Source organism: Actinomycetospora termitidis, from assembly GCF_030286555.1.
Lineage (GTDB): Bacteria > Actinomycetota > Actinomycetes > Mycobacteriales > Pseudonocardiaceae > Actinomycetospora > Actinomycetospora termitidis.
Genome location: NZ_JASVWF010000011.1, coordinates 1 through 115,343 on the forward strand (window position 1 = coordinate 1; position 115,343 = coordinate 115,343).

General features: G+C 73.1%; 101 protein-coding genes and 1 pseudogene (1 of these 102 running past the window's edge). 52 read left to right on the plus strand and 50 right to left on the minus strand.

Annotated elements, in window-relative coordinates; all coding sequences use genetic code 11:
* Positions 1-426 precede the first annotated feature (426 nt).
* The 10 genes from QRT03_RS30890 to QRT03_RS30935 all read right to left on the minus strand — a co-directional run bounded on the left by QRT03_RS30890 (position 427) and on the right by QRT03_RS30935 (position 13,588).
* Positions 427-1,482 carry a DUF4192 domain-containing protein gene (locus tag QRT03_RS30890; RefSeq protein ID WP_286057020.1) on the minus strand — a complete coding sequence of 352 codons (1,056 nt, stop codon included), beginning with the start codon at positions 1,480-1,482 and terminating at the stop codon, positions 427-429.
* A gap of 454 nt (positions 1,483-1,936) precedes the next feature.
* A complete protein-coding gene (locus QRT03_RS30895; protein ID WP_286057021.1) occupies positions 1,937-2,278 on the minus strand; it encodes a hypothetical protein in 342 nt (113 codons plus the stop codon).
* Between the two features lie 62 nt (positions 2,279-2,340).
* Positions 2,341-3,393, minus strand: coding sequence for a sigma-70 family RNA polymerase sigma factor (locus tag QRT03_RS30900; RefSeq protein ID WP_286057022.1), 1,053 nt, complete (start codon positions 3,391-3,393; stop codon positions 2,341-2,343).
* Positions 3,394-3,775: 382 nt separating this feature from the next.
* Positions 3,776-4,534, minus strand: a complete 759-nt coding sequence (locus tag QRT03_RS30905) for a hypothetical protein (RefSeq protein WP_286057023.1) — start codon at positions 4,532-4,534, stop codon at positions 3,776-3,778.
* 17 nt (positions 4,535-4,551) lie between these two features.
* The gene (locus tag QRT03_RS30910; protein ID WP_286057024.1) at positions 4,552-4,950 is read right to left on the minus strand and encodes a hypothetical protein; all 399 of its coding nucleotides are present in this window, start codon (positions 4,948-4,950) and stop codon (positions 4,552-4,554) included.
* A complete protein-coding gene (locus tag QRT03_RS30915; protein WP_286057025.1) occupies positions 4,947-5,084 on the minus strand; it encodes a hypothetical protein in 138 nt (45 codons plus the stop codon). Before QRT03_RS30915 ends, QRT03_RS30910 begins: the two co-directional genes overlap by 4 nt.
* The gene (locus tag QRT03_RS32285) at positions 5,081-6,298 is read right to left on the minus strand and encodes a WhiB family transcriptional regulator (protein WP_425604932.1); all 1,218 of its coding nucleotides are present in this window, start codon (positions 6,296-6,298) and stop codon (positions 5,081-5,083) included. The genes QRT03_RS30915 and QRT03_RS32285 overlap by 4 nt, the downstream gene beginning before the upstream one ends.
* A 26-nt stretch (positions 6,299-6,324) precedes the next feature.
* Complete coding sequence (locus QRT03_RS30925) at positions 6,325-6,828, minus strand: DUF3145 family protein (RefSeq protein ID WP_286057026.1); 504 nt, start codon at positions 6,826-6,828, stop codon at positions 6,325-6,327.
* A gap of 75 nt (positions 6,829-6,903) precedes the next feature.
* Positions 6,904-7,776 carry a hypothetical protein gene (locus QRT03_RS30930; RefSeq protein ID WP_286057027.1) on the minus strand — a complete coding sequence of 291 codons (873 nt, stop codon included), beginning with the start codon at positions 7,774-7,776 and terminating at the stop codon, positions 6,904-6,906.
* Positions 7,777-8,383: 607 nt separating this feature from the next.
* Positions 8,384-13,588 (minus strand): SNF2-related protein, encoded by a 5,205-nt coding sequence (locus QRT03_RS30935; RefSeq protein WP_286057028.1) that lies wholly within the window; start codon positions 13,586-13,588, stop codon positions 8,384-8,386.
* 669 nt (positions 13,589-14,257) lie between these two features.
* On the opposite strand from QRT03_RS30935, the gene QRT03_RS30940 reads away from it, so the two are divergent.
* The 10 genes from QRT03_RS30940 to QRT03_RS30985 all read left to right on the plus strand — a co-directional run bounded on the left by QRT03_RS30940 (position 14,258) and on the right by QRT03_RS30985 (position 23,917).
* On the plus strand, positions 14,258-14,479 hold the full coding sequence (locus tag QRT03_RS30940; protein ID WP_286057030.1) for a hypothetical protein: 222 nt from the start codon (positions 14,258-14,260) through the stop codon (positions 14,477-14,479).
* 199 nt (positions 14,480-14,678) lie between these two features.
* Positions 14,679-16,040, plus strand: a complete 1,362-nt coding sequence (locus tag QRT03_RS30945) for a nucleotide-binding protein (RefSeq protein ID WP_286057031.1) — start codon at positions 14,679-14,681, stop codon at positions 16,038-16,040.
* A complete protein-coding gene (locus QRT03_RS30950; protein WP_286057032.1) occupies positions 16,037-16,306 on the plus strand; it encodes a hypothetical protein in 270 nt (89 codons plus the stop codon). The genes QRT03_RS30945 and QRT03_RS30950 overlap by 4 nt, the downstream gene beginning before the upstream one ends.
* The gene (locus tag QRT03_RS30955) at positions 16,303-17,595 is read left to right on the plus strand and encodes a serine/threonine-protein kinase (RefSeq protein ID WP_286057033.1); all 1,293 of its coding nucleotides are present in this window, start codon (positions 16,303-16,305) and stop codon (positions 17,593-17,595) included. The genes QRT03_RS30950 and QRT03_RS30955 overlap by 4 nt, the downstream gene beginning before the upstream one ends.
* A 13-nt stretch (positions 17,596-17,608) precedes the next feature.
* Entirely contained in the window at positions 17,609-18,205 is a 597-nt protein-coding gene (locus QRT03_RS30960; RefSeq protein ID WP_286057034.1) for a hypothetical protein, read from the plus strand.
* Positions 18,202-19,701 (plus strand): DUF1996 domain-containing protein, encoded by a 1,500-nt coding sequence (locus QRT03_RS30965; RefSeq protein ID WP_286057035.1) that lies wholly within the window; start codon positions 18,202-18,204, stop codon positions 19,699-19,701. Before QRT03_RS30960 ends, QRT03_RS30965 begins: the two co-directional genes overlap by 4 nt.
* Positions 19,701-22,166 carry a ferric reductase-like transmembrane domain-containing protein gene (locus QRT03_RS30970; RefSeq protein ID WP_286057036.1) on the plus strand — a complete coding sequence of 822 codons (2,466 nt, stop codon included), beginning with the start codon at positions 19,701-19,703 and terminating at the stop codon, positions 22,164-22,166. Before QRT03_RS30965 ends, QRT03_RS30970 begins: the two co-directional genes overlap by 1 nt.
* A gap of 38 nt (positions 22,167-22,204) precedes the next feature.
* Positions 22,205-23,077 (plus strand): hypothetical protein, encoded by an 873-nt coding sequence (locus tag QRT03_RS30975; protein WP_286057037.1) that lies wholly within the window; start codon positions 22,205-22,207, stop codon positions 23,075-23,077.
* Between the two features lie 31 nt (positions 23,078-23,108).
* Positions 23,109-23,351 carry a hypothetical protein gene (locus QRT03_RS30980; RefSeq protein WP_286057038.1) on the plus strand — a complete coding sequence of 81 codons (243 nt, stop codon included), beginning with the start codon at positions 23,109-23,111 and terminating at the stop codon, positions 23,349-23,351.
* Positions 23,352-23,431: 80 nt separating this feature from the next.
* On the plus strand, positions 23,432-23,917 hold the full coding sequence (locus QRT03_RS30985) for a DUF732 domain-containing protein (RefSeq protein WP_286057039.1): 486 nt from the start codon (positions 23,432-23,434) through the stop codon (positions 23,915-23,917).
* Positions 23,918-23,976: 59 nt separating this feature from the next.
* Here QRT03_RS30985 and QRT03_RS30990 read toward each other — a convergent pair whose 3' ends face one another.
* Together QRT03_RS30990 and QRT03_RS30995 are read right to left on the minus strand one after the other, a co-directional pair.
* The gene (locus tag QRT03_RS30990; protein WP_286057040.1) at positions 23,977-25,362 is read right to left on the minus strand and encodes an IS110 family RNA-guided transposase; all 1,386 of its coding nucleotides are present in this window, start codon (positions 25,360-25,362) and stop codon (positions 23,977-23,979) included.
* A gap of 330 nt (positions 25,363-25,692) precedes the next feature.
* Positions 25,693-26,064, minus strand: a complete 372-nt coding sequence (locus QRT03_RS30995) for a hypothetical protein (RefSeq protein ID WP_286057041.1) — start codon at positions 26,062-26,064, stop codon at positions 25,693-25,695.
* Positions 26,065-26,145: 81 nt separating this feature from the next.
* Between QRT03_RS30995 and QRT03_RS31000 the strand changes: the two genes are divergently transcribed.
* The gene (locus tag QRT03_RS31000) at positions 26,146-27,114 is read left to right on the plus strand and encodes a trypsin-like serine peptidase (RefSeq protein WP_286057042.1); all 969 of its coding nucleotides are present in this window, start codon (positions 26,146-26,148) and stop codon (positions 27,112-27,114) included.
* 156 nt (positions 27,115-27,270) lie between these two features.
* Here QRT03_RS31000 and QRT03_RS31005 read toward each other — a convergent pair whose 3' ends face one another.
* Together QRT03_RS31005 and QRT03_RS31010 are read right to left on the minus strand one after the other, a co-directional pair.
* Complete coding sequence (locus QRT03_RS31005) at positions 27,271-28,014, minus strand: hypothetical protein (protein WP_286057043.1); 744 nt, start codon at positions 28,012-28,014, stop codon at positions 27,271-27,273.
* Positions 28,015-28,228: 214 nt separating this feature from the next.
* Positions 28,229-30,205 carry a hypothetical protein gene (locus QRT03_RS31010; protein WP_286057044.1) on the minus strand — a complete coding sequence of 659 codons (1,977 nt, stop codon included), beginning with the start codon at positions 30,203-30,205 and terminating at the stop codon, positions 28,229-28,231.
* A 160-nt stretch (positions 30,206-30,365) separates the two neighbouring features.
* On the opposite strand from QRT03_RS31010, the gene QRT03_RS31015 reads away from it, so the two are divergent.
* Positions 30,366-30,917 carry a hypothetical protein gene (locus QRT03_RS31015; RefSeq protein WP_286057045.1) on the plus strand — a complete coding sequence of 184 codons (552 nt, stop codon included), beginning with the start codon at positions 30,366-30,368 and terminating at the stop codon, positions 30,915-30,917.
* A 77-nt stretch (positions 30,918-30,994) separates the two neighbouring features.
* Positions 30,995-31,186 carry a hypothetical protein gene (locus QRT03_RS31020; protein WP_286057046.1) on the plus strand — a complete coding sequence of 64 codons (192 nt, stop codon included), beginning with the start codon at positions 30,995-30,997 and terminating at the stop codon, positions 31,184-31,186.
* Positions 31,187-31,208: 22 nt separating this feature from the next.
* On the opposite strand, the gene QRT03_RS31025 is transcribed toward QRT03_RS31020, so the two are convergent.
* Positions 31,209-31,514, minus strand: coding sequence for a hypothetical protein (locus QRT03_RS31025; protein ID WP_286057047.1), 306 nt, complete (start codon positions 31,512-31,514; stop codon positions 31,209-31,211).
* Positions 31,515-31,748: 234 nt separating this feature from the next.
* The gene (locus QRT03_RS31030; RefSeq protein WP_286057048.1) at positions 31,749-32,624 is read right to left on the minus strand and encodes a hypothetical protein; all 876 of its coding nucleotides are present in this window, start codon (positions 32,622-32,624) and stop codon (positions 31,749-31,751) included.
* Positions 32,625-32,940: 316 nt separating this feature from the next.
* Between QRT03_RS31030 and QRT03_RS31035 the strand changes: the two genes are divergently transcribed.
* Positions 32,941-33,063 (plus strand): hypothetical protein, encoded by a 123-nt coding sequence (locus tag QRT03_RS31035; RefSeq protein WP_286057049.1) that lies wholly within the window; start codon positions 32,941-32,943, stop codon positions 33,061-33,063.
* Between the two features lie 38 nt (positions 33,064-33,101).
* Here QRT03_RS31035 and QRT03_RS31040 read toward each other — a convergent pair whose 3' ends face one another.
* From QRT03_RS31040 to QRT03_RS31060, 5 genes are all read right to left on the minus strand, one after another.
* Positions 33,102-33,482 (minus strand): hypothetical protein, encoded by a 381-nt coding sequence (locus QRT03_RS31040; RefSeq protein WP_286057050.1) that lies wholly within the window; start codon positions 33,480-33,482, stop codon positions 33,102-33,104.
* Positions 33,482-33,700: a hypothetical protein gene (locus QRT03_RS31045; protein ID WP_286057051.1), complete on the minus strand. Its 219-nt coding sequence runs from the start codon at positions 33,698-33,700 to the stop codon at positions 33,482-33,484. Before QRT03_RS31045 ends, QRT03_RS31040 begins: the two co-directional genes overlap by 1 nt.
* A gap of 92 nt (positions 33,701-33,792) precedes the next feature.
* Entirely contained in the window at positions 33,793-38,730 is a 4,938-nt protein-coding gene (locus tag QRT03_RS31050) for a DEAD/DEAH box helicase (RefSeq protein ID WP_286057052.1), read from the minus strand.
* A 333-nt stretch (positions 38,731-39,063) separates the two neighbouring features.
* Entirely contained in the window at positions 39,064-39,807 is a 744-nt protein-coding gene (locus tag QRT03_RS31055) for a hypothetical protein (protein ID WP_286057053.1), read from the minus strand.
* 527 nt (positions 39,808-40,334) lie between these two features.
* Positions 40,335-40,925, minus strand: coding sequence for a TetR/AcrR family transcriptional regulator (locus QRT03_RS31060; protein WP_230760738.1), 591 nt, complete (start codon positions 40,923-40,925; stop codon positions 40,335-40,337).
* A 163-nt stretch (positions 40,926-41,088) separates the two neighbouring features.
* On the opposite strand from QRT03_RS31060, the gene QRT03_RS31065 reads away from it, so the two are divergent.
* The 13 genes and pseudogenes from QRT03_RS31065 to QRT03_RS31125 form a co-directional block, all read left to right on the plus strand.
* Complete coding sequence (locus tag QRT03_RS31065; RefSeq protein WP_286057055.1) at positions 41,089-42,384, plus strand: cytochrome P450; 1,296 nt, start codon at positions 41,089-41,091, stop codon at positions 42,382-42,384.
* Positions 42,381-43,538, plus strand: a complete 1,158-nt coding sequence (locus QRT03_RS31070; protein WP_230760742.1) for an acyl-CoA dehydrogenase family protein — start codon at positions 42,381-42,383, stop codon at positions 43,536-43,538. Before QRT03_RS31065 ends, QRT03_RS31070 begins: the two co-directional genes overlap by 4 nt.
* On the plus strand, positions 43,538-44,680 hold the full coding sequence (locus QRT03_RS31075) for an acyl-CoA dehydrogenase family protein (protein ID WP_230760744.1): 1,143 nt from the start codon (positions 43,538-43,540) through the stop codon (positions 44,678-44,680). The genes QRT03_RS31070 and QRT03_RS31075 overlap by 1 nt, the downstream gene beginning before the upstream one ends.
* 161 nt (positions 44,681-44,841) lie before the next feature.
* Positions 44,842-46,143, plus strand: a complete 1,302-nt coding sequence (locus QRT03_RS31080; RefSeq protein WP_230760746.1) for a cytochrome P450 — start codon at positions 44,842-44,844, stop codon at positions 46,141-46,143.
* Positions 46,144-46,316: 173 nt separating this feature from the next.
* On the plus strand, positions 46,317-46,727 hold the full coding sequence (locus QRT03_RS31085) for an SCP2 sterol-binding domain-containing protein (RefSeq protein ID WP_230760749.1): 411 nt from the start codon (positions 46,317-46,319) through the stop codon (positions 46,725-46,727).
* Positions 46,728-46,751: 24 nt separating this feature from the next.
* On the plus strand, positions 46,752-47,858 hold the full coding sequence (locus tag QRT03_RS31090) for an NDMA-dependent alcohol dehydrogenase (protein ID WP_286057056.1): 1,107 nt from the start codon (positions 46,752-46,754) through the stop codon (positions 47,856-47,858).
* 27 nt (positions 47,859-47,885) lie between these two features.
* Positions 47,886-48,080 carry a ferredoxin gene (locus tag QRT03_RS31095; RefSeq protein ID WP_230760752.1) on the plus strand — a complete coding sequence of 65 codons (195 nt, stop codon included), beginning with the start codon at positions 47,886-47,888 and terminating at the stop codon, positions 48,078-48,080.
* 41 nt (positions 48,081-48,121) lie between these two features.
* Positions 48,122-48,697 (plus strand): PaaI family thioesterase, encoded by a 576-nt coding sequence (locus QRT03_RS31100; RefSeq protein WP_230760754.1) that lies wholly within the window; start codon positions 48,122-48,124, stop codon positions 48,695-48,697.
* The gene (locus tag QRT03_RS31105) at positions 48,694-49,785 is read left to right on the plus strand and encodes a BtrH N-terminal domain-containing protein (RefSeq protein ID WP_286057057.1); all 1,092 of its coding nucleotides are present in this window, start codon (positions 48,694-48,696) and stop codon (positions 49,783-49,785) included. Before QRT03_RS31100 ends, QRT03_RS31105 begins: the two co-directional genes overlap by 4 nt.
* 438 nt (positions 49,786-50,223) lie before the next feature.
* Positions 50,224-51,684 (plus strand): cytochrome P450, encoded by a 1,461-nt coding sequence (locus tag QRT03_RS31110; RefSeq protein ID WP_286057112.1) that lies wholly within the window; start codon positions 50,224-50,226, stop codon positions 51,682-51,684.
* A gap of 59 nt (positions 51,685-51,743) precedes the next feature.
* Entirely contained in the window at positions 51,744-52,865 is a 1,122-nt protein-coding gene (locus QRT03_RS31115) for an acyl-CoA dehydrogenase family protein (RefSeq protein WP_230760760.1), read from the plus strand.
* 19 nt (positions 52,866-52,884) lie between these two features.
* Positions 52,885-53,556 carry a TetR/AcrR family transcriptional regulator gene (locus tag QRT03_RS31120; RefSeq protein ID WP_230760762.1) on the plus strand — a complete coding sequence of 224 codons (672 nt, stop codon included), beginning with the start codon at positions 52,885-52,887 and terminating at the stop codon, positions 53,554-53,556.
* Between the two features lie 81 nt (positions 53,557-53,637).
* A pseudogene (locus tag QRT03_RS31125) lies at positions 53,638-53,865 on the plus strand (transposase); the annotation flags it as partial.
* Positions 53,866-53,895: 30 nt separating this feature from the next.
* On the opposite strand, the gene QRT03_RS31130 reads toward QRT03_RS31125, so the two are convergent.
* Positions 53,896-55,017, minus strand: coding sequence for a tyrosine-type recombinase/integrase (locus QRT03_RS31130; RefSeq protein ID WP_286057058.1), 1,122 nt, complete (start codon positions 55,015-55,017; stop codon positions 53,896-53,898).
* Positions 55,018-55,167: 150 nt separating this feature from the next.
* Between QRT03_RS31130 and QRT03_RS31135 the strand changes: the two genes are divergently transcribed.
* Positions 55,168-56,094, plus strand: a complete 927-nt coding sequence (locus QRT03_RS31135) for a hypothetical protein (RefSeq protein WP_286057059.1) — start codon at positions 55,168-55,170, stop codon at positions 56,092-56,094.
* Between the two features lie 21 nt (positions 56,095-56,115).
* On the opposite strand, the gene QRT03_RS31140 is transcribed toward QRT03_RS31135, so the two are convergent.
* Positions 56,116-56,964, minus strand: a complete 849-nt coding sequence (locus QRT03_RS31140) for a TniB family NTP-binding protein (RefSeq protein ID WP_286057060.1) — start codon at positions 56,962-56,964, stop codon at positions 56,116-56,118.
* Positions 56,965-57,056: 92 nt separating this feature from the next.
* Positions 57,057-58,658, minus strand: a complete 1,602-nt coding sequence (locus tag QRT03_RS31145; protein WP_286057061.1) for a Mu transposase C-terminal domain-containing protein — start codon at positions 58,656-58,658, stop codon at positions 57,057-57,059.
* 215 nt (positions 58,659-58,873) lie between these two features.
* Here QRT03_RS31145 and QRT03_RS31150 point away from each other — a divergent pair, with 215 nt between their 5' ends.
* From QRT03_RS31150 to QRT03_RS31160, 3 genes are all read left to right on the plus strand, one after another.
* Entirely contained in the window at positions 58,874-59,833 is a 960-nt protein-coding gene (locus QRT03_RS31150; RefSeq protein WP_286057062.1) for a hypothetical protein, read from the plus strand.
* A gap of 1,130 nt (positions 59,834-60,963) precedes the next feature.
* On the plus strand, positions 60,964-61,893 hold the full coding sequence (locus QRT03_RS31155; RefSeq protein ID WP_286057063.1) for a ParA family protein: 930 nt from the start codon (positions 60,964-60,966) through the stop codon (positions 61,891-61,893).
* A gap of 356 nt (positions 61,894-62,249) precedes the next feature.
* A complete protein-coding gene (locus QRT03_RS31160; RefSeq protein WP_286057064.1) occupies positions 62,250-62,606 on the plus strand; it encodes a hypothetical protein in 357 nt (118 codons plus the stop codon).
* A 229-nt stretch (positions 62,607-62,835) separates the two neighbouring features.
* Here QRT03_RS31160 and QRT03_RS31165 read toward each other — a convergent pair whose 3' ends face one another.
* The gene (locus QRT03_RS31165; RefSeq protein ID WP_286057065.1) at positions 62,836-63,456 is read right to left on the minus strand and encodes a hypothetical protein; all 621 of its coding nucleotides are present in this window, start codon (positions 63,454-63,456) and stop codon (positions 62,836-62,838) included.
* 244 nt (positions 63,457-63,700) lie between these two features.
* Here QRT03_RS31165 and QRT03_RS31170 point away from each other — a divergent pair, with 244 nt between their 5' ends.
* Positions 63,701-64,279 (plus strand): GIY-YIG nuclease family protein, encoded by a 579-nt coding sequence (locus QRT03_RS31170; protein ID WP_286057066.1) that lies wholly within the window; start codon positions 63,701-63,703, stop codon positions 64,277-64,279.
* Between the two features lie 7 nt (positions 64,280-64,286).
* Here the strand turns inward: QRT03_RS31170 and QRT03_RS31175 are convergent, their stop codons facing one another.
* Positions 64,287-64,742 (minus strand): hypothetical protein, encoded by a 456-nt coding sequence (locus tag QRT03_RS31175; RefSeq protein WP_286057067.1) that lies wholly within the window; start codon positions 64,740-64,742, stop codon positions 64,287-64,289.
* 78 nt (positions 64,743-64,820) lie between these two features.
* Entirely contained in the window at positions 64,821-65,534 is a 714-nt protein-coding gene (locus tag QRT03_RS31180) for a hypothetical protein (protein WP_286057068.1), read from the minus strand.
* A 462-nt stretch (positions 65,535-65,996) separates the two neighbouring features.
* Between QRT03_RS31180 and QRT03_RS31185 the strand changes: the two genes are divergently transcribed.
* Positions 65,997-66,293 carry a hypothetical protein gene (locus QRT03_RS31185; RefSeq protein ID WP_286057069.1) on the plus strand — a complete coding sequence of 99 codons (297 nt, stop codon included), beginning with the start codon at positions 65,997-65,999 and terminating at the stop codon, positions 66,291-66,293.
* Positions 66,294-66,733: 440 nt separating this feature from the next.
* Here the strand turns inward: QRT03_RS31185 and QRT03_RS31190 are convergent, their stop codons facing one another.
* From QRT03_RS31190 to QRT03_RS31215, 6 genes are all read right to left on the minus strand, one after another.
* Positions 66,734-66,952: a hypothetical protein gene (locus QRT03_RS31190; protein WP_286057070.1), complete on the minus strand. Its 219-nt coding sequence runs from the start codon at positions 66,950-66,952 to the stop codon at positions 66,734-66,736.
* A gap of 183 nt (positions 66,953-67,135) precedes the next feature.
* Positions 67,136-68,395: an amidohydrolase family protein gene (locus tag QRT03_RS31195; protein ID WP_286057071.1), complete on the minus strand. Its 1,260-nt coding sequence runs from the start codon at positions 68,393-68,395 to the stop codon at positions 67,136-67,138.
* A 56-nt stretch (positions 68,396-68,451) separates the two neighbouring features.
* Complete coding sequence (locus QRT03_RS31200) at positions 68,452-69,630, minus strand: hypothetical protein (RefSeq protein ID WP_286057072.1); 1,179 nt, start codon at positions 69,628-69,630, stop codon at positions 68,452-68,454.
* Positions 69,630-70,100, minus strand: coding sequence for a hypothetical protein (locus QRT03_RS31205; RefSeq protein ID WP_286057073.1), 471 nt, complete (start codon positions 70,098-70,100; stop codon positions 69,630-69,632). The genes QRT03_RS31200 and QRT03_RS31205 overlap by 1 nt, the downstream gene beginning before the upstream one ends.
* 170 nt (positions 70,101-70,270) lie before the next feature.
* Entirely contained in the window at positions 70,271-70,753 is a 483-nt protein-coding gene (locus tag QRT03_RS31210; protein WP_286057074.1) for a hypothetical protein, read from the minus strand.
* Between the two features lie 115 nt (positions 70,754-70,868).
* Complete coding sequence (locus tag QRT03_RS31215; RefSeq protein ID WP_286057075.1) at positions 70,869-71,423, minus strand: helix-turn-helix domain-containing protein; 555 nt, start codon at positions 71,421-71,423, stop codon at positions 70,869-70,871.
* 343 nt (positions 71,424-71,766) lie between these two features.
* On the opposite strand from QRT03_RS31215, the gene QRT03_RS31220 reads away from it, so the two are divergent.
* Positions 71,767-72,420: an RNA polymerase sigma factor gene (locus tag QRT03_RS31220; RefSeq protein WP_286057076.1), complete on the plus strand. Its 654-nt coding sequence runs from the start codon at positions 71,767-71,769 to the stop codon at positions 72,418-72,420.
* Between the two features lie 87 nt (positions 72,421-72,507).
* Complete coding sequence (locus QRT03_RS31225) at positions 72,508-72,807, plus strand: hypothetical protein (RefSeq protein WP_286057077.1); 300 nt, start codon at positions 72,508-72,510, stop codon at positions 72,805-72,807.
* Between the two features lie 834 nt (positions 72,808-73,641).
* On the opposite strand, the gene QRT03_RS31230 is transcribed toward QRT03_RS31225, so the two are convergent.
* Positions 73,642-74,163, minus strand: a complete 522-nt coding sequence (locus QRT03_RS31230) for a hypothetical protein (protein ID WP_286057078.1) — start codon at positions 74,161-74,163, stop codon at positions 73,642-73,644.
* Between the two features lie 322 nt (positions 74,164-74,485).
* Here QRT03_RS31230 and QRT03_RS31235 point away from each other — a divergent pair, with 322 nt between their 5' ends.
* The 8 genes from QRT03_RS31235 to QRT03_RS31270 all read left to right on the plus strand — a co-directional run bounded on the left by QRT03_RS31235 (position 74,486) and on the right by QRT03_RS31270 (position 86,361).
* The gene (locus QRT03_RS31235) at positions 74,486-76,693 is read left to right on the plus strand and encodes a GH12 family glycosyl hydrolase domain-containing protein (RefSeq protein WP_286057079.1); all 2,208 of its coding nucleotides are present in this window, start codon (positions 74,486-74,488) and stop codon (positions 76,691-76,693) included.
* Between the two features lie 1,069 nt (positions 76,694-77,762).
* A complete protein-coding gene (locus tag QRT03_RS31240) occupies positions 77,763-79,037 on the plus strand; it encodes a CpaE/TadZ family protein (RefSeq protein ID WP_286057080.1) in 1,275 nt (424 codons plus the stop codon).
* The gene (locus QRT03_RS31245) at positions 79,037-79,360 is read left to right on the plus strand and encodes a hypothetical protein (RefSeq protein ID WP_286057081.1); all 324 of its coding nucleotides are present in this window, start codon (positions 79,037-79,039) and stop codon (positions 79,358-79,360) included. Before QRT03_RS31240 ends, QRT03_RS31245 begins: the two co-directional genes overlap by 1 nt.
* A 4-nt stretch (positions 79,361-79,364) precedes the next feature.
* Positions 79,365-80,207, plus strand: coding sequence for a hypothetical protein (locus tag QRT03_RS31250; RefSeq protein WP_286057082.1), 843 nt, complete (start codon positions 79,365-79,367; stop codon positions 80,205-80,207).
* Positions 80,207-81,979 carry a hypothetical protein gene (locus QRT03_RS31255; protein WP_286057083.1) on the plus strand — a complete coding sequence of 591 codons (1,773 nt, stop codon included), beginning with the start codon at positions 80,207-80,209 and terminating at the stop codon, positions 81,977-81,979. The genes QRT03_RS31250 and QRT03_RS31255 overlap by 1 nt, the downstream gene beginning before the upstream one ends.
* Positions 81,980-81,982: 3 nt before the next feature.
* A complete protein-coding gene (locus QRT03_RS31260; RefSeq protein WP_286057084.1) occupies positions 81,983-83,479 on the plus strand; it encodes an SCO6880 family protein in 1,497 nt (498 codons plus the stop codon).
* Between the two features lie 106 nt (positions 83,480-83,585).
* The gene (locus tag QRT03_RS31265; protein ID WP_286057085.1) at positions 83,586-85,175 is read left to right on the plus strand and encodes an ATP-binding protein; all 1,590 of its coding nucleotides are present in this window, start codon (positions 83,586-83,588) and stop codon (positions 85,173-85,175) included.
* Positions 85,176-85,224: 49 nt separating this feature from the next.
* Complete coding sequence (locus tag QRT03_RS31270) at positions 85,225-86,361, plus strand: C40 family peptidase (RefSeq protein ID WP_286057086.1); 1,137 nt, start codon at positions 85,225-85,227, stop codon at positions 86,359-86,361.
* A gap of 9 nt (positions 86,362-86,370) precedes the next feature.
* On the opposite strand, the gene QRT03_RS31275 is transcribed toward QRT03_RS31270, so the two are convergent.
* Together QRT03_RS31275 and QRT03_RS31280 are read right to left on the minus strand one after the other, a co-directional pair.
* On the minus strand, positions 86,371-87,219 hold the full coding sequence (locus tag QRT03_RS31275) for a helix-turn-helix domain-containing protein (RefSeq protein ID WP_286057087.1): 849 nt from the start codon (positions 87,217-87,219) through the stop codon (positions 86,371-86,373).
* A 6-nt stretch (positions 87,220-87,225) separates the two neighbouring features.
* Positions 87,226-88,026, minus strand: coding sequence for a DUF6879 family protein (locus tag QRT03_RS31280; protein WP_286057088.1), 801 nt, complete (start codon positions 88,024-88,026; stop codon positions 87,226-87,228).
* 377 nt (positions 88,027-88,403) lie between these two features.
* Between QRT03_RS31280 and QRT03_RS31285 the strand changes: the two genes are divergently transcribed.
* From QRT03_RS31285 to QRT03_RS31310, 6 genes are all read left to right on the plus strand, one after another.
* On the plus strand, positions 88,404-89,066 hold the full coding sequence (locus tag QRT03_RS31285; protein WP_286057089.1) for a WhiB family transcriptional regulator: 663 nt from the start codon (positions 88,404-88,406) through the stop codon (positions 89,064-89,066).
* Positions 89,063-89,392, plus strand: a complete 330-nt coding sequence (locus tag QRT03_RS31290; RefSeq protein ID WP_286057090.1) for a hypothetical protein — start codon at positions 89,063-89,065, stop codon at positions 89,390-89,392. Before QRT03_RS31285 ends, QRT03_RS31290 begins: the two co-directional genes overlap by 4 nt.
* Positions 89,389-89,595 (plus strand): hypothetical protein, encoded by a 207-nt coding sequence (locus QRT03_RS31295; protein WP_286057091.1) that lies wholly within the window; start codon positions 89,389-89,391, stop codon positions 89,593-89,595. Before QRT03_RS31290 ends, QRT03_RS31295 begins: the two co-directional genes overlap by 4 nt.
* A gap of 13 nt (positions 89,596-89,608) precedes the next feature.
* Positions 89,609-90,904, plus strand: a complete 1,296-nt coding sequence (locus tag QRT03_RS31300; protein ID WP_286057092.1) for a DUF2637 domain-containing protein — start codon at positions 89,609-89,611, stop codon at positions 90,902-90,904.
* On the plus strand, positions 90,901-92,742 hold the full coding sequence (locus QRT03_RS31305; protein ID WP_286057093.1) for a type IV secretory system conjugative DNA transfer family protein: 1,842 nt from the start codon (positions 90,901-90,903) through the stop codon (positions 92,740-92,742). Before QRT03_RS31300 ends, QRT03_RS31305 begins: the two co-directional genes overlap by 4 nt.
* A 268-nt stretch (positions 92,743-93,010) precedes the next feature.
* Positions 93,011-93,943 (plus strand): hypothetical protein, encoded by a 933-nt coding sequence (locus QRT03_RS31310; protein WP_286057094.1) that lies wholly within the window; start codon positions 93,011-93,013, stop codon positions 93,941-93,943.
* On the opposite strand, the gene QRT03_RS31315 is transcribed toward QRT03_RS31310, so the two are convergent.
* Together QRT03_RS31315 and QRT03_RS31320 are read right to left on the minus strand one after the other, a co-directional pair.
* Positions 93,934-95,445 carry a hypothetical protein gene (locus tag QRT03_RS31315; protein ID WP_286057095.1) on the minus strand — a complete coding sequence of 504 codons (1,512 nt, stop codon included), beginning with the start codon at positions 95,443-95,445 and terminating at the stop codon, positions 93,934-93,936. The two genes, QRT03_RS31310 and QRT03_RS31315, sit on opposite strands and share 10 nt — an antisense overlap.
* Before the next feature lie 78 nt (positions 95,446-95,523).
* Positions 95,524-96,597, minus strand: coding sequence for a nucleoside hydrolase (locus QRT03_RS31320; RefSeq protein ID WP_286057096.1), 1,074 nt, complete (start codon positions 96,595-96,597; stop codon positions 95,524-95,526).
* A 249-nt stretch (positions 96,598-96,846) separates the two neighbouring features.
* Here QRT03_RS31320 and QRT03_RS31325 point away from each other — a divergent pair, with 249 nt between their 5' ends.
* Both QRT03_RS31325 and QRT03_RS31330 read left to right on the plus strand, forming a co-directional pair.
* Complete coding sequence (locus tag QRT03_RS31325; protein WP_286057097.1) at positions 96,847-97,509, plus strand: hypothetical protein; 663 nt, start codon at positions 96,847-96,849, stop codon at positions 97,507-97,509.
* A 190-nt stretch (positions 97,510-97,699) separates the two neighbouring features.
* Positions 97,700-98,464, plus strand: coding sequence for a relaxase domain-containing protein (locus tag QRT03_RS31330; RefSeq protein ID WP_286057098.1), 765 nt, complete (start codon positions 97,700-97,702; stop codon positions 98,462-98,464).
* 37 nt (positions 98,465-98,501) lie between these two features.
* On the opposite strand, the gene mobF is transcribed toward QRT03_RS31330, so the two are convergent.
* Both mobF and QRT03_RS31340 read right to left on the minus strand, forming a co-directional pair.
* Positions 98,502-103,526, minus strand: coding sequence for a MobF family relaxase (gene mobF, locus QRT03_RS31335; protein ID WP_286057099.1), 5,025 nt, complete (start codon positions 103,524-103,526; stop codon positions 98,502-98,504).
* A 388-nt stretch (positions 103,527-103,914) separates the two neighbouring features.
* Positions 103,915-104,193, minus strand: a complete 279-nt coding sequence (locus QRT03_RS31340) for a hypothetical protein (RefSeq protein WP_286057100.1) — start codon at positions 104,191-104,193, stop codon at positions 103,915-103,917.
* 245 nt (positions 104,194-104,438) lie between these two features.
* Between QRT03_RS31340 and QRT03_RS31345 the strand changes: the two genes are divergently transcribed.
* Positions 104,439-105,572: a hypothetical protein gene (locus QRT03_RS31345; RefSeq protein WP_286057101.1), complete on the plus strand. Its 1,134-nt coding sequence runs from the start codon at positions 104,439-104,441 to the stop codon at positions 105,570-105,572.
* 113 nt (positions 105,573-105,685) lie between these two features.
* Here QRT03_RS31345 and QRT03_RS31350 read toward each other — a convergent pair whose 3' ends face one another.
* From QRT03_RS31350 to QRT03_RS31395, 10 genes are all read right to left on the minus strand, one after another.
* A complete protein-coding gene (locus QRT03_RS31350) occupies positions 105,686-105,997 on the minus strand; it encodes a hypothetical protein (RefSeq protein WP_286057102.1) in 312 nt (103 codons plus the stop codon).
* Between the two features lie 800 nt (positions 105,998-106,797).
* Entirely contained in the window at positions 106,798-107,046 is a 249-nt protein-coding gene (locus tag QRT03_RS31355) for a hypothetical protein (RefSeq protein WP_286057103.1), read from the minus strand.
* A gap of 620 nt (positions 107,047-107,666) precedes the next feature.
* On the minus strand, positions 107,667-108,122 hold the full coding sequence (locus QRT03_RS31360; protein WP_286057104.1) for a DUF3846 domain-containing protein: 456 nt from the start codon (positions 108,120-108,122) through the stop codon (positions 107,667-107,669).
* Between the two features lie 482 nt (positions 108,123-108,604).
* Positions 108,605-109,147, minus strand: a complete 543-nt coding sequence (locus QRT03_RS31365; protein ID WP_286057105.1) for a hypothetical protein — start codon at positions 109,145-109,147, stop codon at positions 108,605-108,607.
* 50 nt (positions 109,148-109,197) lie between these two features.
* Positions 109,198-109,710 (minus strand): hypothetical protein, encoded by a 513-nt coding sequence (locus QRT03_RS31370; protein WP_286057106.1) that lies wholly within the window; start codon positions 109,708-109,710, stop codon positions 109,198-109,200.
* 166 nt (positions 109,711-109,876) lie between these two features.
* Positions 109,877-110,944: a hypothetical protein gene (locus tag QRT03_RS31375; RefSeq protein WP_286057107.1), complete on the minus strand. Its 1,068-nt coding sequence runs from the start codon at positions 110,942-110,944 to the stop codon at positions 109,877-109,879.
* A 592-nt stretch (positions 110,945-111,536) separates the two neighbouring features.
* Complete coding sequence (locus tag QRT03_RS31380; RefSeq protein WP_286057108.1) at positions 111,537-111,800, minus strand: hypothetical protein; 264 nt, start codon at positions 111,798-111,800, stop codon at positions 111,537-111,539.
* Between the two features lie 70 nt (positions 111,801-111,870).
* Positions 111,871-112,290: a hypothetical protein gene (locus tag QRT03_RS31385; RefSeq protein WP_286057109.1), complete on the minus strand. Its 420-nt coding sequence runs from the start codon at positions 112,288-112,290 to the stop codon at positions 111,871-111,873.
* Positions 112,290-113,360, minus strand: coding sequence for a DNA-processing protein DprA (locus QRT03_RS31390; protein WP_286057110.1), 1,071 nt, complete (start codon positions 113,358-113,360; stop codon positions 112,290-112,292). The genes QRT03_RS31385 and QRT03_RS31390 overlap by 1 nt, the downstream gene beginning before the upstream one ends.
* A gap of 673 nt (positions 113,361-114,033) precedes the next feature.
* On the minus strand, positions 114,034-115,343 hold the 3' portion of the coding sequence (locus QRT03_RS31395) for a ParB/RepB/Spo0J family partition protein (RefSeq protein WP_286057111.1). It continues 580 nt past the right edge of the window; only the last 1,310 of its 1,890 coding nucleotides appear in the window; its start codon lies beyond the right edge, outside the window; the stop codon is at positions 114,034-114,036.

The window sequence follows — 115,343 nt, forward strand, 5'->3', positions numbered from 1 at the left end:
CTCAGACTCGGCACGCCCCACGGGGAGAAGAAAGACCAGCGCGAAGCGCCGCCGCGACAGCGGCGCCCGAAAAGGGCCCGAAGGGCCCCCGGGCCGCCCGGCCCTGAGGAGCCCCCAGCAGGACGCGGGCCGCCCGCGCCCGCCGGCGTCCCCCACCCCCGGTGGGGCGGGCGGGTGGGAAGAGCACCCGCCGGCCAAGCTCGCCCGCCGGCCCCGAGGCACGCCCGCGGCCCGCGCCGGCCACCTGCCCACCGGCGGGCGGGTGCTCGAGGTGCACCGGTCGGCGCGGGCCGCGGGCGCCGACCGCGAAGCGGGCGGGTGGGCGTGGGTCAGCTGCGCACCGGGGCGCCTACCCTGACCGACGGCGAGGGCCCGCCACCCGGAGTGTGTCGAGCACTCCGGGCGGCGGGCCCTTGTTCTGTCGGGTCAGAAGTCGACCGTGGCGGCGGTCTCGGTGGCGGCGTTGACCGCGAACGTTCGCAGGATTTCCGGGTCCATGCCGTGCTCGATCGCCTGGGTGAGCAGCAGGCTCAGGGTGTGCTCGGGGTCGGCGGACCGGGCCCGGTGCAGCGCGGCCGACATCACCGGCCCGCCGCCGGTGCACATGGCGGCGAAGGCGGCCAGGGTGGCGGGCTCGGCGACCTCGGGGGCCGGGGCGGCGCGGGTGAGCAGCTGCCACAACGTCACGGCGTGCCCCGGGTCCACCGTGTCGTCGCAGCCGACCACGAAGCCCAGGGCGACGTCGCGCACGCGCGGGTCGATCAGGGACGCGACCATGGCCATCAGGTCCGGCTCGGCGACCGGCTCGCCCCGCCCGGTCCGCGCGCAGGCGGCGCGCAGCGCGTCGAGGTCCTCCCGCGCGGCGCGGTTGGCGCCGTGCCCGGCGCGGCGGGCCACCGACGCCGCGAGGGCGTCGTCCAACACCTGGCGGCGTGCCGGGCCCGTGGCGGCCGCGTCCGGGTCGATCGCGGCGGTGGCGTCGTCGCGGTCGAGGTACATGCGCCGCCCGCTGATCGCGCGGTGGGCGGCGACCTCGGTGCCGGTCGGGTCGGGCAGCGTCCCGGCGCAGCACCCCGCGTAGCACGCCCACGCGGCGCCCGGGCGGATCGCGGGCGCCCACATCGGCTCGATGACCTCGGTGCCGGTGGCGCGGATGGTGCTGGTCAGCCGGTCGATCATCCACGTGTGCGGCAGGTCGATGCCCTCGAGGTGGCCGCCGACGACCGCGATGTGCACCGCGTCCGGGCGCCGGGCGCCGATCTGGCCGTGCGCGTAGCGCAGCAACTCCCACTCCCCCTCCCGGTCGACGGGCAGGTCGAAGCGGATGGTCACGTCGACGCGGCGGCGACCGGTCTCGCCCTTGAGACAGATCACCACCAGCGACTCGGCGGGAGTGAACCCGAACAGCGCGGGCAGTGAGGCCAGCAGCGTCTCCGGCCGGTTGATCCGGACGACGGTCTGCGGGGCGGCTTCCTGGGTCATGGTTGTTCTCCGTCTCGTGCGAGAGGTGAGACGGGGCTCCGGAGCGGGCGGCGCACCTGGCTGGTCCGGCGCCCATTTCCTTCACCCCGTGGGGCGAGGAGTCGAAGCGAGAAACCGGGCGGGGGTGACCGCAGGTCACCGGCGGGGGTTCCGGCTCGCCCGGACGACGTGACCCCGACGTCCAGCCCGAGGAACGAGGGCTCGGGGTCACTCGTCCGGGCTGGGCCGGGTTCATCGCCGGCGCAGCCCCCGCCCGGGTTCTCAGACTCGGACGCCCCACGGGGAGAAGGAATCAACAAGGACGCGCCGCGCAGCGGCGTCCGAGAAGACGCCGAAGGCGGCCCCGGCCGCCCGGCCCTGAGGAGCCCTGAGCACCCGGCGCCTGCCCGCACCCGCTGGTGCCGGCGTCCCGTCTCGCGCCGCTGACCCGTCCGGGGGTCAGGGCCGGTGGGGGTCAGGGCCGGTGGGGGTCGGTGGCCCGGGCGAAGAGCTGGTCGACGTAGGCGACTGCCCACGGCGCCGCCCCGCCCAGGGTCGCGGTCGCTGCAGTGCCGGTCACTGCTGTGCCGGTCACTGCTGGGCCGGTCACTGCTGGGCCGGTCACTGCGGGTTCGGCGGCGGGCAGCACCGCGAGTGCACGGGCAGCGAGCGTGTCGCGGCCGGCGAGCCGGACCAGGTCGCCGCGGGCGTGGGGGTCGCCGTCGAGCGCGGCGGCGAAGAGCTCGGTGACCACGTCGCGCGGCGGGCTCGCCGCAGTGATCCGGTTCGCCCGGCTGGGTGGGGTGTCGGGGTTCATGTCTCCCCCGGCGTCCGAGAGGCCGCTGCGGATCCGGGGTCGGGGGTGATCCTCGACCGGATTCACCCGGTCGGCCCCCGGCGGACCCGCGTCGAGACGGCGGCGGGGCCGTGGCCCTGCAGGCGTCGCAGGTTGGCCCGGGCGCGTTCCCAGCGTTCCCGCATGCTGTCCGGGCTGACCCCGGCGCGAGCGGCGGCGGCGCTGACCGACAGGCCCTCGAGGTCGATGGCGGTCACGGCCTCGCGCTGCCCGACGGTGAGCTGGGCCAGCGCCGCCTCGAACGAGGCGGCGGCGTCGTCGCGTTGCCCGGCGGTGAGCTGGGCCAGCGCTTCGTCGAGCTGGGGCGGCTGCGGAGGCGGGCTCGGCTCGGCGGGGACGGCGGGGGTACCGGGTCGACCTGTCGTGTCCGGGGCTCCGCCACGCCGGGTCTGGGGTCGGGGCCGGCCGTGGGCGAGAGCGGCGCGCAACGCGGCCCGGGCGCGGGCCGCGCGGGACTTCACCGTGCTCGGGGACAGCCTCAGGCGCGCGGCAACGTCGTCGACGCTGAGGTCGAGCACGGTGGTCAGCCACAGCACCTCGCGGTGCTCGGCGGTCAGCCACGACCAGGCGTGCGGCAGACCCGCCCGCGCCACCGCGACCGCCTCGGCCGAGGTGTCGGCGGCCGCCCCGGGACCGAGATCGGTGAGGTCGGTGAGGGTGTCTGGCGCGGTGGTGGCGCTGCGGCGTTCGTGGCGGGCGACGTCGAGCGCGCGGTGGCGGGCGATGCGGGAGAGCCACCCGCTGACGCTGCCTTCCTCACGGAAGGTGTCGGCCTTGGCCAGAACGGTCGCCCAGGTGTCCTGGACCACGGCATCGGCGTCGATGCCGGGCACGGTGCGGGCCACGAGGGCGAGCAGGCGGCGGTGGTGGCGGGTGACCAGCTCGCTCAGCGCGGTGCGGTCACCGGTGAGGTAGCGGGTCAACAGCGCCCGGTCATGCCGGTCGGCGGTGCTCTCCTCGTCGTCCCCGCTGGCCCGGGCGCTGGCATCAGTGCTGGTTCCGGTGTAGATCCCGGTGCTGGTCCCGGTGTCGGTCCGGTCGTCGGCTCCGTGGCTGGGCGCGGGGTGGTGCGGCATCGCGGGACTCCGTCTCGCCGGGCGGGACGGGGCGCAGGAGCGAGCTCGGTCCGGTTGGTGGTCCGGCGGCCATGTCCTTCGCCCCGTGGGGCGAGGAGTCGGAGCAGAGGGCGGCCGGGGTCGGTGGCCGCAGGCCACGGGCGGGGGTTCCGGCTCTCGCCGCGCGAGGTGGCCCCGGGTTCAGCCCGAGGGACGAGGGCTCGGGGTCACTCGGGCGGGCCGGGCCGGGTTCATCGGCCGCTCGCCGACCCCAGAGCCCTCAGACTCGGACGCCCCACGGGGAGAAGGAATCCAAGAAGAACGCGCCGCGCAGCGGCGTCCGAGAAGACGCCGAAGGCGGCCCCGGCCGGCCGGCCCTGAGGCGCCCCCGCCAGCCGCGGCCTCACCGCTCGAGCTCGCCGCGCTCCCGCCCCGCCTGGCCTGCGAGCGGTGGGTGATCGAGGTCCTCGACGCGGTGGACGAGGACGGGCAGCCCGGCCCGTTGCGCGGCGGCGATCCCGGCGGCGGTCTCCCGGTCCTCGCCGACGACGCCGGGGCCCGGTTCGCCCGGCAGCGGGAACGCCACGATCACGTCGACGACATGCTCGCCGGCAGGGTCCGCGGGGCGCTCGCCCGCGTCGACGCCTGGGCTGGAGGGGTCGCTGAGGTGCTCGACCTCGAGGTGCAGGCGGGTGGCGGTGAGCTCGGCCCAGGCGTCGACCCCGACCAGGCGGCCGGTGTCGGGGTCGACGCGGGCGGCGTGGGCGATGCGGGCGAGGCGGTGCCCGCGCACGACGACGGCGATAGCGTCGCGGACCTCCACCGCCCGTTCCCGCGGCCACACCGCGGACCCGATGACCAGCACCCGCAGCACCGCGCCCGCCCCCGCCGCCGCCCCCGCCGACGCCGACGCCGCTGAGCGGTCGTCGGGCGTGTCGGGTGCGATGTCGGGGGTGACGTCGCGGTCGTGGGTGGGGTGCCGGGGTTCGCCGAGGGGCCCGAGCTCGGCGGCGCAGGTCTCGTCGACCCAGCGGGGTCCGTGGCCGGGGACCTCGGCGAGGCCCTGCCAGTCGCCGCGATCGATGACACGGCCGCAGTGGGTGCACCGCGACCAATGCAGCGCGACCATCCACCCGGTCAACCGGCCCGCCGGGCGGGTCATCGAACGGGCCGCGTCGTTCACGACGTACCCGACGTCCCCGAGGTCCCCGAGGTCCCGGCCCTCGCCGGCTCCGGTGCGGGGTGCGCGGCCGTCGCGCGGCGGGCGTGGGCGGCGGCGTCGCTGGTGATGGCCTCCAGGGCCAGCGCCCGGTCCCGCTGCCGACGCAGCAACACCACCTGGTCCGGCTCGTCGACCCCGGTGAGCTGCTGCTCGAGGCGTGCGACCAGGCCCGCGGCGAACCGGTCGAGGGCTTCGACCAGGCTCAGCCAGCCCGGCTGCCCGGCCACCCCGCCCGGCCGCGCGCGGGGTCGGCGGCCGGCGGTGGGTTCGGCGGCGCCTCGTGGGGCGGGGATGCTGACCTCGGGGTAGGTCGCCATCGCCGTGGTCTCCTTCCCGCCGTCGGGTCGGGTGGTCATCGCTGTCGGTATCGGGCGCGGCCCTGCCAGGCCTGGCGGGCGTCGTGACGGCCACGAGAGAACTCCGCCACCCGCCGCCCGATCGGGACACCCGCGAGCAGCCCGAGGACGAGCCCGACGATCAGCATGCTCATCGGGGCCCCCTGATGCTGGTCACCCGCGACGGGATTCCCTGCTGGTGACACGCCACCCAGTGCGCGACATCCTGCGAGCGCAGCCCGAACCGGCGCGCGGTCTGCCCGCGGGTCGCCCGCCCCGACTCGACCAGCGCCACCGCGGCCACGCGAAGCTCCGCCTCGATGGTCGGGGTGTCGCGTTCACCGGTGGCCAGCGCGAGCACCCGGCCGGGGTCGACGTCGACCTCCGCCGGGTCGCCGGCGGTACGGCGCTGCGCGGTGAGGACCGCGGCGATGGTGGCCGCGAGCTCGCCCGACGGCGGGTCCGGGGGACCAGCGGATGCGACCGGATCGGGGGGACGGGCGGAAGGGGCCGGGGCTGGGGCCGCGAGGTCGTCGGCCGCCTCCTCACCCGGCCCGGCCACCGCGGCGCTCCCGACGGCGGGCCGCCCGGGGCGCAGCGCGGTGACCGTGGCCGTCACGGCCGCAACCTCGTCGCGTCGACGGGCCGGGCTGGCAGCTCGCGGCGACGGGACCAGATGGTCGGGGTTCGCAGCTGCGGCCGTGGTACTCACGGCCCGCCGCCCGGCCTTCGCGGTAGTCGTGCTCGCGCTGCTGGTCGCGCCGGTGGCTGGGGTGCGGCGGGCGCGGTCGGGGAAGGTGGAGCGGGGTCCCTGGCGCATCACCCGCGCCGGCCGGGGCTCGGTGGGCAGTCGCGCCGCCATCCCGTCGACGGCCGCCCGCCCGCGGGGCACCGGCGTCGACTCCCGCCGCGACGCCCCGCTGCCTCGCTCGCGGCTCTGCTCGAGGGTCACCAGCTCCGACTCCGGCACCGACTCCGGCTCTGGTGCGGGGGCGAGGGTGGGGGCGAGGGTCTGGCGTTGCTTGCGGGTGCCGACGCCGCCCCAGACCCCGAAGCGTTCGTCGTGGGCGATCGCGTCGGTGAGGCACTGCTCGCGGACGGGGCAGCGGCGGCAGACCTGCTTGGCCTCGGCCGGTGAGCCGCCCTTCTCGGGGAAGAACGCTTCGGGGTCGGCCTGGGCGCACAGCGCGTCGCGGTGCCAGGCGGGGGTCTCGCCGGCGGCGACGGCGAGCGCGGCGTAGAGCTCGCCGGGCACGAGGACCTCGCGGGCGTCGGCGGCGCCGCCGGCGGCGGTGACCTTGGGGCTGCTGGTGGCGTCGTCGAGGCTGGTGGTGTCGTCGAGGCTGCTCGGGGCGGGCTGGGTGCTCATCGGGGTCTCCTGATCGGGTCGGCTGCTCAGGGGTGGGCGTGTGCGGGGGTGGTGGCCCGGCGGTGGGGGTCGCGCAGCTCGGCCAGGCGGCGCTGCCAGGGGCCGCCGACGGCGCGGTCGAGCTCGGCGAGGACGGCGGCGGGGTCGCGGCCGGCGGTGATCTGCGCGGCGGCGAACTCGAGGTTGGTGATGACGTCGTCGGCGAGCAGCAGGGCGCGGCCGGCGTGGTCGGCTCCGCTGTCGTACTCGCCGAGGTCGGGGTCGATGACGATACGGTCGCCGTCGTATTCGCCGGTGGGGGCGACGACGATCTCGAAGACCGCGGTCGGGTCGAGGTCACGCAGCCGGTTCGCGAGCTGGTCGGCGATGACGAGGTCCTGGTGGTGTCCGTAGACCTCACCAATTCGCAGCGCCGTATCGGTTTCGCCGAATCGACGCCGGAACCCCTGCTCACGCAATTCGTCGGACAGGACGGGCTGGGCGTGGGCGCCGAATCGGTGGAACACGATGGACACGGGTACGGCGGACATAGCTCTCCCCTTCGAGGAATGGCAGAAATCGCGCAGTGGCGGGCGACGCGGCCGGGGCGGCGTGCGTGGTGGCGCTCAGGCGGCGACGGGGTGGCCGGTGTTCTCCGCTGAGCGGGCGGCCTGGGCTGCCTGGGTGGCGGCGGTGATGCGGGCGGAGAGCCCCGCCGCGCCGAGGCGGTCGAGCAGGTCGCGGGCGTCTTCGCCGTCGCGCTCGGAGAACATGACCACGGCGCCGGGGAGGGTCTCGGCGAGCTTCGCCGCGCAGGCCCGTCCGGGGCCGTCAGCGTCGCCGATCACCACGACCTGGTCGTGCCCGCCCAGGACGGTGGCCAGGCGCTCGCAGGGCGGGGCGCCGGCGCCGCCGGCCCAGGTGGTGGCGTACCACCCGGCGCGGTTGAGGGCGTCGACCGAGGACTCGGACTCGACCACGAGCACGGTCTCACCCGCCCCGACCGCCATCGCCAGGTCGTTCTCACGGTAGAGCGGCAGGTCAGCGATCCGGGTGCCGAGCAGCCCGGGCACCCACTCGCCCTGCGGGTTGACCGCGTGCCACTCCACGGCCTTCTCTCCGGTGACGGGGTGGCGCAGCCGCTCGAGGCAGAACCGGGGCCCGTAGGAGTGGAACGCCTCGTGGCGCAACCCCCGGGCCCGCGGGTGCGCGGTCACCTTCGGCGCCGGGAACCCCACCTGCAGCCGCCGGGTCCGGATCCAGGCCTGCGCGGACAGGCGCGGCGGGCGGGTCAGGTGGTCCAGGGTCATCCCCAGGCCGTGGCAGACCTCCTTGGTGGTGCAGCCGGCGTGGCAGTGCACCCACACCCCGCCGTCATCGCGTACCCCGACGCCGAGGCTGGGCGCGTGGGCGCCGGTGCGGGCATGCGCCGGGCACTGCCACTTCCCCGACGGACCCTCCGGCAACGCCGAACCCAGCGCGATGAGCAGCTTCGCCACCCACCGCACAGCCTCATTCCCGGCGCCGTTCGGAGCCGCTGAATCGGTGCTCGCTCCGGTCATGACACACACCTCCTCGGTGATGGTTCCCATTCTATTCATCAAGATCTGCTGTCGCCACAATTCCGGGAAGTCGATCAGCACATTTCGATAACGTCGTGGCGGGTCGCATGCACCGTTTCGCGGTCGGCAACCTATGCGTGACTTCTGCTGTCGACCCGCACGCGGCTGGACCCGGAATGTGAAGTGGCGTTCCGGTGTCGTGGTGGTCCGGCGACCATTTCTTTTGCCCTGGGGGCGTGAGTCGAAGAGAGGGCCCCTGCCCGGTCCGCGGTAGCGGACGGGCGGGGGTTCCGGGTGGCCCGGACGGGGTGGTCCCGTGGGCAGCCGACGCCAGGAGGCTGGGACCACCCGGGCGGTGTCGCCCGGGTTCATCGCCCGCTGGCCGGGCCCGGGGTCCTCAGACTCGGACGGCCCCAGGGAAGAAGGAATCAGAGAGGACGCGCCGCGCAGCGGCGTCCGCGCCGGCCCGGCAGGGCCCCCGGCCGCCCGGCCGTGAGGCGCTCCCGCCGGATCGGGTGGCACCTCACGGGCCGGGCCACCGGCCTCAGGCGGCCCGCTGCGCCTCCTCCCCGCCGGCCGGCTCGTCCCCGGCCCCGGCGGTCTCGGCCCCGGCGGTATCGGCGGCGGTCTCGGCGGCGGCGTGTGCGGCGGCGGCTTCGGTGTCGCGGGCCAGCTCGGTCATGGCCTGGGCGAGCTCGTCGGCGCGGCGGCGCTTGTCGGTGAGCTCGTCGGCGCGGGTGAACGGGGCGCCGAGCTGGTCGCGGGCCAGCGCGAGCTCCCGGCGGGTCGTCTCCAACGCCGCCGCGGCGCGGGCGCGGCGGGTGTCCAGGGCGGCGTGGCGGTGCTCGAGGGTGGCGAGCGTGCCGCCGGCGCGGGCGTCGAGTTCGTCGGCGCGGGCCCGGACGGGGTCGCCGGGGGCGGCGGTGAACTGCAGGTGGTGCTCGGCGACGAGCTGCCCGGCGCGCAGCTCGCGGGCGATGCTGTGGGTCAGCGTGAGCCCGCCGAGCACGGCGCACTCCCCCCACCCGGTGCGCCGCCGCGCCGGGTCGTCGAGCGCTGCGGCGAGCAGGGCTGCGAGGTCGGTGGCGAACTCGCTGCGCTCGCGGTAGTCGCGGTCGCCGATGCTGGCGGTGAAGCCCTGCCCGCGGGTGGGGCGGCGGGCGGCGATCGCGGTGTCGAGGCCGGCGAGGTCGGTCTCGCCGCGGTCGATGGCGGTCTCGGCGGTGGTGATGGTGTGTTCGAGGCGGGCCTGGTTGCGCCAGTGGGCGCGCTCGAGGCGGTCCAGGGTGGCGACCTCGGCGTCGAGGCGGGCCTTCTCGATGATCCGTGGGTCGCCGGAGGCCAGGGCCTTGACCTCGTCGAAGGACAGGGTGGCCTCGCCGACGTCGGCGATCTCGCGGACGTCGAGCCGGCCGCGCATGACCTGGCCGATGAAGCGGGCCTTGCGGGCGACGGTCTGCCAGGAGTAGCCGTCGAACGAGCCTTCGGTGACGTAGCGGTAGATCGTCACCTCGGGATACGGGTTGCCCTGGCGCAGGATGCGCCCGTCGCGCTGGTGCAGGTCGGCGGGGCGCCAGGGGCAGTCGAGGTGGTGCAGGGCGACCGCGCGGGCCTGGACGTTGGTGCCCACGCCCATCTTCTCGGTCGACCCGATCAGCACCGCGACCTCACCGGAGCGCGCCGCCGCGAACAGCGCGCCCTTGGCGGTGTCGGTGGTGGCGTCGTGGATGAACCGGACTCCGCGTCGGGGCAGCCCCCGGGCGGCGAGCTGCTCGCGCAGCTCGTCGTAGACGTTCCAGCCGGGGCCGGGGGTGCCGAGGTCGCAGAACACGATCTGCAGCGCGCCGGGGGTGGGGTGGGTGGTGCCGTCAGGGCGGGTGAACCGGTCGTCGCGGTGCGCGGCCCAGACCGCGGCGATGTTCTCCGCGGCACGCTCCACGGTCGCGGGCCCGGTCTGGGGGCGGTCGAGCAGGCGCAGGTCCAGGGCGGCGGCGCGGCCCTCCGAGCAGATCCGCAGCATGTTGTCGACGTGCGGCTCGACCTGCTTGTTGCGGATCGCCTCGGCGCGGGCGCCGAGAGTGCCGACGAACTCGCGCAGCTCGGGCGAGGCCTCGATGAGCACGGTGTGCGCCGCGCGCGCCCCGTCCTCGGGGCGCTCGGTGAGCTGCGGGACGGGCAGCTGCAGGTCCTCGCCGGTCTTGATGTCGGCCGAGACGTGCCACAGCCGCAGCAGCTCGGGGACGCCTGTGAACCGGGCGAACCGGTCGGTGAGCCGGAACCCGGCCGCGTCCGGGGTCATCTCCACGGTGGTGACGACCTCGCCGAAGGTCGCGGCCCACTGGTCGAACTCCTCCACCCCGGCGGCTTCGAGCAGGTCGGGGCGGGTGTAGCGCTGCATCACGTAGGTCTCGGTGATGCTGTTCGCGATCGGGGTCGCGGTGGCCAGGGTGACCACCCGGGCGCCCGCACGGGAGCGCAGGTAGCCCAGCTTCATGTCCAGGTCCTGCGCGCGCGCCGAGCCCTCGATCGCGGCCCCGGTGATGTTGGAGGGGGTGCGCAGGTTCTTGTAGAGGTGGGCCTCGTCGATGCACAGGTAGTCGATGCCGGTCTGCTCGAACGACACCCCGTCGTCGCGGACCGAGTCGAGCTTGCCCTTGATCCGCTCGGTCGCCGCGAGCAGCATCCGCTGCACCCGCTTCACGCTCAGGCTCGCCGCGCCGGCGCCCTTCGCCCGCTCCAGCCACCGGGTGATCCGGTCGGTCTCCTCGCCCAGGTAGCGCTCCTGGGCCTCCCGGGACATGGGGAGCCGCTCGAACGCCGACCGGGTCATGATCACCGCGTCCCAGTCGCCGGTCGCGACCCGGGCGACGAACGCGCGGCGCCGGTCGCGGGTCAGGTCGTCGTGGGTGGCGACCAGCAGCCGCGCAGCGGGGTAGAGGGCGGTGAACTCCCGGGCCCACTGCTCGAGCATGTTGTTCGGGACCACGATCGCGGGCTTTCTGACCAGCCCGAGGCGGCGCAGCTCCATCGCGCCCATCGCCATCTCCGCGGTCTTGCCCGCCCCGACCTCGTGGAACAGCCCCACCGCGGGCTCGGCGATCATCCGGGCGACCGCGGCGTACTGGTGCGGGCGCGGGGTGAACCCCTGCGCCAGCCCCGGCAGCGACAGGGTGTCCGGGCCGGCGGCGTCGTAGGAGCGCAGCACCACCGCGTTGAACGCCTGGTTGTAGACCCGGCACAGCTCGCCGGCCCGGGCCGGGTCCTCCCACACCCACTCCGCGAACCGCTCGCCCAGCTGCTTGGCCTTGTCCTGGGCGGCGAGGGTCTCGGTCAGGTTGAGCACCTGGCGCTTGACCCCGTCGCGGCCCTCGACGGTGTCGGTGACCCGCACCGGGCGCTGCTCGCACGCCGCGGCGACCAGCTCGGCGGCCGGGCGCCGGGTGGTGCCCCAGGTCTGGGTCGCCGCGACCCCGTAGCGGGCGCCGCGGACCTCCCACACCGCCCCGCCGGGGTGCTCGACGCGCGCCGAGGGGTCGTCGAGGACCTCCCGCATGAACGCCTCGATGTGCCGGGCGTCGATCCACGCCGCCCCCAGGTGCGCGGTGATCTCCCCCGGCCCCAGATCGGTCGGGACCACCGCGCGCAGCGCCGCCACGTTCGGCGCCAGCGCCGGGTCCTGCGCGGCCGCGTCCTGGGCGGCGGCCAGCTTCACCCGCACGTCGCCGGACAGGTACTCCGCCGCCGGCACCAGCCTCCCCCGCTGCGGGTCGTGGAACACGAGGCAGCCGAGCCGGGCCCGGGCGTCGGCCTCGCCGGTCCCGAGCAGCCCCGCGATCACGGCCAGGTCGACCCGGGCGTGCGCGTCGAGGCAGATCGCCAGCGCATCGCCCGGGGAGTCCGCCGAACGGCGCGGGGCACGCGGCGCGATCACCCGCCCGCGGAAGATGTCCGCCCGCACCACCGGCCGCGCGCCGTGCTGCTCGTCGGGCCCGGTGGTGGGGTCGGGGTGTTCGAGGGCGTAGACGGCGGGGGCGTACGGGTCGGTCCGGAACCCGCCCTGGCGTGGCGTGGTGCGCGCGGTACGCGGCTCCCCAGTGGCGGGATCGACGCGACCGGTGCGGCGCACCGTGGCGCGGGTGATCGGCCCGAACCGGGCCAGGTAGCCGTCGTGGCGGGCGCCGAGCTCGGCGCGCAGCTCCCGCATCCGCGGGGTCTCCACGCGCTCGCGGGCCTCCAGGTCGAGCAGCGCGACCACGGTGTCGCGCAGCCCCAGCAGCGCCGCCAGCTCCCGGGCCTGCGAGCGCGGCACCTCGTGGCGCACCGGACGGCCCGCCTCGATGCGGGTGAACCCACCGTCGGGATCGACGGCCAGCAGCCCCTCCCGCGCGTCGAGTGCCACCGGCCGCGCCGGGCCCGCCACCACTGAGACCCCACCACCGACCTCACCCCCGGCCCGTGCGGGCCGGGTCGCGGGCGCGGTGGGGATGAGGGTGAGTCCGGCGGTCCGGGCGTCGGCGACGATCCCGGCCAGGGCGTCGTGCAGCTGCTCGCCGAGCTCGCCGGGGCGCGGGTCTACCCGCAGGCTCCGCGCGCTGTAGGCGCCGTGGCGCACGGCGAACGTCCCCAGGACCCGGCCGGGGTGCTCGGCCCAGTACCGATTGACCCGCACCTTCGGGTCGTCGTGCCCGGGCACCGGCATCGTCGCCTCGAACCCCGCACCCCCGGCCCCGCGCTCGGCCTCACGCTCGGCCTCGGTCCTCGGGTCGTCGTGGTCGTGGCGGCGCAGGACGAGCAGGTCGGTCACCGCGGCGGTGCCGGCGGCGCGCTCGTGCGCCCCGGACGGGAGCCGGACCGCGCCGAGCAGGTCGCCCAGCGCGGCGATCTCTCGGCGCGCGGCCGGGTCGCGGGCATCAAGGGTGAACCGGGAGGTCAGCACCACCACCAGCCCGCCGGGCCTGGTCAGGCACAGACTTTTGATCACAAAGTGGTTGTGGATCACGCGGTTCGCCCGGTTGTACCGCCGGTCGTGCAGGGCGACCTTGCCGAACGGCACGTTGCCCACCACCAGGTCCACCGGCGCCCCGCCGGGCAGCGCCGCGACCGTGGTGTCGGCGAAAGACTCGCAGCGCACCGTCGCCTCGGGGTGCAGCGCCGCGGCGATCCGCGCGGTGGTCGGCTCCTGCTCGACCGCGATCACCTGCGCTCCGGGCGGGGCGTGGTGCAGGAAGTTCCCCGACCCGCAGCCCGGTTCGAGGACCGTGCCGCCGGTGAACCCGAGTGCGGCCACGGTCTCCCAGACCGCCGCGACGATGCCGAGGTCGGTGTAGTGGGCGTTGAGCGTCGAGGTCGCCGCGGCGGCCATCCCGGCCGGGCCGACCAGCTCGCGGAGCGCGTCGCGCTCCACGGCGAAGCGGGGGTCGGTGCCGTCGAACACCGCCGGCACCGCGCCCCACCCCGACCAGCGGGCCAGCACCCGGCGCGCCGCGTCGTCCGGGGTCTGACCGGAGGCCTCCAGCTCCGCCAGCGTCGCCAGGGCGGCCAGGTTCGCCGCCACCCGCGCCCGTGCCCCCGACGGCGCCAGATCAGCCTGCCCGGCCGGATGCCACCGCGACCGGGGCGTCCCCACGCACCTGGCCCGCAGAGCACGCGGACCACGCGCCTCGGCCCCGACGGCCGTCGTGGCGCCGACGGTGCTGACAGTGCTGGTAGTGCTGGTGGGGTTGTTGTTGGTGGCGGGGTGCTGGGTCACCGGAGGGTCCTTCCGACTCACGCGAGACGAGGCGGAGGACCGGCACCGGACCGTCAGGGGCGGCGACCATTTCCTTCGCCCCGTGGGGCGCGGGTCGCGCAGAGTCGTCGACCCCGGGTGGCCGCAGGCCACGCCCGGGGGTTCCGGCTCGCCCGAACCACCGTGGCCCCGGTATCAGCCCGAGGGACGAGGGCTCGGGGTCACTGGGTCGGCGCGGGCCGGGTCCATCGGGCGCTCGCCCGGGGCCGGCGGCTCAGACTCGGACGCCCCACGGGAGAAGGAACTACCGAGAGGACAGCGCGAAGCGCTTCGCTCGGCGCCGCAGGCGCCCCCGGCCGCCCGGCCGTGAGGAGCCCCTCCCCGCCGCCAGCTGAGCGCGCCCGACGGCGTGCCCGGCCCGGGCCGCCCCGCGCCCCGGGCGGGAGCCCTCCTCCTGTCCGTTCGAACGTGTGTTTGACTATCGGGGTGGGTGTGGCGCGTGGAGGACCGCAGGATCAGGAGCGGCCGCCCGGTGCGCTCCCGAGGGGTTACGCGCGCTCGGAGAGCACCGCCCCTCAGCCCGTCCATGTCGACCTGCGACGCCTCCACCCCAGTGACGACGATGTCGAACCCACCGACACCGCCGACGGGGACGCTGACCGGTTCGTCGGGGTCCACGGTCGGCCGCCTGTGGCCGAGCATCAGCTCGGGCGACTGGACTTCTCCCGCGAGGTGATCGGCCGGCTGCACCACTGGGACCGCGACCTCGAGGGCGCCTGGTACGGGGTCGTGGACTACGTGGTGCCTCGCGTCGGGGACATCCGCGCCGGGAAACCGGTGACCTGCGGGCTGGTGCCCGCGGCCGCGCTGCGCCCGCGGGTCCCCCACGTCGAGGACAAGCTGCGGTTCTGATCCCGGTGTCGACGCGACGGTGTGCGGGGGCTGCGTGAGCGGGTGGAACGCGAGCTCGGCGACGACGAGCCCGAGCTGTAGGCACGCCCCGCCGGGATCGTCTCGCGAGGAATTTTGCGGATCTCGGGATCCGTTCGCGGGGTCGCGCGGGTCTCTTGTGTGAAGGCACCTGCGAGGGCGCCCTCAGGAAGGGGACCCGATGAGCACGGCCCACGACAGCGCCACCCCCACCCGCGGCGCCACCAACGGACACGCCGTCGCCGCGGAGCGACCGCGGTGGAACCCGTACGACACTCCTCCCGAGCCGGCCGCGGGTCCCGCCGGTTCGCGCTCTGCCGCCTCGGTGAGCGCGGAGCCGGAGGCCGAAGCGACTCAGCACGTCGCGCCCGAGCCGGCGGCGACCCCGCTCACGCCACAGCCGGCGGCACCGTCGCCGCGGGCCGGTGACGCCACGTCGCCGGGTTCGGGGCCAGGGCCGGGCGAGGCGGCGCTGGAGCCGGGCCAGGGGCCGGGGGACCGGCCGTTGGACGCGGAGCTGTCCTCGGCGCAGCTGCTGCGCCCCGTCCGGGACGTTCCGCGCAGCGGGTGGCGTGCGGCGCTGTATGCGCTGACCGGTGGCCTGATCAATCCGGGGGCCTCGGAGGCCGACCAGGTGCGGGCGATGCTGGTCGACCGGGTCAACCAGCGCCTCTCGGGCTGTTACCGGGTCGCGGCGGTCAGTGTGAAGGGCGGGGTCGGGAAGACCTCGACCACCGCGCTGCTGGGGTCGGCGTTCGCCTCGCTGCGCGGGGATCGGGTGATCGCGCTGGACGCGAACCCTGATCGCGGCAACCTCGCCGAGAAGGTCCCCTCCGAGACCACCGCCACGGTGCGCCACCTGCTCGCCGACGCCGCGCAGATCCGCACCGTCTCCGACATCCGCGCCTACACCTCACAGTCCCGGGCACGCCTGGAGGTCCTGGCGAGCGAGTCCGACCCGGCGACCTCGGAGGCGTTCTCCGCCGCGGACTATCACGCCGCGATCGACCTCCTCTCGACCCACTACAACATCATCTTGACCGACTGCGGGACCGGGCTGCTGCACTCGGCGCTGCAGGCCGCGGTCGAGGTCGCCGACAGCCTGCTGATCATCACGTCGGCCTCGATCGACGGGGCCCGCTCGGCGAAGGCCACCATGGAGTGGCTCGAGGCCCACGGCCACCGCGAGCTGGTCGCCCGCTCGGTCACGGTGATCACCGGGGTCGGTGCCCGCAACGCCGCGGTCGACCTGGACACCGTGGAGCGGTTCTTCGCCTCCCACACCCGCGCGGTGGTGCGGGTGCCGTTCGACCCGCACCTGGCCGACGGCGCCGAGATCGACCTCGAAGCCCTCGCCCCGCGCACCCGGGATGCGGTGCTCGAGCTCGGTGCGCTGGTCGCCGACGACTTCGCCCGTCCCGGGCGCCGTGACCACCACCGCCGACGCACCCCCGCTCTGCTGCCCGGCACCACTCACCTGCCCGGCACCGGCGCCCGCCCCTCCGGCATCTCCGCGGGCGTCGACCCTTCCGAGCGGCGATGAATCCCACCTACCCGGCCGCGCACCTGACCACCGGCGACCGGGGCGCCGACGAGGTGCGTTCGCCGGGGTGCTCGTGGCACTGGGAGGTCTACGCCCGGGTCTTGGCCGGGCTGCGCGCCGCCCGGGGTGAGCCCGGACCGTGCGACCCCGCCACCCTCGCAGCCGCGGAGGCGGTCATGAGCGAGCTCGCCCCGATCACCGACGCCCTGGCCCGCGTCCCCGCGCCACGCACCACCATCTCGGCCTGCCCGGCGGGCCCCCGATGACCGGCCCCGACACCTCCCCGGACGTCGCGGCTGCTGCTGCGGCCGGCGCGCCCGGACCGCTCCCGGAGCTGGACGCGGGCAGCGACGCGCAGGCCGAAACCACGGGGCTCCGGGCGGGGTCGGAGGACCTGACGGGGCGCCGGCTGGGGCGCTACCGGGTGGAGCGGGTGCTGCGGTGCGGGTCGATGAGCACGCTGTACCGGGCGGTCGACGTGCGCCTGGACCGGCTGGTCGCGCTCAAGGTCATCTCGCCGTTGCTGGCCGCCGACGAGGAGTTCCGCGGCCGGTTCGTCGACGAGGCCCGCAACATCGCCGCGATCGACCACCCGAACGTCGTGCCGCTGTGGGACCACGACGAGATCGAGGGCCATCTCTACCTCGCGATGCGCTACGTCGCCGGCCACGACCTCGCCGACACCATCGGCGGGCACCCGCTGCCGATCGCCCGCGCCCTGGCGCTGGGCTGGCAGGTCGCGGCCGGGCTGGACGCCGTGCATGCCCACGGCCTGGTCCACCTCGACGTCAAGCCCGCCAACATCCTGCTCGCCGCCAGCCCAGCAGCGAGCACGGGAGCCGGCGGACGCGAGCAGGTGTTCCTGGCCGACTTCGGGCTGACCCGCCGCGGCGCGGCCCCGGCCGCTACTTCCGGTGGCGGGTTCCTCGGCTCGCCGGCGTTCGCCGCCCCCGAGCACCTGCGCGGCGAACTTGTCTCGGCCGCCACCGACCTCTACGCCCTCGGGTGTGTCCTGCACACCGCGCTGACCGGGCACCCGCCGTATCGCGGCAGCGTCGACGAGGTCATCGCCGGTCACCTCGCCGCCACCCCACCGGCCGCGAGCAGCGCCCGCGCCGGAAACCGCCCCGCCCCGGAACCCGGCCTCGCGGTCGGGGCGGCCGTGGACACGGTGCTCGCCGCGACCATGGCCGCCGACCCCGACCGGCGGCCACCGAACGCGGCCGCCCTGCTGGGCGCGTTGCGCGACGCCGCCCACCGCGACGCCCGCAGCACCCCACCCGCACCCACCGCGCCGCCACGCCACCGCACACCTTCGACTCCCGCTCCGACTCCCGCTCCGGTGCCGGTGCCGGTGCCGGTGCCGAGCTCGGAGGCGCGGTCGGTGCATGCACAGGCGGTGTCGCGGCGGACCGCGGCGCCGGTCGCGCCGGCGGGTGATGCGTTCACCGCTCGTCGCCCGGCGGCGCGGCCCCGCAACCTCGAGGCCCGGATCGCGGTCGCGGTCGCGGTGCTCGCGGTGCTGCTCGCGGTCGGGCTGGTGGTCCTGCTGTGACCGGGGAGGACGTGTGAGCTGGGAGCACGAGTTGCTCACCCACGACGACAGCGCGACTCCACATGCGGGGACGTTGGCGGTGGAGATGCTGCCCGGCGCGGTGGACCCCGAGCTCGACCCGCGGCTGCTGCCGGGCCCGGCGCTGTGGGTCCCGCGGGTCGCGCTCGCCGAGTGGGCCAGCGACCCCGGCGACCCCCCGGCGTGGCGGGGGTTCCGACTGGTCACCGACCCCACCCACTGGGAGCTCGTCGGTCCGACCGACCCGGGGGTGGCGATCGCGGTCACCGGCTCGGCCACCGCGACCCTGGTCCGCCCGACCAAGGGCGGCCGCGGCGGGGAGACCGCGGTCCGCGGGATCGCGATGACACTGCCCGCCCGCCGGGTCGACCGGGTCGGGTTCCGCGCCTGGGAGCAGGCGGTCGCCGCGGGGTCGGTGCTGCTGGTGACCAGCGCCGCGATCTGGGACCTCACCCCGCCCACCGATCACCGGGAGGCCCTCACGGCGGGCTGGTGGGCCGCGCACACCCCGGTGCTATCGGTCCCGGAACGCCCGCTGCCGCGCCCCGCGCTGCGCCGTAGGCGTCGTGACCGGTCCCGGCGGGCCGGGTGAGCGCCGGCCGCCGCGGCCCCGCCCGCGCCCTGCCGCGCCCCGCCCTGCCGCGTCGAGCTCGGCTCGCTCTCGCTGTGGTGGCCGCGCTGCTGGTCGCGGTCGGTGTCCCCGTCGCCGGTCTCGCCGTCCTCGCCCACGCCACCAGCCCCACCCCGACCCTCGAGGTGCACCTCGCCGCAGGTAGCGACGACTCCGGCGAGGCCAAGGACAAGGACGACTCCGGCGGCTCCGGAGACTCGAGCTCCGGGGACTCGGGGAGCTCGAAGGACGACTCGTCGTCGAAGTCGAAGGACGACAAGTCCCAGGACGACAAGAGCGGCGACCAGAAGGACTCAGGTGACGGGTCCGGAGCCGGGAAGGACTCGGGCAAGGAGTCCGGGAAGGACTCGGGGGCCGGGGGCCAGGGCGGAGACGCAGAGTTTCCGGGGCGGGACAAGGCCGGGAGGGCGAGCGCGGACGAGTACACCGACATGTCGCAGGTGGCCTCGAACCAGCAGGTCGGGCAGGGCGGCCAGTTCTCCGGCGGCTCCTACTCGTTCTCCTGCCCGCTCTCAGATCACCACAACTCCGACAACTTCATCATCGCCCCGGGCAAGCGCAACGGCGCCCAGCACACCCACGACTACGCGGGCAACAACTCCACCAACGCCGCCTCGGGCACCGACCAGTCCACCCTCGAGGAGTCCTCGACGACCTGCACCAACGGCGACAAGTCCCCGATCTTCTGGCCGGTGATGCGCGACCTGGCCGGGGTCGGCCCGGACGTCGGGCAGGACGGCGGCTCCCTGGACGGCAACGTCGGCTCGTTCATCGAGCCGACCGCGGTGGACTACACCTTCCACGGCCACGGCACCCGCCCGGTCTCGCCGATGCCGCTGAACATGACCCTGGTGACCGGCTCGGCCAAGGCCGCCTCCACCGGCAAGGGCTCGAACGCCAAGTTCGCGTGCGCGAGCAGCCCGGACCGGGTCTCGGACAAGTACCTCGCCTGCCCCGCCGGGGACCAGATGCAGCGGGTCTATGACTTCCCGTCCTGCTGGAACGGCAAGGACCTCGACTCCGAGACCCACACCGAGCACCTCACCTACCCCGACCAGAGCGGCGAGTGCCCGACCGACAAGACCCCGGTGCCGGCGCTGCGGATCACCGTGGGCTACCAGGACCTGCCCGGCCGCTCGTATGCGATCGACTCCTTCCCCGAGCAGCAGCACAACCCGGTCACCGACCACGCCCTGCTGGAGTACCTGTCCTCGGAGGCTCGTGCCCAGGCCGGCGCGAACTGCATCAACGCCGCCCAGGCCTGCACCCAAGGCTCCGATCAGGACACCTCCCGCGCCGGGCGGCTCGGGTTCTCCGACCAGGTCCCGCAGGCGAAGAACTACGACTCGGCGATGGCCGACATGGGCTCCTGGGGCCAGACCCCCAGCTCCAGCTCCAGCAGCGCCGCCCCCGCTGCGCCGGCCGGGATGGCGGGGATGGCGGGGATGGGGCACTGATGGCCCTGTTGCCCGCACGGGGACAGCGGCTGGTGCTGGGGCTGGTGGACCCGCGGGCGATCACCCCGCGGGTGGGGGCGCACCTGGTGCTCGCGGCGCTGCCGCTGCTTGCGATCACCGCGCACGTCGCCGGGGTGTCCCCGATGCACCTCACCGCGGGGCTGCTGATCGTTCCGGCCACGATCTTGCTGGCGTGCCTGGCAGTGTTCGCCCCGACCCCGGAGGACCGGCTCATCACCGTCGGGCTGCGTTGGGGGATCGCTGCGACCGCGGTGTACGACCTGGTCCGCCTCGACACCGTCGCGCTGCTGGGGTGGTGGGCCGATTTCATCCCCACCATGGGCACCTGGCTGCTCGACCTCGACCCCTCGCAGCTCGTCCTCGGCGGGGTCGCCGGCTACGTGTGGCGCTACGCCGGTGACGGCGGCGGACTCGGCGTGGTGTTCGTGGTGCTCACCGCCGCGACCGGGCTGCGCCATCTCGGGCGGCGCCTGGTCGTCACCGCAGCGGTGCTGTTCGCGGTCGTCCCGACCTGGGGTGGGCTGATCGCCACCGTCGCCCTGACCGGGCGCGGGCAGCAGATGCTCTTCCCGCTGACCCCCACCACGATCTCGCTGTCGCTGCTCGGGCACGTCGTGTTCGGGCTCGTGCTCGGGTTCGGGATCGCGCGCTGCCCGGTCGACCTCGAGGCGCACTGGACCCGGCCCCGCCTGATCGACCTCCCCGCCCTCGACCCCGCTGCCGTCGTGCCCCTGCCCGTCCATGCCACCGCGCAACGCGTCGCACCCGACCGCTCCCCCGCCCCGGCCGCGCTCACCGCCGCGGCCCGCCCCCAGCTCGCGGCCGCTCTGACACCGGCCGCCGTCGTGCCGCCCCCGGCACCGGCCGAGCTCACCATCGAGCTCGTCCCCATCGCGACAACCTCGCCGACCGGCCCGGCCGCACCGCCCGGCCCGAGCCTGGCGCCTAGCTCGTCGTCGTCGTCGGTGTCGACCGGCGGGTTCGGGGCCTGCTACCCGCGGGCCGCCGAGCACCCCTGCGACGTGGGCCCGACATCCGCATCTGCACTGTCGTCGCCACCGTCGGTGAGGTCTACCGAGGACCTCGCTCCACCGGTCCCCGCCGTCTCTATGCCAGCGCCGGCTGGGTCCTCGACGCTGGTCCCCCTCGCCGCACGCCCCGAGCCCGCGTCGCGGGGGCTGCGCCGGGAGTGGGTGCTGGCCGCGGTCGGGGTCGCGCTGGTGCTTCCCCTCACGGCGACCTGGCTGTCGGGGGCGACCCCGCGGGGAGCCAAGGCGGTCCTGTCCTTTGCCGGGGTGGCCGGGGTGGGTGCGTTGGCGCTCGCGGTGGTGACGATGTCGCGGTCACGGCGGCTGACCCGCACCGTGGGGTGGCCAGGGCTGCTGGGCTGGCACCGGCTGCTGGGTTACGGCGCGCTGGCCGCGGTCGCGATCCATGTCGGGGTCGTGGTCGCCTACAGCCCGAAGGGCCTCGCGCTGCTCAACCCGATCGGCGCCTCCGCCCCGATCGCCTCCGGCCTCGCCGCCGCCGCGGCACTGCTGGCCGCCGCGGTGATGTTCACCCGGCCCCTGGCCCGCCTGCTGCCTCACCGGACCCGGCGCGGGCTGCACGTGTCAGCCGCCGCATCAGTCGCGATCGCGGCCGGGCTGCACATCGTCTGGATGCACGTCCCCGACACCGCCGCCGGACTCGCGTGGACCCTGGTCCTGGCCCTCGCGATCGCGGCGGTGCTCATCGCGCGGTGGTGGTGGCGCCCCGGGCGGGCGGTCCCGATGCTGATCCACACCAGCCGCCGCGAACCCGGCGGGCTGGTCACGCTGCGCCTGGTCCCCGCCGCCGGCACCGACCACGGACTGCGGTTCGCTCCCGGCCAGTTCGTGTGGCTGCGCCGCACCCGCTGGCCCCGCCCCGCCGGGGAGCACCCGTTCACCCTGGCCTCCTCCGCCCACGAACACCGCTACCTCGAGCTCACCATCAGCCCTGCCGGCCGGTTCACCCGCCGGCTCACCGCACTCACACCCGGGGCCACGGTCTACCTCGACGGCCCGCACGGCGCGTTCACCCCCGACACCACGATCGCCGGGGACCGCGCCGCCGGTGGGCTGGTCCTCATCGCCGGCGGATCCGGGATCGCCCCGATGCTGGCGATCCTGCGGACCCTCGCCGACGATCGCGACCAGCGCCGCCACCGCCTCGTCGTCTCCGCCCCCGGGAGGCCCTACGCCGGGGAGCTCGACGCTCTCGCCGCGCTGCTGGACCTCGAGGTGACCTGGCTCGACGGCCGCTGGATCGACCCCGCACTGCTGCGCGAGGTCCTGCCCGAGAGCGGACTCGACCAGTACGGATTCTTCGTCTGCGGACCCGACGCCGTCATCACCGGCACCCTGGCCGCCCTCGACCGGCTCGACGTCCCCGCCGCCGCGATCGCCACCGAACGCTACTAAAGCAGCACCGACCAGCACCGACCAGCAGGAGGCAGCGCGTGAGCGAGCACCGGCCCGCTCGGGACCCGAGCCCGGCTGACCCGCCCACCGACCCCGGTACCGGCACCGGCTCCGGGTACGGGGCGGTTCCGCCGGGCTGGGCTCCTGCGGGACCGGGGCAGGCGCCGTGGTGGCGCCACGCGCCGCCGTGGCTGCTGGTCGCGGTCGGCACGCTGCTGGTGGTCGCGGTGGTGCTGCTCGTACGTCTGCTCGCCCACCGCGACGACACGACCGCCTCGCCCGCGCCCACCGCGCCTGCCGCGGTGCCGCCGGGACCGTCGGTACCGGCGCTGCCGGACCCGACGTTCGCGTTCACCCGCGGCGGCTACCGGTACTCGATCGGCGTCGGACCCTTCACCCCCGCAGTCTCCGCGCGCGGCGCCGCGACCCGCTCCGCGCCACCCGGGCGGCATTACCTCACCGCACCGGTCGTGATCCGCAACGACGCCCAGGACCGGGGCGCCCCGTCTCCGCTGAACTCCAACGGCGCCGCCCCGGACATCTGGGTCGGCCTCGGCGGGGTGGTGTCCCTGCCGCCGGTGCACGAGAGCCTCGGCAGCTTCATCGCCCCCTCGGACTGCATCAACGACCCCCGCCGGCCCACCGGCAACGGCAACCCACCGCCCGCTTACCGCGGCCTCGACCCCGGGACCTGCATCGTGCGGGCCAGCGTCGTCCCCGCCCGCACCGTCAGCTCCCTCGAGGACGACAACGAGCTCCCGCCCGGCGGGATCATCGAGGGCGTCGTCACCACCATCGACCTCCCCGACGACGTCGCGACCGCCCCCGCCGGCCCGGTCAGCGCGTGGCTCGCCAACGACGGCGGCGTCGGCCCCGCCGGGCGCTACGCCATCTTCGACCGGATCAACTGACCGCACCGAGACAGCAACCAGGGAGGTCGCCGTGGGCGCGGTGGGCGTCGTGTGGTGGTGGGCCGCCGGGATCGTGGCCGTCCTCGTGCTCACCGGCGCGGTCACCGACTGGCGGGCACGGCGGCGCCGACGCCACCTCGGCCTCGCCCGCCCCACCCCGGCCGGGGACCCGCCGCCGTCCGGGCACGCCGAACACGCTCTCGATTCCTCCCCGGCGCTGCGCGAGGAGGCCCACCGGCCCCGCCAGTTCCCCGGACCGACCGGCGGGCCGTGACCGCCGTGACCGCTGTGCCCACCCCGCCCAGCACCCCAGCGCGCGACACGATCAACGCGCCCGAGCAGAAGGATCACCACATGGACAGCACGAGAACTGCGCCTGCCCCCGTCCTGAGCAGGTCGGGGACGCTAGTTGTTGCCGCTGCGGTCGTCCTTGCTCTCGCCGGCGCCGCGGGCTGCGCAGGTCCCCCCGCCCCGTCCAACGCCCTGACTTCCCCCGCAGCCCCAGCACCGCCAGGAGCATCGACACCGGCCGGGACCTCGGCGCAGGCGGCGGAGATTCCCTCGCCGTCGCAGGCCCCGCAGCTCTCCCCCGAGCAACGCGACGACGCGTTCACCCAGGCACTCGCGAGCAAGAATCTGCAGGTCGGCGACGAACAGACCCGCACCCAGGTGGCGTCGTCGGTCTGCCAATCCCTCGACTCCGGGGTCACGGTGCCCGGGCTGGCCGAAGCGCTGCGCGACGCTCTGGGTGGCCCGACCCCGGAGAACACCGGGTTCATCATCGGCGCCGCCACCGCCATCTACTGCCCCGCCAACCTCCCCAAGCTCAAGACCAACTAGACCGCCATCGACCAGCGATTGCGGCGTACGCCCCTCGTGCCCTGAGTTCCTAAGGGGAGTCAAGCTGCGGGGCGGGTCGTAGAGTGCGTTTTCGACGGGCCGGTCGATGGAGCGCTGTGCGACTCCTTGCTTCGCCGGCCCGTCCCTGTCGTGGTCCGGGCGCGGGCTTGGGTGGCTTCGGTGTTGATCCTGCTGGCCAGCGCCCGGCCCTCGGGGTCGCTGATCTCGCGGCCGTCGAGGTCGTGGAGGCGGTAGTGCTTGCCGCTGCGCCAGCATGCGGCGATGCGGGTCACCAGGACCGCGGCCAGGGTGCAGAGCGCGCTGTTGTGGTGTTTGCCGCGGTCGCGTAGCCGCTGGTAGCGGGCGGCCAGACCGGGGTCGGTCTTGCGGGCGTGGTCAGCGGCGATGAACAACGACCAGCGCAGGACGTGATCACCGGCCTTGGTGGGTCCCTGGTGGGTCTCGGAGGTGCCGGACTGGCTGATCCTGGGGACCAGGCCGGTGTAGGCGCGGACCGCGGCCAGATCACGGAAGCGGCTGGGGTCGCCGAGGCGGCCCAGGATCGCGGCGGCCAGGACCGGGCCGAGTCCGGGGACCGAGGCGAGGATGCCGGTGGGATCAGCGTGCTGGTAGGCCACGGCGATCCGGTCGTCGACGTGGTCGATCTCGTCGTCGAGTCCGCGCAGCAGGCGGGTCTCGGCGGCGATGTCCTCGGCGAGTTCGGCGAAGTCGATGGCGCCCTCCGGCCAGAGCGACAGAGTCGCCCGGGCGGCGGCGAGCAGGGCATCGGCCTTGTCCTCGCGCCAGGCCCCGCGGCTGGTGCGGATCAGCAGCCGAGTCAGTCGGGCCCGCCCCAGCCTGAGCAGGGCGTGCGGATCGCTGTAGCGCTCGAGCACGCTGCAGGCCGCTTTGCCCGGGTCGGTGCCCAGAGCCGCGGTCCAGGCGGGTCCGAGTAGCTCGAGCAGCGCGTCGAGACGCTGCAGCGAGGCGGTGCGTCGCGCGACCAGGCCGGCGCGGCGCCCGACCGCGCGGCGCAACGCCTCAGCCGGTCCCAGTCCGGGGGTCGCGACCAACCCGCCGGGGTGCAGCAGCGGTATCCGAGCCAGCAGTTCGCAGTCGAGCCGATCGGTTTTGGCGTGCTTGTTGTAGTACTTCCGCAAGTCCGCGGACTGCTCCGGGGGGACCAGTCGCACCTGCGCGCCCCGGTGACGTAGCCAGGCCGCCAGCGCCACCCACGCATTGCGGGTCGGTTCCATCACGACCACGACCGGCGCGTCACCGTGATCGGCGCGGACCGCCTCGACCGCCCTCCAGACCGCCTCGAGCTCTTCGCTGCCGGTCTGGAAGCGGCGGTTGGTCCACAGCAGCGCGCCGGTCTCATCGGCCAGCGCCGCGCGGTGGTCCTCCCGGCATGCCACGTCGATACCCAGCCGGAGCTCGCGCACGGGCTCCCCTTCCTGGTCGTCTCCTCGGGTTCCCGTGACACCGCGACCGCAGCAGGCTTCGACCCGGACATCTGAGGAGGAGTCCGTTGCGCGGCTCCGCGTTCCCAACAAGGCCCTGGCCTGACGCGGCCGCGGCACGGGCGTCTCGACGATCAGTACAGAGGACTGTCGATCCAGTCGGGGCCAGCCGTAGACACCCGCACCGCGAACCTCACCCCAGACCTCCTGGAGCTGCCACCGACGCTAGATGTCGTGGCCCGACCGTATCGGCCGTCTGGGTTCGGCCGAACCGGGCCGGGCCACAGCGCGGCGCGGCGCGGCGCGGCGCGGTCAATGGTGTTCGGGGGCGGTGTGCGGGTCCAGGACGTAGGTGGTGCTGGCGGCGATCCGGGCTGAGCGCTGGGGGTCTGAGGCTTCGAGGAGGGCGGGGTCGAGCCCGATCGAGCGTATGATGTGGCGCTGCTCGGGCGGCGGGCTGGCGTGGAACGCCGCCCGCAGCCGGTCCTCGAACTCCCGGACCGCGCGAACCTCGGCCAGGATGCGCCGGGCCCGGGGGTCGTGGGCGAGCCGGGCGCGGATCGCCCGGTCTTCGTGCAGCTCGAGCGCGCCGTCGTAGAAGTCCGCCAGCCGGACCCGGTCGCGCAGCTCAGGGTCCCCGGCGTCCGGCATGTCGGGGTCGTCGGCGGGTGGCTGCTGGTGCACGGCGGCGCCTCCCTCGGGCGGGTGTGCGGGTTCGACCCGTCGAGATGGAGACTCCCCGTCACCCACCACCGGTTCCACCGAGTGACCCACACCACAGACGGGATCCTGGGGTGGGCCGGTTCGGGTCTCTTGTATGTGCAGCGCTTCCCGCGATCCGCCTTCCTGCTGGTCGTCGTCGCGCTCACGATCGCCGCTCCCGCCGCCCCTGGCACCGCTCTCGTCGCCGCGCAGCGGTCGCTCGGCGACGCGACCATCCTCGCCTCGGCCCCGGGTCACGGCCGGGTGGTCGCGGTGGCTGATGCCCGGGTGGTTCTCGACCCGACTACAGGTCCGGTCCGCGGCGCCCCGGCTCCCGCGGCCGACCCTTCCGGGGACCGCTACAACGCGGGGCTGGCGGGGTCGGCGGTCGGGCAGTTGTTCGGGACCGAGGACGGTCAGGACGGGGCGTGCACCGCCACCGTCGTCGCCTCGCAGTCCGGGTCAGTGCTCGCCACCGCGGGGCACTGCGTGTTCCTCGACGGGCAGTGGGCCCAGGACATCGAGTTCATCCCCGGCCGCGACGGGCGCCGCGCCCCCTACGGCCGCTGGAAGGTCGACTCGGTCGCGGTCGACCAGCGCTGGGCCAAGGGCCAGGACTGGTCGCACGACGTGGCGTTCCTGCGCCTGGCCCCGCAGGACGGGAAGACCATCGCCGCGGTGACCGGGGCGCAGGGCATCTCGTTTTCCCTGCCCGCCGACCAGCCGCCGGTGACTCTGCTCGGCTACCCGGGCGAGGAGCCGTTCGACGGGACCACCCTGCGGCGCTGCTCGGCGCCGGCGGCGGCGACCGACGACCCGGCTGGCGCGAGATCGTGGGGTATGGCCTGCGAGATGACCGCCGGGTTCTCCGGCGGCCCCGTGCTCACCGACTTCGACCCGGCCGCCGGCGCCGGCTACGTCATCGGGGTCGGCAGCCACTACCGGCTCTCGTCAAACGACCGGTGGAGTGCCCGGCTCGACGACGACGCCCTCGCCCTCTACCGCTCCATGGACTCCGCGGGGCCCGCGTGACTCGGGGACGGGTCCCCCGCCTCAGCCCGCGAGGGGCGCGGTCCGCCGCCGCTTCTTGACAGCGGTCCCGCCCCGGCCTGATACCCCGTTGCCCGCGACCGGTACCACGCGCCGCCGACTCGGAGCCGGGCTGGCTGCGCTCGGCCGCGGGTGGGCTCAGCTGATCCAGGTGCGGTGGATCGCGGCCGGGGCCTCGGGGTTGATCCGGCGGCGGACCAGGTGGCGCAGCACCAGCAGCGGCCGGTCCACGGGGTCGGTCTGGGACCAGTGGTCGGCGACCCCGGCGACGAAGTCCGACTCGCCCACCTGCCAGACCTGCCCGGCGAGCTCGTCGAGTTCGACCTCGTCGATCGACTCGGTCGCCACGTTGACCGCGAGGACGACCGCGGCCCGGTCGCCGTGGGCGGCGAGTTCCTCGAGGATCTGCTCGGCGCCGATCTCGTGGCTCAGGTCCAGACGGTCGAACTGCCCGGCGGCCAGCTCCCGGCCCGCGGCGTGCAGGGCGTCGACGACGATCCCGTTCAGCTCTTCACGCAGCCGGCCCGGGGCCCGCTCGAGCCGGTCGGTGGCCGGGTCGTAGCGGCGCACCGAGCCCGGCGCCAGGACCGGGAGCGGATCGGCCAGACGCAGCCGGTAGAGCGGGCACCGCCCGGACTGCGCCTGACCGTCACCGACCCCCACCGCGTCGCGGCCGGCGCGGACCTGCGCGGACCAGTAGTGGTCGTGGTCGACCTCGTCGCCGCAGAACACGCACGTCCCGTCGGGGTGCTCGCCGCCGTCGGGGCGCCCGCAGTAACCGGTGTCACCGAAGCGGCCGCCCTCGAACACCACGATCGCGAGACGCCCGCACGTGCACAGCTCCCCCGCCTGCGCGGGCCGCTGCGCCGACTCGGTGCTCACCATCGCGATCCTCCCCGACTCATCCACCACGACCCGACCGACCCGACCGACCCGGCCGGTCGGACTTTGCGGTGCCGCCTCCTGGCCTGTCGGCGGCGAGGGTCGCACGGGCCACCGACAACCTCACCGGTGTAGCGCCCGCGGGCGCCTGGCCCGGGCTCAGCCCGGGCTAAGCCTGACTCGACTCGGCCCGACTCAGCCCGGCCGGGGGAGGTCAGGACGGGGTGTCGCGTCCAGAGCGAGGTCGGCGGCGGCGACCTTGCAGCGGGATCGGGTCGGCCAGGCCCTGCGCGCGGGCATCCTCGGATGGGCCGCCAGCGATGGGGTTGGCGGCGGTGGGGTTGGCGGCGGTGGGGTTGGCGGCGGCGGTGGGGTGCGGCAGCGGCGGCGGGGCGGGGAAGAGCTCGGTGGTGAGTTCGAGCCCGAGGGCCAGGAGCTCGCCGGCGAGGTCGAGCTGGTGGGTCTCGACGCCGAGCAGGTCGGCGTGCTCGGCGAGGGTGTCGAAGGACTCGGCGACATGCTCGGGGGCGCGGTGCGCGCGCCGTTCCCAGTCCTGGGTGGCGATCGCGGTCCGGTAGGCCAGCACCGCGGGCCAGCACCGGTCGATCAGCCACGCGCGCTGTGACTCGCCCACCGACGAGGCGTGCTCGTGGCCACGGCGGGCGAACTCGGTGAACAGAGCGGGCTCGGCGGTGGACGCGGCGTGGGTCAGCGCGGCGAGCGCCAGCCCGGGGCCGCGGTCGGTCAGCCACGCCGGCCGCCCCGCCGTTGGCGGGAGCCAGCACCACACCATCGCCGGGTTGTCCCACTCCGTGCCCATCAGGACGAACCTGCGCCCACACGCGCGGGCGGCGCGCCCCCGCAGCCCTGGGCGGGCGAGCAGCCCCACCAGCGCGGCCACCGCCCCCCACATCGCCGGCGCCGCGAGGTCGACACCACGGGCCTGGTCGACCTCGGCGACCAGCGCGGGCAGGAACACCGGATCGACGTCGCCGTCGAACACGCACGCCGGGCACACCAGCGCACCCTCGGCGTCGATCGCGAGCAGCGCCTCGCTCTGATACTGGTCCCCGCACAGATCGCACGACACGTCGGTGATCGCGTCGGCGAGCGCGGCGGCCCGCGCCTCGCCGAGCTGGTCGCCGACCCGGGCCACCACCGCGACCGGGTCCACGTCCCCGGGTAGGTGCGGGTGCTCGCCCACCGGGCCGCCACGCTCTTCGCCGAACGGGTCGAGCTCGCTGGTCATCTCCAGCAGCAGCGGCGCCGCGCACAACAGCTCGAACCCCGCCCCGCCGGTCACCGCCCGGACCGCGGGCAGATACCCACCCGCCCCGGCATCGGCCACCTCTCGGGGGTCGTCGCCGGACTCCTCGCCGGGATCGTCGCCGATGGCTACGTCGGGGTTCACCTCCGGGTCGAGGATCTGCATCTTCACCGGACCCGGGTAGGACAACCACCAGCCGACCTCCGGGTAGCTCTCCGCCTCCACCGGCCACCCCGCGGCCGTGAACGCCTCGACCAGGGCCCGGTGCAGGCCGCCCGAGGCGGTCGCCGGCGGAGCCTGCCCGGAGGTGAGCAGCGACGTCCACCGCCACCACTCCGGATCCGCGACGCTCACCCGGGACCACTGCCCCGGATCGACCACACCCTTCCCCTGGTCGTCCTGCCCGCCGTCCCCGAACCCGTCGCCACCCCCGAACCCGTCGCCGCTCTGGTCGCTGTCGCGCTGGTCGTCGTCGGACGTGGTCGGTGCGCCCGTTGCCCGCGCGACGGAGCCGTCCCGCAGGTCAGCGGCTGGGTCGGGATCGGGGCTGGGGTCGGCGGGCAGAGCGGGGTCGTCGGGGACGAACCGGCCGTCGGAGCCGATCAGGAACGCCGCCTGCACCCGCAGCAGGAACCCCTCGGGCTGGGTCGCCTCGTAGTGGGCCAGGACCTCGGCGTGGTGTCCCTGCTCGACCAGGGCAACCGCCGCCGGGTCCTCGTCCAGCCCGCTCTCCAGGGCGAGCTCAGCGCCCGCCGCGTACGCCGTGGCTCGGTCGGGGAAGGCCCACACATCCAGCCGGCCGCCGCCGCTGCGGCCGCGGTGGACCAGCGTCCACACCCCCGGCATCCGGTCCACCACCGCACGCCCGTCCCGGTCGACCCCCACCGAGGACACCACCCGCCGCACGAACGACTCCCGCGCCATCCCGGCATCTAACCGCGCCCCACGCCGGCGACGGGCCCGCGCGGGCCGCGACCGTGACCCGGGCAGCTCTCGCGATCACCCTGCCCGCGGTGCTGGGATGACCCCCGACAACGGCCGACCGGGCGCAGGACAGGACGGGACAGGGCAGGGGGAGGGTCTGGTGAGTATCTGGCCGTGCCCGACGCTGCCGCCGGGCACCCTCGGCCTTCCCGGGGCCGGGTTGATGCTGCCGCAGTGGACGCTGGTCGCCCACCTCGCCGACCCCACCCGGGCCGGGTTCTGCCACCTCGCGCCCGGCCGCAGCTGGGCCGGCGCCGGCCCCGCCGCGCGGGGGGTCGTCCTGGACCTGCACCATGCGGGCTCGCCGTTGCTGCTCGGCGCCGAGCGGCCCGCCGAGGTCGACGTCGCCGCGCTGCAGGACCTCACCCCCGGTGCCCGGGACCGGGGCGGGGTGCGCTGGATGGTCCCGCTCGGGCTGGTCCCGGACGCGCCGGGCACCGCGCAGGCCATCGAGGCCGCGCACCGCACCGGGGAGATGTGGGTGATCACCGGTGAGGTCCCGCTGTGGTGGCAGACCCAGCGCGAACAGCCCGACCAGATACCCGACCTCGACGTCGGGGTCCTGTTCCCCGAGGGCAGCTGGGCCGCGGTGGTCCCGCTGCTCGCCCAGCCCGACGAACACGGCGTCGGCACCCGCCCCGCCGACACCTGAACCCGCGGTCCCCCGTCACGCAGTCGTGGGAGCGTCGGTCCCGGTGCTGTGCTCCGGGTGCGGTTAGCGTCGAACGCGTGATCGAGTACCCGCAGCCGGTGCCGCGCCCGGCGACGCTGGCCGAGCGGATGCGTGCAGCCGGGATCAACGACGAGCGCGCCCTGGCCGCGATCACCCAGGGCCGGGTCCGGGTCGGCGAGGACGTCGTCACCGACCCCGAGCACCCGACCCCGTGGCCCACCGGCTGGGTCGTGCTGCCCAGCTCCTGACCCCGGCCGCCACCGGCGGTGTTCAGAGCCGGCGCCGTCGACCCCGTTGCGCGCCGGCGTCGCTGGGCAGCCCGCCGCCGACGGTGGGCGGCGGGATGTCGAGCGCGGAGGCCCGGTGCGGTTCCCACACGCACTGCGCCGCGCGCACCGCCCGGTCGAAGATGGTGGTCAGCGCGACCTCGCACGCCGGTCCCCCGAGATGCTCGAGCAGGTCGGCCAGCGCCGCGCGGGTCTGCGGGGTCAACGGCTCCCCGTCGCGCAGCAGCGCCGCCGAGCGGATCACCCGCTCCCCCTCCGCGCGGCGTACCGCGCGCGCTCTCGCTGACATCGGCCGCACCCGACACAGCCTAGAACTGTTGTTCGAATGACGCGATCGCTCGGGCGGGGCAGGCTCACCACCGTGAAGACCTGGCGGACCTGGCGTCACCTGCGCCATCGCGGCATCAGCTTCCTCGGAGTGCTGCGCGGCTGGTCCTGACCACCCGGCGACCATGTCACCCCGGCCGCGCGGTGCCCAGCACACGTGCTGTTGTCGACGGTGGACGTCTCCGCCGATGGTTCGTCAGGGGGACGGAGTGCGGCGGCGGTGCTTGGAGCGGCGCATCGGCAGCACCGTGGCCAGGGCGGGGCGGGCAGCGCTGTCATAACCGGGAGTGCGTGCGAGGGCCTGTTGCAGGGCGTGCTCGAGGTGGGCGGCGTCGACGGCGACACGCGCCCGGAGCTCGGCGATCCCCTCGGCCTGTTCCTCGGGTGGGCAGCACCGGCACAGCAGCCACCCACTGTCGTCGAGATGGGCCACGAACACCGCCAGCGTGCGCAGCGCGGCGCGTAGCGCCTCCAGCGGTACCCACACCGACCCGGCCGCGGGATCGTCGGCTACCGCGGTCGCCAGCAGCGTGGTCACCTCCGCTGCGGCCGCCGCGTCGAACCTGGCCACCCCCACCGCTGCACTTCCCCGCGGCGGTCGCCTCGGCGCCTTCTCGGGAGCGGCCTGCGCCGCGTGCGTCCGGGCGGCGTCGTTGACCACGGCGTAGAGCTGGGCCTGCCCGAGGGCGGCGAGCACCGAGAGCGCCGCGGCGGTGTCCAGGACACCTCCGGACGATCCCGCCGCGCTCTGCGGGTCCCGGGCGTCGTCCGGCGGCGCGGGCTCGGCCTGACGGCTGCGCCCAAGGACGTCGAGCGGCAGGCCTCGGGCGGCGTCGACGATGAGCCGCTCGGCGGTCGAGCGGGCCCAGGCGACGTCGACGTGGGAGCGCAGCGCGGTCTGTTCGCTGACCCCGCCCTGCGCGGCGGTCACCCTGACGTGCTCGGCGAGCAGCGCGTCAAGCTCGCCGAGCGAGACCTCCAGACCGGCGCGCAGCAGCATCCCGTGACAGGTGTTCACCAGCTCCCGGAACTTCCCGCGCCGCCGGCTCGGCCCCGTCGGACTCGACGCCACCACATCCGCCCTCCCACCGGCCACGCCAGCCCGTCCAGTCCGAACAGCCAGGCGCACGAGCCTAGCCGTGATCACCAACGGCTCGGGCGGGCGACCGTAAGCGACGCCCGAAGGCTCGCAGCCAGGGAAATGGAGGGCTGGGGTGAGGGGTCCGACGCCCGGGGGGAGGGCGCCGGACCACGCAGTGCAGGTGGGGGGCACCCGACACCACGCCCGACGATCATGCCATCGATCCGCCCCCGGACAACCCGACGCCGCCGCTCTGCACCGCCCCGGTCCACCACACGCCCGGCCCAGCCGAGGCAGCCCCGCCAGCATGCTGCGCGCCCTCGTCTGCCCTCCCGCCGCGGTGGGGACCGCCGCGGCCGCGGAAGGTGACCCCGCCCTCGATGAGCAGCCGGGCGGACCGGGCGACCTGCTCAACCTCCTCGCCGCCTGACCCCCGAGGCCGGGAGCTAGTAGCGGACAAGTGAGGGGCTAGTAGATGCCCTGGGAGTCGTAGGTCCAGGAGTGCTGCCCGGCGTGCCCGGTGGGGTTGCGACAGTGCGGGTCGCCGGTGGCCACATCCGGGCACGGTTTCCCGCAGAACATCGCGGTGAGGATGTGCCGGGTGGCGCCGTCGTCGCTCCAGCGCAGCCACACGACTTCCTCGGTGTCGTTGACGATGTGGTCGAACGGGAGGTCGGCGTAGTGGTCCCCGCCGTGGTCGAGCTCGAGGGAGCACCATTCCTCGGGTTCGACGAACGGCTTGTGCTCGTAGTCGGTCATCAGCACCACCAGCTGGTGCTCGGTGACGCTCAGCGGTGTCTGGGTCGGACACGGCATGGTGGTCGCGCCCGGCTCGGGTGGGCGCGGCATCAGTGCGCGGCGATCATCGCGCGGACCGCGGCCCAGTCCGCGAGCCGGATCCACGAGGCGCCGGTTTCGGCGAAGACCGTGCGCCTGGTGGTGTCGGTGAGCGTGACCGCCGGCGGCTCCCCGCGCACCCGGCGTTCCTTGGCCTTCCAGCGGCCGTCGACGCTGGCCCAGTAGCCGTTGCGGTCGGGCTTGTCCTCGAAGCGCACGCGGGCGGCCATACCGAAGATCTGAACACCGATAGCCGCTCGTACGCCATCGCTGCTCGCCGATGGCGAGTCGACTGAGGTCGAACCCACTCGGGTCCTCGACGTCACCCCTGCTTCTCGGGTGCGGGAAGACCGTCGACGATCTCCACGGTTCGCATTGCGACCGTGGTGACCTTCTGGATGAGGGTGATGATGTAGCGAGGGTCGTCGTGCTCGTCGCACCAGTCGTTGGGGTCGTTGACGATCCCGGAGGCCTTGTCGACCTTGCGCTGGTAGCGGTCGATGATCCACCCGAGGGCGCTGCGGGATCCGAGCTGATAGCGCTCAGCCTCTTCGGGGATGCCGGTGATCCGTACCTTCGGGTTGTAGATGATCGCGGTATGCTCCCCGCGGGTCGTCCACTTCATCTTGGAGACCCGCCACGTCTCTCGGTCCTCGGGATCGGCCCCGGGTATGACGGTCACCGTGAGCGGATAGGGCTCGACGTGCTCGTAGTCGATATGCAGTGCCGCTAGGGCCCTGCCCGCCGCAGCGAGCTGCTGGAAGCGCTCCCTGCTTGCGGGCACAGGAAGGCGGGGCAGCATCTTGCGCAGGTCCGACGCGTAGGTCTGGCGGTAGTTGGGGTCGTGCAACAGCCCGTAGACGAAGTAGAAGACGTCGTCCTTGGCTACAGGGCCACCGAGCGCCGATTCGTACATGGCGACGATCTCATCGCTGATATTGTCTCTTCGCCGGTATCCGTCGATGACCACAGCCCCGTCCGCGTGCAGATCGACGTTCAGAGTGCCGTCGAGCTGCTGCACCTTCTCGTAGATCCAGCGCGGGAAGTACTGGGCGGTGTCGAGCAAGTGCAGGTTCGGCAGCTGAGCACTCATGAAGGGTGTGAATTCGTAATGCGAGGCCGGCCCTGTTAGGACAATGCCGATGTTCTCGTGCTGCGGAGTGGGGAAGATCCCGGGCAACTGATAGACCATAGCGTTCAGATCGCGGTGGAAGTAGACGATCTGCGAGGTGAACGGGCGGTAGGCGCCGACCATGACGGCGGCCTCGTCGAACTCGTAGCGGACGCCTCGGCCGAGGTCCTGCCGGGCGTTGCGATTCCAGCTCATCTGCGCCGAGTCCGCGTCGATGAACTTATCTACGGCCGCCTTACGGTCTGCGCTCGCGCTGATCTGTGCCCGCGCGAAGCTATCAACCTGCGAGTTGTAGAAGTCGATGGTTCTCTGCACGTTGGCAGTCAAGGAAGTGCGGGAGAAGTTGTAGCACCAGGCGTCGCGCCCAGTGGCGAGTCCGAGGGAGTACCGGTCAAAAATCCGGGGGCTGGCGCTCTTGTCGCCGATCACCGGCCAGGCGAGGAAGTCGTCGCTTCGCTGGTTGATCCAGTCGCCGTGCTCGTTAGGTGTGATGACTCGGGAGTTCATCGCGACGACGCTGCCCGCTGCCTTGAGCTCGTCGATCTTCTCGACGGCCGTGGTGAAGTCGCCAGCCTGGCTGTAGTGCACCTGAGCAGGCCCGGACCGGGCAGGGTCGCGGACCAGGAGAACGATAGCGACGGTGGCAATTGACCCGCCGCGGTTGCGGGCGGACGCCTCCCAGACAGGTCGCCCCTCGGCACCACCGGCACGTCGATTACCGCGCAGGTTGTAGACGTAGATGTCGCTGAACTCGTCGGCAAGACTCAGTCGCATACCGTTGGCGGTGTTGGAGTCCAGCCACCCGCCATTCGTGACATACGCGATGACGCCGCGCTCTTTGATCCTCAGACTCGCCCACTTGATGGCGCGGATGTAGGAGTCATAAAGAGTGCGTTGGCTGCGAGCGCTGGAGCGTTCGGCATACGTGGCGCGAATGGCACCATCGAGGCCAGGGTACTTCTGATTCTGATTATTGTCGTTGGCCGATTCCTGCCCGACCGACCAGGGTGGGTTGCCGACTATGACTTGGATGTCCAGGCGCTTGAGGCGGTCGAGGCGTTCGTTGTTCTCGGGGAACACGTCGAGGTCGGGGCGGTCGTCGTCTTCCCATGACTGGAAGGTGTCGGTAAGCACGAGCCCGGGGAAGGGTTCGTAGCTATCTCCTGCGACGGCTTCGTGATAAGTGGTCTCGATGTTGACTGCCGCGATGTAGTAGGCGAGCAGCATGATCTCGTTGGCGTGCAGCTCGTGGGCGTACTTGCGGGCCAAGTCATGGCTGTTAATCAGCCCGGACTGAATCAGGCGGGTGATGAACGTGCCAGTGCCGGTGAACCCGTCGAGGATGTGGACGCCCTCATCGCTCAGACCGTGCCCGAAGTGGCGCTGCAGTACGTCCTCGGCGGAGCGGAGGATGAAGTCGACGATGTCAACCGGGGTGTAGACAATGCCGAGGGCAGCGGCCTGCTTGGCGAAGCCGATGGTGAAGAATCGGTCGTAGAGGTCAGCGATAACCTGCTGCTTGCCCTCCAGCGTGGTCACTTCAGCAGCGCGCGTGCGCACCGAGGCGTAGAAGCCCTCCAGGTGCGCGGTCTCGGCGCTCAGCCCGGCGTCGCCGAGCTCGGCCAGCATCGTCTCCATGACCTGCGAGACAGGGTTGCTCGAGGCGAACTCGTAGTCAGAGAACAGGGCGTCGAACACCGGTTTGGTGATCAGGTGCTGGGCGAGCATGCTGACCGCGTCGTCCCGGCTGATCGAGTCGTTCAGGTTGTCGCGCAGTCCCTGCAGGAACCCCTCGAAGCCGCGAGCTACCTCGGCGTCGGCCCCCTCGAGCATCGCATCGATCCGAGTGATCAGGGCTGTAGCGATGTCGGCGACGTCGCGGGCCCAGTCCTCCCAGTAGGTGCGGGTGCCGACCTTGTCGACGATCCGGGCGAAGATCGCTTCCCGCCACTCCGAGAGCGCGAACAGGGCCATCTGTTTGGCGATCTCGCCGCCGGTCGTGTTCTGCTCGTCAGTCTCGCCTTGGACGGTGTGACCGGTGGTATTCAAGGCGGCGGTCTCGTCGGTAGCGGTGGCGCCGGTCGCGGTCTCGGCCTCGGGGCGGATCGGGCCGATGTGGTCACCGAGGAGCTGGTCGTTGCCCTGGCCTTTCTCCGCGCCAGGGGTCGCGCTGTTCAGCGCGATGGAGTTGACCATGGCGTTGAAGCGGTCGTCGTGGGCGCGCAGGGCGTTGAGGACCTGCCAGACGACGCGGAAGCGGCGGTTGTCGGCGAGGGCCTTCGAGGGTGCGACTCCGGCGGGGACGGCGACGGGCAGGATGATGTAGCCGTAGTCCTTGCCCGGGGAGCGGCGCATGACCCGTCCGACGGATTGCACGACGTCGACGACGCTCGAGCGCGGGTGCAGGAACATGACCGCGTCGAGGGCTGGGACGTCGACCCCTTCGGAGAGGCAGCGGGCGTTGCTCAGGATGCGGCACTCGCCGTCGGGGACGGGGGCCTTGAGCCAGGTCAGCTGCCGGTTGCGGTCCAGGGCGTTGAACGTGCCGTCGACGTGGCGGACCGCGGTGTCAAGCTCGAGGTTGGTGGTGTCGACGGTGGCGCCGTTGTTCTCGGAGTCGGTGAGCAGCGTGCGGTACGCGTCGACGACCTGCGGGAAGAGGTCCCTGATCTTTTTGGAGTCGGCGATGTTCTGGGCGAACGCGACCGCGCGACGCATCGGGGGCTCGCCGGGGGCGAAGCCGGTGCCGTCCGGGGAGCGGCCGGCGCGTTTGGCCAGCCCGTTCCAGCACCCGACGATCTTGGTGGCGTCATCCAGCCGGAGCTCGCCGGTCTGGCCGGCGAGCTGGGCCTGCAGCGGGGCGGCGACGAGTTCCTCGTCGACGGTCAGCACGAGGACCTTGTAGTCGGTGAGCAGCCCGCGCTCGACCGCGGCGCCGAAGGAGAGCCGGTGGAACTCCGGCCCGTACTTGGTCTCGTCGTCCATCGAGGTCAGCTCGGCGGAGACCTCGTCGGCCTTGGCCTTGATGTTGTCGTCGAAGATTCGCGGGGTGGCGGTCATGTAGAGCCGCCGGGTGGCGTGCAGGTAGTCCGCGTCGTGCACGCGCACGAAGTTCGATTCGTCGCCGCCGGCGACGGTGACCCCGGTGGTGCGGTGCGCCTCGTCGCAGATGATCAGGTCGAAGGGGTCCACGCCCTGGGTCTGGGCGCCGGCGACCACGGGCAGCGACTGGTAGGTCGTGAACACCACCGTCAGGCCCTTGGCGCGCTTGCGGTGGCCCATCTGCTCGGCGAGGACCTCGGGGCGGGTGGTGACCGGGATGGCGACGTCGTGGACGTTGATGTCCTCGGCGGCGCGGGAGACCTTGGTGTCCGAGCAGACCGCGAATGCCCGCAGGTCCAGGCGGGTCTGGGCGGTCCACTCGCGCAGGGTCTGGGAGAGCAGCGAGATCGACGGCACCGCGAACAGCACCCGCGCGTTGCCGCCCTGTTCGGCGGCGAGCCGCTCGACGATCTTCAGCGCGGTGAACGTCTTCCCGGTCCCGCACGCCATGATCAGCTTGCCGCGGTCGTGGCCGGTGAACCCGGTGAACACCGCGTCGATGGCCTGGGCCTGGTGCGGGCGGGGCTCGTGGCGAGTCGCCTCGCGGGGCTCGACGTGCAGCTCACCCGCCGGCCAGGCGATGTCCCAGTCGATCGGGGAGTCGGCGATCTCGGCGAGCCCGATGCGCTGTACCGGGATCGCCTGGCCTTCGAGGGCGTCCTCGGCGTTCTTTCCCCACCGGTCGGTGGTGGAGATGATGATCCGGTTGGTGAACCCGGTCTTGCCCGAGGCGGTGAAGAAGGAGTCGATGTGCTCTTTCGCCAGGGTGGTGGTGGGCTCGTAGAACTTGCACTGGATCGCGGTCAGCGCGCCGGTGTCGCGTTCCCGGGCGACCAGGTCGATGCCGGTGTCGGGCTTGCCGCCGCGGCCGGGCCAGTCGATCCAGCGCCATACCTGGTCGTAGCGCCCGGCCAGCAGTGGGTCGAGCGCGAAGTAGCGGACCATCAGCTGCTCGAACTTCGTGCCCCGCTCGGAGTTCGACGGCTCCGTGCGCAGCGCCTCGATGACGTCCTGGATCGAACTCACGGCTGCCCCATCCCCCTCGCGGCCATCCCCGCCGAAGCACGCCTGTCGACGCGCCGCGGCGGCGCGCAGCCTACGAAACCACTGACCCGCTCGCGCCAGGGACGTAGGCGCCGCAGACTCCCGCGCCGCCATCACGCCCCCGTCACGCCGCCGGGAGAGCAGAGGTCGAACGCCGAGCGCTCGAACGGGTTGGGCCGTAGTGAGAGCAACCTTGGGGCCGTGATGGCGGGCGTGCTCGGCAGGTGCGCCGAGCAGTCCGCAGCCTCGCCCGGTCGCCCGGCTCCGCTGACTCGTCGTCCCCCGCTCGCTGTGGTGGGGACGCGAGGGCGCATCTCAGTCGTCCCTGGCCGCGATCATGTGCATGTAGAGGTCGTGTTCGTGGTGCTCTTCGGTGCCTGGGAGGAAGGGGTTGTCGTCGCCGTCATCGGGTGCGCCCGCGCCGGGAGGCTCGGCGAGCCACCCGGCGCGCAAGGCCTCGCTCAGGTCGGTCCGGCACACGGAGACGGTGTCGACTGACCATCCGGTGAACGCCGCGATCTCGGAGTCCGGCGTCGTGGCGTTCTCGATCCACTCCATGAGGGCGTGGCTCAGCCCGATCGGGATGCCCGCGGTGGTGACGGTCTCGCTCGGCAGCGGGGTGTCCGGGTCGTCGTCGCCGATGAAGTCGCGCTCGACCCAGGTGCCTAGCGAGAGGCGCTTCCAGGCGGCGTCGTAGCCGCGGGGTCCACCGCTGCCCTCGACGATCAGCTCGCCGGTGCGGGCGTCGTGGATCTCCCACACATCGTTGCTGGCGCCCTTCGGTCCGCCGGTGACGATGCGGTCGCCGGCGCGCTCGAGCTCCTCGATGTAGCGCAGGCGGCCTTGTACCTCCTCGCGCAGCGCCTCGAGCAGGCGCCGCACGTGGACCTGCGCGGCACCGTCGCTCTCCGTCCGCCCGGAACGGTCCCCGGCTTCAGGGCTGGGGTGCGCGCTGTCGCCGGCTCTGGCGGTGCTGCGGGTGTAGTTGTCCCCGGTCCTGCTCATCTCGGCGCGCACCGCTCGGGTGCGGGCCCGCTTGCGTGAACTCTTGCTGCTCATGGTGGTGTCCTCGGCGGGATCCCACGCCTCCCGCGGAAGTTGGGCCGCAAGAGCGCCGCGCTGCGTCGGTGACGGCTTGTCCTCGGTCACGACCAGGCGGCGTGGGCGCCGTGTCGTTCGGAGTCGGGCGGGCTGCGGGCCGCCGAGCGGATCGTAGCGGGCGGCAGCGCTCCGCGGGTGCGGTCCAGGGCGAAGCTCAGGCTCGCGAGCCGTCGCGGTTCTCGCGGTCGCCCGAGGTCAGGAAGGTCAGGGCCCGAACGGGATGGGTGGCGCGGAAGCGGGTGCCTTCCTCGAGGTAGCCGCGTGTCACTTGCTGAAGACGACTGCACTAATTCGCGGAGTCAGGTGCACTGCCCGGTGTCCTGGCGGCTCCGGGCGGTGATAGAGGAGGACCGTCCTGTCCTCGGAGTCGCCCTCAGAATCGCGGTGTTCGCGGGGGCCATGAGCTGCTCAAGCCTTCTTGCGGCCGCTTCTGGACTCGCCACGCACGCAGCCTCTGGATATTTGCGGTTCGATACTTCATCTGCCTACTCGAGCGTTGTTGGCGATCCGATGAAGCGGTCGACGATGGTCGCGATGAGTGTGGCGACCTCGTCGTTGGGGTGGAGCGGGAGGACGATGTGGCTGATGGCCAGTCGTGTGGCCGTCTCGGCCGCGTGGCGGGCGGTGTCCGGGTCGACGTCGGGGCGCGCGGTCAGGATTGCTCCGGCGAGTCGTTGGCGGGCGGCGTTGATGACCGGGCCGGCGTCGCTGGTGAGCAGGGGTAGCAGTTCGTCGCGGCCTTCGGCGGTGAGGACGGCCTTGAGCAGTGGGTCGGCTGCGGCTGTTTCGAGGGTGTAGAGCACGGCCGCGCGCCATTGCCCGATGACGTCGTCGGCTTGGGTGAGGGCGTCCTCGACACCGGCGAGGAACTGTTCGGTGAGTCGTAGGACGAGGGCCTGGGCGAGTCCGTGCTTGTTGGTGAACGCGTTGTAGAGGGTCTGGCGGCTGACGCCGACGCGAGCGGCGACGGTCTGCATCTGGAGGCCGTCCCACCCGTGGGCGGCCACTTCCTCGGCGGCAGCGGACAAGGCGGCCTCGATGGTCTGTCGTCGTCCGCTGTCGTCCGGAGCCCTCACATCTGTGGAGTCTACTGATCTCGTCCAGAACTGGACACGAGGCGACTGTGCGTCTTGACACGTGGCGGCGCTGCGCCCATGGTGCGCTTATGGCTGATGTCCACTGGTGGGCCGTCCGAGTTCAGGTCCCTGGCTACCGCACCGCCGAGAGTTGGGTCGCCCGGTGAGCTCGGCCGCTGGGGCAGCCCGAGAAGCCGACGCCGCGTTGGAGCAGGGGTTGCTCGAGGTCCTCCTCAGCGATCACGGTGCGGCCGGGCCCTACGAGGCGTATCGGTGGCTGCGGGAGCGGGCGCCGCGGTTGCGGACCGGGTCCGGGCTGGTCGTCCTCTCCGGTTACGAGGACTGCGCGGCGGCGTTGCGGGATCGTGCGCTGGGCAAGGCCGACGAGTCGCTGGGCTTCGCCCTCGCGGCCGTGCCCGAGCAGCTGCAGCGCCGGGCGCTGCGGCGCTTCCGGCGCACCATGCTGTTCCGCAATCCCCCCGATCACGGACGTCTGCGCCGCCTCGTGGCGCAGGTATTCACCCCCCGCCACGTCGAGGAGCTCCGCCCGTCGGTCGTCGCGCGCATCGACGAGCTGCTCGACGGCTGGGCGGGTCGCGACGAGGTCGATGCGGTCGCCGACCTCGCGTTGCCGCTGCCGGTGGGCGTGATCGGCGATCTGCTGGGCGTGCCGGGATCGGACCTGGTGGCGACCGCACCGCGGGTGCGCGCTCTGGTGGCACCGCTGGAGCCCAGCGCCGACGTCGATGCCGTCCGCGAGGCCGCCGAGGCCGAGGACGAGCTGGCGGCCTACTTCGCCGACCTGCTCGAGGTGAAACGACGACGCCCGGATGACGACCTGCTCAGCCGGCTCGCGACCGCTCACGGCGACGACCGCCTCGACGACGACGAGATGGTCGGTACGGCGATCCTGCTCTTCGCCGCCGGTTTCGAGACGACCACCAACCTGGTGGGCAACGGCTTGGCCGCGCTGCTCGCGGCACCCGAGCAACGTCACCGCCTCGCCGGAGACCCCGGTCTGGTCGCGACCGCGGTCGATGAGCTGCTGCGATTCGACGCCCCGGTGCAGACCGACGGTCGCACCGCTCTCGCCGACACCCGTATCGGCGATCTGGACATCCCCGCCGGGCAGGTGGTGCTGCTCCTGCTCGGCGCCGCCAATCATGACCCTGCGGTCTTCACTCGACCGTCCGAGCTGGACGTGGGCCGGCGGGAGGCCCCACCGCTCTCGTTCGGGGGCGGCCTCCATTTCTGCCTGGGCGCCTCATTGGCCCGGCTGGAAGCCGCCGAGTTGTTCCCCCGGCTCCTGTCCCGCTTCCCCCACCTGACTCCCGCAGGGCCGCCGCGATGGCGACGCGCCCTGTCCTTCCGTGGACTCGACCAGCTTCCGCTGCGCCCAGGACGCGAAGATCCCGGCCGCGGATCGCTTGACTCGCCCGCGGCGGCGGTGGCGCGGTGACCGCGACGCTCACCCACTCCGTGTGGGACACCGAGGAACGCCGCGAGCTGCGGGCCCTGGTCCGCCGCTTCACCGAGCGGGAGATCGTCCCGTCGCTGCCGGAGTGGGAGGACGCCGGCGCGATGCCGCGGGAGCTGCACCGGCGGGCCGGGGAGCTGGGCCTGCTGGCGCTCGGCTTCCCGGAGGGCGCAGGCGGGGAGGGCGGGCACCTCGACTCGGCGATCGCCACCGAGGAGCTGATCCTCGCGGGCGGGTCGAGCGGGGTGGTCGCGGGCCTGTTCACCCACGGCATCGCCGCACCGCACATCGCGCTGCACGGCTCGCCGGAGCTGGTCGACCGCTTCGTGCGCCCGACCCTGCGCGGCGAGCTCATCGGCTCGCTCGGCATCACCGAGCCGGGCACCGGTTCGGACGTCGCCGCCGTCACCACCCGCGCCGTGCGCGACGGCGACGACTACGTGGTGACCGGAGCGAAGACCTTCATCACCTCCGGTACCCGCGCGGACTTCGTGACGACGGCGGTGCGCACCGGCGGCCCCGGCCATCGCGGGATCTCGCTGCTGGTCATCGAGACCGCCCGCCCCGGCGTGCACCGCACCGCGCTGCGCAAGATGGGCTGGCACTGCTCCGACACCGCCACGATCTCGCTCGACGAGGTCCGGGTCCCGGCGTCGAACCTCGTCGGGGCGGAGGGCAGCGGCTTCCGCCAGATCATGGAGCGGTTCGGGTCCGAGCGGCTCTCGCTCGCGGTCCAGGCGGCCGCCACCGCCCAGCGCTGCGTCGACCTGACGATCGCCTGGGCGCGGCAGCGCGAGACGTTCGGGGCGCCGCTGGCGACGCGGCAGGTCGTCCGGCACCGGATCGCTCAGATGGCGCGCCGGGCGACGGTCGCCCGGGTCTACGTGCGTGACGTGTTCCTGCGCTGGGAGGCCGGCGACGACGTCGTCACCGAGCTCGCGATGGCCAAGAACCAGGCCGTCGAGGCGTGCGACTGGGTGGTCGACCAGGCCGTCCAGCTCCACGGCGGTGCGGGCTACCTGCACGGGGTCGAGGTCGAGCGGCACTACCGCGACGCCCGCATCCTGGGCATCGGCGGCGGGACGAACGAGATCATGGACGAGGTCATCGCGTCGCGACTGGGGCTGGACGGCTGATGGTCACCTTCACCGAGGAGCACACCGCGTTCCGGAAGTCCGTCCGGGCGTTCGTCGAACGGGAGATCGACCCGTACGTCGACGCCTGGGAACGCGACGGCCGAATGCCCACCCACGAGCTGTTCGGCAAGCTCGGCGCGCTCGGCTGGCTGGGCCTCGAGTACGACGAGGCCTACGGCGGCCAGGGCGCCGACCACCGGTTCGCGGTGGTCCTCGCCGAGGAGATCGGGCGCTGCGACGCGGCCGGGGTCGGCATGGCGATCGCGGTGCAGACCGACATGGCGACGCCGTCGCTGCACCGCTTCGGCTCCGAGGACCTCAAGGCGCGCTACCTCGCGCCGGCGATCCGCGGCGAGATGGTCGCGGCGATCGCGGTGACCGAGCCCGACGCCGGGTCCGACGTCGCCGGCCTGCGCACCCGCGCCACCCGCGACGGGGACGACTGGGTCATCGACGGCGCCAAGCTCTACATCACCAACGGCGTCCAGGCCGACTGGCTGTGCCTGCTCGCCCGCACCTCCGACGAGGGCGGGGCGCGCGGGATGAGCCAGATCGTGGTGCCGACCGACACGCCGGGCCTGCGGGTCTCGCGGAAGCTCGACAAGCTCGGCAACCGCTGCTCGGACACCGCCGAGCTCGCCTTCGACGGCGTGCGGGTGCCGGTGGCGAACACGATCGGCACGATCGGTCGCGGCTTCCAGCAGCAGATGGCCCAGTTCCAGAACGAGCGGATGGTCGCCTGCTACGGACGGGTCGGGGCGTGCGAGCGCGCCCTGGACCGCACGCGCGACTACCTGAAGCAGCGCCGCGCCTTCGGCGGCACACTGATGGACAACCAGTACCTCGCCTACCAGCTCGCCGAGCTCTACGCGCGCGTCGACCTGTGCCGGCACTACAACTACGCCTGCGCCGAGGCCTACGAGCGGGGCGAGGACACCTCCCGGTTCGCGACGATCGCCAAGCTCGCGATCGGGCGGCTCTGCGAGGACGTCGCGCGCACCTGCCTGCAGTACCACGGCGGGATCGGCTACATGGAGGAGACGTGGACCGCCCGCTTCCTCCGTGACATGCGGATCACCTCCATCGGCGGCGGCGCCGACGAGGTGATGCTGCGCGTCATCGCCACGATGCACGGGATGTAGGGCGCTCACGGGGCTGCCCGGCCTCGCACCCGAGCCAGACTCGCGCAAGCAGAAATGGACACGCCTAGCATCTGCGTCTTGACGTTGACCCCGTTCACGTCCAGTATTCTTGTTCGACAGTCGTACTCTCGACCGAGGTTCGCGCGACGAGGGAGTCAGCGATGACCGAACACGTCACCCGCTCAGCCAGCGGCAATCCCGACCGTGCCTACGACGACGTGGACATCTCCTCCCGAGCGTTCTGGTCGACCTCGGCCGACGTGCGGGAGAAGACGTTCGCGCTGCTGCGCGAGCGGGGCACGGTCACCTGGCACCCGCCGTTCCAGGAGCAGCTGCTCGAGGACGAGCAGGACTTCGGGTTCTGGGCAGTCACCCGCTACGACGATCTCGTGGAGGTGACCAAGCGGCACCAGGACTTCCTGTCCGGGCCGGGCATTCTCATGGAGAACCTGCCGGCCGAGTTCGTCGAAGCCGGCCAGTCGATCATCGGGATGGACCCGCCCCGGCACACCAAGCTGCGTCGCCTGGTGGCGGCCGCCTTCACTCCCAAGCAGATGCGCCGGATCAACGACCGCATCCAGGCCAATGCGGTGAAGGTCGTCGACAACCTGATCGAGGCGTTGGAGCGCGACGGCGGCCGGACCGATTTCGTCGCCGAGTGCGCCGAGCTCCTGCCGATGCACAACATCAACGACATCATGGGTGTGCCCGACGGGCAGCGGCAGGAAGCCGCCCACCACATGAAGGTCGGGACCAGCTGGAACGACCCCGAGCTCGTCGGCGAGACCCGCGAAGAGGTCTTCACCGCGCTGTTCCAGGCGATGGCCTACATGCACACCCTGGCCGCGGAGCTGACCGGCCAGCGGCGGGAACACCCCACCGAGGACCTGATCACAGCCCTCGCGCAGGCCGAGATCGACGGGGAGCAGCTCACCGACCACGAGATCGGCGCGTTCTTCGTGCTGCTCACCATCGCCGGCAACGACACCACTCGGCAATCGACCAGCCACGGGTTGCTCGGGCTGACCGAGTTCCCCGAGCAGCGTTCGTGGTTGTTGGCCGACCTCGAGGGGCGGATGCCCGACGCGGTCGAGGAGATGGTGCGCTGGGCGACGCCGATCATGACCTTCCGGCGCACTGCGGCCCGCGACTGCGAGCTGGCCGGCCAGCAGATCACCGCGGGCGACAAGGTGGTCATGTTCTACAGCTCGGCCAACCGGGACGAGACCCGGATCGAGCGCCCCCACGAGTTCGATCTCTCCCGCCACCCGAACCCGCACATCAGCTTCGGCGGCGGCGGCATCCACCACTGCCTGGGCAACCAGCTCGCGCGGTTCCAGCTCAAGGCGCTGTTCACCGAGCTGCTCACCCGCGTGCCCGACCTCGTCGTCGGGGAGCCCGAACTGACCCCGGGCAACTTCTTCAACGTCGTCAAGCGCCTGCCCTGCTGGCGCCAGGGCTGATCGTCTCCCGATCCCCCCTTTTCGAGAGAGGGCCACCTCCCTGGAGGGAGGGGATGTCTCGAGGGGGAGAGGGGAGGAGGCGGTCCCGTGCCCCTCTCCCGTTCGGGCGATGGGACCGCTCTTCCCACCATGCTTTCCGAGTTCCGACGGTTCGACCGAGGGGTTCTGTCGTTATGGGTGTTTTCGCTGACGAAGCCGAGGTCTACGAGTACCTGGGCGGCATCTTCGAGGTCGCGACGAAGAAGGACGGGTTGGCCGACAAGCTGGCCGCGTCCGGTGTCGTGCTGCGGGTGTATTACACCGATCCGGAGGCCGTGGTGACCGTGGACATGGAGTCGCGGTCGGTGGAGACCGGGTCCGCGTCCACGGCGACCCCGACGGTGGAGCTGCACATGACCGCGGACACCGGCAACCGCTTCTGGCTGGGCAAGGTCAACCTGGCGATGGCGATGGCGAAGGGCACCGTGCGGGCCAAGGGACCGGTCCCGAAGCTGCTCAAGCTCATCCCGACCGCCAAGGAGCTGTTTCCCGAGTATCGCGCGATGGTCGCCGAACGCGGCCGCCACGACCTTCTCGAAGCCTGACACCCAAGACGCAGAGGGGAACCCGTGAAGACCAAGGCCGCAGTGCTCTGGGAGCTCGGAGGCAAGTGGGAGGTCGAAGAGGTCGATCTCGACCCTCCCGGCGCCGGGGAGGTGCTGGTGAAACTCGCCGCCAGCGGCTTGTGCCACTCCGATGAGCACCTCGTCACCGGCGACCTGCCGTTCCCGCTGCCGGTCGTCGGCGGCCACGAGGGTGCGGGCACGGTCGTCGAGGTCGGCAGCGGGGTCCTCGACATCGAGCCCGGCGACTCGGTCGTCCTCACCTTCCTGCCCTCGTGCGGACGGTGCTCCTACTGCGTGCGAGGCAAGACCAACCTCTGCGACCTCGGGGCCGCGCTGATGATGGGACCCCAACTCGACGGGACCCACCGATTCCACGCCCGCGGTGAGGACCTGGGCCAGATGTGCCTGCTCGGGACGTTCTCCGAGTACACCGTGGTCCCCACCGCGTCGGTGGTGAAGGTCGACCAGGGCACCGCCCTGGACAAAGCCGCCGTCGTCGGATGCGGTATCCCCACCGGCTACGGCAGCGCCGTGCGCACCGCGGAGGTTCGGGCCGGAGACACCGTGGTGGTGCTGGGCGCCGGCGGGATCGGCATGAACGCCGTCCAGGGCGCCCGCATCGCCGGGGCCCGCTACGTCGTCGCGGTCGACCCGGTGCCCTACAAGCGGGACCGCGCCATGGAGTTCGGCGCCACCCACGTCGCCGAGTCGGCCGACGCCGCCTGGGAGGTCGTCAGCAGACTGACCCGGGGGCAGCTCGCCGAGGCCTGCATCATCGCCACCGACGTCGCCGAAGGCTCCTACATCGCGCCGGCCCTGGCGCTGGTCGGGAAGGGCGGGCGGGTCGTCGTCACCGCCATCGGCCACCCGGAGGAGGAGACCATGACCGGGTCCCTGCTCGAGCTGACCCTCTACGAGAAGCAAATCCGCGGCGCCCTCTACGGGTCGTCCAACGCCCAGCACGACGTCCCGCGACTGCTGGAGCTCTACAACACCGGCCTGCTCAAACTCGACGAACTCATCACCCAGGAATACACCCTCGAAGACATCAATCAGGGCTACGAGGACATGCGAGAAGGCCGAAACATCCGCGGCCTCATCCGGTACTAAGCCAGGAACCGGCGAGAGAAGGACACGATGCTCGAAGTTCGGGTCGACTACAACCGCTGCACCGGGCACGGACTCTGCGAGCTGGAGGCCGAGGACGTCTTCGAAGTCGGCAGCGACGGCGTGGTGCACGTCCAGACCGACCACCCCGGCGAGGAGCACCGCGAGCAGATCAAGTCGGCCGCGGCGGTGTGTCCCACCGCCGCGCTGACTCTGCTGGGATGACCGAACCGCGAACCACGAGCACACCTCGACGGAGGCCGGGCATGGCGCGCTCAGCGACCGAGACCGATCCCGACCACGGATCGCCGCCGGCGGCGGGGGCCCGGGAGTTGACCCCGCACAGCGACCAATGCCTGGGCTGCGGCCCCGGCAACCCGGCCGGGATCGCCATGCGCGTCTTCCGTGAGGACGACGCCGTCTACTGCGACGTCGCCTTCGCCGACCGGCACGTCGGCGCACCCGGGCTCGCGCACGGCGGGGCGGTCGCGACCGCCTGCGACGACCTGTTCGGGTTCCTGCTCTACGTGGTCGGCGAGCCGGCCGTCACCGGCTCCCTGCAGGTCGACTACCACTCCCCCGCCGTCCTCGGCACCACCTACCGCATCCGGGCCCGACTCGAGCGCCGCGACGGCCGACGCCTGCACATGCACGCCACCGGCACCGACCCCAGCGACCGGCTCTGCTTCGAGGCCCGCGCCGTGTTCATCGTCGTCCCGCTCGCCCACTTCCAGCGCTACGGCTCCCCCGAGTCGATCACCCACGTCTTCGCCAACGCCTCGCCCGCACCGGCTGCGGACAGCAACGAACCCGACCCCGTGAAAGGTCAGCCCCCTCCATGACGACGACGGACGCGCACAGCTGGATCGGGGTCGAGGGCTACCCGCACCGCATGGCCGGGCACTGCGGCTCCGGGGCGCTGCGCGACCTGCTCGAGTGGGCCGGTCTTTCCTGGAGCGGCGAACCACTCAGCGAAGGCACCGTCTTCGGGCTCGGCGGCTCCCTGAGCTTCAGCTACCTGCGGGGACCAGGACTCGGCTCCCCGTTCTACCTCGTCGGCCGCGGCAGCGGGCTCACCGAGTCCCTGACTGCGCGCCTGGGCATCGCCGGGGCCGCCCAGGACACCGACGACCCCGACGAGGGCCGCGCCTGGCTGCATCGCGAACTCGACGCCGGCCGACCCCTGCTGTGCTGGGCGGACATGAGCGAGCTGCCCTACCTGCGGGTCCGCATGCAGATGAGCCGCCACGACATCGTCGTCACCGGCTACGAACCCGACGGCCACCAGGTCCGCGTGATCGACAACGACCGCGCCGAACCGCAGATCATCCCCGCCGCGGCCCTGGCTGCCGCCCGCAGCTCCACCGGCTTCCCCACCCCGACCCGACACACCTGCTACCCGATGCGCTTCCCCGACTCCCTGCCCGACCAGCGCGTCGCGGCCGCGAGCGCCTGCGCGCACGCCGCACAGTCCATGACCACCCCCGCCGACGACGACACCGTCACGACCCCCGGCGCGCACGCCGCCGGCCACGGACTCGACGGCGTCGCCACCTTCCTCGCCGACCTCGAGGCCTGGCCCGACGTCCTCGCCCGCACCGCGGAGACATCCGAGCAGGACCTGCACACCGCCCTGATCACCCTCGCCGTGTTCATCGAGAAAGCCGGAACCGGCGGCGGCCTGTTCCGCCGCCTCCAAGCACAGTTCCTCGCCGAACTCACCGACCTCGACGAGCGCGCCCGCCCCGCCGCCACGATCTACGACGAGCTCGCCGGTAGCTGGTCAGCGCTCGCCGCCCGCGCCGGCGACAAGACCGCGCCCGCGACCACCCGCTGGCGCGACGTCCGAGACCGCGCCCGCCGCCTGCCAGAACTCGAGACCGACGGCGCACATCACCTCCGCGACCTCGCACAGGCCCTCACAGCCTGAGCACTCGCCGACCCACGCGGGGCCGGGGAACCGACCAGCCACCGCAGAGCCGAGGTCACCGACCACGTTGGCCGGCCACCGGCCCGCAAACCTAGAGTCGCCTCCCCGGAAGCGGCGGCCCGAGCCCCGTGGCGGACCAGGCACGGGCAGGCCCCACGAGGACCCCGACGTCGATCGGGCGGCCGCCGGCTGGTTCCCGACTGATCCCGTCGTCGCCCGAGGCTGGCTCGTCGTGCGGCACGAGTCCGGAGGAGTCGCGCGGCCCGTCCCACTCCACGGACACGGTCCTTCTACATGTCCAGTCTTGACGGCAGCCCGGCCGCGAAGCATTCTGATGGCAGCCGCCTGCAGATGGCCCCGGGGCACGTCGAGTGCAGCCGCGCCCCCGTTCGACCCCCCCTCAAATTCGTCGTACGAGACACCGCAGCAGGAGCCCACATGACCACGCTCACCCAGCATGCACGGCGCGCCGTTCGCGAACGGATGTCCTCGGCGCTGCTCGCGCCGCTACCGTCCGCGATCGATCGCCGCCTGCTCGACCGGGTGCGTCAGGCACCGGGCACGCCCCTCGCCGCGCCGCCGCCAGATTCGGGCCTGTCACCCGTTCCCGGCGATCAGGGCCTCCCGGGGCTCGGCCGCACGCTGGAGTACATCCGCTTCGGCTCCGCGTTCACCCGCGCGCGATTCGAGCGGTACGGCCCGGTCTCCTGGTCGGGTTTCCTGGGGGAGCAGGTCGTCCAGGTCGCCGGACCTGAGGCGACGCACACCGTGCTCACCAACGCCGACAAGGCCTTCTCGCAGGAGGGCTGGCGTTTCCTGATCGACAACTTCTTCCACCGCGGACTGATGCTCCTGGACTTCGACGAGCACCGCTTCCACCGCCGGGTGATGCAGGAAGCGTTCACCGCTGAACGCCTGAGGGGCTACACCGACGAGACCGTCGCCTGCGTGCGGGAGACGGTGCCGACGTGGCGGCAGGACGCGCCCATTCGGCTCTACCCGGCGCTCAAGAGCCTCACGCTCGACGTCGCCACCCGGGTGTTCATGAACGAGCGTCCCGGGCACGAGGCCGAGGAAGTCAACAAGGCCTTCGTGGACTGCGTTCGAGCTGCGAGCAGCATCGTGAAATGGGATGTCCCGGGCACGCGGTGGCACGCGGGCCTGCGCGGTCGCCGCGTCCTCGAACAGTATTTCCGGGCGAACGTCGCTGCCAAACGAGCCAGCGGCGGGGCGGACCTGTTCTCGGCGCTGTGCCAGGCCCGGACACCGGACGGTGAGACGTTCTCCGACGACGACGTCGTCAACCACATGATCTTCCTCATGATGGCCGCCCACGACACGTCCACCATCACGAGCTCCGCCGTCGCCTATCTGCTCGGCGCGAACCCGCAGTGGCAGGAACGGGCGCGCGCCGAGTCACTCGCCCTCGGAGACACCCCGCCCGACCGCGCAGCCCTGGAATCACTGGACACGCTCAATCGCGTGATCAAGGAATCCCTGCGACTGGTCGCGCCGGTGCCGGTGGTGATGCGCCGCACCGTGGCCGACACCGCCGTCTGCGGACGCTACATACCGGCCGGGCAACTGATCATGGTGGCCGGAGCGGTCAACCACTTCGATCCGTCGTGCTGGAGCGAACCCGACACGTTCGACCCCGACCGCTTCGCGGAGCCCCGACGCGAGGACAAGACCCACCGCGACGCGTGGCTGCCCTTCGGCGGCGGCGTGCACAAGTGCATCGGCATGATCTTCGGGAGCCTCGAGGTGACCGCGATCATGCACGAGATGCTGCGCGCCCACCGGTGGAGCGTCGACCCCACATACCGCCCACGCTGGGACAACACCTCCCTCCCGGTCCCCGCCGACGGGCTGCCCCTGCGCCTGCGCCCACTGCACTGATCACCCCAATCGCCGCCGGCAACGACCCCTGGAGCAGCTACGTGACCCGCTCACCGTGGATGGACACCGACCTGGACGACTTCCGCGCCATGGCGCGGACGTTCTGCGAGAAGGAACTGGCCCCTCACCAGGAGCGCTGGGCCGCCCAGAAACAGGTCGACCGCGACCTGTGGACCCGCGCCGGCGAAGTCGGCCTGCTCTGCCTCTCGATTCCAGAGGAGTACGGCGGCGGAGGCGGAACCTTCGCCCACGAGGCGGTCCTTCTCGAGGAGCAGACCGCCGCCGGCGACAGCTGCTGGGGAGTCGCCCTGCACAACGCGATCGTCGCGCACTACGTGCTCGCCTACGGCACCGAGAGCCAGAAACGCTCCTGGTTGCCGAAGCTCGCCACCGGCGAATGGGTCGGCGCGATCGCCATGACCGAACCCGGCACGGGATCCGACCTGCAGAACATCACCACCCGGGCGCGCCGCGACGGCGAGGACTACGTCGTCTCCGGCTCCAAGACCTTCATCACCAACGGAGCTCAGGCCGACTTCGTGCTCGTCGCAGCGAAGACCGACCCTGACGCCGGCGCCCAAGGCGTCTCCCTGGTCGCAGTGGAGACCGCGCGAACCGGATTCAGCCGGGGCCGGGTCCTCGAGAAGGTCGGAATGAAGGGCCAGGACACCGCCGAGCTGAACTTCGCCGACGTCCTTGTGCCCGCAGGGAACCTCCTCGGCGAAGCAGAAGGCCAAGGCTTCGTCCAGCTCATGCAGCAGCTGCCCCAAGAACGTCTCCTCATCGGCATCACCTCGGTGGCGGTCATGGAGAGGGCTCTCGCGGAGACTCTCGCCTACACCAAGGAGCGGACCGCGTTCGGACGGGCGGTGTTCAACTTCCAGAACACCCGATTCACCCTCGCCGAGGCCGCGACCGAGGCCCGCATCTGCCGAGTCTTCCTCGACGACTGCATCCTCAAGCACCTCGACGGACAACTCGACATCCCGACAGTGGCGATGCTCAAGTGGTGGACCAGCGACCGGGCCATGCACGTCGTCGACCAGTGCGTCCAGTTGTTCGGAGGCTACGGGTACATGGCCGAGTACCCCATCGCCCGCCTGTGGACGGACCAGCGGGTGCAGCGAATCTACGGCGGCACCAACGAGATCATGAAGGAGATCATCTCGCGCACCCTCTGAACAGGTACGGCCCGCGGTCGTGACCCAGCACGGGCTGCGTCAGGATGGGCGAGTGCATGCCCAGGGAACGGCGGGGACCTACGGAGGGCGCAGCGCCGAGGCGCGCCGGATCGAACGCCGACTGCGCCTGCTGGCCGCCGCTCGTGAGGTCTGGGGCACGGACGGCTGGGCCGCGGTCACGATGCGCGGCGTGTGCGGACGCGCCGGACTCGTCGACCGGTACTTCTACGAGAACTTCTCCGATCGTGACGCTCTCCTGGGCACAGTGTGGGACCAGGAGCGGGACGCACTGATCTCCCAAGTCCGCGCGGCGTTCGTCGTCAACGCCGGCCGCGATCTCGTCGGTGCGCTCCGCACCGTCATCGGCGCCGTGGTCGAGCACCTGCGCAGCGACCCGGTGTGCGCGCGCATCGTGCTCGGCGACCACGCCGGTAGCGCGGTGCTCGAGCCTCGGCGCCGGAAGATGCTGCGCACCGTCGCAGACCTCTTGGTCGACACCGCTGGCCCACATCTGCCGCCCACGACCGACCCGGCCCGGCTCCGCATGAGTACCTTGCTGGGCGTCGGAGGGTTCGCTGAGATCGTCGCGGCCTGGAACGCCGGCGAACTCGACGTCGACGCCTCGGACATCACAGAACACGCCACGATGGTCGCCGCGCTGCTCGTCGAGGGCCACCAACCACGAGGGTAGGCCGCCGCGCCTGCCCAATGTCGGAAGTTCCGAGCCCGGAGCCCTACGTAGAGACGCGGGTTGTCGCTCTACGAAGCTACGGTTGGGATCGAGGTCCCTCGCGACCGCGACTCGAGCTTCGACCCGGTCATCGTCGGCAAGCGTCAGCGGCGCCTGGACGGCATCGACGAGATCGTCCTGTCGCTGACCGCTCGGGGCCTGACCACCGGCGGAGTCAGCGCCCACTTCGAGGAGGTCTACGGGGCCAAGGTCTCCAAGGACACCATCTCCAGGATCACCGACAAGGTCCTCGAAGACCTCGCCGAGTGGGGAGAACCGGCCGCTGGATGCAGCCAATCGCTATGTCAGCCAGTGGGTGGGGTTGGTGGGGTCGAAGGTGCGGGCGGCGTCGATGTAGGAGTCCATGGAGGCGCGGGAGCGCCAGCGGCCGTGGCGTTGGACGTCGCGTTCGGGGACGCCGGCGGCGATGGCTTCGGTGGCGAACCCGCGGCGCAGGCTGTGTCCGCCCCACAGCTGCGCGTCGTCGAGGCCGGCGGCGTTGGCGCGGCGTTTGATGATCTCGGCGATCGAGTTGCGGTGCAGCCCGCCGGCGCGGGGGCGGCGGCCGTAGCGGTCGATCCCGCGCCAGGCGGGGCCTTCGAGGATGCCGTGGGAGCCGAGGAGGTCCCGCCAGCGGGTCCAGGCGGCACCGGCGTCGAGCAGCGTCGACTCGTCGCTCCCCTCCCCTACCGTCGCCTCGGGTGACGGGGCGGCGATGCCGAGCGTGGTGCCGGCGCCGTGCTGGTCGGTCTTGGAGCGGGCCAGGTGGACCGAGAGGCCCTGCTCGGAGGGGTGCAGGTCGGCCATCTGCAGGCGGGCGAGGTCGTCGGTGCGCAGCGCCGCCTTCCACCCGACCAGCAACAGGGCGTGGTCGCGGGCGTCCGCGAGCACCTCCTCCGGCTTCAGCAGGCGCAGCACCTCGACCAGCGGCTCCCGGCGGGCGGCGGCGCGACGACGGGTCGGGGCGACGCCGGGGTGGCGCCGGATCCCGGTGATGGTGCGGCGCACGGCTTCGGCCTGGACGGGGTTGTCAACCTGGGCGGTCTGGTGCACCACCGAGATCGCCGCCAGATACCCGGACAACGTCCCTGGTCGCAGGCCCTCCCGCTCACACACCTGCCCGGCCACCACCGAGCTCGACGGATCGGCCGGGGTGGCCGACCGCCAGATCGGGGCGAGGTCGGCCAGGAACCGGGCCACGGTCAGCGGATCCGCCGGCAGCGCCCGCTCCCCCGCTGCGGCGCACCAGGTCTCGAAGCGGCGCCACTGCCGCTCGTAGGCCGACCAAGTTTTCTCCGCCCGCGCCCCGCGCGCGTAGGACTCGGCGCGCGCGGTCAGCTCGTCGCGGAACCCGCGCAACGCAGCGGGCTCACTCCCGGGAACGGCGACGAGGGCTTCCTCATTCAGCTCCGCGGCGGTCATCGCGCCATGTTCTAACCGGCGGGCGAGCTGGCCCGGGAGGCGCGCCGCGCCAACCGTGCAGACATGCAGATTATGCACTGTAGGCCTTGAACAGGTCAGCCTAGAAGACGTAAAGCCTGACTAGACATGTAGAGCGGTACCCTCGTTCGCGTGGTCGCCGTCTACCCCTACGTCGGGAGCCGAGAGCGGGACGCGGCGCTGCGTCGGATCGCTGCTAGGCACCTGCGCTGCGAGGATTCTCGCTGGTCAGAGGCCGGGTGCGAGGGCGACGATCCGGCCCGCGACGTCCTGGACTACCTGCGTCGCCACCACACCCGGCTGCCCCGCGCGGTGTCCAGCGAGGACACCCGCGACGCCCTGGTGCTCAGTGCCTGGATCTACTGGGAGGAGCGCCGGCGGGAGCGGGATCTGCTGCGCCGCGCCCGCGGGTACGGGCACTCCCTGGGCGAGCTCGGAGCCTTCCTCGGGCTGAACACCCGCCAGGGCACCTACGACTACCTCGACCGGCTCGAGGCGCTCGTCGAGGCCCACAGCACCGACCAGGCACGCCAGCAGCGGGTGGCCGACGAGCGCGTGGAGCACCAGCGCGTTGCCGATGGGGTCGTGCGCGACCCTGATCTGATCGCCGGCCCGCTCGCGACGTCGACGTTGACTCCCCGCGACGACCTCTACCGACGCACCCGCGGGCGGCGGGCCTCCACCGCGGGCGCCGACCCCGACACGGTGCGGGCACGGCGACGCGACAGCAGGACACTTCCGGCGCGGGAGCGCTGGATCGCTGAGCACCACAGCGAGCTCGACGTCTTGGTCTCCGAGCTTCTGGGCCAGCTGCAGCGGCTCGGCATCGAGGCGCGCGAGCAGGAGTCCGACGACTTCGAGCTCGAGGACACCCTCGCGGTGCTGGACCGCCACCGAGACACCGGCGACTACTCCCCCGCCACCTTCGGCGCCATCGGGCTGGTGCTCGGCGAACTCCGCTTCCACCCCGCCCTTGGGCCGCTCGCCCGCAACCACGGCGTCCACCGAGCCATCGCCGCCGCCGACCGGCTCCGGGCACGCTTCGGCGCCTTGAGCTGACACGCCTCGACGCTCGGAGGGTCACCCCAGGGCGCGCTCGAAGACCCGACGGCGCTCGCTCGGGCCGAGGTACTCGGTCGCAGCCAGCGTCTCGGCGTTGATCGACTCGTCCCCACTGCTGATCGCGAGCGCGGCCGCGGAGGACAGAAGCGCGGCGAGCTCGCCGATCGTGCCCTCGGATCGCGCGATCAGGTACTCGGCCATCTCCGGCTGCGCGATGTCCGAGCGCCGACGCAGCGGGAACGACGCCGCGAAGCTCGCGAGCAGCGAGCGGGTCTCGTCGCTGTCGGCCTCCCAGCGCGGCAGCACCACCGGCTGGAAACGGTTCTCGAGCTGGTCGTCCGAGCGGATGGCGAGGTAGGCGTCGTGGGTGCCGACCCCCACCAGCGGGACACGCAGGTTGTTGCCCAGCTGGCGGAGCAGGTTGAGGAACTCGCGGCGACGGGAGGCGTTGCCGGCGAGCATGTTGTGCAGCTCGTCGATGACCAGGACCCGCAACCCGTTGCCGCCGAGCCACCACATGGCGGTGCGCTCGAGGTCGACCGCCCGCGGCCGGGCCTGACCACCGACCGGGTCGGGAGAGCCGCAGGCGTCCAGCAGTGCCGCGTAGAACCGCGTGACCGACGGCTCGGAGGGCATCTGCATGACCACCAGCGGGATCGGTGGCGTGAGCCGGTCCTCCGGCATGGCGGCGACGCGGGCGTCCACGGTGCGCCGGAACTTCTCGATCAGGATCGACTTGCCGTTGTTGGTCGGGCCGGCGATCAACAGGTTCGGCATGCGCTGTCGCGACGGCCAGTCCCAGAGTTCGTCGAGGCGGCGCAGGGCGGCGGCGACTCGTGGGTAGCCGATCCAGCGTTCGGCGCGCACACGTCGAAGGCGCTCCTCGTCGGGTCGGCGCGCGTGGTCTCGAGCTCCTGGGTGCAGGTGGGACAGGTCGAGCTCGTCGGGATCCACCCGAGTCACCACTCCTCGATGTCGTCGAACGGTGCTGGCGCCGGCTCTTCGGCTCTGGCGTCCCGGCGAAGGTCGGGCGGTGGCGGTGGGACGGCGATCGGACCGGAAGACGGCGTTGACGCCACGGGGCGGCGCTGACGTTCCCGGCGGGCGCGTCGGGTCGACTTCGTCGCGGTGTCGCTGACGTGGCGCATTTGCTCGACCGAGGCGAACAGGGCCTGCTCGTCGACCTCGCCGCGTCCTTGCTCCCGCAGGCTCGCGACGGCGGCCCGGTGTTCCCAGAGGCTGATTGCGGGGTGAGCGAGGTGGCGGTAGCCGACGCTGAGGTAGGCGTTGCTCTGCGGGTCGAGCACCCAGACCCGGGACAGATCGCGGGGGTCGCGCCGGACAACTACTTGGCCGATCTGTTGTCGGCGGGCGATCAGGGGCTTGAGGGTGTCGCTGAAGTAGTGCACGTGGTCGATGACGAGGCCGGTGCGGTTAAGTCGCCGGCGGACGACGGGCAGGAAGTCGACCAGGAAGGACCGGGGGTTGGCCACTGTCGTCGGCGGGTGCGCGGTGGCCTTCTCCTCCCACACCGCCAGCGGCGGGCGTCCGTGACCCTCGTGGACCTGGTGGTGGTAGGCGGCGACGGCGAAGGCCAGCCAACGTTGCAGCTCGAGCAGGGTCAGCGCCGCGGTCGCCTCACTGTCGTAGGGCCCGCGGTCGACCGGGTTGGAGAACGTCGTCCCCGGTAGCTCGTGAACCTCGCTCATCAGCGTGCCGATGAGCCTCTCCACGACTCCGCCGTACTGTGGTTCACCCGGCGGCCGGTAGTCCAGCGCGATGCCGTGTTCCTCGCACCCTCGTCGTAACGCCTCGGAGTGGAACTCCGCGCCGTTGTCGACGTACAGCTGCGCTGGCTTACCCGCCATCGGCCAGCTGACCTGCGCGCCGAGCGTTTCCAGCCATGCCTGCTTGTCCGTCGCGATGTGGGCCAGGCAGAGCCCGACAGAGGTCGCCGACGGCGGATCGAGGGTGACGACCATCCCGACGATCGCCCGGGTGGTCACGTCGATGCCCACTGTGAGAAATGGCCGGCCGATCGGGGCTCGGTCCTGCTCGTCGACGAGGACCACATCGATGACGGTGTGGTCGATCTGCACCTGCCCCAGAGGCTCGACCGGAGTCGTCGTGCTGCCTCCCGCTGAGTCGACCTTGCGTGCGGCGTCGGGTCCGCCACGAGAGCCCGCTGCGGCTCGAGGATCCAGAACCGCGATCCGACGCTCCACGGCACCACGCGACGGTGCGCTCAACCCCCTCACACGGCAGGCCCGCACGATCGAGCGGTGAACAGAGGCGACCGAGGGTCGTTGCCGCTTCAGATACCGCTTGCGCAAGACGTCCTTGATGACAGCCTCGACGTCGTCGGGTAGGCGGCCCTTGCCCCTCCCCCCAGACGACCGTCGGGGCAGCAGGTCCGAGACTCGACCGTCGCCGGCGCGCCATCTCAACAGCAGGGAGTAGGTCTGGCGACGGGAGAGATCCAGCGCGAGGGCCGCGCGATCAACTGCCTCGTGGCCCGGTGCGTCCAAGTGGGCGAGCTCGCGCACGACCGCGGCGCGCATGCGGGCCAGGGCCCAATCAGCCTCAGAGGCAGCGAGGAGCCCGCGCTCGGCTCCTGCAAGGTCCTCGCCTGCCATCACCGACCTCGCTCTGTGCAGCGCACTTCGGTCAAGATGCTGACCGTGCACATGACTCTGGCCAACACCAGTGTTCGCAGCCCTCTGCACCTGGTCAAGAATCCGCAGTTCAGGAGCGCAGTCCACTTCGAGAATTGACAGTGGCGACCTTCCCGGCGGTCGGCGACGTGGAGCGCGACGACGCCCTCGCTCGGCTCGACCGCCGGCACCGCGAGTACGAGGATTCTCGCTGGTCAGAGGCAGGGGACGAGCCCCGGGAGGTGCTGGACTACCTTGTCGAGCACCGCGCCCGGCTGGCCCGCCTGCCTCGCGAGCTTGCCCAGGGCGACGTGTGGGACGAGCTGGTGCTCACCGCGTGGGTGCACTGGGACGACCGCCGCCGCGAGGCAACAGTGCTGCACCAGGCGATCCGCCGCGGGCTGTCGTTGCGCGAGGTCGGTCGGTTCGTCGGCGTCCACACCGCCCAAGGCATGCGCGATTACCTCGACAGCCTCGACGCTCGCTTGCGGGAGTACCGCCGCCACACCCGCGACCCCGATCCGACCCGCATCCGCTCCCCCGCCCCGGGGGGCCGCGAGCTCCTAATCGACGACACGGCAGCCCGCGCCGACCACGAGCCCGATCAAGGCGACGATGCACCGTCGCGACGCAGCCGTAACCCCTACCTGCGCTACCAGGGCCGCTCGCGGGCGGTCCGCGGCGCCGACGGGCAGTACACCCGCGACCGTCGCGCCGCCGAGCGAGCCCGACCAGCTCGGGAACGCTGGCTGGCCGATCAGCACGACCAGGTCGTGGTCGTGCTCGTGAACCTGCTCGAGCAGGCCGAACGGCTCGGGCTGGCCGCGGCGTCCGAACCTGATGCGTCGCCGGTGCTCGGCGACTACCTCTCCTGGATCCGCGACGACCTGTCCGACGGAATCGACGACGCGACCCTGCACACCCTTGGGCTGGCTCTGCGAGCGCTGCGCAGCGAGCCGACGGTGATCGAGCTGGCACCTCAGCACGGCGTCCATCGGGCGATCGGCGCTGCGGACGGGCTCCGCGCCGACCACGCCTCCTTGAGACCTGACCGCGTCAGGACGGTGGACGATAGGTCCTAGGCCCCGCGGCTGGGATATGCGCTCCCCTACCCCGGCGGGAAGGGGACCTGGCCAGCGAGCGGCTCTTCCGCGAGGCTTTGAGGGACCCCGCGACCACGCCCGAGAATCCCGGCCACGCAACCTGCGAGCCACAGGTGCTCGGGGCCTCCCTTCTCGTAGGCCGCGCCCAGCGGCCCGTAACCGCTTCCCTGCTCGGCGCCGCGTGCTCGTTGTCGTCGACCTGAGCGTCCCCCACGAACGGAGAACGTAGTAGCGGGGCGCGCTCCCCGGGTCTTGCAGGTCCTGGCAACGCCGACTCCCGGGCTCGCAAGAGGGCCACGGGTTGAGCGCCACAACGCTCACGCGCGCGTTTCGCTGAGCGACGTTCCCGCATCTCAACCCACCCATCCATAGCCCAGGTGGGAGGCCACCGGTGGAGTCAGGAAGGACGCTCGATCGCGCCTCTTGTGCGGCTATAGCTGACGACCCCGGTGCGCTCCCCGGCTACAGCACAGGCGGCACAACACGTTTGCGCCCGTCCATCGCACCTGTTGAGCCACACTATGCGGGCATCGCGGGTACCCCTGCTGGCCGCGCTTGTGATGGGCATGCGTGCACCACATGCACTCCAACGCGATGACGCAACCGGTGCTGCACGCTGGTGTACCCGGTTACTGCCTTCTTACCTGCCCGGTGCGGTGACAGGTCCCGTGACAGGTGTGCCGACACGTGTTGCACTCCGCGCCTCGCCTTCTGCCGCGCCACACGCCGCCCCGGGTGGCGGACGCTCTTTGGCGCATCATGTGTCCCTGGGGCACGACACCGGCTCCACCACCGGTGTCCCGCGCGGTGCCCTCCGTATCGTCCACCTGACAGCCACCTGAGCGACCGGTGATGCCTTTGTAGCTCGCAGATGTCGCACGGGTGGCGTGGCGTGTCGCGCCTAGGTGGATGGTCGACGGCATGCCATCCTTCCGCCCTAGAAGCGCACTGTTGCCGCCAGGTGCGGCCCCGGTGCGCTACAGCGGGGCACCTGGCTGGTCGCCAGGTCCTGAACATCTGGCGCCACGGTGTCCGCCGGGGGGCCTCAGCCGGTGGGCGAACAGGAGTCGGTGGCGGGCCGACTCAACTCAGAACGAACGGGAGCTGGGGTGCGACGAGTAGTTGCGATCTCCAATGGCAAGGGTGGGGTCGGGAAGACGAGCTTGACGGCTGGCCTGGCCGGGCTGGTCGCGGCCTCGGGTTACCGGGTTCTCACTGTCGACATGGATCCGCAGGGCAATCTGCGCCGAGACCTGGGCTATCCGGACGCCGATCAGGGCTTCAATCTGACTTCGGCGATACGCGACGGAGCTCCGCTGGTGCCGCTTCGTGGCGTCCGCGAAGGCCTTGACTGCGTCCCGGGCGGGGCGACCCTTTCCGACCTGCCCGCGACTTTCATCTCACGCTCGGCCCGCGGGGACGTGATGAGCGGCCTGAGCACGGTACTCGGCCAGGTCCGTCCAGAGGGGGAACCGCACGCGGACTACGACCTGGTCTTGATCGACACCCCGCCCGGTGAGCCGATCCTGCAGGACCTGGTCCTGACAGCCGCTGACTATCTGGTGATCCCCACCCGCTCGGACGACGCATCGATCGACGGGCTGGTCACCGTCGCGCAGCGCTTCATGCGCGCCCGCGAGAGCAACCCCGGCCTGATGCTGCTCGGGGTGCTGCTCTTCGGCGTGGGCGCTCGCAGCACTCGGCTCCGCACCACCGTCCGGGCGGCCCTCGACGACATTCTGGAAGGAGCAGCGCCGGTGTTCGAATCCAGCATCCGCTATCTCGAGTCAGCCGCCATCGACATCCGCCGTCACAGCCTGCTCCCACACGAGCTCGAAGCGAGCCAACTGGCGGAGAAGAGCGAGCGGCTGGCCCGGCTGCGCAATCGCGAGGGCGCCGGCGCAGAGCGCCTGCTGAGCCGGGACGCCTCAGGCCTGGCCGGGGACTACAACGCCTTGGCGCGAGAGCTCCTCGAGGCCATCGCCGAACACGAAAACCACCGACTCCTGACCAACCCGGCCGCGGCGGCGGGCGCCTGATGCCGGCCAACGATCGCCCGAAGCTGGGCTCAGCTTTCCGGACGCAGGACCGCACACAGGGTCTGGCGGGCCTACTTGCGTCGACGCCAACGACCGATGACCCGGCCAAGCCGTCTACGCCGGCTGAGCCACCAGAGCGAACCACCCCACGCGACACTGCCCCCGAGCAGGAGCCGCGGACCTCGTCGGCCTCCTCGCCGGGCACGGAGGCCGCCGACGCCGCTCCTTCTTCGCCCGCCTCGTCCCGTGGGTCGGAGCCACGCCGGGGCCGCCGGGCGGAGCCACGCCGCAGGCGCCGGCCGGGATCTGCTGGAGAAGCTGGTGCTTCGAGCGCTGGGGCCGAGGACATTCCGCGGGTGGTTCCGGTGGTGCTCGATGCCGGCGTCCTCGAGCAGCTGCGGCTGCAGTCTCGCCACACCGGGCAGACTCACGGTCTGATCGCGCTGGCGGCGATCGAGAATCACCTCGACGCGCTCTCCACCGAGTGGTCGACCCCTTCGGCGTCCTTCAGCCGGAGCTCGCTGTTCGGCCGTACCCAGCCCCAGCATCGGCGCACCGAGCCCGGAGTGCAGACTCAGCTGCGCCTCGCTGCAGGCGATGCGGACGTGCTGGACGAACTCGTCGACCGCTGGTCCGCGCCCTCCCGCTCGGCACTTGTCAACCGGGCACTCAGCTTCGAGTTCTCCGAAGAGCATCATGGCGGAGCGGGGTGAAGACAGGCAGGTGAGAGACCCGCAGGCGCGTTACTGCGGATCTGCCGCCGACTCGTTCCCGCAGAGCGCCCTTCCGCCCAGCAAGTGATGGAGAGCGCCTCGGCGCCGATCGATCGGTGTCGAGCTCCGCCGATAATCAGAGGTGCAGCAATTATGTCAGCAGCAACTGGCCAGCGTCGGCCTCGGACTGGCTTGCGCAGCGGACCACGGGGCGGGCCGGCGCTGCTGTTCAGGCGCGGGTGGCCGGGACTTTCACCAGGAGCGCGCTGAGCCCGATGGCGATAAGTATCACGAAGAGCGCCCCGATCACCTGCCCGGGCGTCACCGGCGCGGCGTTCCCAGCAAAGCCGGTTCCCCCCGGGCGGACGGCACTGCTGCCGAAGGCGCAGCCGAGCAGGGTGACGTCGATGGCGCCGAATCTGCGCACGAGCCACCAGCCGCCGCGCCGGTATTTCAGGTAGAGCCATCCGCCCAGGGCGACCAGGCTCACGCCGACGAGCAGCTGAACGTTCCCGCGGTCGACCAGGGAGAGCGACACCGCGACGACCGTGACGAGCCCTGCAGCTACCGCGGCGACACAGCGCTCACCGCCCGATGGCTGCCGCAGTGTCGAAAAACGCTGTCTGACTTGGTCGGCGCGCTGGGCTTCGTCCGCCGCCGCGGCATCGCGACGCTCCCCCTCTTCGGCGCGGGCCCGCCCCGTGCGCTCCTCGGCCGCGTGAAGCTCGTCGCGGAGGGCGGCGTCGCGCTGGAGCCGCAGCGACTCTCGGGCCACGCCGAGCCGTTTGCGCTCAAGGCGCAGGCGCTCCTCGTCGGTGCGGCGCCGGTGCCGCTCGACGTCCGCGGCCACGCACCACTCGCACCACGGTTGGTGCACGACGTGGCCGCAGCTCATGCCGACCCCTTCCCCCTCGTGAGGCAACCTTCCACTGGGCCATCTTGCGGAGCAAGGTCAGATTCGTCGCCGTCTCGCGGCCGACAGCTCGAGCGGGCCATCGAGTCCCGCTCGATCTGTCAACGATCTTGTCGGACCCCTTCGGCACGCTGCCGGCGTCGGACGCGTCGCGGGAGGCTTCGGAAGGTGGACGGGGAGCATGGCGGGGTCGCTCGAGGTGCAGGTCCTGGAGGCTCGCGAGTTGGAGGAGGTCCTGGCCCGCAGCGTTGAGGACGGTCTGATGGAGGACTCGGCCTGGCGTGAGGACGTGCCGACGCCGCAGGAGCCCGGGGTGTACGTGTGGGCCGCCTCGGGCCTCGTGGTGTACGTCGGGAAGGCGGGGAGCCTTGCCGACCGGCTGGGGTACGAGCAGCGCCTGCGGGATGGCTACGAGCCCGCGGGGGATCGCTGGGAGGTCTCGGTGGTGCACATGCTGCGGGTGTACCGGGCCAAGCCGATGTGGGCGCGGGCGAGGGACCCGGAGGCGGCTCTCGAGGTCGAGCGGCGGTTGATCGAGTGGCACCGGGCGTGCGTGGGGATCGCGCCGCTTGCGATCGGGTGGGACACCAAGCCGGGCAGTCCCCGCGAGCAGGCGGAGACGATGGCTCGGGAGCTCTGGAACCTCGACCCGGCGGCGCGGCCGTCCACGGCGGGGGAGCGGTTCCGCCGGATCGCGGATCCGGCGGAGCCGGACGGCACCCGGTGGGTCCTGGGCGAGGCGCACAGCGAGGGCACCTGAGCCTGGCTCAGTAGCCGGGTGGTGGGTGGTTGCGGTGGCCCCAGCGGTACATGTCGGCTTCGTACTGGTCGGCGTAGCGCTGTTGCTGGTCGTGGCGGGCGCGCTGGTCCCAGTAGTCGTCGGCGGCGCTGCGCCCGCCGGTGTGGGAGCGGCCGGTGATTCCTCCGGTGGGGTAGCCGTGGTCGTAGAAGGCGGGGCTTCTGCGGCGGGAGGGGCGGGCGGGGCGCCGGAAGATCAGGGCGAGCACGAACAGGGTGGCGCCGAGGGTGAGCAGGAGCTGCCAGAGCAGGGCCGCGGCGATCGCGGCGAGGGTGATCGCGGTGATCCGCCCGGCGCGGCGGCCTGGGCCGGCGGGCGGGGTCCAGCGCCGGCGGAGCAAGCGCACGGTCACCGCGGCGCACAGGGCCTGGACGCCGAGCACGAGGACGGTTCTGCCGAGCTCGGGCAGGGTGGCGGCGTCCACGCGCTCCAGCCTCGCCGAGCCACGGGAGATCCGGAAGGCTGCCCGGGTGGGTCGTCCCGGTCGGGGCGGGCGCGGTCGTCATGTCGCGGGTTCGACAGAGTAGCGGCAGTAAGCGCAGCGTGGGCTCCGGCCGGTGGGGCCGGCGCCGCCGACACCGTGCTCGCAGGTGTTCTCGCCACGCCGCTCGGCGGCGGCAGCGGCCTGGTCGCGGCGCTCGCGGGCGATCTCGGCCCAGCGGTGCTCGTGGCGGTGTTCACGGCTGCGGGCGTCCCACAGGGTCTCGTGGCGATGGTCGCGGCCGATGCCGCGGATGGGCAGCTCGGGGACGGGTTGGCCGGGGCGGAGCGCCCAGCCGAGCCCGTCGTGCCCGGCGGTCGGGCCTTCCCCGTCCTCGTGGTCGTCGGCGTGGTCGTCGGCGTGGTCGTGTCCAGCGGCGGCACCGGAGGTGGGGTGGGGGAGCAGGGTGGCGGCCCAGGGGTCGTCAGGGCTGATGACCGCGGAACTGTCAGCGCGGGCTGACGGGTGTTCGGGGTGCTCGGGGGGCAGGTCGGCGGGGTCGGTGTCGGCGATGCCTTGCAGGAGGTGGGCGAGCCAGACGGCGGGGTTGCGGATCTTGGTGGGGTTGGTGGTCCAGCCTTTGGTGTGGGCGACGTGCCAGATCAGCGGGACGAGCTCGGCGACGCTCCAGGTGGTGGGGGAGGCGGCGAAGCGGGTCAGGGCGGGGATGAGGCGCCCGACGGGGGTGTGGCGCAGTACGGGGATCTCGCGGCGCAGGTCCTCGGCCAGGCGCACCGCCCCGGGGTGCTGGCGCGGCCGGCGGCGCGCCGTGGGGCCGGGGCGGGCCGCCGGGTTCGGGCGGCGTGCCGCGGGGCGGTTCCGGGTGCGTCGATGCTGCTCGGAGGGTCCGTCGGCGCGGGGGTCGACCGGGTAGGAGCGGGTATCGGGGCCCAGGCGGGGCCGGGGGCGGGTCCCCGGTCCCGGATCCGGGGTGCCCTGGTTGGTCGAGGCTTCGAGCGCAGCGAGTCCGTCGGCGCTTGTCGCCGAAGATCCATGAGATCTTCTTGAGGGGAAAGATCGACTTGGGCCGCCTATCGGGGGGGTGCCATCTTCCCCAGCATGCCCTCCGAGCTGCGTCGATGCGGTTGCGGAGGTCGCCGCGGCGGGGACGAGTCGGTGGGGGAGGTGGCGGGTGAGCCAGCGGGGCACACCGAGCGCGTAGACCGAGACGTAGCGGCGTTGCTTGGAGCCGGCGGCGTGGGCGGCCATGGCCTCGGCGAGGTACATGTGCCGGCCGCGGAAGACCTCGACGGCGATGCCGAGCTCGCGGGCGGCGGCGCGGGCGCGCTGCACGGTGCGCTCGGAGCAGCCGACCTCGGCGCGCACGTGCTCGACCGAGACGGTGATCGCGCGGCCGGTGTCATCGTCGGCGTGGCGGGCGTGCACGGCCATGACGCGCGCGAGGGTCTCGGGGGCGACGTGGTGGCGCGCCAAGACCTCACGGCCGCGGGCGATCGCGGTGGGCAGGGCGACGCGCAACCAGTAGTCGCGTGAGGCCCATCCCGGCACCGAGGTGTAGGTGCCGGGCGGAAGGACCAGGCGTCGCGCCGTGCCCTTCGCCCGCCTCGCCGCCCGACAGCATGCGCAGCGACCCGCACCGGCCCGGGTCGCGACGTGCGGGATCCACGCGTCCCGAGCCAGCGGGTCTCGTCCGGGGCCCTGGCTGAGGGGATGCGTGTGCGCCCGGCGCGTGCGACACGCGTCGGTTCGGAGTGGGGGAGAAGGAGGACGTGCGCTACCCTGGGGGCAGCTTGGTACAGCAGCCTCCTACTTCGGAGGCACCCGGGTCGAGGAAGCTACGAACTTCCGAGACCGCCCCAGGTTCCTGGGACACATGCCCGCCCCCGGCAAGGGGCGGGCTTTCGTGTGTCTAGGGCCTGGTGCGGCTGACCGTGGTGCCGGTGTTCAGATGTGCAGCGCCGCGCGGGCGCGCGTCATCCCGCCTCCGGCAGCACCTCCTCGGGCAGCAGGTGCGCGGGGAGCTCGTCGCGGTGGCGCAGGCCGATCGCGATGATGGCCTCCAAGTAGTCCTGGTAGCGGACCTGCGCGGCGTCGCAGTCGGCCTCAACCGCGCCAGAGGAGGCGTCCTTGAGCCGGACCTTGTAGTCCTTGACGTATCCGAGGCTCGGCCTGCCTCCTGCCCCTCGCTTCATGCGGGCACTCTGGCACGGCCAAGTTCTAGGAACAGGTACGACACGCCGAAAGATCGCCACGAGTAGTTAGACCCGCGACGCGGCCACTTTGGATCCATCCCGTCTGACCTTCGGCCTCGAACGGGAAGCCGACGCGGGAGGGCCTGGCAGCTGCTGGCGTTCGTCTGCCCGGCGCTGCCGCCATCAGTTGTGGCTGGGCGCGCCAGGGGTGTGGACTCTGCCGCCAGTGATGACGTGCTGGATGTCTGCGAGGGCGTGGAGGTCCTCGAGAGGGTTGGAACCGAGGACGAGCAGGTCGGCGCGATATCCGGGTGTGAGCTGGCCGATCTGCGCGCCGAGCCCGAGGGCGTGGGCGGCTTCAGTGGTGGCGGTGGCCAAAGCGCGCGCGTGGGTCCAGCCGGCGGCGTGGAACTGGGTGACGGTGTCGACGAGGGTGTCGAAGTAGCCCTGGCCGACACCGGCATCGTTCCCGGCGACGAGTCGGATGCCGTGCTGGTCGTTCCAGGCGAGTTTGGCGAGCTGCAGGTCCAGGCGCGCCTCTGGCGGCCACGTCTCCCACTCCCGAGCTCGGGTGGGTACGACAGCGATGCCGGTGCGAGCGATGATCTCGGCGATCTCTTCGGAGGGCGCGTACCCCATAGCTCCATCGGCATCCGGTGGAGCGAGCCACCCTCCGTGCTCGATGGTGTTGACCCCGGCCTTCGCGCAGGCAGCCATCGCGTCGGCTCCGTGCGCGTGGCCCGCGACGGGCAGGCCGTGCTCTCGCGCCGACGCGACGATCAAGGCGAGGTCTTGCTCGCTGAACTGGCTCTGCCACATCGGGGCGCCGGCTGGCGTCATCATCCCGCCGCTGGTCATGACCTTGATGACGTCAGCTCCCCCCGCGAGGTGACGGGCCACCGCGGCGTCGACGGTCCGGCGGTTCTCGACCGCGGTGCCGTTGAGGTCGATCTCGCCGCCGAGGAACCAGCAGTGGCCTTTCGGGGCGGTCAGAGGCGAGCGGGCGGTGAGCATGGTGGGCCCGAGCAGCTGGCCGGCCTGCACCTGGGCGCGGTAGCTGGCGACCAGCCCGTCACGGTCGCCCAGGTCCCGAGCGGTGGTGACTCCGCCGTCGAGCAGGGCCCGGGCGTTGCTGCGCACTGTGTGTTCGAGGGTCGCAAGGTCACCGGCCTCGAGCGCCGGTCGGGGATCGGTGGTGACGTCGAAAGACAGGTGAACGTGGACGTTGATCAGTCCGGGCATGACGGTTGCGGCGGGAATGTCCATGACCGTCGCCCCGCCTGCTGCGCCTTCGAATTCGGTTGTTGGTCCGACCGCGACGATCCGGTCCCCGTCGATCAGGACCGCGCCGAGTTCCACGGGCGGCTGGTCGGGGCGAGTGATGATGCGCCCCGCCCGCAGGAGAACGGGCCCTGGAGGGGTCGGCGTGTGCTGGGCGGTCACGGTGAAGATCGTCGCGCACGACCGCGGCGTCGGCTCTGCGGGCCAGGGCATCGCGGTCAGGACTGGCCGGCGGGCTGAGCTTCCTCGGTGGCCCAGGACAGGTCGCGTTCGCGGAGCCGAGCAGATAGTTCGGCGTAGGCGGCCGCTTCGTCGTCGAGGGTGGGGTAGCTGCGGTCGTCGTCGACGCCGCATGCGATCAGCTCGGCCCAGAAACGTTCCGCCGGGGTCCTGCTCTCGCTCGGAGTCGGTACCGCTGCGCTGAAGCCCTCGGCACGGTTGATCGCGTCGCGGCACTGAGTCACGCGGCCGACGTAGCGGAACCGGAAGTGCGGCCGGGTTGTGGCCTCAGCCGGCGCCTGGCCGGGTTCAGTGCCGCCGAGGGCGACGGCGGGCCGCTCGACCTCGGGGAAGACGGTGAGCGCGGTGGTGGCCAGGGTGCGCATCCGGCTGTAGCGCACGCGCCGGGTCGCCCAGCGTCGCGTGGCTACAAGGCGCCCTGCGAGCAGCGGGGCGACCAACCCGAGGATCAGCACTGGGTTGCCGAGGTTGTAGAGCGGGCTGGCGATCGCGTAGAGCAACTCGGGCCGCCCGCCCGTGGTCATGCTCAGCACGACGGCGACGAAGCGGGTGGTGACGGCGACCGCATGCATCATGGCTGCGGCGGCGACGAGGGCAAGGCCGACTCGCAGCCAGCCCCGGGCCTGACGGAGGTAGCGAAGGGTCGGAATTGCCACCGAAAGGTCGAGGTAGGCGAAGTAGCCGAGTGCGACCAGGTAGAAGACCCCTGTCGTCGGGTGCCCGGCCAGGGTGGCGGCGGAGTCGTCGTGGGGGAGGTCCCCGAACCACATCAGGCCCGAGAGGACCGCGAGCACCGAGCAAGCAACGGCGAACAGGGCCACCTCTCGGCGCACGGCCGGGACGCGCAGGCCTCCGGCGGGGCGGTACAGGAAGAGCAGGCAGAAGTAGGTCGAGGCGGTAATGACGTTCTGCAGGTACTGCAGCACGTAGGGGTTGAACAGCTCGGTGAAGCCATCGATGAACTTGCCCATGACACCGATGGACAGTCCGACGATCAGGCAGGCAGACGCGGCCACCGTGGGCCGCCGAGGATCGAGGTCGATGCCCCTTCGGCGCTCCTCGGCGAGTCGTCCGAGCTTGATCCCGAGCAGGGCCAGCAGGATGACCAGCTGGACGAGATACCCGGGGAGGGTCTTGGTGACGGTCAGCAGAGTCATCACCACTCCCGGAGGTCGCCGAAGGCTTGGTCGAGGCGCGAGAGAACCGGCTCCGGCGCCGCCGGCGACCGGACGATCGTCTTCTCTCCAGTGACCGCCGAGGTGCTCCAGCCCGACAAGATGATCGCTGCGGTCTCCGCCGCCCACTCCGCCTGCGGGTCATACATCGACGACGTCGACTGACTGCGTTGTCGCGGAGTGGTCACTGCATCGAAGCCGCAGACCAGCGCGAGGCCGCCGTCATCGGCCCTGTTGAGGTGCCCCAGGAACAAGTGGGCCAGTTCGTGGGCGAGGATGTGGGTGCGCTCGGCGCTGTTCTGAGCGTGAAACACGATCACGTCCAGGCCGGGCATCGGCATCACGCACCCGAACGATCCAGGTGCCTGGGGCCGGGGCGCGAGCTCGATTCGGCGGGGGCGGGATTCGCTTAGCTTCTGGACGAGTTCGTCGATGTCGAGTGGCTGGGCCACAGAGAGCTCACTCAGGAGCTTCCGGCAGCGCCGCCGCAGCTGACGGATAGTCACTGCCGGTGCCTCCCCTCGCACGGCAACCGTTCGTTCGCTGTGCGGAGTCGAATCGTTACACGCTGACATGACCAGTACCACCCGAACCTAGTCGGGGCATCCCGTTCGTCCTGTTGCTAGATCCCCCCTTGAGGGACCTCGCCCCTCAGCTCGAGCATCGCGTACAGGATCTCCATCATGATCTCGGCGACGCCGGGAGCCCCGGTGCTCCGGCAGATCCTCACCTGACCCTGTACCCCGCCAGCGATCAGCGCCTGCACGATCAACGCACAGTCCGAGCGATCTGCCACGTCGGGGTCAGTGAGATAAGCACGCTCGACCCCGAGCACCATCGACATGCTCGCGAGCAGACGCGGCGACTCGCCCGACGCGAGGTCCTTGGTGAGCAGGCGTGCGACGAGGCGCTGAACCGTGCCTGGTTCGCCGAGCTCTGGGTCGAGCTGGATCAGTCGCTCGACGATCTGGTCCTCAGTCTCGGGGAAGGCCACGTCGCTTCGCACCATCCGGGCCACCGCGCCCCGACGCCGCAGGCGGGCGCCCAGGCTCGGCGCACCCGCCACGGAGGTGAGGTCGAGTGGTAGCGCCGGCATCTCGCTCACGACGGCCCCCTCGACCCATGTCGACATCTCGCCAGGTCGTTAGTGTCGCACACGATGTCCGCTGTAGCGAACGCATGCTCAGGCGCATGTGCATATGAGCGCACACCTTGCGGCGTCAGTCGCCGTTGCGCTCCGTCGCCTGGTCTGTGTCAGTGCCGTCTGCAGGGCTTTCAACGTGCTCCGACTGTGCATGGCCGGCACCCGCGTCGCCGTACTCGTGGACCACACCTGTGAGCAGGCGGTAGATGGCGGCCCGGTGCTGCTCGGGGAGCCCTGTAATTCGGAACGCCACGTCGCGCACCGCCGCGTCGCGCATAGCCACCCGTAGCTCCAGCTCAGCGGCGACCTCGTCGGCCACTGCTCCATCGTTGAAGAAGTACGTCACGGGGACCTGGAAAAAGTCCGCGAGGCCCTGCAGGACCCGCATCGTCGGGTTCGTCTTGATGCCCCTGCGCAGCTCAGAGAGGTGCGATGGGGACATGTCTGTACCGAGCTCGCGCATGCGGGCGGCCGCCTCGCGCACGCTGTACTCCCGCTCCTTGTTCTCGGGGGTCACCATGCTGAACAGGTAGTTCAGCTTCTCGGCGAGCGTCCGCTCGCCCGAGGTGCTGTCCCCGTCCTGTTCGGCCATCAGAGCCTCAGTCCTCCTCAGCTTCTGGGCCCCGGACACCGGGGGCGTCCTCAAAGCTCAACGTTCTCTAGCCTAACGGCTACCCTCGTGTACGCTCAGATACGCACTCCGCCACGAGCTGTGACCGGATTGGTGGCCAGAGGGAGTCCCGGAAGGCGCGGACACCGTCGCGTTGGCCTCTCCGATTCGAGTTGCTTCCCGTGGTCCGGGGGGCAGGAGGGCGGAGGGCGGGCTCCACAAGGTGGTGGTGCGACGTGCGTCGGCTGGCCCCGTCCTTCTGCGAGGTCTCAGTTCAGGTGGGGTGCGGACTTGGCCGCACCGAGACAGCGACAGACATCCCGCGATGGCGCACGCCATCCGGCGGGTGGCTCGGAGGAGCGTGATGGCGCAGCACGACGCGAACGGCGGCGAACTGCTGGTCAGTCCTTCCGGCGCCCGCGCGGGAACGCCGGCCGGCGGGGCACCCGCCAGCCCGGGCGACACTGCGGCCTCCACCCACGAGCAGGAGCTCCAGGACGCGGCTCTACTACACGCTCACCTCGAAGGTGACCGGGACGCGTTCGCCGAGCTCCTGCGGCGTCACCGTCGGTCTCTGTTCCGCACCGTCTATGGGGTCGTGGGGCACTATCAAGACACCGAGGACGTCCTTCAGGAAACCTTCACTCGCGCGGTCCGGCACGCAGGAAGCGTTCGCCGCGAGACTCAGGTGGCGTTGTGGATGCGTCGGATCGCGGTCAACACCGCAATCCGCCACCTCGAGCGGCAGCGGCGGGTCGCCGTCCCGGTCGGCATCGATTCGGGCCCCTTCGATGCGGGCCAACCGCCCGCGGCCGCCGACGTAGAGCAGGCTCTCAGCGTCGAGAAGGCCCTTGGGCTGCTCAGCCGAGACCAACGGGCGTGCATCCTCCTGGTCGATATGCGCGGGTTCACTAACGCAGCCGCGGCCGAACTGCTCGGGATCCCGGTGGGCACGGTGAAGTCCCGGGTCCTGCGCGCCCGCGATGCCCTCGCCCAGCAACTGGGTGATTTTCTGTGACGATGAGGCCAGTAGGGTGATCGGCTGAGTCTTACCTCTTCGACGGGACCGGGCTCTGGACGTGAGCAGGTCCCAAGGAGACCGATCGTGAGCAGCTCGGACGACGAGCGAGACGCAGGCGTCTCGCTCGATGAACTCGTCGCGTACGAGGCGGGCGAGCTCACCGGCGCCGAGGAGGAACGACTCCGTATGAGGATCGCGCGCGACCCCGCCGCCCAGACCCGGCTTGCGCGCATGCGAGCCGTCCGACGGCTGCTCCCCAGCACCCCAGTAGACGTGCCCGACGACATGCCCGACGACATGGCCTCGCGAGTCGAGTCGCACCTGCGGCGTGAGGTCGAGCGCTTCGCCCGCGGCGACGCCGACCCCGAACCCCCCGCGGTCTAGCACCACCAGCTTGAACAAGCTCTGCACACGCGCTAGCGCATGGGCGTACCCGGCTGTCCGCCAAAAAACTCCGATTTCAACGGATCCATACACCGCCTAGGGCGGGTCTTACTCAGCAGGCGCCGCACATCCCGAGCGGCGTCCCGCTTGAGGAGACGTCCGTGGGCTTCCGCAGTGGCAGGACCGCATGAGCGACCCGTTCGGGTCCCGCCATGGCGGTGGCCCCCAGCAGCAGCCCTCCCGCGGTCGAGGCCCGACCCCCTTAGACCGCCTCGGCTTTGGCGGCGAAAGCCGCATGGCTGGTGGCTCCGCGCCGTCGAGGCGCGTGATGTCCCCGGTCCGGGTCGTGATCGCCGCGACTGTCGTCCTGGCTGTGTTCGGCATCGCCGGCGTCGCAACGCTGGCCAGCACGGGGAGCTCGACCCAGCTCGCGGACCCCTCGGCGTCATCGAGCCCCTGGAACGCGGCATCAAGGAGCCGCGAGCCCGGCACGCAGGCGTCTGGCTCCCGATCGGCGGATACTCCCAACCCGGGACCGGACGCAGGTGCTCCGATCACCCCGGAGCCTCCGCCCTCCGCGACGACGCCCACCAGCCCGCCTGCTCTGCAGGAGCCCTCGCCCGGTTACCCGCCGACCATCGGCACGCCTGAGACGTCAGCGACCAACACCGTCCCCTCGGCAGAAGCCACCTCCTCCCCGACCAGGGACGGGGACACGACGACGAGTCGCTCCAAGCCCGCCGCGGGACCGGTCGCGCCGAGTTCTCGCCAGCAGCAGCCGAAGCGAGAGCAGGCGAACTCGCCGAGCACGGTCCTGCCGATTCAGCCATCTGCTCAGACGAAGGGCACTGCCCCCTCGAAGCAGGCCTCGCCTCCAATCACCTCATCCCAGCCAGAGGCTTTTCCTCCTGCCAGCACCTCCCGGGTCGAGGTGCCGGAGCCCTCGCGCTCGGCCCAGGCCTCGACCACGCCAGCTCCGGGTGCAACGCCCACGACTAGTCCCGCGGGAACGACGGACGGGCTGCCCGCTCCGGTGACGGTGGGTCCGGTGCAGGTTGGGCCGGTGCGGGTCGGGCCGATCATCGTGATCCCGCAGCCGAACGGGGCGCCACCGAAGGTGCAGGTCGACGTACCCGGCCCGAGCGCCTCGCCGTGGTCCGCTGACGCCCCGCCCTCCTCGAGCGCCGCGCCGGCCGGGTCGGAGAGTGCGCCGTCGAGTGCCCCGCCGGACAGGGCTGAGGAGTACCCGAGCTCGCAGACCACGGCACCGCCGGCCAGCGCGACCGCCCCCAGCGGCTCCGGCGCTCCCCAGGCGACGGTGCAGTCGGCTCCGGGCGGGGCGTCTTCGGCGACCACGACGGGCCCCCCGGCAACTGGCACTGGGTCGGAGACACCGCAGGGGTCGGTGACGACGTCGAGCTCTGGTGGCGCTCAGGCCCCTACGGCGAGCGCGGCGCCGACGAGTTCACCGCCATCAGCTACCGGGTCGCCCACGTCAGGCCCCGCCGCGACGGGCACGGCGGGCACAGAGGGCTCGGGCACATATGGCCCGGCCTCCTCCGGCGCTCCCTCGTCTGCTCAGCAGTCGACCTCGGGCGCGGAGAAGCCGACGTCGGTCTCTCCCTCCGTGTCCGGGGCGGGCGGCGCCCCGGGTGCGGGAGCCTCGAACGGTCCGGCGGTGTCGCCGGCGGCGCAGGCCGCTGCGTCGGGGTCGGCGCAGGGTGCCGGGCAGAAGGTGTGCGAGAAGTTCGGGTCGACCAACGTCGACAACGGCACCTACATGGTCCAGAACAACGAGTGGGGCGCCTCGGACGGCCAGTGCGTCACCACCAACGGCGGCCCCGGCTTCTCGGTGGACTCGGGCAACCACAACAAGAACGACGCCCCCGCCGCGTACCCCTCGATCATGTCCGGCTGCTGGATGGGCACCTGCACCAAGGGCACCACCCTGCCCACCCAGATCGGGCAGCTCGGACCGCTGTCGTCCTCGATCGCCGGACAGATCCCGGCGGGCACGAAGTCGAACCTGGCCTACGACATCTGGGCCGACTCGACCCCGAAGAAGAACGGCCACAACGACAAGCTCGAGCTGATGATCTGGCTCAAGGAGACCGGAGGCATCAAGCCGATCGGCGACAAGACCGGCCAGGTCTCAATCGGCGGTGCCAACTGGGACGTCTGGAAAGGCACCAACGGCGGCGTCAACGTCATCTCCTACCTGCGCCAGGGCTACGTCGACTCCGCGGACAACCTCCCGATCACCGACTTCGTCAAGGACGCGGTCAATCAGGGCGTGGTCTCCGACGCCGACTACCTCACCAACATCCAGGCAGGCTTCGAGCCCTGGACCGGCGGCCCCGGCCTGCAGCTGACCCGATTCGATGTCACCAACGGCCAGAGCGCCACCGGCACCGGTGCGGCTGCCAACGGCAGCGCCAGCGGGGCCGGTGCCGCTGGCTCTACCTCGTCGGTACCGACCTCCTCCGCGGCGTCCGGGACCTCGGGCAACGCGGGGGGCACGGGCACCTCCGGTGCGGCCCCGAGCTCCGGTGCGGCCCCAAGCTCCGGGACAGCCCCAAGTTCCGGGGCGGCGCAGAGCTCCTCGCCGCAGTCCTCGGGGGCCGCTGCCGGCGCCGGGGTGACCGCGACGTCCGCGCCGCCCGCGACGTCGAGCGGCTCGCCGGCTACGAGCTCCTCGACTGGCAGCGGTGGCGCCTCCGCGACCTCCGCAGCGCCGTCCTCGTCGGCACCCTCGACGACGGCGTCGGGAAGCAAGCCCAGCTCGGCGGGCTCCGGCGCAACGAAATCCAGCTCGCCTGCGACAGAGTCCAGCTCGCCGGCGACGTCGACTAGCTCGCCTGTGACGTCGACCGGGTCGTCGGCTCCGGAGTCCTCATCCTCCGAGTCCTCCGAGTCCTCCGAGTCCTCCGAGTCCTCCGAGTCCTCCGAGTCATCTGAGTCGGCTTCTGCGGCTCCGACGTCGACGACATCGGCGTCGGGCGCGGGTGCGGGGTCTGCGGGGGGTTCCGGTGGTGAGGCGTCGAAGGGCGGCGCGACCGGCGCGTTGTGGTCGTTGACCAGCGGGCTGGAGGGGTTCCAGTCCACGCCGTGGAACAACGAGAACGCGAAGGACCCGGTGGCGGCGGCGTCGCCGAATGTGGCGGGTCGGCAGGCGGTCAAGTTCGAGGTGCCCGGCGGCGGGAAGCGCTCGGAGTCCCAGCCCGAGAAGGACACCTTCAAGGATGGCGACCACAAGTTCTTCGGCTACTCGGCGTTCCTGGACCAGAACTTCGCTACCGACGCGGACAGCTGGCAGGTGATCTGGCAGCTGCACGACAACGGGGTCAACGGCTCCCCGCCGGTGGCGATCGAGGTCGGCAAGGGCCACCTGTGGCTGGCGACCTCGGGCAACGACCACGACAAGGACCTCGGCGCGGTCACCCCGGGCAGCAACGTCTCGGTGCAGCTCGAGGTCGAGTTCAAGACCGGCGGCGGCTTCGTCAACGTCTGGCGCGACGGCAAGCAGCTGGTCTCCAACTACACCCCGCCCAAGGGCACCACTGTCGACGGCGGCGCCTACCTCAAGACCGGCATCTACCGCGACCCCTCGGAGGGCAAGGACAGCACCCTGTTCCTCAACGATTTGAAGATCGGGGACTCGCTGGAGTCGGTCAGCAACCTCGCCGGCGCCACCACGGCCACCTCCGGCGCTGCGCTGCCAGTGGTCGGGCTGCTGCTGGCGATGATCCCGATCGCGGTCCTCGAGGTTCGCCGTCGACGCCGGGCCCGCTACCCCGAGCTGCTCCTCCCGCGGCCACGACCGGCTTTCGAGCCCCCGACTCGCACGACCAAGTCACCGCGGCCGGTCGCCGGGGCTCGCAGGTGAGCGCGGCGAGGAGGGTGAGGCGCGGGCACTCGATCGGCCCGGCCATCGGCCGGGCTTGGACCTCCCCGGGGTGCGTGGGCTGGGGCAGCTCCCGCGACCGCGGCGAGGGCCAGGGACGGTCCGGCGGGGCCACCGGGTCAGGGAGTTCTCCCGGGCCGTCCCACCTCCACCGACCCGCGCAGCGATGCGCCCACGCGCCGAGCCCTGACCCGACCTCGCGAGCGACACCGCGATGCGCGCTCCGGTCGCACCCCAGCCCCAGGAGGACGGCGTGACCCAACTCGAGGACCACCGCGTGCGTCCCACCCCACCCACCAAGCACCCCGACCCAGCCCACCAGCACCCGTCGCCGCACCGGCCGCCGCTCAGTGCCGCGGCGCCAGGGCCGCCCCGGTTCGTGGTGCCCAGCGACGAGGACTGGGACGGGCGCCCGTTCACCGGCCGCGACGCCGACCGGCCCGCCGCGATCACCGACGCCGACCGCACCCAGGTCGTCCCACCCCGCCAGGGGGCCGCTGCGTTCGCGCCACACGACGCTCCTGCGCGGACGTCCGCCTCGACCGCGCCCGCCGCGGCGAACCCGCCCGCTGCGGCGCCCACACCACCGACCTACCCGACACCGCCCGCCGCGGCAGTGGAACTAGCCGCGTCTGACGCGAACCCGGAGCCCACCCAGGTCTTCACGCCCCGCCCACCGTCGGCCCCGGACGCGGCCTCGGCCGACCTGGGAGCCTCGTCGGCGGAGCCGCGGCCGTGGGGTGACGACGCGGCCCGGACCCAGCACGTGACGTCGGACCGGATCGCGGCCGCCACCGCCCGACCGCGAGGCGCCTCAGGCACAGTTCCACCGGCCCCGGTGCGCGACTCGCGCACCTCGTCGGGCTCCGGGCCTCGGCGACCGGCCACGACTCCGCCGGCTGCTGCGCTGCAGCCGCCCTTCCCTCCGGCGCCGCCGCCCGGGCCGCGCGAACCCACACGACACCCCACCGCCTTCCCACCAGCGGCCGCCGTCCCCATCGCTCCGGCGGCACCGGCGGCACCGGCGGCACCGGCGGCCGGGTCTTCTGAGGTGGACGACGTCGACTTCGACGTCGTCGACCCCTTGCCGCGGCTCCCCGACCCCGCCGCTGCCGGTGTCGGGCGCACTGGCCGCAGCGCCGGGTCCGGACCCGCGCCCGACTACAGCCCCGGGGGGCAGAAGCCCTCGGTGACGCCCTCGGACGTCGCACCGGGACGCGGGGAGCTCCCGGCGGGGGAACTGGTCGCGGTCGACGACGAGGACGAGACGGCGCGGGGTCTGCTGGGGCAGGGACTGCCGGGGTCGCTGGTCTCGGCGGCGCGGGAAGCGTGGCCGCCGGCGGACGCGGAGCAGCTCGACGACGCGGTCGCCGCGGGGGAGACCGCGCACGTGCGGGCACTGGCCGATCCGCGCGGCCCGGTCTCGGACCGGGCGCCGGCCACGGCGCTCGCGCGCACCGAGGAGGCAATGGAGACCGCGGTCGCGGTCGAACGGCTCGCCGCCCGCCACGAACCGGGCCACGCGGACTGGGCCCAGGGCGGGGTGGTGATCCCGGTGATCGGCGCGTCGGCCGGGGTCGGGGCCTCGGTGGTGACCGCGGCGCTGTTCGACGCCCTGGACGTGTGCGGGGTGCCGACCCTGCTCGTCGACGCCGCCGACCCGGCCCGCTCCGGGCTCGCGGCCGCGGTCGCCGACCAGGGCCCACCCGCCCGCACCCTGCACCCGAAGATCGGCGTCGCCTACGGCCGCCGCGGCGGCGGCTGGGTCGCCCAGCTCGCCACCCCACCGAGCGAGGTCCTGTCTCCGCGGATGGTGCCTTCACCGTGCTGGTGGCTGCCGGACCAGACCGCGCCGGCGGCCACGGTGGTCGACCTGGGCTGGGACCCCTGGCAGGTCGCGGCGTCCCCGCTGCGCGGCGCCGGGGCGTGGCTGGAGGCCGGCACCCCCAGTTCCCCGCGCCCGGTGCTGGTGGTCGAACCGAACCGGCCCTCGCTGATGCGCGCCAACCAGCTGCTGACCCGGCTGCGCCCGTGGATCGCCGCCGGGCAGGTGGCCGCGCCCGCGGCGCTGGTCGTGGTCTCGGCCAAGCGCTGGCCCAAGCAGATCACCGGGGTCGCTGCCCAGGCCCTCGGCGAGCTGATGGAACACGCGGTGTTCCTGCCCTACGACCCCACCGTCGGCGCCGGCGGCATCGGCGCGGACCCGGTCCCCGACCGGCTGCGGGCCGCGGCCGCGGCGATCCCGGCCCGCTGGGGCCTGATCCCGAACAACCTCGCCCCCGGCGGGGCGCTGCCATCCCTGACCCGACTGTTCGGAGGCCGCTGATGCTGCTCACCACCACGACCGCCGCCCACGACCTGGCCCACCAGCTCCTCGCGGCGCTCCCAGCACAGGTCCCCGACCCGGGACCGCAGGCCCCTCCGGGTTCGGAGAAGCTCACCCAGATCCTGGGCTACCTGAAGTGGATCGCGCTGGGAGCGTGCGCGGTGGCGTTCATGGGCGGGATCATCGCCTTCACCGCCGGGCGGGTGGTCGACAACCGGCGCTACGGCAACACCGGCGCGCTGATGATGCTCGCCGCGGTGGGCGGGGCGATCCTGTTCGGGGTCGGCCCGACGGTGCTCAACAGCTTCGCCGGGACCGGCTGAGCCCGTGTCGATGGTCAGCGAGGAGGAGCAGCGCGCCGCCCGCGCCAAGGTGATCACCGCGCTCGGGGTGTTCGCCCTGGTGCTGGTCGCGGTGATCATCGGGCTGATCTGGGCCGGTCACCAGTCGAGCCCTGCCGGCAGCGACGCGGGAGCTGCCCCGAGCGACGCGGCGACCCCGCCGGCCGCCGCCGGGTCCGGCGGCCCGGCGGCGCCGGGTGGCTGGGATGTGGCGGCGGAAACGGCGCTCGCGACCCGGCTGATGCGCCAGTTCCCGGACACCGCCTCGATGCCCCAGACCCTGGCGCCCTCGGGGCTGCCGGTGATCGACGTCCCCGACCCGACCCGGACGAACACCTCCGGGGTCGGCGAGGGGTTCCCCGCCACCCCGGAGGGCGCGATCGGGCAGCTCGCCGCGCTCGAGGTCGTCGGGCTGGCGGATCTGAACCCGGACACCTACAACGCGGTCTACCGGTCGGTGTCGCTGCCCGGCGCCCCGGACCCGGCGGCGACCCCGCTGGGGGTGCAGGTCGACAAGGTGTATTCGCAGGTGGTGCTGCAGGGCTCGACCGGGCAGCCGATCTCTTCGCGCTGGCAGCTGGCCGGCGCGCAGGTCAAGGGCGTCACCTCCGGCGGCCGCTCGGTCGTGGTGTGTGTCGCGGGGGAGCTGCAGCTCGCCCAGGTCAACTCCGCGCAGACCGGGACCGGGGACTGCCAGGCGATGCGCTGGACCGGCAGCGACTGGCGGATCGCGCCGGTCCCGGTGGCCTCCGCGGCGCCGGTGACCTGGCCCGGCTCCCCGGCGTTCGTCCAAGCCGGCTACCACCCGACCAACGGAGGACCCGTCTGATGAAAGGCATCATCGCCGACGCGGTCGGCGGCTTCCTCGACGGCATGGCCCGCAACGTGTGGGTCGGCACCCTCGATCTGCTGCGCAACGTCCTCGGGCTGGTCGGCAAGCTCGGCCGGGTCGACCCGACCCCCGGCGCCGGGGCGATCTCGACGACCTTGTGGTCCTCGATGCTCCAGCTCGCCGCGATCATCGCGGTGATCCTGTTCTTCGCCCAGCTCGCGATGGCGGTGCTCAACCCGCGCCGGCACATGATCACCGCCGCGCTCGGGCCGGTGCAGTACGGGATCGCCACCGTGCTGACGGTGACCATCGTCGTCGCGCTGCTCGGCGCCGCCGACGGGCTGACCAGCCTGATCCTGCAGGGCGGCGCGGATGTCACCAACGCCGCCGCCACCATGGACCGCCTCGGGCTCACCGACGACAACAACGCGGTCAAGGCCCCGGTGCTGGCGGTGCTCGGGATCGTCGCGGTGCTGCCGCTCTCGGTCGGCTACGGGATCATGCTGCTGTTCCGGTCTGCGTCGATCCTGGTCATCTTCGCGACCATCCCGATCCTGAGCGCCGGGCTGGTCAACCTGGCCACCAAGCACTGGTTCTGGCGCGGCCTGCGCTGGATGCTCGCGCTGATCTTCATCCAGCCCACCTTCGCGCTGTGCTTCACCATCGGCTCCGGGGTCATCTCGGCCGCGGGCCGCGGCCAGGGCGACATCCCCACCGGGGCGGGCACCGGCCTGGTGGCGAACGCGCCTGCGCAGGGCTCCGGGATCGTCACCCTGCTGCTGGGGTTCGGGATCCTCTTCGTCGCCCTGTTCGCACCGATGGCCCTGTTCCGGCTCTTCGCGTTCGTCGAACCGGGCACCCAGCCCCACCAGACCATGATGTCGGCGTTCGGGTCCGCGGTCGCCGGGTTCAAGCAGGCCGGCGCCGGTATCGCCTCCGCCGACGTCGGGTCGGTGTTCTCCTCGGCCACCGGCGGCCGCTTCGGCGGCGGAGGCGCCGCGGCCGCGGGTGCCGGGGGCGGTGGACCGGACGGCACCTCACCCAGCGGTGGCGGTGCCGGCGGTAGCGGTGCCGGCGGTGGCGACGAGAAGAAGCAACTCGCCGCGACCGCCGCGCTGGCCGCGGCCACGGGCGGCGCGAGCGCGGCCGCCGGAGCAGGAGCGGGCGGCGTGGCCGCTGGCGGCGCCGGTGCCGGCCCGGCCACCCAGGCGGTGCCGGCCCTGGCCGGCCAGGGAACGGGCGGCGGGTCGGGCTCGGGTGCAGATGGGGCGCAGGACGCCGAGCCGGGGGAGCTCGCCGGCGCCGGCGCGGGTGCCTCGTCGCCGGGTCAGCTCGCCGGCTCGAGCGCGAGCGGCACAGGCGGCTCGGGTGGCGGGTCCTCCGGCGGTTACCCGTCGGGCTCGCTTGCCGGGGTCGCCTCCGCGGCGGCGTCGTCGGTGGGGGGTGCGGTCGGCTCGTGGGGCGGCGGGTCGGTCGGCGCCGCCGGTTCGGTGGCGCGCAGCGTCGGCGGCGGGGCGTGGGGAGCGGCGCAGGGCATCGCCGGCGCGGGGCCGATGCCGCCGGCGCCGCAGGGCGGGGTGGTCGGGACGGTCGGGGACTACGGGCCCAGCGATTACGCCGGCGGTGCCGGATTCCCCTCGGGCGGCTCGGCGGCTAACCCCTACCGGGATCCCAGCTACGACCGCCCCGGCGACGACGAGGACGGCGGTTACGACGGTCGCTACGACCACGGCCCGGACGACCGGGGCCGGATGAGCGGGGTGCTCTAGACCATGTCCGAGCAGCTGACCTATGTGCCGGGGCGCCCGGAGCGCAACGGCTGGATCCTGGGCCTGACGATGCCCCAGGCGGTGATCTGCCTGGTCGCGGTGCTGCCGCTGATCCTGTTCTTCGGCGCGAACCGCGCCGCGCAGGGCCTGGTGCTGCTGCCGTTCTCGACGGTGATCGTGGCGTTGACGGTGGTCCCGATCCGCGGCCGACCGGCCGCGAAGTGGCTCGCGGACACGGTTCTGTTCGGCTCCGGGCAGGCGGCGGGCTGGTCGTCGTGGCAGTCCAAGGCCGCGGCGGGGCTGCCGGTCGACCGCGACGAACCGGACCTGCCGGGGGCGCTGTCGCGCCTGGATCTGCTCGACGGGCCCCCGATGCCCGATCACGGGCGGGTCTGCGTGCTCCACGACACCGCCGAGGGCCGCTGGGGCGCCACGGCCCGGCTCTCCGCGCGCGGGGTCGGGCTGGCCTCGGCGCTGGAGTGCCGCAACCTCGCCACGGGGCTGGGCAACATGCTCAAGGGCCTCTCGGCGTCGGATCGGGTCGACCGGGCGAGCTTGGTGGTGCGCTCGGTGCCCGACGACGGCACCGCCTACGAGCTCTGGCGCGACCGCCACCAGGCCGACACCGCGCCGCCGCTGGCGGTCGCGGTCGCCGATGACCTGCGGCGGATGGCCGGGGCGGTGTCGGTGCGCCAGGAGGCGTTCCTGACCGTCTCCGCCCGCGACGAGGTGCTGCGCCGCCCCGCCCAGGCCGCCGGCGGCGGGCGCTTCGGGCGCGCCCACGCCCTCTACCGCGCCCTCGGGGCGCTGGTCGAACCTCTGCAGCAGATGGGCTGCGACACCCCGCAGTGGCTGACCTCGGCCGGGATGGCCGAGGCGATCCGCACCGGGTTCAACCCCGCCGCCTCGGGGCTGCTGACCCACCAGCGCCTCGAGCACGGCGAAGCGAACCTCCCCGCCGCGGCCGCGGGCCCGACCCGCGCGCCCGCCCCGGCCGCGCGCTCGTACGCCCACGACGGCTACGTCACCGTGTCCTACTCGGTGATCCCCCCGCGCTCCGGGGTGCGGTTCGGATCCCTGGCCCCGCTGCTCGCGGTCCGCACCCCCGGCGAGCGCCGCACCCTCGCGATCCACTACGAGGTCCTCCCGCAGCGCATGGCCCAACGCATCGCCACCCGAGAGCGCCAGACCACCACCCTGGTCGGGGAGCTCAAGGCATCCAAGGGCTTCGGGGAGGCCGCCAAGGACCGCCAGGACCGCGGCAGCTCCTACCGCCAGGAAGACGTCATCGCCGCCGGCGAGGCGATGGTCCGCTACGCCGTCGTGGTCTCAGTGACCGTCCCCGCCGACTGGAACATCGAGGACCACGCCGAGGCCCTCGAGACCAGCGCCGCCGGCCAGTACCAGCTGGTGCGCCTCGAGCTCGCCCAGGACTCCGGGTTCGTCGCCGCCACCCTCCCGGTCGGGATGGGCCTGGCCCGCATGCGCAACGCCCTCTGACCCTGCCCTGCCCTCTGACCCCGCCCCGCCTTCTGACCCGGTCCTGTTTGGTTCCTGGCCACGACCCGATTCCTCACCCTGCCCCGCGACGCGAAGGACAGCCCTGATGACCCGCGCGACGTCCCGCCCGCCTCGGTCTTCTCGCCGTGGTGAGCAGCACACGGGCCGCGACACCGCCGAGCTGCTGCGCGGCTTCGAGCTCCCGGTTCCCTCCCGCCCGATCACCGAGCCCGACGGCCCGGCGGAGAAGGTCAACCGGGGCGGGCGACCCAAACGCGGGCGCACCGAGCGCGGCCTGGGCTGGACCGCGGTCGAAGCTCCGCTGGCCACTCTGCGCACCACCACCGACCAGGTCGGCGGGCTCTACCCGCTGCTGGCCACGCCGGGGATGCCGCCGGTCGGGGCGCTGATCGGCTACGACGCCCTGTCCGGGGGCGCGTTCTACTGCCACCCCGTCGAGTGGGTGCTGCGCCAGATCTCGACCAACCCGAACATCCTGGTCTTCGGCGAACCCGGGCGCGGCAAGTCGAGCACCATCGCGGCGTTCCTGCTGCGCATGATGGTCTTCGGGGTCAACACGCTGATCGCCGGCGACGTCAAGGGCGAGTACTCCCCGCTGGTCCGGGCCCTGGGCCAGGAACCGATCTCGCTGGGCTACGCCCAGCGCACCCGGATCAACCCGCTCGACCTCGGCCCGCTCGCGGCCCGCTGGCAGCACCTGTCCGACGAGCAGGCCGCCGACGCCCTCAACGACCTCATCGGGCGCTGGTCGACCCTGCTCGCCGGGCTCGCCGAAGCCGGCGGCCGCCCGGTCACCCCCACCGACACCGAGGTCCTCGCCCACGTCCTGCGCGACCTGACCGGGATCACCGCCGGGAACACCCGACCCCGACCCATCACCATCCCCGACGTCCACCGCGCCCTGACCGAGGTCGAGGACCGGTTGTGGCGCACTCACCGCTTCGGGTCCCGCCAGCACTTCCTCGACGAGACCCGCGCGCTCACCGACTCGTTGGGCGCGCTGGTCAACGGCTCGCTCAAGGGCCTGTTCGACGAGCAGACCAACATCGACGTCGACTGGGCCGCACCCATCCAGTCCCTGGATGTCTCCGGGCTCGAGGGCCGCGGGGAGAAGGCCCTCGCGGTCGCGATGACCTGCCTGGGGTCCTGGTCACGCTCGGCGACCGACCTGCGCACCGACGGCGCCCTGCGGATCATCGTCCGCGACGAGATCTGGCGACAGATGCGCCTCGGGACCGGGATGGTCGCCGCGGTCGACGCCGAGCTGCGCCTGTCCCGCGCCCAACAGATCATCTCCATCCTCGCCGCCCACAAGCCCGGCGACATGCTCACCGTCGGCGACACCGGCTCCCAGTCGGTCAACATTGCCAAGGGCCTGCTCGCCCTGTGCGACACCCGCCTGCTCATGGGCCAGACCACCGCCGTCGCCGACGAGCTCGCCTCCGAGCTGCAGCTCTCCGGGCGCGAGCAGGACCTCATTACCGGCTGGTGCAACGGCTCCCCCGGCCGCGGCCTGTGGAAGGTCAAGGCCAAGGGCTTCCAGGTCCAGGCCATGCTCACCCCCCGCGAACGACAGATCTTCGACACCAACGCCCAGCTCCGCGGGAACCCTGCTGGGCTCGCGTCTTCTCGGGGTGGTTCGGTCTCGAACCCGGACCTCGAGGGGCTCCAGTGACCCCACCCGAAGGACCCGGTCGCGGCCCCCGTGTCGGCGGGCGGGCGTGATGGACCGCCGCCGCCTCGGGCTGCTCGTCGGCAGCGCCGTCACCGCCTATCTGCTCTTCCTGGCCGCCCCGCTGATCCTGGTGACCGTCCTGATCTCCGGAGGCCTCGGCGCCGCGGGCAGCACCTGCGACGGGCCCGGCGGAACCGCCGCCGGCACCGACGGGACGGGCGCCGCCCTCAACGGCGGTGACCAGCTCGCCTACGCCCAACTGATCACCTCCATCGTCGCCGGCCGCGGGCTCCCCCAACAGGCCGCCGTCGTCGCGATCGCCACCGCCGCCCAGGAGTCCCGCCTCGGGCAGGCCGGCATGAACACCGCGGTCGACCACGACTCCCTGGGCCTGTTCCAGCAACGGCCCTCGGCCGGGTGGGGCTCCCCGGCCCAGGTCAAGGACCCCACCTACGCCACCAACAAGTTCCTCGACGGCCTCGTCGGGATCGGCGGCTGGGCCACCATGCCGGTCACCAAGGCCGCCCAGACCGTGCAGCGCTCCGCGTTCCCCGACGCCTACGCCCAGTGGGAAGCCCAAGCCCGCGACTTCGCCACCCGCTTCTGGCCCCCCGGAACCCCACCCGGCGGGAACCCCGCCGCCGCAGCCACCCAGGCCGCGGCCGCGCCCTCGGCCGCCGGCGCGCAGACCTGCCCCGGCGAGGGCGGCGACGGGCTCGCCCCCGGCTCAGGCTCCACCGCAGTCCCACCCGGCTACACCCCACCGACCGCCCCGCAGACCAGGGCCGTCCTCGACTTCGCCATGACCCAGCTCGGCAAGCCCTACCAATGGGGCGGCACCGGACCGGATGCCTACGACTGCTCCGGCCTGATGTGGGCCTCCTGGGCCAAAGGCGGCATCACCCTGCCCCGCACCGCCGCCGCCCAGTCCAAGTTCGGTGCCCCCGTCACCGACCCCGCCCAACTTCAACCCGGTGACCTGATCTTCATGCCCGGCGCCAACGGCAGCCCTGCCAGCCCCGGGCACGTCGGGATGTACATCGGCAACGGCCAACTCATCAACGCCCCCCAGACCGACGACCCCGTCCAAATCGTCCCCGTCAGCAAATGGCAGGGAAAGATCTCCGGGATGCGCCGACCCGGCGCCACCAACCCCGACGCTCCTTCTCCGGCCGTCCAGGCGTGACGGGAACAGTCAGTGGCCGTCGTACCGGGTCTCGATGTCGTTGATCAGGGCGCGCGCGTCGTCGCCGTGCAGGGCGGCCGCGTCGAGCCGGTCGAACAGCGCCCGGTACATCTCCAGGTCCGGCCGCTTCTCGAGGAAGGTCGTTCCAACGTCGGTGGAGACGATGGCGGCGCGCGTGCCGTAGAGGTGGAACGACGACTCAGGGGGTGGAACGGCGGTCTGTCCGAAGGGCAGAACGGCGATCGACAGGTTCGGACGCTCGAAGAGCTCGATCAGGTGAGCGAGCTGGGCATGCATGACCTCGGTCGATCCCACTACCCAACGCAGCGCTGCCTCGGAGATCACGAACCGAAACGCCCGGTCCGGGTCATCGATCAGGGCCACCCGCCGGGTGCGGCTCAGAGTCCACTCGTCGCCGGGCTCGAACTCGATGAGAGCGACGGTGTACTCCCAGGTCTGCAGCGATCCGGGGATGATGGTGGGCTGCCAGGACCGCACCAACTCCGACTGAGACTCGAGGGTATGGATGCGGCGCTGGATCTCTGCTCCACGTCGCATGAGGCGGGCCTGCCCGGCCACGGTGGTCGGTTCGATGGCCTCAGTCAGGCGCACGAGCCGGTCGACTTGGGCGGGAGTAGCGCCGAGGGCGCGGGCGTAGCGACGGGCCTCGTCGGGCTTCAGAGTGAAGGTGCCGCGCTCGGCGCGGCTGACCTTGGACTGGGTGAGCCCGGCGAGCGTGGCGGCGTCGCCCTGGCGCAGCCCAGTGGTGCCGTCCGAGTTCCGGTAGCCATGGCGGAGCTGGAGCATCAGTCGCGAGGTCTCATCGCGGCCGGTGCCCGAGCGCTGGCGTGTCGTCACGGCAGGTTAAGCAACCAATCTCTCGGGCCGGTGGAACTCGGAGTGCCGGCTCCACCAGCTATCGAAGGGTTCCGCGGCGCTCCAGAGGCGCGCCTGGTCTGTGAGGTACTCGGCGGAGTCATCGGGCGCGAGCCAGCCGGCACCGAGGAACCGACCACGCGCGTCGTAGAGCACGGGTACTGCGATCGTGGCGTTGACCGTCCAGTACTCGACCCCGAGCAGGTCTTCTGGGATGTCGTGCTCGCCTTCGCGCAGCACGCGAATGTCCTCCCCGGCGTGCTGGTTCAGCGCGTAGCCCCAGTTGCAGGCGTAGATCTCGTGCTCGGAGAGCTCGGCGCCGAAGCGGCGGACTCGCTGGTGGGCGATGCCAGCCTCGCGGTGCGCGGCGAGCTCGTCTGTCCACGCCTGCTTGACCGCCCAGTCCGGCGACGCGGCGCCGGCCTGCCAGCGCAACCAATTGGGGTCGGTGGAGACGTTGAACAGCGGCAGACCTTCGAAGCGGAACACCGAGTCGCCCGCGCGGTGCAGGTGGTCGTCCATGAATCGCTCGAGCGTCGCCAGGTTCATCAGTTGGCACGGCACCCAGGGTGGAGTCGCCCCGACGTGCTCGGGTCGGCCGTGCGCGTCGACGCCGACGTGTGGCGCGAGGGCCTTCAGCACTGTGGGGTCGGAGACCTCCCGCGAGATGACGAAGTGGTCGCTGTGCCCGTCGACTCGGTGGACGCCCGGGCAGCCGTAGCGCTCGGCGGAATCGCCGGTGCCGGCGGCGGTGATCAATGTCGTCTGGACTGCGGAGTCGATGCCCATGGCGGCCTCTCCCTCTACTCGCTACTCGCCGCAGTGTCCGACTGCCCAGTCGACGTAGTCAATCCGTGCGCTGCTTGTCCAAGTCAACAGCTCTTCTTAGTCACGTCACGTATTGACTATAAGCACAGTCCCTGTGACACTTGGAGCGGGGCAGGGTTCGGTGCTCGCCAGGCTCGCCCTGCACGGTCCACGCGGGCGTCTCGCCCGTTAAGGCGGTCCCGACGGAGTTGGCGCTCCGCCGGGACCTGGTGGGCCGCCCCTGTCGACGCTGAGACGACCTCCAGGAGTGACCCGTGCCAACGATGACGCCTGCCCTCAACAGGGCGGACACCGCACCCCCGAGGGCGTGTGACCCACGGCTGATCCACCCCGACCTGATGTTCCCGCTGGTCGAGTCGACTGTGCCCGGACGAGCCAACGCCGCGGAGGAGAAGGCCCGGGCGGTGTGCCTGCGGTGCCCGATCCGGCCGGAGTGCCTGGCGGAGGTTCTCGAGGCGGACATGCCCTTCGGGGTGGCCGGTGGCCTCACCGCTGCCGAGCGCCGCGCTGTTCGGGCACGTGGGCGATGCCCGGACCCCGAGGTATCGGCGGCGGCAGCAGCTTCCGACACCCGGGAGAGAGCTGACGTTGACACCGTCGCCGACGTCGGGTCGCCCGAGGTCGCCTCGGTTCTGGACGGCGTGTTGGCCGCACAGGCCCGGTTCGGGCACGACGCCGATCCCGGCCGTGTGCGCGAGCTCGTGGCCGGCCGAGGCACCACCTCGATGACCCGCTGGGACGCAGCTCTGGCAGCTGCCACGATGCTGCGGCTAGGCCGAACTGTGTCCGCCACGGCTCGGACTCTCGGTGAGCAGTACACCCAGGTCAGACGGTGGCGCGACCGTGACCGCGCCGGTGAAGCGTTGATCCGGGGGCAGCGGATCGCCCAGGAGTCGTCGGGGCCCGGCGCAATGTCGGGGGCGATCTCGACGCTGACCGCCGCTTCCTCGGCCGCGACCGTGGTCGCCGGTGACCGGACGGATCGGCAGGTCGCGGCATGAGCGACAGCGGCGTCTTCCGTCGGGACCCCACCGAGCGCCGGGCAGTACTGGTGATCGCCGGCGCGTTGTGCGCACTGGGGGCCTTGTCCTCCGAGTTCCCGTGGACCTGCGGCCTGGTTGCGGGCACAGCGCTCGCAGCGGTCGGACTGCGGCTGTGGTTGGCCCACCGGGCCCACGTCGCCCGGATCGAGGCAGCAATACGGGACGACGAGGCTCGCGCCGAGCGGCTCGGCGCGCACCAGGTCCTGCGCCCGGTGCACGACGAGCCGCCGTCGAGCCGCTCGAACCTCGGGAACGAGGCGGACCCGGGGAGCTGGGCGGCGTGACGCGCCGAGCAGCGGACGGTTGGGCGGGGTCCCGGGAGGGCGCGACCCGCGAGCAGCTGGCGGCCGAGGGCCTGCAGCCGGGCGATCAGCCTGCTCTGGGCTGGTCGGGGACCCGGCGCGGTCGGGTCGCGACCTTCGCCCGAGCCGGGTCGGTGCCGACCCGCCCCGCAACGTTGACCGAGCTCGCCCAGCGGGCGGCGTGAGGAGGCAGCGACCGTGACGAACCTTCGAATGCGGCTCCCGCGGCTGCCGCTGGCTCGTTTGCCCATGGGTCTGGCGCTGACGATGGTCGCGGCGGTGTGGGTGCTGGGGTGCGTGTGGTCGTTCACCGAGCAGACCGCGTTCGCCCGAGCGAAGGCGTTCTCGGACCCAGAGCTTCTGCCGTTGGTGATCGATGGGCTGGCCGCCGCGATGGGTGGGGTCGCGTTCGCTGCCTCTCTCGACGCCCGGCCCGCCGTCGCCGCCCGCGTCGGCACCGCGCTCGCGGTGCTGGCCTCGGCCCTGTCGAACGGCCTGTGGGCCGCCGAGCGCAGCAGCACCGGCTCCGCGGGTCCTGACCCCGCCACGGTCGCGATCGGGGCCGGCATCCCGATCGCGGCCAACATCGCCTTCGAGGTCCTGCTCGCCGAGCTACGCCGCCAGGTCCAGCGCCGCCGCGGTCTACCGGCCCCGACGCCCCTGCCGACGCTGCGTCTGGCCCGGCTCCTGCTCTCCCCCGGCCCGACGTTCTCGGCGTGGCGCCGGGAGGTCCTCCAGGTCACCGGCCCCGCCGCCGCCCGCCCGCTCCCGCTGAGCTCCACGCCCGACCTCGCAGCGCCGCCTCCGGGCCCCGGGGGTGGCGCCCCGGCGCCCGCGCAGCACAGCCTCGTACAGACGGGGACCGTCGACGCGCCACTCGGCTCGGGTGCGGCCCGCGCCGGGGCCTCGACCGCCTCGACTGGTGTTCCCGCTCCCGCCGTCCTGGCCGCACCGACCGAGGACAGCACCAGCAGCCTGGCGACCCTCGCCGCCGCTCCGCCGGTCGCGGATCCCGACGCGGTGCACGCAGCGGGCACTCTCGCTGCCCGCGGACGGGACATGGCGGCTCCGGACCCCACCGCGCCCTCGACGAAGCCCGGTCCGAACCAGGCACCCGACGGGTCACCGCCCGCGGCGCAGCCACCTGCGGCGCTCGACGGCGGCGACCACGGCACGCCCCCCACCACGCCGGAGGGCGGTGAGGAGGAGAGCTCGGGGCGGGTGGAGTCGAACGCGAAGGTCTGGCGGCTCGCGGAGTACCTGCGGGCCCTCGACCGTGACCCAGCCCAGGTCTCGGGCGACGAGGTCGTCGATCTGGGCCTGTGTTCCTCGGCGCGCAACGGCCGACGCCTGCGGGACCGGGCGGTGGCCCTGTGCGAGGCCCTCGACGGTCCCGTGCCGCCGCCGCGACCTGACCTGTCCGATCAGCCCCGGCTGCTGCTGCCCGGGGAAGCTCCGAGTCTGGCCATCGTGGCCGGAGGGGACACCCGATGAGGCGCTCGCTGGCCGGGACCCCCGGTCTGCTGCTGGCCATCTCGATCGCGGCGGTCGGGGTGACGCTGTGGCTGCGCGCCACCCTCGACGACGCCCCGCCGATGGTGTTGGCCGCGCTGGGCTGGGCGGTGCTGGTCGCGGTGTGTCTCGGGCTCGCCGACCTGGTCACCGTGGGCTACGCCCTCTCGACCCGCGGGCGCACCCGGCGCCGTTACGGCACCGTCGGGTTCGCCTCCGTGCGGGATCTATGGACCAGCGTCATGCGCCACGCCTTCATGGGCCGCAAGGACGGCAAGGGCTCGAAGATCCGCCCCGAGCTCTACAAGCTCCCCCGCCGGGAACGCCGCCACGTCCCGCTCACCGAGTTCGCGCTGCTCGTCGGGCGCACCGTCGTCGGCCCGTTCCTGGCGTTCAAGGCCTGGGTCGCCTACATCGACGTTCTGCTCATGATCGCCCCGCCCCAGACCGGTAAGACGACCTGGCTTGCCGGGCGGATCGTCGACGCTCCCGGCGCCGCGCTGGTCACCTCCACCAAGATCGACCTGTGGTGGATCACCCACCGGCTGCGGTCCCTGCTCGGGCCGGTGCTGGTGTTCAACCCCGAGCTCGTCGGGAACGTCCCCTCGACCTTCCGCTGGTCCCCGCTGATCGGCTGCGCCGACCCCCAGGTCGCCGGCATCCGCGCCACGTACCTGGTGAAGGGCGCGCAGACCGGGCCGGGGGTCACCGCCGACGCCAACTCGGCGTTCTTCGTCAACCAGGCCGCGAAGGTCCTGCGGGTGTTCCTGTTCCTGGCCGCCATCGGCGGGAAGTCGATGGCCGATGTCGCCGACTGGGTCAACAACCCTGCCGACGAGACTCCACGTCGCCTGATCGAGGACTACCGGCACTACCTGCCCGGCTCCTGGCCCGGGGAGCTGGCCATGGTCTTCGGGATGTCCGCCGACAAGGCCCGCGACTCGATCTTCCTGACTCTCGGCATGTCGGTCGCGTTCATGGACAACCCCGCGGTCCGCGACGCGGTCACCCTGCGCGCCGGCGACGGCCGGTTCGACACCGAGGGGTTCCTGCGCTCGCGCGGCACCCTCTACCTGATCGGGGAAAGCCGCGACCACTCCCCGCTGGCCCCGCTACTCACCGCCCTGACCGGTTACCTCTTCGAGGACTGCAAGGCCATCGCCGCCCGCTCGACCTCGCCGGTCGGACAGCTCAACCCACCGATCCTGATCGCCCTCGACGAGGCGGCGCTGATCAACCCGGTGCCGCTGCCCGCCTGGACCGCCGACGCCGGCGGCCGCGGGATCACCCTGCTCATCGTCGCCCAGACCCACTCCCAGCTCTACGAACGCTGGGGCACCTACGGCGGCAAGACCATCAAAAGCAACTCCAACGCCCGACTGTTCCTCGGCGGCATCAGCGACCCCGAGACCCTCGAGGAGATCTCGGTGATGTGCGGGGAACGCGAGGAGGACAACGCCCCAGGACTCTCCACCGGCCACGGATCGACCACCCTGCGCCGCACCGTCCCACCCGGACTGGTCCGCGAGATACCACGCTGGCACGTCCTGCTGATCTACCGGAACATGCGCGTCACCCTGCTGAGCTACCTGCCCAGCTTCCGGCGCACCGACATCAAGACGGCCATGGCCGCCCAAGGCCCGGCCCCGGTCCCCGAGGGCGACACCGGCACCGCCTTCGCCCCCACCCAGGGAGACTTCCCGCGCGGCGCCAACCCTGACGGGACCGCCTCCCGCCCCGATCTCTACCCCGACCCCCGCCGCGACGAGGACGACGACGGCCAGGGGGGCCACGGCCGCGGCGGGCCCACCTGGCGCTGACCCGCTGCCGCCGAGACGAGCCCGTCGTCGGGAACCACCTCATCGACCTGCCCGCACCGTCGCCGACCCACCGCTGCTAGGACACGCCACCATGGCTCCAGACGAACCCGGGCCCCACGACGACCAGCCCAACCCCGACGCCCCAGCTTCCGACGCCCCAGCTTCCGACGCCCCAGCTTCCGACGCCCCAGCTTCCGACGCCCCAGCTTCCGACGCACCGGCTTCCGCCGCCTCCACCGGGGCCCGTGCCTCGGCCTCCGAGGGCCCGGTGTCCGGGCCGCGGCGGGACCGTCGTCGGGTCGAGGGTGAGCTCGACGAGCTCAACGACACCGTCGGAGAGCACGGCGAGTCACTCACCGAGCTGCGCGAGCAACTCGCCGCGCTACGCCGCGAGCTCGATGCCGTCCGCCAGCCCGTCCCCGCTGCGGACGCGAGCGGCGGGGAAGGACCGCGCGACCTCGCCGAGCTGCACCACTGGCTCTACCGGGCGCCCGAGGGCGACGACGACTCCGGCGGCGACATCCTCGCCCTGCAGACCACCACCGAGCACCTCAGCGCCGCCCTCGAGGCCAAGGAAGCCAAGACCCCCGCCCTGCCGTGCTGGGCCGAGCTGGACGCCGACGCCGCGCAGAAGGCGTGGGAGCAGCTCGTCGACTGGCTCTGCGGCGTCCTGATCGTGCGCTACCCGAGCTCGGCGAGCGCGCTGCGCCCCTGCTGGTTCCAGCACCCCGAGCTGGTCGAGAACCTCACCTGGCTGCACAACGCCTGGACCCTGGCCTACCGCGACCCCAACTCCCCGATCAGCCTCGCCGCCGACTGGCACATCTACTGGCTCCCGCACGTCATGAGCGTCGCCTCCGCCGCCACCCGCAAGTGCTACGACAAGGGCGTCCACGACCCCACCGCCGACTCCGACCTCACCAGCGACAACGTCATCGGGATCAGCGCCGACCTCGACACCTACATCGCCGACGACCTCACCAACCGGCCGCCCGCCGCCGAGCAGGGCCCTCGCCGCTACGTCGTCCCCCCACGCCAGCGCCCGGTGCAGCCGTGGGCGGCCTACCGCCGCCACACCCCGACCCCGCACGGCGCGGTCCCCGACCAGCCCTACCCCGGACCCACGAACCCCGCCGGGCCCCACCCCAGGCCCCACGCCGGGGCGCAGCCGCCCACCGGTCGTCCCAACCCCTATCGGTGACGGCCGGGCCCCGTGTCGCGGTCGCGCTGCTGCTCGACCTGGCGGACGGGGTCGTGCTGGACCCGGCGACGGTGCCCCTCTGCCTCCTGCACTTCTCGGGCGACCCGGCGCTGCTGGGTCTGTTCCCGGGCCTCGCGCGCCGCATCGACCCCGGCCTGACTGCGCTCCTGCACCGGCGAGTCCCGCCCGGGCTGCTGCCGGGCGTCGAGATCGGGCGGGGCGGCCTGCGGCACGGGCCGCACGGCGGCGTCCGCGGTGAGCTCGCAGGCCCGCAGCACGACCTGCTCTCGCTCGCCCGGCGTCCGTGAGACGGCGAGGTCCCGCCACAGCTGCATGGCCGGCTCCCCGCCTCGGTCGAAGCCTCCCGCTGCCAGGACGGCGTCGATGCGCTGCAGCGCGTCGCGGTCCTGGCGGTGCGCGAACCCGTCGAGCACCCGACCCAGTCGGGCGTCGAGCCCGCGGCGGACGGTCGGGTCCGGCTGGGCGATCCAGGCCCGGACCTGGTCGGTGAACGCGCGGGAGCGTTCCTCGAGCTCGGCGCGCCAGTTCGGGTCCCCCGCTCGACGCGCCGCACCCGCCGCGGCCGCGACGTCGCCGACCGCGCGCAGCGCCGCGTCGTGGCAGGCCTCGCGGGTCAGCGGGTCGGCAAACCCGGGCGCGAGCCGGGCCGGGTTGATATCGGCCAGCTCGGCGGTCTCGGTGCGCATCCCGCGCAGCTGCGGCGCGCCTTGCTCCCAAGCGCGGGGCTTGGCCAACGTCCCGTGGTGCAGGTCCTCCACCGCGGCGATCGCGTCCGGATGCGCGAAGGTCAGCGCCGGGTCCACGGGGAGCTCGGTGACCCGGGTCGGGATGCCGTTCGACGGGTCCGGGTCGAGGTGCAGGGCGTGCCCGGTCTTGGAGCCGGGGTGCGGGTCCTGCGGGTGCGCCCCGAAGTAGGCGTAGTGCCCGCGGAAGTCGGTGGCGGGGAACGCCGCGGCGAGCATCTCCTGACCGGTGCCCTTGTAGGAGGTATCGATGATCGCGACCGCACTGCCCTCCAGACCGGCCGGGATCCCGGAGGCGTGCAAGTAGCGGGTCAGCTGCCGGTAGGCCCCGGGACGCTCGGGCTCCGCCGCCGAGGCCAGCCGGAACGCCTCGGGCAGCTCCAGCCCGCGACCGGTGTGGGTCTCCAGGTCGCGCAGCGCCTGCTCGAGCACGACCCGCGAGAGCGCCACCGTGCGGGTGCGCTCGGCGACGAACTCCGCCTCCAGGGCCTGCGCGGCCGCCGCGAGCGGGAACCCGTCACGCCCGACGAACACCGACACCTGCTCGGGGCGCACGGCGAGGTCCTCGCGCAGCCCGTCGAGGATGTCCGCGGTGATGAGGGTCAGAGCGGGGCCGCTGTGCTCGGCGACGGCCCGGTAGGTGTCCTCCACCGCCGCCCGGGCCGCGTCCTGCTCCAGCCCGTAGCGCTGCGCCAGGTCATCGATCTGCCGGGCCGCGCGGTTCTCCGGGACGCTCACCCCGCGCTCCCCTGGGCCCCAGCGGGCCGGCGCCCGGGACGCTGCTCGTCGTGCTGGCCGCGGGCGCTGCTCAGAGCTCTAGCCCCGCCCCACACGGGCGCCCGCCAACGGCTCGGACGAAGCCGACGGAGTCCCGCTGAGCAGGACGCGTTCGAGCCAGCTCATGAACGCCAGATAGTCCGCGCTGCGCGCGACCTGCACCGGCCAGCGCGCGGCGGCCGCGGGGCCGTTCTCGATGAGTCGGCCGACGTCGTCCAGTTCGGCCTGCCCCGGGGAGGACATCACGAAGGGCAGCTCCAGGGCCGCCGAGAGCGTCAACGCGTCGTGCTGCATCGAGTGCGCGTAGCCCCGGGGATGGGTGAACCAGCAGTCCAGGCTCGTCGTCAGGACCTGCGCCCACGGCGCCGGATGACCGGCCAGGGCCCGGTAGAGCGGGTGCCCGACGCCGATCTCGATCGCCGGGGTGAAGGTGACATCAGAGATGACCAGCTCCAAGCCTGCGAGCCGCCCGTCGCCCGCTGCGTCGACGACCGCGCGCGCCGCCTCCACATCCAAGCGGACGTTGTGCTCCGCCCGGGCCGGGTCGCGATAGTTGATCGCCGCGCCCATCTGCGTCACGTGCAACCGCGCCGCGATCTCAGGCGCTTCCGCCACCACACGCGCCAGGTTGCTCATCGGAGCCATTCCCACCCACCGCAGCGGCCCCCCGGACCGCGCTGCAAGCGCGCGCACCGCGCCCATCAGATCAGTGTCGGCTGCCGGGACCTGCACGGGAATCGCGCCCTCGAGCACGAAGCAGTCCACGTCGCTCAGCGCCGCACCGGCCACGACCGGGACCTCGCCGCGCCCGCAGGCCCCCAGCAGCCACCCAACGGCCCGCGCCCGCTGCCCGTACCCCCCCGCGGCCGGCCCGGTCTCGTCCCCGGTGACCACAAGCGCCAACTCGGGCACCGCGAACGCGGCCGCCGCCAGCGCGAGCGCGTCGTCGGCGTCACTGCCCATGTCGGTGTCGACGATCATCGGTGCGGTGGTGAGGTCGACCGGCCACGGTGCCGTGGACATGCCCAGCGCGGCGAGCACCGCCTGCTGCGCCTCGAGCTCGTCCGCCGCACTCGCCAGGTCTGCCGCCGGGGTCGGGTCCGCATCACTCATCGGATCACCCTCCCCAGCCTGTAGCCCTCGCGGGTCCGCGGGGCGCGCTGACCGTGCCAGCTTATCGGTAACGCGGTCAGCAGCGGCCTTCGTCGCACCGCGCGTCGCTTGACCATCGAGTCCACCGCCCAGCGCCAGCGCCAGCGCCACTGAAGGAAAGGAGAGTGTGGTCCCGAGGGAACCTTTCGGGGGTCCCGGAGGGTCTGTTGTTTAGAAAGCGCGCGCACCTCAAAGATAAGGACCCCGATCATGTGGCCGTTCACCCGTCGCCGCCGTGCCGGCTACGCACGCGACCTTCTCACCGAGGACGTCGACCTGGCCGAGTTCGCCCCCTTCGCCGAGGCCGAGCGGTATCTCCTGGTCTTCCCGGTCGGGGTCGGATTGAACTATGTGCTCGTCGTGGTCTACCAGGCCCGCTCCGGCGAGCGTGTTCACGCTGCGCACGCCCCGGGAGACCTGCGCCGCGGCGGGGGGATGGAGAACTTCATCGAGTGGATCGCCACCGATGTCCGACGTCGCGACCCGCAGGCGATCGCGCTCCTCACATCCTGGGCCGCAGACCGCAGCCGGGGTTCCGACGAGCTGATGCGCAGCCACTTCGCAGCCTCCGCCACGGGGCGCGACTCCACGAGTCGCACAGTGCTGGTCGACCAGCACGGCCGGGTAGAGAACGTTCTGAGCCGGGACCAGGAGTGCCTCTACGCGGCGCCGTCGTTCTTCCCGCGCCTCTCGCCCGCCGAGTGGTCGGAGATCCTCGGCTTACCGGTCCGCCGGTTCACAGCATCCGAGTGGGAAGCCGCCGCCGCCGACGTCGACCCGGATCGCCGCATCCGCGACGCTGCTGATCAAGAGTCCGCGGACCGTCACGCGGTTCACCTCGCGTTCCTGCGGGAGATGGGAGTCGCGGACTGAGACGCGCCTCCCTCTGGCGCAGCCAGGACGCTCGCGCAGCGGCCGGGCAGCAGCAGCCGCTCGACGCTCACCACACCGCGATGACGGCCGCGCCCGCGCCCGGCTGTGCCCTGCCGCGCGCACACTTGGTCGCCGGGAACCGCGCCCCGAGCATCTAGGCTAAGTACTGAGCGCAAGGGAGGAACCGACGATGCCACTCAATATCGGCTACATCCCGAGCACGCATCTCGCCGGGCCAACCCTGGCTGTGCCCGAGGAACTCCCAGGCTCGACGACCGACATCGTCGTCGCCGCCCCGAAGACCGTCTCTGTCCTTTACGCCGCTTTGAGCGTTGAAAAGCGGCAGGACGATCTCGGCCGGGTTGTCGCTGCTCATCATCGTGGGGTTGAGGCTGCCGCGACGGCGCTGAATGAGCGGGAGTCGTTCGCGCTGGTGTATCGCCATGAGCGTCGCTACACCCCGCAGATGCGGCTGGCGGAGATGCTCGAGGCCGAGCCGTTCGCGGAGCCCGAGCGCCGCGAGGAGCTCGCGGACCAGGCCCGCGCCGAGCTGCGCGACCCCGCTGTCGTGGAACGGATCGCCTCAACCGGGTTGCGGATCAACGAGCTCTTCCACTCCGCGCACCGCCAGGACCGGGGCGACCCGCATCTGCACACCCATCTGTTCATCGATGCGCAGGTCACCGCGGCCGACGACGGCCGGGACTACCCGTGGGACACCGCGACCTTGCCTCGCTCGCTGGTCGCGGTGATGCAGGCCTACGACGTGGCCATGGCTTACTCGCTCTACGACCTGGTTCGTGGCCGGTTCCGCGTCGACGACGAGACCGGCCGCCGCGAGCTGGAGGCCATCAACGCCGAGGCAGTGGCCGGCTTCCCCGGCACCGGGTGCGTGCCCGACGAGCGGTTCCGCCAGCTCTACGCCCACCGCGCGTTGCGCCGCGAGAACCGCTAACACCCTCGCGGCGCGACCACGACGGCCCTGCCGGCGGTCACCGGAACCTTTCGTAGGGGTTGCGCTGCTGCTCTGAGCGCGCCCACGGGTTTCGTGCAGCGGACTCCCGTTGAGCCCGTTGTTCCTGCTGCTGTTCCGGCTTGCTCCTGGCTCGCTGCGCGTGGCGTTCGGTCTCGGTCCGGGCTCGCTCGGCGCGCTGCGCGTCGACACGCTCGCGCGCCGCGCGGGCACGCTCGACGCCCGCCTGCAGGGCCTCGCTGGTCGGGAACCGCCGTCCCGGCTCGGCACCCTGTTCGGGCTCGACGCGGCTCGGCTGGACTGCCTGGTCGACCTGGTCGTTCCGCTCGGCGTGCTCTCCCTCGCGGGGCGTCTGCGTCTCGCGCTCCTGGCGGTCCTGCGGCTGCGGGGTGAGCTCCTCCGCGTTCTGGTCGCGCTCCGGGGTGTGGCGCTGCGGTCCACGCTCGGGGGGACCAGCGACCCGCTCGGCAGCGCGCGCCATGTCCGACCCGCCGGACTGCGGGGCTCCGGCGTGCAGATCGGGTTCGGTTACGGGGCGGTGTCGCTCGGCCCACGCGAGCGCGTCGCGGGCGGACTCGTCGAGGACGCCGCGCGGGTCGACCCGTTCGTGGGTGGCCGCACGCTCGACGGCACGGGCCTGTTCGGCCTGATCGCGTTCGTGGGCGATCTCGACCGCTCGGGCGGAGAGCAGCTCGAGGTCGTCGCGCTGCCCTTCGGGGTCGAGTCGGTCTCCGTGCTCGGCGCGGACCGCCGCGACGGTGCGGGCGAGATTCTCGGCCCGTGCGGCGGCTGCCCGACCGGCGGGGTCGAGGCTTCCCTCGGGGTCGAGCCGGTCCATCTGCTCGGTCTCGGCCCGGCGGACCCCGGCGACGAATTCGGCGTGCGCCTCTGCCCGCACCTGCTGGGCCTCCCGTGCTCGGGTCGAGAGCTCGCGGTACTGCTCCTGCGGGGTCTGAATCGGCTCGCGGTTCTGCTCGACCTGCTCGACGACCCGGCCGCCCTCGCCGCGGGGGGGCTCGGTGGTCTCGGGGTCGCTGGCTCGTTCGGGCACGAGTGCCTGGCGGCGGTCGAGCTCGCGGGCGGCGTGCTCGGCGTGGTGGCGGGCGAGCTCGGTCTCGGCGTACCAGCCCTGTCGGGCTTCGTGGATCTCGCGGTAGGCCCCGGCCCGCTCGACGAGTCGGGTGACCTGCTCGTGGTGGGAGTCCAGGCGGGCCTGGCTGGTGGCGCGCTCGGCGGGGTCGGTCAGGGTGCTCAGGTGCTGAGCTTCGAGGGTTTCCTTGGTCTGGAAGCGGACCAGGCGCTGTTCGGTCTTGCGCAGCAGGTCCGCGACGTAGGTGGGGGCCCATGCCTGCTCGCGGTGGTAGCGCTCGACCATCGCCTGCAGCTCGGCGTCGCCGGCGCGGGCGTAGTCCCGCTGGTCGGCCGGGGCTCCGAGCGCGGAGTAGGCGCGCTCCCAGACGGCGCGGGCATCGGGGTTCTCCCGGCTCGGGGCCGGTCCGAGCGCGACGGTTTCGGGCAGGTCGTGCGCCCCGATCCATTCGCGACAGGCTGCGACGGCACCGGCGCGGGCCACCCACTCGACACGGGCGACTGGGTCCTCGGGGAGCGCACCGAGTGCGGGCGCGGCCAGTGCCCACGCCGGCGGGTCGTCGGCGACCCGTTCGCCCAGGGCCTGCTCGCGGCGGTCCATCGCCATCGCGAGCTCGACCTGGAAGCGCCCCAGGTCGCCGCCGAGCCCGTCGCGGGACACGCCGTGGGTGCGGCCGACCCAGCTGGTGGAGATCGGCTGGGGGGCCTCTCCGAGCTCGGCGTGCAGCCGGTGGCGCAGGACGTCGGAGACTGATCGGGCGTCGCCGAGCGGGCTCTGATTGACCAGGGAGGGCAGGAGCCGTTCGGGGATGCGCCCGGCGAGTTCGGCCGAGCGCACCGCGCGCAGGAACCGGGCCACGCCGTCCTCGTCGTCGAGGCGGTCCATCTCGGCGGGGGTTAGGACGCTGCGCAGGATGTCGCAGTAGCGATCGCGGTTGTGCTCATCGCCCAGGGTCCGCCACGCGGTGCCGAGCTGGGCGATGCCTTCGGCGTGCTCGAGTTCAGCGCGCAGGGTGTCAGTCGCGGTGCGTTGGGCGGTGTCCTGCTCCAGGGCATGGGTAAGCACCGCGAAGCGGTCGCTGCGCAGCGGCTCGAGGTACTTCTCGTCGTCGACCTCGGCGCGGGTGACGACGAACGCCCAGTTCCCGTCTCGACCGCGGGTCATCCCGACGTAGATCTGCGAGCGGGTCGAGGCCACGTCGTAGACATTGATCGACTGCCCGACGGTGACGCCCTGGGCGGCGTGGTTGGTGACCGCGTAGGCCAGGGTGGCGTGCTTGCCCAGGTAGTCTGGAGTCAGCGTCACCTCGCCGCCGGCGGTGGCCCGCCCGCGCGCGTCGATCTTCTCGACCCGCAGCGACCCGTCGTCGCGGTGCTCCAGGACTCGCCAGATGTCGCGGTTGACCACCGGGCGGCCGTTGGTGGTGCGCGTGCGCCAGTCGTTGCGGCGGGTCTGGATCAGGTCCCCGACCCCGGCTCGGTTGCCGTCGCGCAGCGCGGCAACGGCGAGGTCGTCGGTGGAGACCACCCCGTAGGCCTGCAGCTGGGCGCGCAGCTCCCCGGAGAGCTGAGCGGCCTGGTCGTTGCGTGGGACGATCAGCAGGGAGGCCTCCCCGCGGAGCCTGGTCGCCAGGAACATGTCCTTGGCCTGGCCCACCATCGCGGTCTCGTCGCCCTCGAAGAGCCGACCATGGGCGTCGTAGTCACGCAGCACCATGGCCTGGCCCTCGCGCAGCCCCAGCGACGCCTCGCGTTCCCAGTCCTGGTTGAACCGGACGACCTCGTCGAGAGTGAAGGTGGGGACGTCCCCAGCGAGCTGGCGCAGTGCGCCACCGGCGCCGACCGCATCGAGTTGTTCGTGGTCGCCGGTGAACAGCAGCTTCGCGCCCGCTGCTTCGGCGATGCGCTGGATACGCCCGAGCTGGCCGGTTGCCGCCATCCCGGTCTCGTCGACGATCAGCAGGGTGTTGGGCTCGAGGATCTGCTCAGGCAGCCCGGTGCGCGGGTCGGGTTCGTAGAGGCCGAGGAACTTGCTGGTGTTGATCGCGTCGAGGCCGTCCTCGTTGAGGACGTCGGTGGCGATCTGGGAGGTGGCCAGCCCCAAGACGGGGGCGCCGTGCTCGCGCTGCCACACCTCGCTCAGCGCGGCGACGGTGAACGACTTACCGGTGCCGGCCGGGCCGATCAGCACGTCGATCTGCCGGTCGGAGGCCAGGATGCCCTCGACCGCGGCGCGTTGCCCGGAGTTCAGCCCCGCGGCGCGGATGTCCTCGCGGACCGCCTCGATCTGTGACGGGGACAGCGCCGGGGCGCCGCCGCGCTTCGCGGCCGCCAGGAGGCTGTCCTCCGCGGCGAGCTGATCCTCGGTAGCGAACCGGTCGGGCATCGGGCGGGAGAACCGGGACAGTCCGTCCTCGGCGCGGCGCGCGGCGGCCGGGGTGATGACCACCTCCGGGGGCACCAGCCCGACGACCTTCGCAGCTCCGCCCGGCGCCACCGCCTCCGCGACCAGGCCCGCCAACATCCCCGCGCGCTCGGCGGCCGGCACCGTCGAGTCGATCTGCAACCTCATGTTGATCGCAGCCTCGAGGTCCTGCGCAGTCCACGACGCCCGCCGCGACTGCACCTCCTCCACCGCCGCCGCGATCACCCGCTGGCGATCCAACGGGGCCCACCCGGACTCCGGCTCTCGCTCAGCGTCGTCCACGAGTCGGCGCCCGACGGCCTGGTCAACCAATGCGTCACTTGAAAACCCTGGAGTCGCCCGCCAACCGGCCTCGCGTTCCTCCCGCGTCTGCGGCTCGGGCTTGGGGGGCCTCGTGTTCAGCGACGCGGTCTTGTACATCATGAACAACTCGCGGGCCTCGGGTGGCTTCCCGTGAGTCTCGGTGTAGTCGGCGATGTAGCGGGCCACGACCTGCTCGATCTGCCCGCGCCGCGACGAGAACGCCTCGCAGACCTCCTGGTCGATGCCCTCGATCTCCCAGCCGTTGCCGTCGACCCGCTCGACCGCGGACGTCCCGAGGTCGCGGTGCAGCGCCTCGAACATGGTCCGCTGATAGACCGCGTCCGCGGCCCGCTTGACCTGGTAGAGCCCCTTGCCGTCCACCGAGCGCCACTTGCGCTGTCCGTACTTGTCGGTGTCCGCGCACTGGACACGGTTGGGGACAAGGACATGGGAGTGGATCTGCGGGTCGCCTGTCCGCGAGGTGGTGTGGTCGAACCGGACAGCCGTCCACTGGTTGGCCGCGACCCACTCCCCCACCGAACGGCCGTCCTGGGCCTTGCCGTGATACCCGCGCCGGGACCAGCCCGCCTTGTCCTCCACGTAGGACAACGCCGCCGCCGCTCCCTCGCGGTGGGCCTCCCACACCCGCTCCGCCTCGGCGTAGCGCCCTTCCACTGCTAACGCTGCGTAGAGCACCGAGACGCTCTTCGGCGCCGAGAACGCGATGTCCCAGTACGCCACCGGCGACGACACCTGTCCGCGGATCTGCCACTTGAGCTCCTCACGGCGCTCCGGGGTCGCATCCGGCTCACGCTCCAGGGCCTCGCGCAGCTTCACCTCCGCGCTCTTGTACTTGCGGTGCCGCGCCCCCAGCGCTTCCCCGGTCTTCGGGTGCTCCAGTCGCTCGAACACCGCTCGCGCGTCGTCCTCGCTGATCTCATCGCCCGGGTTGAAGCCGAACTCCGCGAGCCCCGAGCCCAGCCACACCCCGGCCGGCTCCCCCCGCTCCTGCTCGTCGTGACCAGCGTGGTCGGTGAAGTACCCGAGCGACCCCTCCTGCTCGCGGCCCGGCTCCTTGCCGGCCTCGCGTTCCGCGCCCTCGGCCTCCCGCTCGACCGCGCCGCGCTCCAGGTCGACCTTCCGGTCGCGCTCACCGCAGCCCTGCTGCCGCAGGAAGTAATCGAGCGCACCGGGACCCGCGTGCACGGGGGTCACGGTCGTCGTCACGGCACCACCATACCAAGATCATTAATTAATGCACTGGTGTTGGGTGCGTTCTGCGCGCCAAGGTCTTGTGGCATGCTCATCTCCATGCACCTGGCTCGCTCTTGATCCTTTGCACTTGATCACTCGCTCTTGATCACTCCCCCTCAGCACTGCGCACCCATCGCCAAGATCACCAAGCTCGCCGCGCTCCAGCCCCGTCACCACCGCCACCCGCAGGCCCTCCTCGCAGCCGATAAGCCACCTCGACCGATCCGCTACTCGTCAGCGAATCCCGGGTGGACGCCCTCCCCGGACCGGCCCACGACGGGGCCGGCGTCGGGCACGACGGGCACCCAGCGACCGCGACGACGAAGGAGACCCCATGGCGACCCCGTCCACTTCAGCCACGTCAGCCAACTCGGCCCGCCGGACCGATCGAGCCGAGAGCGCCGAGTGGACTCGGCTTCTGGCTGCGTTGACCGCCCACCAGCGCCGGACCGAGCCCGGGACCCACCACTGCTTCTGCGGCTCCCTCGAGCAGCTCCGCGCCGCCGTCGCCGCCCTGCCCCGCGCCGGCGCAAGCCGCGCGCGGGGTGTCACCGACGGTCACCGAGGGCGACACCACGACCAGACCAGCCGCCACCGCCAGGACGCCGCGCGGCACGCGCAGCGCGGAGACCGCCAGCACGCGGGGCGCAGCCGATGACGGTCCCGGCGCAGGCCCAAGCGCCGATCGGGCGGAGCGGGAGCGCGGGACACCCGGCCACGACCCGCGGTTACCGCCGGGCTACCGGTCCCCGGCCCCAGGTGAGGTGACCGTGGTCTGTCCCGCGACGCCCCCGTCCGCGCGGTGGCCGTTGGCCCCGTGACCCGACGCGGCGGGACGGACAGCCGCAGGCCGCGGACACCGACCGCAGTGGAGAGGACAGACCGATGTCGTTGACCAGCGAGCTGCGCGGCCGCGGCCCCCTCTCCGACTGGTTCGCCACCCAGTTCCCCGGCGGCCGGTTCACCGCCCGTGTCACCGCCCACCTCGACGCCCAACCCGCCCCCACCCGCCCCGGCAGGGCCGTACGGGCCGGGCACTGGCCCGCGGTCGGCGGCGCGGTCGGCACGCGCCTGGCTTGGGCCGTGGAGCCGGCCCCGCCCTACTACGCGTTGTTCGGTTCCCACAACGCCGGGCTCATCGGCTGGGACGACGTCAACCGCGCCGGCGCGCGGTTCCCGACCCATGCCGCCGGCACCTACCCCGGCCGACCCGAGCACGCCCTGGCGCAGCGACCAACCCCGAGTGGCTGGACCGACATCGCCGCCGATGAGACGGGACCCCAGACTGCTCCCCGCCAGAGCGGGACTGCCCCGGCCATCGTCGCCGACTTCTGCGCCCGCGCCGCCGGCTTCCTCGAGCGGGTGCCGCCGGGCGGTTGGGGCACCCGCGGCGAGGAGAAGGTCCTCGCCCGTATCGCGCTCGTGCTCACCGACTGGGAACAGGCCTACCGCGGCCCCGGGCTCGACCAGCCCGCGCAGGCGGCTCTGGCCGCCGCGCGGCACCGTGACGACGCCGGCGAGCTCCTCGCCCACGTCGACCCCGCGGCGCTCGCCGACACCACCGCCGTCATCGACCGCTGCCGCCGCGACGGGCTCCTCGAGCAGCTCGCCGACGCCACCGGGGTCTCCGGCGCCCTCCTACGCGGGCACGCCTTCCCCGTCTTCGCCGAACGGTGGGCCGACGGAGACCTGCTCCTCGCACCCGCCGACGGTGAGGCAACCACGCTCATCGACGTCAAGACCGTCACCGCCGCCCGGTCCGCTGCGACCGTGCGCTCGTGGCTGCACCAGCTGCTCGGCTACGCCTACCTCGCTTCGCTCTATTGCCCCGAGTGGCAGCTCGGTCGCGTCGGACTCGCTCTGACCCGCCACGGCCACGTCGTCGCCTGGGATCTCGACGAACTTGCCGCCGCCCTCTGCGGCGGGCTCTGCCACACCGGCGCCTTCGCCCGCCACCGCGCAGGGTTCGACGCCGCGTTCCGGGCGACGCTGTCCGCCCGGGGCCTCACCGCCTCCTGAACGTCGCCCCCCGAGCGGCAGGCGTTGGGGCCGCGCCACCGGCCCCAGGCGACGAAGGTGGTTGACCCAGCGGGGCCCGCCCCGCGGGGCGGGCCCCGGGGGGCCCGGGAGCCTCAGCTCCACTGGACGATCGCGTGGTCGACCATGACCGCGTCCTCGAGGAAGTGCCCGAGCTCGGTGAGCCGCAGCTGGAACCGGTCGGTGCCCGCCAGGGAGGGGACGCCGGTGGCGAGTCGGGCGAGGAACTCCGGGACCGGGCAGGAGCCGATGAGGGACCCCTGCGGGTCGCCCGCGTCCCACAGCCCTGCCATCGCCAGCAGCGCCGCGGCGTCCGAGGAGTGGGTCTCGACGGACTCGATGCACTCGATGTGGCGGGGGAACTCGGCGTCGGCGGGGGCGGCGTAGGCGGTGAACTGGATGGCCATCGGGGGCTCCCTGGGGTCGGGGCTGGGTAGGACGCGGCCCCGCCTGGGGGCGGTGGGGGTGAGAGGGCCAGGACGCGCACGGTCCACCGATCGGGTGGTCCGGAGCTCAGCCCGACGCAGGAGGGCTCGGACCACCCGCAGCGCAGCGATCGGTGCGGCCGGGCGCCCCTGGCCCGACACCCCCGGCGCCCCCACCGTCAGGGCGTCCTATCCGGTCCTGTCGCCGGGGAGCCCCACCCAGGCCCGGCCCGGACACCACCGGCCCACACCCACCGGCTCCTCCCCCGCCCCGTCGTGCCACGAACCCGGTGCCCGCGCCACCGCCGCGGCGCTGCGGGCGGGGGTGGGCTCGGGTCGCCCCCGGGCGGCCCGGGCCCGCCACGGCCCGGCCGGTCGGAGCCCCGCCAGGGGCGACACCGGCCCGACCGGCACCGACCGGTCCGTCGGCCGGGGCGGGTCCTCGGACGCCCCCCGGGCGTCCGTCCCGCCGTGGCCCCGGGCGGTGGGAGCCCCGCCAGGGGCGACACCGGCCCCGCAGGACCGTCCCGGGCGCGTAGGCCGCCCCCGGCGGCCGTAGCGACCGGGTCCTCACCGGCCCTGGCCCCGGCGCGGCCCTGAGCGCCCCACCCCGACCGCCGCCCGGCCACGCTCCGAGCCCGAGCACCGGCCCGGCCTGTCCGCCCGGCGGGGCGGAACACCACCCCGGCTACTAGGACCCCGGGCCAGCACGACACGGGCGACGCCGCGGGGTCCGCGGCTGCCGCGGCTTGGGGGCGGGCCCCGGCGGGGCCCGCCCCGGGTCAGCGGATGACGGGGAAGACCATCACCCCGGGCAGGGTCACCAGGTGCGTGCCGCACGGCTCGCAGCAGCGCCGCGGGTCGGCCTCCCGCGACCACGCGCTCAGTGCCCCCGTCCCGTCGCAGCCGGCCAACCGGACCTCGCACGCCACGACGTCGGGGACACCCTCGATCACCAGGGGGACCATCGGCTCGGTGGGCTGATGGGTCTCGGGGGTCTGGGGCTGGTGGGTGTGGGGCTGGGTGGTCATGGCCGCCTCCTGAGGGTGGGTGCCGGTGGGAACGCGGCCCCGCCTGGGGGCGGTGGGGGTGAGAGGGCCAGGACGCGCACGGTCCACCGATCGGGTGGTCCGGAGCTCAGCCCGACGCAGGAGGGCTCGGACCACCCGCAGCGCAGCGATCGGTGCGGCCGGGCGCCCCTGGCCCGACGCCCCCGGGCGCCTCCACCGTCAGGGCGTCCCCTCCGGTATCCACCCACCCGGAGACCCGCGACCACTCCCCCGCGACGCCGCTCGACCACGACGCTGCCCCGGTCCGGTCGTGCACCTCGAGGCGTGCACCCCGCGTCCGCAGCGCCGCCGTCGGGGTCGGCCACCTCGCGGGGATGGGCGTGGTCGGGGCGGGTCCTCGGACGCCCCCTGGGGCGTCCGTCCCGCCGCGGCCCGGGCCGGTGGGAGCCCCGCCAGGGGCGACGCCGGCCCCAGCCAGCGCAGCCCCTCCGGGCGGGGAGGCCGCCCTAGCGGCCGGGTCCGGCCGGGGTCCGCTACCGGGCCCGGCCCGGCGCGGCCCTGAGCGCCGACCGGCCACCGGCCCACCCGGCGGGCCGGGTGCGTCGGTGGCGGGCCTGCAGCGCTCCCGGGGCCGGGGTGGGTCAGGCACCGTGGCGGTAGCGGCGGGCGTCGAACTCGTAGAAGCGGTGCCCGTCGATCTCGTCGGGGCGGATCGGGCCCTCGGTGGCGCCGTAGAACGCGACGGAGGCGAGCATGGTGGCGGTGGTGTCGTCCAGGCCGACGGTGTCGCCTCGGGCGTCGGCGCCGCCGGTGAGCACTACCGGGCCGTGGTAGGGCTGCAGGTCCATCCCGTGCGCCCCGGCCACCCGGGTGGCCATCACGTTCGGCTCGCGCCAGCCCCACACGCCCAGGTCGTTGATCCACATGTCGGTGTGCTCGTCGAGGCGCACCACGTCGAGCAGGCCCCCGACCAGGGCGGCGAGCTCGTCGCCGCGCTGGTCGGCGTCGAGGGACAGGCGCACGGTGGTGACGCCGCCCTCGGCGGGCAGCCACAGCGCGGTCAAGTAGTCGGGGCGGGCGATCAGCGGGTGGACCATCGCGGGTTCTCCGTCTCGGGCGACACGTGAGACGAGGCGAAGACCGGCGCCGGGCCTGTGGTGGGTCCGGCGACCCTTTCCTTCGCCCCGTGGGGCGCGAGTCGGATCGAGGGACCGGGGGCCGGTCCGCGCTCGCGCGGACGGTCGGGGGTTCCGGCTCCTCCGAACCACGTGACCCGACCCCACCCAGGCCGCGCCCGGGGCCGCCCGGCCGCACGGTCGGGTCACTGGTTCGGTGCGGGCCGGGTTCATCGACCGCTCGCCGGCCCCCGGACCCTCAGACTCGGCACGCCCCACGGGGAGAAGAAAGACCAGCGCGAAGCGCCGCCGCGACAGCGGCGCCCGAAAAGGGCCCGAAGGGCCCCCGGGCCGCCCGGCCCTGAGGAGCCCCCAGCAGGACGCGGGCCGCCCGCGTCCTCCGGCGCGGGCACCGGAGGCTGGGCGGGCGGGTGGGAACAGCACCCGCCGGCCGGCATCGAGGTTCAGAACGGCGTGTCCTCCTCAACCTCGTCCTGCTCCCGCTCGTGCTCGTGCTCGTCGCGCTGGAGGTCGTCGGGGACCGCGGCCCGGGCCTCGAGTTCGGCCTCCTCGCGGCCGAGGGCTTCGAGGATGGGCGCCTCCTGCTCGTGAAAGCGGCGGGCCGCTTCGGCGTCCTCGCGGTCCTCGCGGACCTGCCGGTCGAGCTCGGCGCACTCGGCGGCGGCGTGCTGGTCGTCGCGTCCGGCCCACCGGGCCTGCAGCGCGGTGTCGTCGCCGTGCTCGCGGCGCTGGGCCGCGACCCGCCAGCGCAGCTCGTCGGCGGCGGCCTGGGCAGCGTGCCGGGCGTCGCGCTCGGCTCGCTCGCCGCGCAGGCGTTCGTCCTCGACACGCTCGACGGCCGCCAGGCGCTCCAGCGCGGCGACGATCTCGGGACGCTGCGCGAACGCCACCGGTACCCCCGCCTGGTCGGGGTCCTCGCGGGCGGCGGTCGGGGTGGGCTGGCAGGTCTCGGGGCTGGGGCGGCGGAGCAGGTCGAGCAGTCGCATGGCGGGTGGTCCTCTCCCCGGGGGGTGTCGGGCTGGGTGGCGAGGCGGGGTCAGGGGGTGGCGTGCAGGTGGCCAGCGAGCTGGCCGGCGAGGGTGGTTGCGAGCGCGCCGCGAGCGGTGGCCTGCGCGGCGGCCACCGGGTCATCGGCGGCGAGCGCGGCGTCGTGCTCGATCTGAGCGCGGTCGGCGGCGCGGTCGGCGTCGAACATGCGGCGGGCGAGGTCGCTGCCGTGGCCGAGGACGGCGTCCGGGGTGCAGGCGCGGGCGCCGGTGTAGTGCAGCCAGCCCTGTTCGAAGGGGTCCCAGCCGATCGGGCGGGCGCAGCGCCGGCAGGGGGACGCGAGCAGCACGGTCATGGCGTAGCGGGTGGGCTGGTGCTCGTCCTGGGTGGTCACCAGCAGCCCGAGCACGGTCGCGACGACCCGGGCCCGGTCCCCGGCGGCGAGTTCGGGGAGCTCCATGTCCAGGGTCTCGGCGATCACCCCGGCCAGGGTCGGGTCGGGCTGGGGCAGCAGCCGCAACGGCGTCGGTCTCAGCGTCGGTCTCGGTGTGGGGGTCGGCATCGGTCGGCGCTCCTCGTGTTCGGGTGTGGCGGCGCGGGTGCGGCCAGTGGGGGTCGTGTCCGGGTGGTGGGGATCGCGCCTGGGTGGTGGGGCCCGGGACCCGGCGCGGCTCGGTGGCTCACGCGCCGGGCCCCGGGACACCCCGGGGAGCAGGTCGGGGTCCCGGTCAGCGGGCGGCCGCGAGGGCGGCGGTGAGCTGGTCGGGGTGGTGCTCGTCGTGGCCGTGCGGGGCGTGCTCGCCGCACTCCGCGCAGCACGGGAAGCCGCCGTCGCGGCAGACGGTGTGGCGCTGGGCGTCGTAGGACTCCCCCGCCGCTCGGGGCGCGGGGACCGGCAGCGCGGCCGCGGCCGGTCCGGCCGGGTCCGGTTCGCCGTCGAGGGCGGTGATGGTGATGCCGAGGGCGGTGAACTCGGCGGCGCGGCGGGCGGGGGCGCCGGGGTCGCCCGGGTTGTCGCAGGCGGCGGTGGTGGCGGCGATGAGCACGGTCGCGGCGGCGGCGAGGTCGCGGGTCAGGCCGTAGGCGTCGGGGGCGCCGGTGAACACGACCGGCCCGTAGATCCCGCCGTGCACCCCGAAGCTCGCGGCGATCACCGAGGCGGCCGGGTTGCTCGGGTGGTGCTCGGCGCCGTCGAGGTCGAACCACATGTCCAGGTCGTGATCGGCCCGGTCCAGGCGCACCACGCCGAGGCCCGCGCACGCCCGCCCCGGCTCGGCGGCGCTGCCACCCCACACGGTGTGTGGGACACCGGTCAGGATCGACAGGGCCTGGGCGCGGGCGCGGTGGCGGCGGGACAGCCGGTAGGGCCGCAGCGTCCCGGCGACGTCGACGCCGAGCGCGACCACCCCGAGGTCGGCGACGGGCTGGCAGGTGCCGGGGATCATCGAGGTGGGCTCGGCGAGCGCGTCGAGGTCGAACTCCGCCCGCACGTGCACCCCGACGCCGGTCGCCGCGTGGTGCCCGGCTTGCTCGGGGAGGTCGTCCTGCTCGTCGGGGAGGTCGAGCAGGCGGGTCGGGACCAGGGCGCAGCCTGCGGGGGTGAGGACCAGCGACCAGAACGGGGTCGGCCACCCGGCGGCGGTGGTGGCGGTGAGGTCGGTGACCGGTCCGGCGTAGCCGTGGGCGTACTCGCGGTCGTACTGGTCGCGGGTGATCTCGCGGACCCGCCCGTCGGGGGTCGGGGTCGCGGCCTGCGGGACCGTGATGGTCGGCCTGATGGTCGGGGTGTTGGTCATGGCGGGTCCTCCGAGCTGCGGGGCTGCGGGCGGGACGGGTGACCGGTGCTCGATCGCGGTGGTCCGGCGGCCATTTCCTTCGTCCCGTGGGGCGAGGAGTCGGAGCAGAGGGCGGCGGGGTCGGTGGCCGGAGGCCACGGGCGGGGGTTCCGTCCCTGGCCCGAGCAGGTGGCATCGCCGGAGGCGACCCCGACGCAGGAGGGGCTTGTGTCACCGGCTCGGTCGTCGGGGCGGGTTCATCGCCCGCTCGCCGACCCCGGAGCCCTCAGACTCGGACGCCCCACGGGAAGAAGGAACCGAGCAAGGGCGCGCCGCGCAGCGGCGTCCGAGCAGGCCCGCAGGGCCCCTGGCCGCCCGGCCGTGAGGAGCCCCCGCCCCACCGCCGGCCGCCCGCGTTCGCCGGCGTCGGGCCACCGAGGCTGGGCGGGTGGGTGGGAAGCGCCCCCGCCGGCCGACCCCGCCCGCCGGCACCGCCGGGCGCCCGCGGCCCGCGCCGGCCACCACCCCAACCGGGCGGCGTGCTCGAGGCGCACCGGTCGGCGCGGGCCGCGGGCGCCGCACCCCACCCGGGGTGCGACGCCCCAGACGACCGTCACCCGCTCCCGCCGGGAGCCTGCTCGGCGCGGTGGGCCTGCTCGGCGCGGTGGGCCTGTTCGGCGTGGATGGCGTCGAGGTACTCGGCGGAGGCTTCGACGTCGGCGCCGGCGCCGATGTTCACCGTGGCGATTGCTTCGGCGGTGAACAGCTGACGCGCGGTCGCGTTCTGGAGCAGGGCGACGAACTCGGCCATGTCGGCAGGGGTGACGGCGGGCGGGTCGGTGGGGTCGGCGATGGTCGCCGGCGGCGTGCTGGTCATCAGGTGCGGTCCTTGTCCGGTGGTTCGGGGGTCGGGTCGTGGTTCGGGTCGGGGTTGGTGTGGTGCGCTCTCAGGGCAGGAGCCCGGCGCGGGTCATCGCGCGGTGCATCCGGTAGCGGCTGTGCGCGGGGGCGTCGTCGCCGAACACCGCGCGGGTCGCGGCCCACGACGCCTGGCGGCGCACGAACGACGGGGCGGGCACGGCGTCGACGCCGACCGCGACGGTGAGGTGGTCGTAGGCGGCGTAGACGGTGCGGGCGGCGGTGAGCGCGAGCCGCACCTGGTGGGCGGTCAACGGCGGGGCGTCGCCGGGGGTGTCATAGCGGGTGAACCGCTCCAGCTCACCCGCCCGGTGGGCCGGGGCCCCGGGCCACGAGTGCGGCGCCGGGCGCACCGGCGGGTGCCGCCGTCCGGGGCGGCGCCCCGACCCCGGCCCCCGGCACGGCGCCGGGGGCAGGAGCGGGGCGTGCACCCGGTGCAGGGTGGTCATCAGCGCCTCGCCGGGGCCTGCCCGGCCGCGTCTGCCTCGGGCCCGGCACGCCGCCCGGCGGCGGTCTCGGCGGTGGCGATCTCGGTGTGGACGTCGTCGACGGCGGCGACCAGCCGCGCCCAGGGTTCGCGGGCCAGACGGTGCGTGCCGACCGAGGTCGCCGAGGTGACCGGGCCGGGGACCGCGAGCACCGGCAGCCCGTGATCGCGGGCGTCGTGGGCGGCGTGCAGGGCGCTGCTGCGGGTCCCGGCCTCCACGACCAGGGTGCCGCTGCTCCCGAGCCCGGCCATCAGCCGTAGCCGGCCCAGCATCGTCGCCCGCGTTGGCACGGCTCCGGGCAGATACGGCGTGACCAGGGCCCCGCCTGCCTCGGCGACTGCCTCGAACAACGGCGCGTGCGCGGCCGGGTACATGCGGTCGATCCCGCCGGGCAGCACCACCACCGGCGCTCCCGCTGCGTCCCCGGCGCCCACCCGGCGCGGGGTGGCGGCGGTGCTCAGGGCGCCGCGCAGGGCCTCGCCGTCGATGCCCAGCGCCCCGCCGGTGACGATCCGGACCCCGGACTCGGTGAGCTGTCCGGCCCAGTCCCGGGCCACCCACGTTCCGTAGGGGCTCGCGGCGCGGGAGCCGGTGACGACCAGGCGGCGGCCGCCGTCCAGCGGGGCGTCGCCGCGCACCCACAACCCCAGTACCGGGGCCTGCACCGACAGCGTCCCGTCCGGGCTGCTCCAGCCGGTGACTGCCCGCTCGGGGAACCCGGGGTCCTCGGGGACCAGGAATCGGGCGCCGAGCTTCTCGGCGGCGGCGAGGTCGGCGGCGGCGCGGTCGCGGTCCGCGGCTGGGTCGGCGGCGAGGGTGGCGCCGTAGAAGATGCGCGCCCGACGGGGGTCGTCGCAGACCTCGGCGACCGCGGCGACCGGTCCGTACTCGGTGACCAGCCGCGCGAGGTCGGGGTTCGCGACCCCGGAGCAGACGCGGGAGAGCAACACCCGCGCGTGCCGGACGGCGTCGCTCGCCGGTGCACCACCAGGGGCGGGGCGTGTTGGGCTGGTGGTGGTGTGGGTGGTCATCGCTGGTGTCCTTCCGGGACGCGCGACGGGACGGGGCTCGGGAACTGCGCCGGGACCGGGTGGTCCGGCTGCCATGTCCTTCCCCCCGTGGGGCGAGGAGTCGGAGCAGAGGGCGGCCGGGGTCGGTGGCCGCAGGCCACGGCCGGGGGTTCCGGCTCGCCCGAACCGCGTGGCCCGACTGGTGCCAGGCCGCACCGGGGCCCGCCCAGCCGCAGGTCGGGTCACTGGTTCGGGCTGGGCCGGGTTCATCGGCCGCTCGCCGACCCCAGAGCCCTCAGACTCGGACGCCCCACGGGGAGAAGGATCGAAGAAGAGCGCGCCGCGCAGCGGCGTCCGAGACGGCGCCGCAGGCGGCCCCGGCCGCCCGGCCGTGAGGAGCCCCTGCAGCCGCCGCCTGCCCGCGCCCACCGCCGGTAAGCGTCCGCGGCGGGGCGGGCGGGTGGGAAGAGCACCCGCCGGCCGAGCTCCGCCGCCGGCACCGGGACGCGCCCGCGGCCCGCGCCGGCCCCCACCCCGACCGGCGGGCGGGGTGCTCGAGGTGCACCGGTCGGCGTGGGCCGCGGGCGCCGCCCGCGACAGCGGGCGCGGGGGCTCTACCCTGCACACGCCGAGGGCCCGCCCCCCGGGGTGCCTCTTACACCCCGGGCGGCGGGCCCCCGGCCTGTCCGGTCGGCTACTCCTGTCCGCCCTCGCCCTGGTCGTCGCGCTTCCCGGCGTCGTGGTCGCCGTCCTGGTCGGCGCCGCTGGTCTGGTCGGTGGTGGCGGCGGCGGTGGGGTGGTCGAACACCTCGGCGTCGGTGACGGGCTGGCCGGTGGCGTAGCGCTCGATCGCGGACCGCTCGTAGCCCCAGACTTCGAGCTGGTCGAGGTAGCGGACCAGCCCGGCGTCGGCGCGTTCGAACCCGGGGCGGTCCAGCGCCCAGCGCCACATCTGCCGGTTCGTCTCGCCCTCGATCGCGCCGAGCACCATGCCGAGGGTGAGCACCGCGCAGCGGGCCTCGCTGGCCCCGGCGGCGAGCTTGCCGATCCGCTCGTGATCAGCCGGTCCAGCCAGCGGCCGCTCCGCTGCGGCGGGGGTGGGGCAGAGCAGGGCGGCGGCGGTGGCGTGGCCGCGCTCGGCGGCCCGGCACACAGTGTAGCGGTCGGTCAGGAACGCTGAGACGACCCATGCGTTCGCGCCCTTGGGCGGGGTCTTGCGGGTCAGCAGCTCAAACAGGAACTCCCGCCGCGCGGTCGTGGCGGCCTCCCAGGCCTTGTTCCCCGCGATCACCCGACGGCGGTGGGCCTTGGCCGCTTCCTGCTCGGCCAGGACCCGCGCGGCGGCCTGCTCGGTGGTCTCCGACGAGCGCGGTACCGCCTTCGCCGCGCGCGGTGTGTACAGCTGCCCGCCGCGCCGCGCGCGGTGCCCGTAGGCGGTGGGGTTGGTGCACACGTGGACCGCCACGACCTGCAGCTGCCGTCGCGGGCCGGTGTAGGTCGTGGCCAGGTAGGCCGCGTTCCCCGGGCACGACGCGTGCTCCTCGGCGGTGATCGCGGGCGGCAACGCCTCGGCGTCGGACCGCCGCGCCGGTGCGGCCACGTCGAACTCGTCCAGCTCGTCGAACTCGCCGTCCTCGCCGAACTCACTGTCGAACTCGCTGTCGAACTCGCTGTCGTCCCGGTCGCCGTCCTCGTCGTCGCTCGTAGCGGCGTCCGGGCCGTCTGCAGGGTGGGCGTCCTGCGCCTGGGTGGTGTCGTCGCCCTCGGCGCTGGGCTCGGGGGCGTCGGTGAGCTCGGTCAGCTTCTCGATGCCGCTGTGGTAGTCGGGGCGCTCGATGATCGGGACCTCGGCGGCCTCCAGCTCGGCGGTGACCGCCGCGCGTCCGGCGGTCTCGATCCGGTCGGCGCGCAGCCGGGCGGCGGTGTGGGCGAAGCTGCCGAAGCCGACACCGCTGATCCCGTCGAGCAGTGCCCGGTACGCGGCGGGGTCGTCGTCGAACTCGG

Bases quoted from the DNA above. Each gene is read 5' to 3' on its own strand.
- QRT03_RS30890 (WP_286057020.1), bottom strand. From the start codon at position 1,482: ATGACCCAGGAAGCCGCCCCGCAGACCGTCGTCCGGATCAACCGGCCG.
- QRT03_RS30895 (WP_286057021.1), bottom strand. From the start codon at position 2,278: ATGAACCCCGACACCCCACCCAGCCGGGCGAACCGGATCACTGCGGCG.
- QRT03_RS30900 (WP_286057022.1), bottom strand. From the start codon at position 3,393: ATGCCGCACCACCCCGCGCCCAGCCACGGAGCCGACGACCGGACCGAC.
- QRT03_RS30905 (WP_286057023.1), bottom strand. From the start codon at position 4,534: ATGACCCGCCCGGCGGGCCGGTTGACCGGGTGGATGGTCGCGCTGCAT.
- QRT03_RS30910 (WP_286057024.1), bottom strand. From the start codon at position 4,950: ATGACCACCCGACCCGACGGCGGGAAGGAGACCACGGCGATGGCGACC.
- QRT03_RS30915 (WP_286057025.1), bottom strand. From the start codon at position 5,084: ATGAGCATGCTGATCGTCGGGCTCGTCCTCGGGCTGCTCGCGGGTGTC.
- QRT03_RS32285 (WP_425604932.1), bottom strand. From the start codon at position 6,298: ATGAGCACCCAGCCCGCCCCGAGCAGCCTCGACGACACCACCAGCCTC.
- QRT03_RS30925 (WP_286057026.1), bottom strand. From the start codon at position 6,828: ATGTCCGCCGTACCCGTGTCCATCGTGTTCCACCGATTCGGCGCCCAC.
- QRT03_RS30945 (WP_286057031.1), top strand. From the start codon at position 14,679: ATGAGCACGGCCCACGACAGCGCCACCCCCACCCGCGGCGCCACCAAC.
- QRT03_RS30950 (WP_286057032.1), top strand. From the start codon at position 16,037: ATGAATCCCACCTACCCGGCCGCGCACCTGACCACCGGCGACCGGGGC.
- QRT03_RS30955 (WP_286057033.1), top strand. From the start codon at position 16,303: ATGACCGGCCCCGACACCTCCCCGGACGTCGCGGCTGCTGCTGCGGCC.
- QRT03_RS30970 (WP_286057036.1), top strand. From the start codon at position 19,701: ATGGCCCTGTTGCCCGCACGGGGACAGCGGCTGGTGCTGGGGCTGGTG.
- QRT03_RS30985 (WP_286057039.1), top strand. From the start codon at position 23,432: ATGGACAGCACGAGAACTGCGCCTGCCCCCGTCCTGAGCAGGTCGGGG.
- QRT03_RS31010 (WP_286057044.1), bottom strand. From the start codon at position 30,205: ATGGCGCGGGAGTCGTTCGTGCGGCGGGTGGTGTCCTCGGTGGGGGTC.
- QRT03_RS31025 (WP_286057047.1), bottom strand. From the start codon at position 31,514: ATGTCAGCGAGAGCGCGCGCGGTACGCCGCGCGGAGGGGGAGCGGGTG.
- QRT03_RS31035 (WP_286057049.1), top strand. From the start codon at position 32,941: ATGCTGCGCGCCCTCGTCTGCCCTCCCGCCGCGGTGGGGACCGCCGCG.
- QRT03_RS31040 (WP_286057050.1), bottom strand. From the start codon at position 33,482: ATGCCGCGCCCACCCGAGCCGGGCGCGACCACCATGCCGTGTCCGACC.
- QRT03_RS31045 (WP_286057051.1), bottom strand. From the start codon at position 33,700: ATGGCCGCCCGCGTGCGCTTCGAGGACAAGCCCGACCGCAACGGCTAC.
- QRT03_RS31055 (WP_286057053.1), bottom strand. From the start codon at position 39,807: ATGAGCAGCAAGAGTTCACGCAAGCGGGCCCGCACCCGAGCGGTGCGC.
- QRT03_RS31075 (WP_230760744.1), top strand. From the start codon at position 43,538: ATGGTCACCTTCACCGAGGAGCACACCGCGTTCCGGAAGTCCGTCCGG.
- QRT03_RS31080 (WP_230760746.1), top strand. From the start codon at position 44,842: ATGACCGAACACGTCACCCGCTCAGCCAGCGGCAATCCCGACCGTGCC.
- QRT03_RS31085 (WP_230760749.1), top strand. From the start codon at position 46,317: ATGGGTGTTTTCGCTGACGAAGCCGAGGTCTACGAGTACCTGGGCGGC.
- QRT03_RS31095 (WP_230760752.1), top strand. From the start codon at position 47,886: ATGCTCGAAGTTCGGGTCGACTACAACCGCTGCACCGGGCACGGACTC.
- QRT03_RS31100 (WP_230760754.1), top strand. From the start codon at position 48,122: ATGGCGCGCTCAGCGACCGAGACCGATCCCGACCACGGATCGCCGCCG.
- QRT03_RS31105 (WP_286057057.1), top strand. From the start codon at position 48,694: ATGACGACGACGGACGCGCACAGCTGGATCGGGGTCGAGGGCTACCCG.
- QRT03_RS31110 (WP_286057112.1), top strand. From the start codon at position 50,224: ATGACCACGCTCACCCAGCATGCACGGCGCGCCGTTCGCGAACGGATG.
- QRT03_RS31115 (WP_230760760.1), top strand. From the start codon at position 51,744: ATGGACACCGACCTGGACGACTTCCGCGCCATGGCGCGGACGTTCTGC.
- QRT03_RS31130 (WP_286057058.1), bottom strand. From the start codon at position 55,017: ATGACCGCCGCGGAGCTGAATGAGGAAGCCCTCGTCGCCGTTCCCGGG.
- QRT03_RS31145 (WP_286057061.1), bottom strand. From the start codon at position 58,658: ATGCGCGCCGCGGTCGTGCGCGAGCTCGCCCACTTGGACGCACCGGGC.
- QRT03_RS31170 (WP_286057066.1), top strand. From the start codon at position 63,701: ATGGCGGGGTCGCTCGAGGTGCAGGTCCTGGAGGCTCGCGAGTTGGAG.
- QRT03_RS31190 (WP_286057070.1), bottom strand. From the start codon at position 66,952: ATGAAGCGAGGGGCAGGAGGCAGGCCGAGCCTCGGATACGTCAAGGAC.
- QRT03_RS31200 (WP_286057072.1), bottom strand. From the start codon at position 69,630: ATGACTCTGCTGACCGTCACCAAGACCCTCCCCGGGTATCTCGTCCAG.
- QRT03_RS31220 (WP_286057076.1), top strand. From the start codon at position 71,767: ATGGCGCAGCACGACGCGAACGGCGGCGAACTGCTGGTCAGTCCTTCC.
- QRT03_RS31245 (WP_286057081.1), top strand. From the start codon at position 79,037: ATGCTGCTCACCACCACGACCGCCGCCCACGACCTGGCCCACCAGCTC.
- QRT03_RS31255 (WP_286057083.1), top strand. From the start codon at position 80,207: ATGAAAGGCATCATCGCCGACGCGGTCGGCGGCTTCCTCGACGGCATG.
- QRT03_RS31260 (WP_286057084.1), top strand. From the start codon at position 81,983: ATGTCCGAGCAGCTGACCTATGTGCCGGGGCGCCCGGAGCGCAACGGC.
- QRT03_RS31265 (WP_286057085.1), top strand. From the start codon at position 83,586: ATGACCCGCGCGACGTCCCGCCCGCCTCGGTCTTCTCGCCGTGGTGAG.
- QRT03_RS31270 (WP_286057086.1), top strand. From the start codon at position 85,225: ATGGACCGCCGCCGCCTCGGGCTGCTCGTCGGCAGCGCCGTCACCGCC.
- QRT03_RS31280 (WP_286057088.1), bottom strand. From the start codon at position 88,026: ATGGGCATCGACTCCGCAGTCCAGACGACATTGATCACCGCCGCCGGC.
- QRT03_RS31285 (WP_286057089.1), top strand. From the start codon at position 88,404: ATGTTCCCGCTGGTCGAGTCGACTGTGCCCGGACGAGCCAACGCCGCG.
- QRT03_RS31290 (WP_286057090.1), top strand. From the start codon at position 89,063: ATGAGCGACAGCGGCGTCTTCCGTCGGGACCCCACCGAGCGCCGGGCA.
- QRT03_RS31305 (WP_286057093.1), top strand. From the start codon at position 90,901: ATGAGGCGCTCGCTGGCCGGGACCCCCGGTCTGCTGCTGGCCATCTCG.
- QRT03_RS31320 (WP_286057096.1), bottom strand. From the start codon at position 96,597: ATGAGTGATGCGGACCCGACCCCGGCGGCAGACCTGGCGAGTGCGGCG.
- QRT03_RS31325 (WP_286057097.1), top strand. From the start codon at position 96,847: ATGTGGCCGTTCACCCGTCGCCGCCGTGCCGGCTACGCACGCGACCTT.
- QRT03_RS31330 (WP_286057098.1), top strand. From the start codon at position 97,700: ATGCCACTCAATATCGGCTACATCCCGAGCACGCATCTCGCCGGGCCA.
- QRT03_RS31345 (WP_286057101.1), top strand. From the start codon at position 104,439: ATGTCGTTGACCAGCGAGCTGCGCGGCCGCGGCCCCCTCTCCGACTGG.
- QRT03_RS31350 (WP_286057102.1), bottom strand. From the start codon at position 105,997: ATGGCCATCCAGTTCACCGCCTACGCCGCCCCCGCCGACGCCGAGTTC.
- QRT03_RS31355 (WP_286057103.1), bottom strand. From the start codon at position 107,046: ATGACCACCCAGCCCCACACCCACCAGCCCCAGACCCCCGAGACCCAT.
- QRT03_RS31360 (WP_286057104.1), bottom strand. From the start codon at position 108,122: ATGGTCCACCCGCTGATCGCCCGCCCCGACTACTTGACCGCGCTGTGG.
- QRT03_RS31365 (WP_286057105.1), bottom strand. From the start codon at position 109,147: ATGCGACTGCTCGACCTGCTCCGCCGCCCCAGCCCCGAGACCTGCCAG.
- QRT03_RS31370 (WP_286057106.1), bottom strand. From the start codon at position 109,710: ATGCCGACCCCCACACCGAGACCGACGCTGAGACCGACGCCGTTGCGG.
- QRT03_RS31375 (WP_286057107.1), bottom strand. From the start codon at position 110,944: ATGACCAACACCCCGACCATCAGGCCGACCATCACGGTCCCGCAGGCC.
- QRT03_RS31380 (WP_286057108.1), bottom strand. From the start codon at position 111,800: ATGACCAGCACGCCGCCGGCGACCATCGCCGACCCCACCGACCCGCCC.
- QRT03_RS31385 (WP_286057109.1), bottom strand. From the start codon at position 112,290: ATGACCACCCTGCACCGGGTGCACGCCCCGCTCCTGCCCCCGGCGCCG.
- QRT03_RS31390 (WP_286057110.1), bottom strand. From the start codon at position 113,360: ATGACCACCCACACCACCACCAGCCCAACACGCCCCGCCCCTGGTGGT.